Origin of the sequence: Campylobacter aviculae, from assembly GCF_005406215.1 — a bacterium.
Taxonomy (GTDB): Bacteria; Campylobacterota; Campylobacteria; order Campylobacterales; family Campylobacteraceae; genus Campylobacter_D; species Campylobacter_D aviculae.
This window is the reverse complement of the sequence record NZ_NXMA01000004.1, coordinates 1-115343: the sequence shown is the minus strand read 5'-3', so window position 1 is coordinate 115343 and position 115343 is coordinate 1. Positions and strand designations below refer to the sequence as shown.

120 protein-coding genes and 5 pseudogenes (1 of these 125 running past the window's edge) are annotated in these 115343 nt (G+C 29.3%); 65 read left to right on the top strand and 60 right to left on the bottom strand.

From position 1 onward, the window contains the following. Together CQA76_RS03145 and der are read right to left on the bottom strand one after the other, a co-directional pair. Positions 1-222, bottom strand: the start of a protein-coding gene (locus tag CQA76_RS03145) for a shikimate kinase (protein WP_232364887.1). It extends 273 nt beyond the left edge of the window; 222 of the gene's 495 nt are visible here — the first part of the coding sequence; the start codon lies at positions 220-222; its stop codon lies off the left edge, out of view. Beyond that, the gene (gene der, locus CQA76_RS03140; RefSeq protein WP_137621998.1) at positions 209-1594 is read right to left on the bottom strand and encodes a ribosome biogenesis GTPase Der; all 1386 of its coding nucleotides are present in this window, start codon (positions 1592-1594) and stop codon (positions 209-211) included. The genes CQA76_RS03145 and der overlap by 14 nt, the downstream gene beginning before the upstream one ends. Positions 1595-1702: 108 nt before the next feature. Between der and CQA76_RS03135 the strand changes: the two genes are divergently transcribed. From CQA76_RS03135 to CQA76_RS09170, 8 genes and pseudogenes are all read left to right on the top strand, one after another. Next, positions 1703-2632: a DMT family transporter gene (locus tag CQA76_RS03135; RefSeq protein ID WP_137621997.1), complete on the top strand. Its 930-nt coding sequence runs from the start codon at positions 1703-1705 to the stop codon at positions 2630-2632. After that, complete coding sequence (kdsA, locus tag CQA76_RS03130; protein ID WP_137621996.1) at positions 2629-3444, top strand: 3-deoxy-8-phosphooctulonate synthase; 816 nt, start codon at positions 2629-2631, stop codon at positions 3442-3444. The genes CQA76_RS03135 and kdsA overlap by 4 nt, the downstream gene beginning before the upstream one ends. Then, positions 3441-3905, top strand: a complete 465-nt coding sequence (ribH, locus tag CQA76_RS03125) for a 6,7-dimethyl-8-ribityllumazine synthase (protein WP_137621995.1) — start codon at positions 3441-3443, stop codon at positions 3903-3905. The genes kdsA and ribH overlap by 4 nt, the downstream gene beginning before the upstream one ends. Continuing rightward, positions 3905-4303: a transcription antitermination factor NusB gene (gene nusB, locus CQA76_RS03120; RefSeq protein ID WP_137621994.1), complete on the top strand. Its 399-nt coding sequence runs from the start codon at positions 3905-3907 to the stop codon at positions 4301-4303. Before ribH ends, nusB begins: the two co-directional genes overlap by 1 nt. After that, a pseudogene (gene pyrF, locus CQA76_RS03115) lies at positions 4300-5149 on the top strand (orotidine-5'-phosphate decarboxylase). Before nusB ends, pyrF begins: the two are co-directional and overlap by 4 nt. Then, positions 5146-5928 (top strand): hypothetical protein, encoded by a 783-nt coding sequence (locus CQA76_RS03110; protein ID WP_137621992.1) that lies wholly within the window; start codon positions 5146-5148, stop codon positions 5926-5928. Before pyrF ends, CQA76_RS03110 begins: the two are co-directional and overlap by 4 nt. A gap of 55 nt (positions 5929-5983) precedes the next feature. Then, the gene (gene msrP / locus CQA76_RS03105) at positions 5984-6877 is read left to right on the top strand and encodes a protein-methionine-sulfoxide reductase catalytic subunit MsrP (protein WP_137621991.1); all 894 of its coding nucleotides are present in this window, start codon (positions 5984-5986) and stop codon (positions 6875-6877) included. Beyond that, on the top strand, positions 6877-7428 hold the full coding sequence (locus CQA76_RS09170) for a sulfite oxidase heme-binding subunit YedZ (protein ID WP_137621990.1): 552 nt from the start codon (positions 6877-6879) through the stop codon (positions 7426-7428). Before msrP ends, CQA76_RS09170 begins: the two co-directional genes overlap by 1 nt. Here CQA76_RS09170 and CQA76_RS03095 read toward each other — a convergent pair. The 8 genes from CQA76_RS03095 to rpsU form a co-directional block, all read right to left on the bottom strand. Further along, positions 7394-9106, bottom strand: coding sequence for an ATP-binding protein (locus tag CQA76_RS03095; RefSeq protein ID WP_137621989.1), 1713 nt, complete (start codon positions 9104-9106; stop codon positions 7394-7396). The two genes, CQA76_RS09170 and CQA76_RS03095, sit on opposite strands and share 35 nt — an antisense overlap. Beyond that, positions 9106-9927, bottom strand: coding sequence for a hypothetical protein (locus CQA76_RS03090; protein WP_137621988.1), 822 nt, complete (start codon positions 9925-9927; stop codon positions 9106-9108). Before CQA76_RS03090 ends, CQA76_RS03095 begins: the two co-directional genes overlap by 1 nt. 10 nt (positions 9928-9937) lie before the next feature. Continuing rightward, on the bottom strand, positions 9938-10411 hold the full coding sequence (locus CQA76_RS03085; protein WP_137621987.1) for a hypothetical protein: 474 nt from the start codon (positions 10409-10411) through the stop codon (positions 9938-9940). Positions 10412-10422: 11 nt separating this feature from the next. Beyond that, complete coding sequence (locus CQA76_RS03080; RefSeq protein WP_137621986.1) at positions 10423-10914, bottom strand: YajQ family cyclic di-GMP-binding protein; 492 nt, start codon at positions 10912-10914, stop codon at positions 10423-10425. Continuing rightward, entirely contained in the window at positions 10904-11842 is a 939-nt protein-coding gene (locus CQA76_RS03075; RefSeq protein ID WP_137621985.1) for a D-2-hydroxyacid dehydrogenase, read from the bottom strand. The genes CQA76_RS03080 and CQA76_RS03075 overlap by 11 nt, the downstream gene beginning before the upstream one ends. 3 nt (positions 11843-11845) lie before the next feature. After that, positions 11846-13015, bottom strand: a complete 1170-nt coding sequence (locus tag CQA76_RS03070) for a glutathionylspermidine synthase family protein (protein ID WP_137621984.1) — start codon at positions 13013-13015, stop codon at positions 11846-11848. A 9-nt stretch (positions 13016-13024) separates the two neighbouring features. Next, positions 13025-13618 carry a UPF0323 family lipoprotein gene (locus CQA76_RS03065; protein WP_137621983.1) on the bottom strand — a complete coding sequence of 198 codons (594 nt, stop codon included), beginning with the start codon at positions 13616-13618 and terminating at the stop codon, positions 13025-13027. Positions 13619-13783: 165 nt separating this feature from the next. Continuing rightward, a complete protein-coding gene (gene rpsU, locus CQA76_RS03060; RefSeq protein ID WP_002780697.1) occupies positions 13784-13996 on the bottom strand; it encodes a 30S ribosomal protein S21 in 213 nt (70 codons plus the stop codon). A 154-nt stretch (positions 13997-14150) separates the two neighbouring features. On the opposite strand from rpsU, the gene ccoG reads away from it, so the two are divergent. The 5 genes from ccoG to CQA76_RS03035 all read left to right on the top strand — a co-directional run bounded on the left by ccoG (position 14151) and on the right by CQA76_RS03035 (position 21988). Beyond that, on the top strand, positions 14151-15527 hold the full coding sequence (gene ccoG / locus CQA76_RS03055) for a cytochrome c oxidase accessory protein CcoG (protein ID WP_137621982.1): 1377 nt from the start codon (positions 14151-14153) through the stop codon (positions 15525-15527). Then, entirely contained in the window at positions 15524-16162 is a 639-nt protein-coding gene (locus CQA76_RS03050) for a TetR/AcrR family transcriptional regulator (RefSeq protein WP_137621981.1), read from the top strand. The genes ccoG and CQA76_RS03050 overlap by 4 nt, the downstream gene beginning before the upstream one ends. A gap of 135 nt (positions 16163-16297) precedes the next feature. Beyond that, positions 16298-17401, top strand: coding sequence for an efflux RND transporter periplasmic adaptor subunit (locus tag CQA76_RS03045; RefSeq protein WP_137621980.1), 1104 nt, complete (start codon positions 16298-16300; stop codon positions 17399-17401). After that, positions 17401-20520: an efflux RND transporter permease subunit gene (locus CQA76_RS03040; RefSeq protein WP_137621979.1), complete on the top strand. Its 3120-nt coding sequence runs from the start codon at positions 17401-17403 to the stop codon at positions 20518-20520. Before CQA76_RS03045 ends, CQA76_RS03040 begins: the two co-directional genes overlap by 1 nt. Next, positions 20513-21988 carry an efflux transporter outer membrane subunit gene (locus CQA76_RS03035; protein WP_137621978.1) on the top strand — a complete coding sequence of 492 codons (1476 nt, stop codon included), beginning with the start codon at positions 20513-20515 and terminating at the stop codon, positions 21986-21988. Before CQA76_RS03040 ends, CQA76_RS03035 begins: the two co-directional genes overlap by 8 nt. A gap of 27 nt (positions 21989-22015) precedes the next feature. Here CQA76_RS03035 and cmeU read toward each other — a convergent pair whose 3' ends face one another. Next, complete coding sequence (gene cmeU / locus CQA76_RS03030) at positions 22016-22267, bottom strand: CmeU family protein (protein WP_137621977.1); 252 nt, start codon at positions 22265-22267, stop codon at positions 22016-22018. 110 nt (positions 22268-22377) lie between these two features. On the opposite strand from cmeU, the gene CQA76_RS03025 reads away from it, so the two are divergent. Further along, positions 22378-23718, top strand: a complete 1341-nt coding sequence (locus tag CQA76_RS03025) for a coproporphyrinogen III oxidase family protein (RefSeq protein WP_137621976.1) — start codon at positions 22378-22380, stop codon at positions 23716-23718. 5 nt (positions 23719-23723) lie between these two features. Here CQA76_RS03025 and hemJ read toward each other — a convergent pair whose 3' ends face one another. Genes hemJ through glmM form a run of 3 tightly spaced genes read right to left on the bottom strand, consistent with a single transcriptional unit; the run spans position 23724 to position 25963 of the window. Continuing rightward, on the bottom strand, positions 23724-24176 hold the full coding sequence (gene hemJ / locus CQA76_RS03020; RefSeq protein ID WP_137621975.1) for a protoporphyrinogen oxidase HemJ: 453 nt from the start codon (positions 24174-24176) through the stop codon (positions 23724-23726). Beyond that, positions 24169-24633, bottom strand: a complete 465-nt coding sequence (gene lspA / locus CQA76_RS03015) for a signal peptidase II (RefSeq protein WP_137621974.1) — start codon at positions 24631-24633, stop codon at positions 24169-24171. Before lspA ends, hemJ begins: the two co-directional genes overlap by 8 nt. Continuing rightward, entirely contained in the window at positions 24626-25963 is a 1338-nt protein-coding gene (glmM, locus tag CQA76_RS03010) for a phosphoglucosamine mutase (protein ID WP_137621973.1), read from the bottom strand. The genes lspA and glmM overlap by 8 nt, the downstream gene beginning before the upstream one ends. A gap of 200 nt (positions 25964-26163) precedes the next feature. On the opposite strand from glmM, the gene plsY reads away from it, so the two are divergent. From plsY to CQA76_RS02985, 5 genes are all read left to right on the top strand, one after another. Beyond that, a complete protein-coding gene (gene plsY / locus CQA76_RS03005; RefSeq protein WP_137622049.1) occupies positions 26164-26775 on the top strand; it encodes a glycerol-3-phosphate 1-O-acyltransferase PlsY in 612 nt (203 codons plus the stop codon). Beyond that, positions 26760-27077 carry a dihydroneopterin aldolase gene (locus tag CQA76_RS03000; protein ID WP_137621972.1) on the top strand — a complete coding sequence of 106 codons (318 nt, stop codon included), beginning with the start codon at positions 26760-26762 and terminating at the stop codon, positions 27075-27077. The genes plsY and CQA76_RS03000 overlap by 16 nt, the downstream gene beginning before the upstream one ends. 80 nt (positions 27078-27157) lie before the next feature. Continuing rightward, positions 27158-27829, top strand: a complete 672-nt coding sequence (hsrA, locus tag CQA76_RS02995; protein ID WP_137621971.1) for a homeostatic response regulator transcription factor HsrA — start codon at positions 27158-27160, stop codon at positions 27827-27829. Positions 27830-27952: 123 nt separating this feature from the next. Continuing rightward, positions 27953-28201, top strand: a complete 249-nt coding sequence (locus CQA76_RS02990; protein WP_137621970.1) for a YfhL family 4Fe-4S dicluster ferredoxin — start codon at positions 27953-27955, stop codon at positions 28199-28201. Beyond that, entirely contained in the window at positions 28201-29664 is a 1464-nt protein-coding gene (locus tag CQA76_RS02985) for a Ppx/GppA phosphatase family protein (RefSeq protein WP_137621969.1), read from the top strand. The genes CQA76_RS02990 and CQA76_RS02985 overlap by 1 nt, the downstream gene beginning before the upstream one ends. On the opposite strand, the pseudogene CQA76_RS09395 reads toward CQA76_RS02985, so the two are convergent. The 4 genes and pseudogenes from CQA76_RS09395 to CQA76_RS02970 all read right to left on the bottom strand — a co-directional run. Beyond that, positions 29661-30044: pseudogene (locus CQA76_RS09395) on the bottom strand (hypothetical protein); the annotation flags it as partial. The gene CQA76_RS02985 and the pseudogene CQA76_RS09395 sit on opposite strands and share 4 nt — an antisense overlap. Positions 30045-30118: 74 nt before the next feature. After that, a pseudogene (locus tag CQA76_RS09390) lies at positions 30119-30470 on the bottom strand (hypothetical protein); the annotation flags it as partial. Continuing rightward, positions 30470-30781 carry a flagellar motor switch protein FliN gene (gene fliN, locus CQA76_RS02975; protein WP_137621967.1) on the bottom strand — a complete coding sequence of 104 codons (312 nt, stop codon included), beginning with the start codon at positions 30779-30781 and terminating at the stop codon, positions 30470-30472. The gene fliN and the pseudogene CQA76_RS09390, both read right to left, overlap by 1 nt. Further along, entirely contained in the window at positions 30781-31206 is a 426-nt protein-coding gene (locus CQA76_RS02970; RefSeq protein ID WP_137621966.1) for a chemotaxis protein CheX, read from the bottom strand. Before CQA76_RS02970 ends, fliN begins: the two co-directional genes overlap by 1 nt. A 403-nt stretch (positions 31207-31609) precedes the next feature. On the opposite strand from CQA76_RS02970, the gene CQA76_RS02965 reads away from it, so the two are divergent. The 3 genes from CQA76_RS02965 to CQA76_RS02955 are packed head-to-tail and all read left to right on the top strand — an operon-like array spanning position 31610 to position 35814. After that, a complete protein-coding gene (locus CQA76_RS02965; protein WP_137621965.1) occupies positions 31610-32395 on the top strand; it encodes a sulfite exporter TauE/SafE family protein in 786 nt (261 codons plus the stop codon). Between the two features lie 54 nt (positions 32396-32449). Further along, complete coding sequence (gene uvrA, locus CQA76_RS02960) at positions 32450-35278, top strand: excinuclease ABC subunit UvrA (protein WP_137621964.1); 2829 nt, start codon at positions 32450-32452, stop codon at positions 35276-35278. Further along, entirely contained in the window at positions 35275-35814 is a 540-nt protein-coding gene (locus CQA76_RS02955) for an oligosaccharide repeat unit polymerase (RefSeq protein ID WP_137621963.1), read from the top strand. Before uvrA ends, CQA76_RS02955 begins: the two co-directional genes overlap by 4 nt. 150 nt (positions 35815-35964) lie before the next feature. Here the strand turns inward: CQA76_RS02955 and CQA76_RS02950 are convergent, their stop codons facing one another. Beyond that, positions 35965-37560: a disulfide bond formation protein B gene (locus CQA76_RS02950; RefSeq protein WP_137621962.1), complete on the bottom strand. Its 1596-nt coding sequence runs from the start codon at positions 37558-37560 to the stop codon at positions 35965-35967. A gap of 11 nt (positions 37561-37571) precedes the next feature. Continuing rightward, complete coding sequence (locus tag CQA76_RS08980; RefSeq protein WP_170999702.1) at positions 37572-37739, bottom strand: hypothetical protein; 168 nt, start codon at positions 37737-37739, stop codon at positions 37572-37574. 161 nt (positions 37740-37900) lie between these two features. Between CQA76_RS08980 and CQA76_RS02945 the strand changes: the two genes are divergently transcribed. The 4 genes from CQA76_RS02945 to motB all read left to right on the top strand — a co-directional run bounded on the left by CQA76_RS02945 (position 37901) and on the right by motB (position 42581). Further along, the gene (locus CQA76_RS02945; RefSeq protein WP_137621961.1) at positions 37901-38344 is read left to right on the top strand and encodes a YqaA family protein; all 444 of its coding nucleotides are present in this window, start codon (positions 37901-37903) and stop codon (positions 38342-38344) included. A gap of 71 nt (positions 38345-38415) precedes the next feature. Continuing rightward, positions 38416-41055, top strand: a complete 2640-nt coding sequence (gene polA, locus CQA76_RS02940; RefSeq protein ID WP_137621960.1) for a DNA polymerase I — start codon at positions 38416-38418, stop codon at positions 41053-41055. Positions 41056-41070: 15 nt separating this feature from the next. Further along, on the top strand, positions 41071-41847 hold the full coding sequence (gene motA / locus CQA76_RS02935; RefSeq protein WP_137621959.1) for a flagellar motor stator protein MotA: 777 nt from the start codon (positions 41071-41073) through the stop codon (positions 41845-41847). A gap of 2 nt (positions 41848-41849) precedes the next feature. Beyond that, on the top strand, positions 41850-42581 hold the full coding sequence (gene motB, locus CQA76_RS02930) for a flagellar motor protein MotB (RefSeq protein ID WP_137621958.1): 732 nt from the start codon (positions 41850-41852) through the stop codon (positions 42579-42581). 12 nt (positions 42582-42593) lie between these two features. Here motB and flhB read toward each other — a convergent pair whose 3' ends face one another. Both flhB and CQA76_RS02920 read right to left on the bottom strand, forming a co-directional pair. Beyond that, positions 42594-43682 (bottom strand): flagellar biosynthesis protein FlhB, encoded by a 1089-nt coding sequence (flhB, locus tag CQA76_RS02925; protein WP_137621957.1) that lies wholly within the window; start codon positions 43680-43682, stop codon positions 42594-42596. 119 nt (positions 43683-43801) lie between these two features. Continuing rightward, complete coding sequence (locus tag CQA76_RS02920) at positions 43802-44398, bottom strand: peroxiredoxin (protein ID WP_137621956.1); 597 nt, start codon at positions 44396-44398, stop codon at positions 43802-43804. Positions 44399-44625: 227 nt separating this feature from the next. Here CQA76_RS02920 and CQA76_RS02915 point away from each other — a divergent pair, with 227 nt between their 5' ends. The 6 genes from CQA76_RS02915 (at position 44626) to CQA76_RS02890 (ending at position 47948) form a co-directional block, all read left to right on the top strand. Continuing rightward, the gene (locus CQA76_RS02915; RefSeq protein WP_137621955.1) at positions 44626-44910 is read left to right on the top strand and encodes a DUF362 domain-containing protein; all 285 of its coding nucleotides are present in this window, start codon (positions 44626-44628) and stop codon (positions 44908-44910) included. A 131-nt stretch (positions 44911-45041) separates the two neighbouring features. Further along, on the top strand, positions 45042-45455 hold the full coding sequence (gene ndk / locus CQA76_RS02910) for a nucleoside-diphosphate kinase (RefSeq protein WP_137621954.1): 414 nt from the start codon (positions 45042-45044) through the stop codon (positions 45453-45455). Beyond that, positions 45456-45815, top strand: a complete 360-nt coding sequence (locus CQA76_RS02905; RefSeq protein WP_137621953.1) for a hypothetical protein — start codon at positions 45456-45458, stop codon at positions 45813-45815. A 21-nt stretch (positions 45816-45836) separates the two neighbouring features. Continuing rightward, positions 45837-45983, top strand: coding sequence for a 50S ribosomal protein L32 (rpmF, locus tag CQA76_RS02900; RefSeq protein WP_137621952.1), 147 nt, complete (start codon positions 45837-45839; stop codon positions 45981-45983). A 5-nt stretch (positions 45984-45988) separates the two neighbouring features. After that, positions 45989-46975, top strand: coding sequence for a phosphate acyltransferase PlsX (gene plsX, locus CQA76_RS02895; RefSeq protein ID WP_137621951.1), 987 nt, complete (start codon positions 45989-45991; stop codon positions 46973-46975). Beyond that, positions 46968-47948: a beta-ketoacyl-ACP synthase III gene (locus tag CQA76_RS02890; RefSeq protein ID WP_137621950.1), complete on the top strand. Its 981-nt coding sequence runs from the start codon at positions 46968-46970 to the stop codon at positions 47946-47948. Before plsX ends, CQA76_RS02890 begins: the two co-directional genes overlap by 8 nt. A gap of 31 nt (positions 47949-47979) precedes the next feature. Here CQA76_RS02890 and CQA76_RS02885 read toward each other — a convergent pair whose 3' ends face one another. The 10 genes from CQA76_RS02885 to fliF all read right to left on the bottom strand — a co-directional run bounded on the left by CQA76_RS02885 (position 47980) and on the right by fliF (position 58340). Further along, entirely contained in the window at positions 47980-48174 is a 195-nt protein-coding gene (locus CQA76_RS02885) for a hypothetical protein (RefSeq protein WP_137621949.1), read from the bottom strand. A 63-nt stretch (positions 48175-48237) separates the two neighbouring features. After that, positions 48238-49308, bottom strand: a complete 1071-nt coding sequence (gene serC / locus CQA76_RS02880; protein ID WP_137621948.1) for a phosphoserine transaminase — start codon at positions 49306-49308, stop codon at positions 48238-48240. A 3-nt stretch (positions 49309-49311) separates the two neighbouring features. Continuing rightward, entirely contained in the window at positions 49312-50481 is a 1170-nt protein-coding gene (xseA, locus tag CQA76_RS02875) for an exodeoxyribonuclease VII large subunit (protein ID WP_137621947.1), read from the bottom strand. Further along, entirely contained in the window at positions 50478-51185 is a 708-nt protein-coding gene (gene ubiE, locus CQA76_RS02870; protein WP_137621946.1) for a bifunctional demethylmenaquinone methyltransferase/2-methoxy-6-polyprenyl-1,4-benzoquinol methylase UbiE, read from the bottom strand. The genes xseA and ubiE overlap by 4 nt, the downstream gene beginning before the upstream one ends. Next, positions 51185-52366 carry a CYTH domain-containing protein gene (locus tag CQA76_RS02865; protein WP_137621945.1) on the bottom strand — a complete coding sequence of 394 codons (1182 nt, stop codon included), beginning with the start codon at positions 52364-52366 and terminating at the stop codon, positions 51185-51187. The genes ubiE and CQA76_RS02865 overlap by 1 nt, the downstream gene beginning before the upstream one ends. Positions 52367-52411: 45 nt before the next feature. Then, a complete protein-coding gene (perR, locus tag CQA76_RS02860; RefSeq protein WP_137621944.1) occupies positions 52412-52822 on the bottom strand; it encodes a peroxide-responsive transcriptional repressor PerR in 411 nt (136 codons plus the stop codon). 128 nt (positions 52823-52950) lie between these two features. Beyond that, positions 52951-54795, bottom strand: a complete 1845-nt coding sequence (gene dxs / locus CQA76_RS02855) for a 1-deoxy-D-xylulose-5-phosphate synthase (protein WP_137621943.1) — start codon at positions 54793-54795, stop codon at positions 52951-52953. Then, positions 54788-55618 (bottom strand): flagellar assembly protein FliH, encoded by an 831-nt coding sequence (gene fliH / locus CQA76_RS02850; RefSeq protein WP_137621942.1) that lies wholly within the window; start codon positions 55616-55618, stop codon positions 54788-54790. The genes dxs and fliH overlap by 8 nt, the downstream gene beginning before the upstream one ends. A gap of 7 nt (positions 55619-55625) precedes the next feature. Further along, the gene (gene fliG / locus CQA76_RS02845; RefSeq protein WP_137621941.1) at positions 55626-56654 is read right to left on the bottom strand and encodes a flagellar motor switch protein FliG; all 1029 of its coding nucleotides are present in this window, start codon (positions 56652-56654) and stop codon (positions 55626-55628) included. Further along, on the bottom strand, positions 56655-58340 hold the full coding sequence (fliF, locus tag CQA76_RS02840; RefSeq protein ID WP_137621940.1) for a flagellar basal-body MS-ring/collar protein FliF: 1686 nt from the start codon (positions 58338-58340) through the stop codon (positions 56655-56657). It abuts the gene before it with no gap. Positions 58341-58687: 347 nt separating this feature from the next. Between fliF and CQA76_RS02835 the strand changes: the two genes are divergently transcribed. Both CQA76_RS02835 and CQA76_RS02830 read left to right on the top strand, forming a co-directional pair. Continuing rightward, positions 58688-58939 carry a hypothetical protein gene (locus CQA76_RS02835; protein WP_137621939.1) on the top strand — a complete coding sequence of 84 codons (252 nt, stop codon included), beginning with the start codon at positions 58688-58690 and terminating at the stop codon, positions 58937-58939. A gap of 2 nt (positions 58940-58941) precedes the next feature. Beyond that, positions 58942-59082: a type II toxin-antitoxin system YafQ family toxin gene (locus tag CQA76_RS02830; protein ID WP_137621938.1), complete on the top strand. Its 141-nt coding sequence runs from the start codon at positions 58942-58944 to the stop codon at positions 59080-59082. A gap of 315 nt (positions 59083-59397) precedes the next feature. On the opposite strand, the gene CQA76_RS02825 is transcribed toward CQA76_RS02830, so the two are convergent. The 7 genes and pseudogenes from CQA76_RS02825 to CQA76_RS02795 form a co-directional block, all read right to left on the bottom strand. Continuing rightward, positions 59398-59613 (bottom strand): 2-hydroxymuconate tautomerase family protein, encoded by a 216-nt coding sequence (locus CQA76_RS02825; protein ID WP_137621937.1) that lies wholly within the window; start codon positions 59611-59613, stop codon positions 59398-59400. 239 nt (positions 59614-59852) lie between these two features. After that, positions 59853-60104: pseudogene (gene pheA / locus CQA76_RS02820) on the bottom strand (chorismate mutase); the annotation flags it as partial. Further along, on the bottom strand, positions 60092-60859 hold the full coding sequence (locus CQA76_RS02815) for an HAD-IIA family hydrolase (RefSeq protein ID WP_137621935.1): 768 nt from the start codon (positions 60857-60859) through the stop codon (positions 60092-60094). The pseudogene pheA and the gene CQA76_RS02815, both read right to left, overlap by 13 nt. A gap of 1 nt (position 60860) precedes the next feature. Then, positions 60861-62069: a diaminopimelate decarboxylase gene (gene lysA / locus CQA76_RS02810; protein WP_137621934.1), complete on the bottom strand. Its 1209-nt coding sequence runs from the start codon at positions 62067-62069 to the stop codon at positions 60861-60863. A gap of 30 nt (positions 62070-62099) precedes the next feature. Then, positions 62100-63158 carry an LptF/LptG family permease gene (locus tag CQA76_RS02805; RefSeq protein WP_137621933.1) on the bottom strand — a complete coding sequence of 353 codons (1059 nt, stop codon included), beginning with the start codon at positions 63156-63158 and terminating at the stop codon, positions 62100-62102. A 1-nt stretch (position 63159) separates the two neighbouring features. Beyond that, positions 63160-63702: an aminoacyl-tRNA hydrolase gene (pth, locus tag CQA76_RS02800; RefSeq protein ID WP_137621932.1), complete on the bottom strand. Its 543-nt coding sequence runs from the start codon at positions 63700-63702 to the stop codon at positions 63160-63162. Further along, the gene (locus tag CQA76_RS02795) at positions 63699-64235 is read right to left on the bottom strand and encodes a 50S ribosomal protein L25/general stress protein Ctc (protein WP_137621931.1); all 537 of its coding nucleotides are present in this window, start codon (positions 64233-64235) and stop codon (positions 63699-63701) included. Before CQA76_RS02795 ends, pth begins: the two co-directional genes overlap by 4 nt. A 105-nt stretch (positions 64236-64340) precedes the next feature. On the opposite strand from CQA76_RS02795, the gene CQA76_RS02790 reads away from it, so the two are divergent. The 4 genes from CQA76_RS02790 to CQA76_RS02775 are packed head-to-tail and all read left to right on the top strand — an operon-like array spanning position 64341 to position 66187. Next, complete coding sequence (locus tag CQA76_RS02790; protein WP_137621930.1) at positions 64341-64673, top strand: DMT family transporter; 333 nt, start codon at positions 64341-64343, stop codon at positions 64671-64673. Then, positions 64673-64987, top strand: coding sequence for a DMT family transporter (locus CQA76_RS02785; protein ID WP_137621929.1), 315 nt, complete (start codon positions 64673-64675; stop codon positions 64985-64987). Before CQA76_RS02790 ends, CQA76_RS02785 begins: the two co-directional genes overlap by 1 nt. 9 nt (positions 64988-64996) lie before the next feature. After that, on the top strand, positions 64997-65566 hold the full coding sequence (gene bioD / locus CQA76_RS02780; RefSeq protein WP_137621928.1) for a dethiobiotin synthase: 570 nt from the start codon (positions 64997-64999) through the stop codon (positions 65564-65566). Positions 65567-65599: 33 nt separating this feature from the next. Then, the gene (locus CQA76_RS02775) at positions 65600-66187 is read left to right on the top strand and encodes a tetratricopeptide repeat protein (protein WP_137621927.1); all 588 of its coding nucleotides are present in this window, start codon (positions 65600-65602) and stop codon (positions 66185-66187) included. 143 nt (positions 66188-66330) lie between these two features. Here CQA76_RS02775 and CQA76_RS09385 read toward each other — a convergent pair. From CQA76_RS09385 to CQA76_RS02760, 4 genes and pseudogenes are all read right to left on the bottom strand, one after another. After that, positions 66331-66450 (bottom strand): annotated as a pseudogene (locus CQA76_RS09385) (hypothetical protein); the annotation flags it as partial. Then, a complete protein-coding gene (locus CQA76_RS02770) occupies positions 66450-67652 on the bottom strand; it encodes a restriction endonuclease (protein WP_137621926.1) in 1203 nt (400 codons plus the stop codon). The pseudogene CQA76_RS09385 and the gene CQA76_RS02770, both read right to left, overlap by 1 nt. Further along, positions 67642-70089 carry a DNA cytosine methyltransferase gene (locus CQA76_RS02765; protein WP_137621925.1) on the bottom strand — a complete coding sequence of 816 codons (2448 nt, stop codon included), beginning with the start codon at positions 70087-70089 and terminating at the stop codon, positions 67642-67644. The genes CQA76_RS02770 and CQA76_RS02765 overlap by 11 nt, the downstream gene beginning before the upstream one ends. A 71-nt stretch (positions 70090-70160) precedes the next feature. Continuing rightward, positions 70161-71444, bottom strand: a complete 1284-nt coding sequence (locus CQA76_RS02760) for an adenosylmethionine--8-amino-7-oxononanoate transaminase (protein ID WP_137622048.1) — start codon at positions 71442-71444, stop codon at positions 70161-70163. A 69-nt stretch (positions 71445-71513) separates the two neighbouring features. Between CQA76_RS02760 and CQA76_RS02755 the strand changes: the two genes are divergently transcribed. The 7 genes from CQA76_RS02755 to CQA76_RS02725 are packed head-to-tail and all read left to right on the top strand — an operon-like array spanning position 71514 to position 76657. Further along, positions 71514-72656 carry an aminotransferase class I/II-fold pyridoxal phosphate-dependent enzyme gene (locus CQA76_RS02755; protein ID WP_137621924.1) on the top strand — a complete coding sequence of 381 codons (1143 nt, stop codon included), beginning with the start codon at positions 71514-71516 and terminating at the stop codon, positions 72654-72656. Beyond that, positions 72653-73264 (top strand): pimeloyl-ACP methyl esterase BioG family protein, encoded by a 612-nt coding sequence (locus tag CQA76_RS02750; protein WP_137621923.1) that lies wholly within the window; start codon positions 72653-72655, stop codon positions 73262-73264. The genes CQA76_RS02755 and CQA76_RS02750 overlap by 4 nt, the downstream gene beginning before the upstream one ends. Beyond that, the gene (locus CQA76_RS02745) at positions 73261-73938 is read left to right on the top strand and encodes a methyltransferase domain-containing protein (RefSeq protein ID WP_137621922.1); all 678 of its coding nucleotides are present in this window, start codon (positions 73261-73263) and stop codon (positions 73936-73938) included. Before CQA76_RS02750 ends, CQA76_RS02745 begins: the two co-directional genes overlap by 4 nt. 47 nt (positions 73939-73985) lie before the next feature. Next, positions 73986-74723 carry a molybdate ABC transporter substrate-binding protein gene (modA, locus tag CQA76_RS02740; protein WP_137621921.1) on the top strand — a complete coding sequence of 246 codons (738 nt, stop codon included), beginning with the start codon at positions 73986-73988 and terminating at the stop codon, positions 74721-74723. Further along, complete coding sequence (locus CQA76_RS02735; RefSeq protein ID WP_137621920.1) at positions 74720-75115, top strand: TOBE domain-containing protein; 396 nt, start codon at positions 74720-74722, stop codon at positions 75113-75115. The genes modA and CQA76_RS02735 overlap by 4 nt, the downstream gene beginning before the upstream one ends. After that, a complete protein-coding gene (gene modB, locus CQA76_RS02730; protein WP_137621919.1) occupies positions 75108-75779 on the top strand; it encodes a molybdate ABC transporter permease subunit in 672 nt (223 codons plus the stop codon). Before CQA76_RS02735 ends, modB begins: the two co-directional genes overlap by 8 nt. Before the next feature lie 8 nt (positions 75780-75787). Continuing rightward, the gene (locus CQA76_RS02725) at positions 75788-76657 is read left to right on the top strand and encodes a sulfate/molybdate ABC transporter ATP-binding protein (RefSeq protein WP_137621918.1); all 870 of its coding nucleotides are present in this window, start codon (positions 75788-75790) and stop codon (positions 76655-76657) included. Between the two features lie 57 nt (positions 76658-76714). Here the strand turns inward: CQA76_RS02725 and CQA76_RS02720 are convergent, their stop codons facing one another. From CQA76_RS02720 to surE, 4 genes are read right to left on the bottom strand one after another with little or no spacing between them, the layout of a single operon-like run. After that, positions 76715-77038, bottom strand: a complete 324-nt coding sequence (locus tag CQA76_RS02720) for a type II toxin-antitoxin system RelE/ParE family toxin (RefSeq protein WP_137621917.1) — start codon at positions 77036-77038, stop codon at positions 76715-76717. Between the two features lie 34 nt (positions 77039-77072). Further along, positions 77073-77831: a class D beta-lactamase gene (gene blaOXA, locus CQA76_RS02715; protein WP_232364884.1), complete on the bottom strand. Its 759-nt coding sequence runs from the start codon at positions 77829-77831 to the stop codon at positions 77073-77075. Further along, positions 77828-78487 carry a ThiF family adenylyltransferase gene (locus CQA76_RS02710; RefSeq protein ID WP_137621916.1) on the bottom strand — a complete coding sequence of 220 codons (660 nt, stop codon included), beginning with the start codon at positions 78485-78487 and terminating at the stop codon, positions 77828-77830. The genes blaOXA and CQA76_RS02710 overlap by 4 nt, the downstream gene beginning before the upstream one ends. Continuing rightward, entirely contained in the window at positions 78484-79254 is a 771-nt protein-coding gene (gene surE / locus CQA76_RS02705) for a 5'/3'-nucleotidase SurE (RefSeq protein ID WP_137621915.1), read from the bottom strand. Before surE ends, CQA76_RS02710 begins: the two co-directional genes overlap by 4 nt. Positions 79255-79451: 197 nt before the next feature. Between surE and CQA76_RS02700 the strand changes: the two genes are divergently transcribed. The 5 genes from CQA76_RS02700 to dcuC all read left to right on the top strand — a co-directional run bounded on the left by CQA76_RS02700 (position 79452) and on the right by dcuC (position 83785). After that, positions 79452-80240, top strand: a complete 789-nt coding sequence (locus CQA76_RS02700) for an RICIN domain-containing protein (RefSeq protein ID WP_137621914.1) — start codon at positions 79452-79454, stop codon at positions 80238-80240. Between the two features lie 10 nt (positions 80241-80250). Further along, a complete protein-coding gene (locus CQA76_RS02695) occupies positions 80251-81057 on the top strand; it encodes a cytolethal distending toxin subunit B family protein (RefSeq protein ID WP_137621913.1) in 807 nt (268 codons plus the stop codon). Next, positions 81058-81633, top strand: a complete 576-nt coding sequence (locus CQA76_RS02690; RefSeq protein WP_137621912.1) for an RICIN domain-containing protein — start codon at positions 81058-81060, stop codon at positions 81631-81633. It abuts the gene before it with no gap. Positions 81634-81770: 137 nt separating this feature from the next. Next, positions 81771-82475 (top strand): dipeptidase PepE, encoded by a 705-nt coding sequence (gene pepE / locus CQA76_RS02685; RefSeq protein WP_137621911.1) that lies wholly within the window; start codon positions 81771-81773, stop codon positions 82473-82475. Positions 82476-82486: 11 nt separating this feature from the next. Continuing rightward, positions 82487-83785, top strand: coding sequence for a C4-dicarboxylate transporter DcuC (dcuC, locus tag CQA76_RS02680; RefSeq protein ID WP_137621910.1), 1299 nt, complete (start codon positions 82487-82489; stop codon positions 83783-83785). Here dcuC and pepT read toward each other — a convergent pair. Beyond that, complete coding sequence (gene pepT, locus CQA76_RS02675) at positions 83775-85010, bottom strand: peptidase T (RefSeq protein WP_137621909.1); 1236 nt, start codon at positions 85008-85010, stop codon at positions 83775-83777. The genes dcuC and pepT overlap by 11 nt on opposite strands. A 252-nt stretch (positions 85011-85262) precedes the next feature. On the opposite strand from pepT, the gene CQA76_RS02670 reads away from it, so the two are divergent. The 10 genes from CQA76_RS02670 to CQA76_RS02625 all read left to right on the top strand — a co-directional run bounded on the left by CQA76_RS02670 (position 85263) and on the right by CQA76_RS02625 (position 97886). Further along, complete coding sequence (locus CQA76_RS02670) at positions 85263-88106, top strand: restriction endonuclease (RefSeq protein WP_137621908.1); 2844 nt, start codon at positions 85263-85265, stop codon at positions 88104-88106. Then, the gene (locus CQA76_RS02665; RefSeq protein ID WP_137621907.1) at positions 88103-90022 is read left to right on the top strand and encodes a site-specific DNA-methyltransferase; all 1920 of its coding nucleotides are present in this window, start codon (positions 88103-88105) and stop codon (positions 90020-90022) included. The genes CQA76_RS02670 and CQA76_RS02665 overlap by 4 nt, the downstream gene beginning before the upstream one ends. A gap of 150 nt (positions 90023-90172) precedes the next feature. After that, the gene (lpxB, locus tag CQA76_RS02660) at positions 90173-91267 is read left to right on the top strand and encodes a lipid-A-disaccharide synthase (protein ID WP_137621906.1); all 1095 of its coding nucleotides are present in this window, start codon (positions 90173-90175) and stop codon (positions 91265-91267) included. An 11-nt stretch (positions 91268-91278) separates the two neighbouring features. Then, entirely contained in the window at positions 91279-91764 is a 486-nt protein-coding gene (greA, locus tag CQA76_RS02655) for a transcription elongation factor GreA (RefSeq protein ID WP_137621905.1), read from the top strand. Between the two features lie 2 nt (positions 91765-91766). Next, on the top strand, positions 91767-92525 hold the full coding sequence (locus tag CQA76_RS02650; RefSeq protein WP_332307576.1) for a UDP-2,3-diacylglucosamine diphosphatase: 759 nt from the start codon (positions 91767-91769) through the stop codon (positions 92523-92525). Then, a complete protein-coding gene (locus CQA76_RS02645; protein WP_137621904.1) occupies positions 92518-93471 on the top strand; it encodes a chemotaxis protein in 954 nt (317 codons plus the stop codon). The genes CQA76_RS02650 and CQA76_RS02645 overlap by 8 nt, the downstream gene beginning before the upstream one ends. 3 nt (positions 93472-93474) lie before the next feature. Beyond that, the gene (locus CQA76_RS02640; protein ID WP_137621903.1) at positions 93475-95757 is read left to right on the top strand and encodes a hybrid sensor histidine kinase/response regulator; all 2283 of its coding nucleotides are present in this window, start codon (positions 93475-93477) and stop codon (positions 95755-95757) included. 4 nt (positions 95758-95761) lie between these two features. Further along, positions 95762-96286: a chemotaxis protein CheW gene (locus CQA76_RS02635; RefSeq protein ID WP_137621902.1), complete on the top strand. Its 525-nt coding sequence runs from the start codon at positions 95762-95764 to the stop codon at positions 96284-96286. Beyond that, a complete protein-coding gene (gene serB / locus CQA76_RS02630) occupies positions 96286-96903 on the top strand; it encodes a phosphoserine phosphatase SerB (RefSeq protein WP_137621901.1) in 618 nt (205 codons plus the stop codon). The genes CQA76_RS02635 and serB overlap by 1 nt, the downstream gene beginning before the upstream one ends. Beyond that, complete coding sequence (locus tag CQA76_RS02625; protein ID WP_137621900.1) at positions 96903-97886, top strand: transaldolase; 984 nt, start codon at positions 96903-96905, stop codon at positions 97884-97886. The genes serB and CQA76_RS02625 overlap by 1 nt, the downstream gene beginning before the upstream one ends. Here CQA76_RS02625 and CQA76_RS02620 read toward each other — a convergent pair. The 11 genes from CQA76_RS02620 to CQA76_RS02570 form a co-directional block, all read right to left on the bottom strand. Continuing rightward, positions 97872-98294 (bottom strand): Sua5 YciO YrdC YwlC family protein, encoded by a 423-nt coding sequence (locus tag CQA76_RS02620; protein WP_137621899.1) that lies wholly within the window; start codon positions 98292-98294, stop codon positions 97872-97874. The two genes, CQA76_RS02625 and CQA76_RS02620, sit on opposite strands and share 15 nt — an antisense overlap. Before the next feature lie 8 nt (positions 98295-98302). Further along, complete coding sequence (gene carB / locus CQA76_RS02615; RefSeq protein ID WP_137621898.1) at positions 98303-101572, bottom strand: carbamoyl-phosphate synthase large subunit; 3270 nt, start codon at positions 101570-101572, stop codon at positions 98303-98305. A gap of 96 nt (positions 101573-101668) precedes the next feature. Then, a complete protein-coding gene (gene mreC, locus CQA76_RS02610; protein WP_137621897.1) occupies positions 101669-102418 on the bottom strand; it encodes a rod shape-determining protein MreC in 750 nt (249 codons plus the stop codon). Then, entirely contained in the window at positions 102408-103448 is a 1041-nt protein-coding gene (locus tag CQA76_RS02605; protein WP_137621896.1) for a rod shape-determining protein, read from the bottom strand. Before CQA76_RS02605 ends, mreC begins: the two co-directional genes overlap by 11 nt. Before the next feature lie 14 nt (positions 103449-103462). Further along, positions 103463-104686: an ATP-dependent Clp protease ATP-binding subunit ClpX gene (gene clpX, locus CQA76_RS02600; RefSeq protein ID WP_137621895.1), complete on the bottom strand. Its 1224-nt coding sequence runs from the start codon at positions 104684-104686 to the stop codon at positions 103463-103465. Further along, on the bottom strand, positions 104679-105470 hold the full coding sequence (gene lpxA / locus CQA76_RS02595) for an acyl-ACP--UDP-N-acetylglucosamine O-acyltransferase (protein ID WP_137621894.1): 792 nt from the start codon (positions 105468-105470) through the stop codon (positions 104679-104681). Before lpxA ends, clpX begins: the two co-directional genes overlap by 8 nt. Then, positions 105470-105910, bottom strand: coding sequence for a 3-hydroxyacyl-ACP dehydratase FabZ (fabZ, locus tag CQA76_RS02590; RefSeq protein ID WP_137622045.1), 441 nt, complete (start codon positions 105908-105910; stop codon positions 105470-105472). The genes lpxA and fabZ overlap by 1 nt, the downstream gene beginning before the upstream one ends. Before the next feature lie 92 nt (positions 105911-106002). Beyond that, positions 106003-106836: a hypothetical protein gene (locus CQA76_RS02585; RefSeq protein ID WP_137621893.1), complete on the bottom strand. Its 834-nt coding sequence runs from the start codon at positions 106834-106836 to the stop codon at positions 106003-106005. A gap of 1 nt (position 106837) precedes the next feature. After that, positions 106838-107935 (bottom strand): epoxyqueuosine reductase QueH, encoded by a 1098-nt coding sequence (locus tag CQA76_RS02580; RefSeq protein WP_137621892.1) that lies wholly within the window; start codon positions 107933-107935, stop codon positions 106838-106840. Then, positions 107935-108393 carry a thioredoxin-dependent thiol peroxidase gene (bcp, locus tag CQA76_RS02575; RefSeq protein WP_137621891.1) on the bottom strand — a complete coding sequence of 153 codons (459 nt, stop codon included), beginning with the start codon at positions 108391-108393 and terminating at the stop codon, positions 107935-107937. Before bcp ends, CQA76_RS02580 begins: the two co-directional genes overlap by 1 nt. Continuing rightward, positions 108390-108596: a tautomerase family protein gene (locus CQA76_RS02570; protein ID WP_137621890.1), complete on the bottom strand. Its 207-nt coding sequence runs from the start codon at positions 108594-108596 to the stop codon at positions 108390-108392. The genes bcp and CQA76_RS02570 overlap by 4 nt, the downstream gene beginning before the upstream one ends. 228 nt (positions 108597-108824) lie before the next feature. Here CQA76_RS02570 and ilvE point away from each other — a divergent pair, with 228 nt between their 5' ends. The 5 genes from ilvE to CQA76_RS02545 all read left to right on the top strand — a co-directional run bounded on the left by ilvE (position 108825) and on the right by CQA76_RS02545 (position 114214). After that, positions 108825-109739: a branched-chain-amino-acid transaminase gene (ilvE, locus tag CQA76_RS02565; protein WP_137621889.1), complete on the top strand. Its 915-nt coding sequence runs from the start codon at positions 108825-108827 to the stop codon at positions 109737-109739. 11 nt (positions 109740-109750) lie between these two features. After that, complete coding sequence (locus CQA76_RS02560; protein ID WP_137621888.1) at positions 109751-110833, top strand: prohibitin family protein; 1083 nt, start codon at positions 109751-109753, stop codon at positions 110831-110833. A gap of 18 nt (positions 110834-110851) precedes the next feature. Beyond that, on the top strand, positions 110852-111382 hold the full coding sequence (locus CQA76_RS02555) for a DUF2393 family protein (RefSeq protein ID WP_137621887.1): 531 nt from the start codon (positions 110852-110854) through the stop codon (positions 111380-111382). Then, positions 111382-111891, top strand: coding sequence for a DUF2393 family protein (locus tag CQA76_RS02550; RefSeq protein WP_137621886.1), 510 nt, complete (start codon positions 111382-111384; stop codon positions 111889-111891). The genes CQA76_RS02555 and CQA76_RS02550 overlap by 1 nt, the downstream gene beginning before the upstream one ends. 217 nt (positions 111892-112108) lie before the next feature. Then, positions 112109-114214 carry a methyl-accepting chemotaxis protein gene (locus CQA76_RS02545; RefSeq protein ID WP_137621885.1) on the top strand — a complete coding sequence of 702 codons (2106 nt, stop codon included), beginning with the start codon at positions 112109-112111 and terminating at the stop codon, positions 114212-114214. Between the two features lie 601 nt (positions 114215-114815). Here the strand turns inward: CQA76_RS02545 and CQA76_RS02540 are convergent. Continuing rightward, on the bottom strand, positions 114816-115343 hold a 528-nt coding region (locus CQA76_RS02540), incomplete at its 5' end, for a methyl-accepting chemotaxis protein (protein ID WP_232364883.1).

Sequence of the window (115343 nt, the reverse complement as noted above, 5' to 3'; positions counted from 1 at the left end):
ATTATTGCAACTGCTAAAAAAATCAGCTAATTTTTGTTCTTGCTCTCTAAAAAACTCCTCGCCCTTATTTTTAAAAATCTCAGTAATATTTTGATTAAATTTTGCTTCGATTAACAAATCACTATCTAAAAAAATTCGATCCGATCTTATAGCCAAATTTCTAGCTATAGTGCTTTTTCCAGACCCCATAAAGCCGATAAAAATAATATTATCCATTCTCATCATTTTCCTTACTTCCTTTTTTACGCGAAGCAATGATTAAAGGCACTCCTTCAAAATCAAATTCTTTTCTTATCTTATTTTGCAAATAACGCTTATAGCTAAAATGCAAGGCTTTTGGACGATTCATGATTAAAGCAATCTTTGGAGGTGCGATATCATATTGTACAGCATAATAAATTTTAACCAATTTTCCATAATCATGTGGCAAAGGATGTGCTTTAGTTGCATTTTCTATTAAAATATTAAGTTTTGAAGTTGGAATTTTTTGTATGAAATTTTCAAAAACTTGTAAAATTTTATCAAGAATCACATGCACCCTTTTGCCGCTTAAAGCTGAAACACTCACAATAGGTGCATGAGCTAAAAATTTAAAACGATCAAGTTTTAGCTCCTTAACTGTTTTATCAAAATCAAGATCACTCTTATCCCATTTATTTAAAACTATGATAACACCTAAATAATACTTTGCAATAAGCCCTGCTATTCTTTCATCAAGTTCGTTAAAACCTTCATCCGCATCTAAAACCAAAAGTGCGATTTGAGAATTTTGCAAAATTTTTTCTGTACGATTTAAAGCAAATCTTTCTAATCCTTGAATTTTTCCACGTTTTCTAATACCGGCAGTATCAACAAATTCTATCGTTTTATTCTGATGGATTATTGTTTCATTCACAGGGTCAATCGTGGTGCCAGCTATACTACTAACAACACTACGTTCTTGCTTGACTAAGGCATTTAAAAGACTTGATTTTCCAACATTAACACGACCTACTATCCCTACTCTAATATGATTTTGATCTACCTCTTTAAATTGTACTTCTTGCTTAGCTTCATAATGCTCTAAAAAATCCTCTAAATCTTGCTCTTCATCAGGAATTAAACTAGCTTCATTCAAAAATTGCTCTAGCCAATTATAAAGCTCATCGAGTCCCACATTGTGAGTTACAGAAATATTAAAAATTTCTTTTACACCAAAATTTGCAAATTCCCACGCTCTTTCTTCATCTTTTTTATTATCCACCTTATTGATAACCAAGGCCAGTGGTTTATTTAATTTTTTCAAAGAGTAAAAAAAACGTCTATCTTCTTCATCTGGGGCTAATTTTCCATCAACCAAATAAAGAATAATATCACTTTCTTTAGCAACCTTTAAAGTATTTTTTTTAACATTTTTAAAAAGCTCATCACTCTCATCAAGCCCACCACTATCGATAATAAAAGCACTTTTAGATCCTATATGAATTTCTGTTTTATTTGTATCTCTAGTCGTACCCGAAATCTCACTTGTAATGGCTATCCTTCTTTTTGCCATCCTATTAAAAAGACTTGATTTTCCAACATTAGGTTTACCTATAAGTATAATGCTTTGCATTTCTTTGCCTAAATGATAAATTTTTATTTTTAAGAAAGATTATATAAAATTTGCCTTAATATTAAGCAAAAAAGAATAGAATGAATTAATTTTAATTAAGGAATAAAAATGCTAAGAGTTATTAAGCATAATTTAGGGGTTTATTTTATGCTTTTAGCCTGTTTGGATTTCACACTTATGGGTGCTTGTGCTAAAATTTTAAGCCAAGAAATGAGTTCGATTGAAATTATGTTCTTTAGGAATATTATAGGAATTATCTTTATAGTTTGGTTATTAAAACGTTCAAAAGTTCATAAAGATGGTGGGCATTTTTGGCTCTTAGTATTTCGCGGAATTGTTGGAACTCTATCGCTTTATATGTTTTTCTATAATGTCTCAAATATCACATTAGGAGGTGCTTTTGCTTTCCAAAAAACCGCTCCAATTTTCATCACGTTAATTGCTTTTTTTGTTTTTAAAGAAAACATAGATAAAAAAGCCTGGATAGGTATTTTCATTGCTTTTTTAGGTATGCTTTTAATCACTCAACCTTGGGCCGATAAAGCTTACCATTCAGGATTTGATTTAAAAAATTCTATCATCGGAATTACAAGTGGATTTTTAGCAGCTTTAGCGCTTACAAGCGTTAGAAAATTAAGACAATTTTATACCACAGAACAAATTGCACTTTCTTTTATTTTTCTTGGAACTCTTATGCCTTTGCTTTCAATGATAGGAGCTGAATTTTTAGAACCTGAAAAATTACATTTTCTGCATTTAGATTTTATTTTAGCTCCTTTTGTCATGCCTAGTTTAAAAGCTTGGTTTATAATTTTAATTATGGGAATTTTTGGCACCATTTATCAAATTCATATTACTAAAGCTTATGGGATAGCTAAGCAAGCTGGTATTGTTGCAGGTGTAAGCTATTTTGATGTTATTTTTAGTTTAATTGTTGGATTAATTTTGGGCGATAATTTACCAAGTGCTATGGTTTTTTTAGGTATAATAGGCATTATTTTTGGAGGATTGATTTTAGTCGTAAAAGGAAAAAAATGAAAAAGATAATATTAATTGCTGGTCCTTGCGTTATAGAAAGCAAAGATTTAGTATTTAAAGTTGCTGAACAACTTAAAATTTTTAATGAAAATGAAAATATAGAATTTTATTTTAAATCAAGTTTTGATAAGGCTAATCGAACAAGCATTGATTCTTTTCGTGGTCCTGGAATCGAAGAAGGGCTTAAAATTTTACAAAGTGTAAAAAATGAATTTAATATGAAAATTTTAACCGATATTCACGAAAGTTATCAAGCACCCATTGCAGGTGAAGTAGTCGATGTACTCCAAATTCCAGCTTTTTTATGTCGTCAAACCGATTTACTTGTTGCAGCCGCTAAAACTAAAGCAAAAGTTAATATCAAAAAAGGACAATTTTTAAATCCAAACGATATGAAATATAGCGTGAAAAAAATTCTTCAAACTAGAGGTATAAATGAGGAAGGCTATGAAGTGGCTAAACAAAATGGTGTATTTGTTGCCGAAAGGGGTTCTAGTTTTGGCTATGGAAATTTAGTTGTAGATATGAGATCTTTAATAATTATGCGTGAATTCGCTCCAGTGGTATTTGATGCAACTCATAGTGTCCAAATGCCAGGAGCTGCAAGTGGAAAAAGTGGTGGAAAAAGTGAATTTGTCGAACCTTTAGCAAGAGCGGCCGCAGCGGTTGGTGTGGATGGATTTTTCTTTGAAACCCATCTTAATCCTTGCGAGGCTTTATGTGATGGACCTAATATGCTTGATATTTTGCGTCTTAAAAATTGTGTTGAAACACTCTTACAAATACAAAATACCATAAAGGATATAAAATGAAAATTATCGAAGGAAAACTTAACCTAAATTCTGATGAAAAAATTGCAATCATTAATGCAAGATTTAATCATATCATCACCGATCGTCTTGTAGAAGGAGCAAAAGATGCTTTTTTAAGACATGGCGGAAAAGAAGAAAATTTAAGTCTTATTCTTGTTCCTGGTGCTTTTGAACTTCCTTTTATTCTAAAAAAAGCTATAGAAAGTAAAAAATTTGATGCTATTTGTTGCATAGGTGCTGTTATCAGAGGATCTACCCCGCATTTTGATTATGTTGCAGCAGAAACTACAAAAGGCATAGCTAATGTAAGTTTAAATCATGGTATTCCTGTAAGCTTTGGCGTTCTTACCACCGATACCATAGAACAAGCTATAGAAAGAGCGGGTAGTAAAGCTGGAAACAAAGGTTTTGAAGCCATGACAACTGTCATTGAAATGCTTAATTTAAGTAAGGCGATTTAATGGCAACGCGTCATCAAGTCAGACAAAGCGTTATTTCTTTACTTTATGCTTTAGAAATGAATGAAAAAAATGAAAATTTTATTGATGATTATTTAAATGAAAAAAAAATTCGTAACGAACAAAAAAATTTTACTTTAAATTTATATAAAGGAGTTTTTCAAAATATCTCAAATATAGATGAAATTTTAAATTCTTGTTTAAAAGAAAATGAAATTATGAAATTAGGCTGTATAGAAAGAGCTATATTAAGACTTGGAGCATATGAACTACTTTACACCGATACAGCTAGTGCTATAGTGATTAATGAAGCCATAGAATTAGCAAAAGAATTAGCAAATGATAATTCTCCTAAATTTATCAATGGGGTTTTAGACGCTCTTATTAAGGCTAAAAAATGAAATTATGTGTCGCATTAGATCTTGCTACAAAAGAAGAATGTCTTAATATAGCTAAAGATTTAAAAGGTTTGGATCTTTGGCTAAAAGTAGGTTTAAGGGCATACTTAAGAGATGGTTTTAAATTTATAGAAGATCTCAAAAAAATTAGTGATTTTAAGATCTTTTTGGATTTAAAAATTCATGATATTCCTAACACAATGGCAGATGCCTGCGAAGAAATCGCTAAACTTGGCGTTGATATGATAAATATTCACGCAAGTGCTGGAAATATCGCTATGCAAGAAGTTATGAATAGGCTTGATAAAAAATTTTCTAAACGCCCTTTAGTTTTAGCAGTTTCAGCACTTACTAGCTTTGATGAAGAAAATTTTTTCAATATTTATAAACAAACAATCAATGAAGCTGTGATTAATTTCGCAAAAATGTCTTATGAAAATGGTCTTGATGGAATGGTTTGCTCTGTTTTTGAAAGCAAAAATATCAAAGAAAACACTCATCAAAATTTCTTAACTTTAACACCAGGAATTCGTCCTTTTGGAGAAGGTAAAGACGATCAAAAACGTGTCGCTGATCTAATAATAGCTCAGGAAAATAAAAGCGATTTCATAGTTATAGGACGTCCTATTTATAAAAATCAAAATCCTAGGCTGATTTGTGAAAAAATTTTGGAGAATATCAATGGATAATAAAAAAAAGATCGATGAAAAAGATTTAGAGCAAATTTACGAAGACAATCAAAAAGAAGAATGGGATATTTGCGAAAATTTTGAAGAATGGATTAAAACTCAACCTGATAAAGAAAAAGCTTTAAAAGAATTTTATGCAAAGTGTGGGATCAAATATTGAGTTATCAACAATTAGAATGCGATTATTTTAATCTTTATAATCAATTCATAAGTGTAGATTTTACAATTTCACTTGAAAAGAATAATCAAATTCTTGTAAAAGACTTTGTATTTTTTTATCATCAAATTTTAAAACAAAGAGATTTGAATTATCTATTTGGAGTAAGAAATAAAATTGCTTTAAAAGTCCAAAATTATATGCAAAAATATTCCATAACTCCTAAAAATTTAAATCTTTCTTGCCTAAGAGAAAATAAGCATGTTGAATTTTTTGAAATGTTTTATAAGGCTTTGGGTTATTTTGTTGCCTTTAGACAAAAACTTAATGGGGAACAAAAAATTCAAATTCTTATTTCAAATATTGATGAAAGTTTTGGATATCACTTTTCGCTTGAAAATTTTCAAAATTTAAAACATTTCCAAGAAAGTGATATTTTAACCCTTCCTGAAAGATGTCTTAATTATTTTCATTTAGCTATGATTCATTTGTGTATTATGATACTTAATCCTCTTAATTTAAAAGATTATAATCAGCATCTTAATAAAGCTATTAATTATTTAATTGATGGAACCTTTAACATATACGAAATCATCTTAAAAGAATATTCTTTGTTATACCCAAAAGATAAAAATTTAAAAAATGAGCTTTTAAAACTTAAAGAATTAGAATTTAAAACTTTGATGCAAGAAATTTCTAAAATAAAATTACTCAATAATTATAAAGAGCTTTGTAGAGAAATACTTTATAATTTAGAACTTGAAAAAATAACTCAAAAATAATCCAATATTAGCCTTATTATGCTTTAATAATAAAAATTTTTAATAAGGAAAAATTATGAATATAACTCCTGAATACTTATATCAAAAAAGAAGAAAATTTTTAAAATTAGGCATTGGAGCACTCGTAAGTTCCACTTTAATCAGTTCTAAGCTTTCTGCTTTTGATTTTATCAAAGATAAAAATCTTGACAATTTAAAAATAAGCGATGAAGAATTAGCAACAAATTATGTTAATTTTTATGAATTTTCCACAGATAAGCGAAGGGCTGTGTCTTTAGCTCAAAATTTTAATACTCAAAATTGGAAAATTGAAATAAGTGGAGAAATAGAAAAACCTACAACTCTTAGTATGGAAGATATATTAAAATTCCCTTTAGAAGAAAGAATTTATCGATTTCGTTGTGTTGAAACTTGGTCTATGGTAGTTCCTTGGATAGGATTTGAATTACGTCACTTGATAGAGATGGTAAAACCTACTAAAAAGGCAAAATTTATTAAATTTACAACACTTTTAGATAAAAATCAATTTCCCGATCAAAATGCATTATTTCCAACTATAGACTATCCTTATGTTGAGGGGCTTAGATTAGATGAGGCTATGCATCCACTTACTCTACTTGCAGTAGGCATGTATAAAAAACCTTTAAAACCACAAAATGGTGCTCCAATACGCCTTGTTGTTCCTTGGAAATATGGTTTTAAAAATATCAAATCTATCGTGAAAATTGAATTTGTAGAAGAACAACCCCATACAACTTGGCAAAATTATGCTCCAAACGAGTATGGTTTTTATGCTAATGTCAATCCAAATGTGTCTCATCCAAGATGGTCTCAAGCCAATGAAAGAGCTTTGGGGGATTTTTTCACAAAACCTACCTTGATGTTTAATGGTTATGAAAAAGAAGTTGCAAAATTGTATCAAGGTATGGATTTAAGGGTTAATTTCTAGTGTATAAATATTTTAATTTTTTTGCTTTTATATTTTTCTTAGCAAGTTTAATTTATTCTTTTTATAACATTGTAAGATCTTTTGATTTTGTCAAAGAAATTTATTTTTATACGGGAATTTTTGCCTTAATATTTCTCAATTTAAGCCTATTTTTTTCCTTAATTAAATTCAAATCAACAAGAAATTATCCCAAATTTTTTGGGTTTTTTGCAACTTTTTGGAGTATGAGTCATTTTTTAAATTATTTTATTTTTGATAGAAACGCACAATTTTCAAGACTTTTTAACGATATTTTATATCATTTTTTAGAAACAACTGGATTTATAGCTTTAATTATTATATTCTTAATGTTTTTAAGCTCTTTCAATTGCTTTAAAAAAATACGCAAAATAAGAAAATTAGGATATTTATGCTTAGTTATTTCAAGCTATCATTATTTTTTAAGTCCTAAAATTCCTATGTTTTGGGAGTGGAGTGCTTTAATTATAGCGATCATTTATTTTATTTTACGCTATATTAAAAACCTACGATTTTGCTTTTATCAAAACTAGAATTAAGTTCTTTTTGTATGCTTTCTAAGAAATCTTGCATGTGAAAAATTCCTTCTTTGGAAATTGCAACTTTTAAGGCTGTATTTTTTATGATCATTAAAATTTGTGCCCCGCTTAATTCATAATTAGCTAAGATATTAATATCAAATTTTTTATCAAATTCGGCTTTTTTGGGTAAAAATTTTTCCCACATTTTTAGCCTATCTTTAAAATCAGGCTTTTTGAATTCTATTTTATAATCAAATCTTCTAGAAAATGCCGTATCTAAACTTTCTAAAAAATTAGTAGTTGCAATCATCACTCCACTAAAACGCTCGATCTGTTCTAAAAAGATATTTTGCATTTGATTATGCATCTTATCACTTCCTGCACTACTTTCCACTCTCGTGCTTAAAAATTGATCCGCTTCATTTAACAATAAAATAGGACTTTGCTTACAAGTTTGCACTATATTTTTATAGGTATCAAAAATTTTCCTAACATTTTGCTCACTCTCTCCGACCCATTTGCTAAGAATTTTAGAGCAATCAAAGCTAAGAACTGATTTTTTCATTGACTTTGCCATAGCTAAGGCTGACATAGTTTTTCCTGTTCCAGCAGGTCCATAAAAAATAATTTTAGCTTCTATATTTTTATTGTTTTTTATACCCCATAAATTTAATCTTTCAAGCACTTTTTTATCTTGTTGCTTAAGAATGCTTTCTAAAAGCTCTTTGGTATTTTCAGGCATAATAATATCATTAATATTAACCCTTGGCTCTATAAGTTCAAAAATATCTTGATCCTTTAAGACATTCTCAATTTTAACTTTTTTACTTTGTTTTGGCTCAAAATTAATCACTCTTTGTAAAATTTCATCTGCGATAAAAAAACTCTTTGAAATATCTCCAAAAGAATTTAAATACTCTTCATACTCTATTAGATTTAAAAGCGAAGAATTTTCTTGTAGCAATCTTTTATTTTTGTGTTTATCAAGCTCATTTTCACTAATAAGAGACAATAAAAAATTCATTTCTCTAGAAGTCGAATTTTCATTACTTAGCAAATACTCTTCTCTTAAAAGCGTCAAAAAAATAATTTGCTCTTTTTGATTGAGATTAAATTCCTTAAAAATATCAGCCAAAACATTATAAAATTTACTTTTTTTCAAACGCTCTTTAATATAATCTTCGCAAAGTTTAATCTGCTCTTTTAATTCACTATTATAAGCACTTTTTCTAATGAAACTCAATCTTTCATAAAGTTCAATCCGCATAAACTCATCTTTAAGATATTCTAAATAATCAGCGTAAGCCTCTTTTTTGCTAAAATCTAAGTTAGGCTTAGATTCCAAAAATTCTAAAAAATATTCACTCAAACTCAAATCACATTGCAATAAATTTAGCATTAAACCTTGATTTTTATTACTTTCTATATTCTTAAAAAAACTAGAATTTTGATTGACAAAACCTCTCTCTATAAGTTTTTTTAAATCTTCTAAAACATCCAAATATGCATATTTTTTAACACCAAAAATATTAGAAAGTAAAGTAAAGGCATTGACCGAAGAAATAGAAATAACATAATTTTTACAAAGTTCTCTTAAAATTAAAGCTTCATTTTTAGAACACTTAAGTTCTTTATAAATTTTAGTTTTTTCTATAGCTTCCAAATTTAAAAATTCTTTTAATTTGAACATTATTTTTTAAATTCCTCTATTTCATTATTTAAAAAATCAATACAAATATTTTCATCTAAAAAATGATTTTCAAAAGGCAAATAACAAATTCTAAAACCATAAGCGGTGAGTAAAAAATTATTATTAAAATCAATTTTTTCTACGTCTTCAAAGCATTCACTACAAAAGTTTTTAAGTTTTTGGTGTAAAAGACTCAAAAATTTTCTATTTTTTGTATCAAATAAATCATCTAAATTTAAAAAAACACCCTTTTTTGTATCATAAACAAAATTATTAAGTTCTAAAATTGGACGATCCATTTCATCTTCATAAAAATAATATTGCTCTTGAATACTTAACTTTCCATCTTTGTAAAATATAGGTTTTTGAAAAATTTGTTCAAAATCAAAATAATTTTGATTAGAATTATGGAAATTTTTAAATTGATTATTATTTAAAAAATCTAAGCTACTTTTAATTTTAATATTATTTTGATTTTCATAAAGATGTAAAGTTGCAGAGCCTAAAATTTGACCTTGCAATCTCTTTTTATCTGATACCAATTCTTTTGAATTATTTATTACATAGATACCATCTTGATCTTTCCAAGCCTTTGAAGTTTTAAAAATAGGAATTTCTTTGCTTTTATTAAGATCACTTAAAACCATAAAACTAGGACTTGTTTGATTAATATCTTTATCAAATACAGGTATAAAAGGAGCATCTTTATAAACTACAGCAAAAATTTGCCTGTCTTGTAAATCATAAAAATAAACCTCCCCCTTATAGCTTTTGGAAAAAAGTAAGCTAGTTATACAAAATAAAAATATTAAAATTTTCAATTTTCATTCCTTAGGATTTTGTTAAAACAATTTTTATACGCGAAACCTTATCTAAAAAACTTACCTTATTATGACAAACTTCATAAAAAATTTCATAATTTTTTGTTTTTAAATTCTGCTTAAATCCGCAAGCTATTTGTTTCAAATTTCTTCCTTGCCATAATGGCTTAGAATTTAAAATATCGCTTAAAATATCATCATAATATTCGTTTTTAAAAAATTTTTTATTGAAAACTTGTTTATTATAACATATGGCATTTAAGCAAATTTTATCTTTGATTTTTAAATTAAGAAAAGCTTGACCCATTTTATAAACTTCTAAAATTAAAGTTTGATTTTCTTTTTTTAAAAACCCAAAATCACTCATTCTAATCAAAGGAGAATTGATAGTTATTGCTATACTTTGATTAAAATTATTTTGGTTTTTCAAAGAGCATGCACTGATAAAAAACAATACAAAAAATAAAATAAGTATTTTTTTCAAAAGTTTTAGCCTTATTTTAAATTTTTAAAACTAATATTTAATTCCAAATCAAGCTCGCGAACAATTTTCATCACAGCTTGCAAATCATCAATTTGCTTTGCCACAACACGAATTTCATCTCCTCTGATTGAAGAATTTACTTTTAACTTGCTCTCTTTTATAGCCTTATTAATTTTCTTGGCATTTTCATTATCTATGCTATCATTTGCTTTTAAATTTAAATGAAACATAGCTCCATTTTCACGAGAAAGCTCTTTAATAGCATTAGAATTAATACCCCTTTTAATAAGTTTAGAAATAACAATATCTTTTAAAACATCAAGTTTTGATTCGCTAGAAGAGCTGAGTTTAAAAATGCTATCTTTTTCATTAAATTGAATTTCAGTTTTAATGCCTTTTAAATCATATCTAGAATCCAATTCTTTTTTTGCCTGCTCAAAAGCATTTTTCAATTCTTGCTTGTCAATTGCTGCTGAAATATCAAAACTATGTTCACTTGCCATTTTTTATCCATTCTTCAAGATTTTCATATACTCTACTCATCAAAGTATCAACAGCATCCTTGGAAGCCCAAGCAACATGAGGAGTAATGATAAGATTTTCTTTATTTTTAATCTTTAAAAGAGGGTGATTTTCAACCATAGGTTCTCTTTCTAATACATCAAGTCCAACCCGAATATCTTTTTCATCTATAATTTTAGCTAAATCTAACTCATTAATAATACCGCCTCTACCCACATTAATCAAAACTGCATTATCTTTTAGCAATTTCAATTTTTCTAAGTGTAACAAATTTATAGTCTTATTATTTAAAGGAGCGTGGATACTTACAATATCGCAAATTTTCAAAAGTTCATCCAATTCTAAGCAATCAAATTCAGAATTTTTATTTGCCCCACTAGTGGAATAATAATAAATTTTAGCCCCAAAAGCCTTTGAAATTTTAGCCACTTCTTTACCTATAGAACCAAGTCCTATGATACCATGTTTTTTACCTTCCATGCTCGTTAAGATTCTACTAAAATCTGTAAAAATAGGACTTTTACACCATTTTCCATCTTTAACCCATTGATCATAATAAGGGATATAGTTTAAAAAAGCAAAAATTAAAGCAAAAGTGTGTTGTACAACACTCATTGTAGAATAACCTGCAACATTCTTTACAATGATATCTTTTTCTTTAGCATAATCAACATCAATGTTGTTTAATCCTGTAGCAGTTTCTAATATAAGTTTTAACTTAGGGCAAGAATTCATCACTTCTTTATCAATCACTACCTTATTAGTCATCGCCACATCTGCATCTTTTAAACGATCAATAACTTGCTCTTTATTCTCTGTAACATCATAAAGCTTTACTTCTCCGAATTTTTCAAAAACACTAAAATTGTAATTTCCTAAAGTTGCCACATCTAAACATACTATTTTCATCTTTTACTCCTTGATAATATGTCCAACAAATTTTGAAGAATTATCGAGTATCATTCCACCTTTTCTAAATCCCAAACCACATCCTTCATAAGCAAAAAATACTCCGGCTTGATAATATTCATTTTCGTGCGAATTAAGTTCTATGTATTCTTGATAAATAAATTGATTATTCTCGTAAGGTCCTTTGTTTTCTTTTACAATCTCTTCATCTTTAACAATACTTATATTCGCACCTTCTCTACCAAAAACTGGTTTTTTAACATAAGCTTTCCCAGTCAAAGGCTTATCTTGCGTTTCTAAAAGCAAAGGGTGATTTGGATAAAGCTCCCATAAAATTTTCATAATGCCTTTTGATTGAAATAACAAAGTATAAGCAGGATTTAAAATGATGGCCTTTTGATTACGCATGATCTGCGTTAAAAGCATAGCAAGATCCCCTTCTTCTATCGCTATATCTTCCCAAGGAATCAATTTAAACCAATATTCATAATTGATTCCATCTTTGAAAATACCTTCTTCGCTAAATTCTACCTCATCCACATAAGAAAAATTAGTTTGAAAGCCTGTTTCTTTGGCAATATGTTCAAGTAATTTTGTTGTAATTTCTTCTTCTTGACTGCCTGCTATATTTGAAAAAAGAATTTTCCAGCCTTCATAACGCGACTCAAAATCAAACACATTTTCTTCAAGAGTAATTAACCTTTTAAAATTGTCCATCAGGCTTTCATAAATACTATTAAATTGAGCACTTTCGTCCATATCGTTTTGTTTTAAGATTGCCCATTGTAAAATTGCACTTTCAAAAAGTGCGGTTGGAGTATCTGCATTAAATTCTAAAAGTTTTATAGGCTTACCATCTAAACCTCCTGCAAGATCAAAACGCCCATATAAATGCCAATGCACTTCATTTTCCCAACTCATTTTAATAGCGTCTATAAGATTGAAAGGAATACCCAATTCATCAAAACGATTATTATCGATCACATTTTGTGCTGCAGCTATAAACATATCATAAAGTTCATTTACTGCTTCATAATAAGCATTTGCTTCATTTTCTTTCACACATACTAATTTATCACTGATATAATCACTTCCATCTTCATCGGTATGCCAAGAAAAACCTATTTTTTCTAGATAATCTTTTTGAAGTTTATTTACTTGTAAAAATTTCATACAGCACCTTTAAGAACCAAAACCGATTCCAGAATTCGTTTTAGAGCTACTCTTAAAAAATCCGGATCGAGCAGAGCTTGAAGATTTACTTGTGCTTGCTTTATTAAAACTATTAACACTTCTTTGGTAAGCACTTTGATTTGAAAAAGCACCGCGTTGTTGATTCATAAAATTTTGATTTCCAAAAAGCTTAGAACCTATCCAACTTCCTAAAATAGCACCTGCAGCACTTGCAAGTAAAGTTTCACCCAAACCTAAACCACCGCTACTGATTTGCCCATTGCTTTGAGTTAAATTGGAAGTCCCATTATCAATTTTAGCCGCTTCTTCCTTTATAAGTGCATCCATTTCTTCTTTAGACAAAATTCTCTCAGTTCCATTAAGATCTTTCAAGACTACTCTAGTTTCATCACTTGGATATTGATCTTTTATTTTGTATTGTCCTGGAGCAATTTCTTCTATAATAACAAAAGCACCTTGAGTGTTTGCTGCTTGATTTAAAGTATCTGAATTATTATCACTACAAGCTACTAAACTACCTCCAGCTACAGCTGCTAAGCCACCAATCATGCCAATTTGAATGATTTTCTTAACTTTTTTCATAATAATATTTCCTAAAAATTAAAAATTAATAATCAATTCTAACAAAAAATAATAAATTCATTCTTTATAATCAATTGAAATTTTATATTTTTAAAGAATATGAAAAACGATAATTTTCTCGTAAGTTAATGAAGTATTTTCCCAAAAGCCTTAAAGGCTTTTGAGTTAAAGTCTTGACTCATATCGTCTAAGCATATAAAGTCTTTTAAGCATTTTCTTGCGTGCTGAAATCTTTTGTTTTTTACGAATTTCAGTCATAGGCTCAAAAAACCTTCTTGCTCTAACCTCAGTAACAACAAGGTTTCTATCTACTTGTTTTTTGAATTTACGATATGCCTCGTCAAAAGACTCATTAGGATGCACCTTAATTCCTGGCACTATCCTCACCACCTTTCCATAGATAAATTTAATATTTCATTAAGAAAGGCTTATTATAAAATATTTCGTATTAAGAATAACTTAAAAAATATTTAAAAAAAATTTTAGTTTTTTCAACTATAATAAAATAAAAAAATAAACAGAGGTTTTGACTATGCAAGGGCATATTACTAACTACACAAAAAAACGCTACTTGATGTATCTTATTATCACTATTTTTATATTTATTTTGCCATTTATAAAAATTAATGGGAATCATTTTTTTCTTTTGAGTTTCGATCATTCTAAATTGAATTTATTTTTTGTTTCCTTTTCAACTCAAGAATTCTATCTTATGCCTTTTGTATTGATACTTCTTTTTCTATCTATATTTTTTATAACCACTTTAGGTGGTAGAGTATGGTGTGCTTGGAGTTGCCCTCAAACAATTTTTAGAGTTATTTATAGAGATTTAATCCAAACCAAACTTTTAAAAATACGTAAAAATATTAATAATAAACAAAAAGAATATTCCGGAGAATATTTAAAAAAAAGCATAGCAATCATTTTATTTTATTTTATTTCTTTAATAGCTGTAAGTAATTTGCTTTGGTATTTTGTTCCACCTGAGGATTATTTTTCCTATCTACAAAACCCCAACGAACATTTTCTTTTGGTTGGAATTTTATTTTTTGCAAGTTTGCTTTTTACTTTAGATGTAACTTATTTAGCAGAAAAATTCTGTGTTTATGTATGTCCCTATGCTAGAATACAATCAGTAATGTTTGATCGCGACACTATGCAAGTGATTTACGATGAAAAACGTGGCGGAGTTATATTTGATGGTAAATTTAAACTTCATAAAAAACCACCTCAAGGCGAATGTATTGGTTGCGAAGCGTGTGTAAGCGTGTGTCCAACACACATTGATATTAGAGCAGGAATGCAACTTGAATGTATCAACTGCTTAGAGTGTGCCGATGCTTGTTCTAAAGTCCAAAATAAATTTAATCGCCCAAGTTTAATTAATTGGACAAGTGTTAAAGCCGTAGAGACACATAGTAAAATTAAATACTTTCGTTTTAGAACTATTGCCTATCTTGTAGTACTTTTAATCGTATTTACAGTTTTGATTTTTATGAGTGGCAAAAAAGAATACATGCTTTTAAATATCAATCGTAGTAGTGAACTTTATCAAATTTCACATATAGCTGACAAAGTAGAAATTTCAAATGCCTATACTTTTTTATTTCAAAATACAGATTCTAAAACACATGAATATTATTTTGAAGCAAAAATAGAGGGTATGGACAATAGCATAGAAATTGTCCGTCCTAGCAAGCCCTTTATTTTAAAAGCTGGAGAACAAGTTAAAAAAATTGTTGTAATTAAAGCAACTAAAAAACTTGCAGATGATGATCAAAAAGATATTATTTTTCCACTTCATATTAAAGCTTATGCTAAAGATGACAAAAAAATTACAATTTCTAGAAAAACCATTTTTGTCTATCCAAAAAGCACGGTTTTAGAAAAAGTGGGACAAGGAATATGAAATCAAATAAAACGGTTTCAAAAAAATCCTTAACTAGAAAAAGTAAAATTAAAAAAATTGCTAGCGAACTTTTTTTAAGTAATGGATTTCAAGAAACTAGTTTAAAGGATATTGTAAAAATTTCTGGCGGATCTTATTCTAATATTTACGAAAGTTTCCGTGGTAAGGAAGGTTTGTTTTTTGAAATTCTAGACGATATTTGTCAAGAACATTTTAAATTAATTGCATCTCAAACTAAAATATTAGAAAATCAAAGCTTGAAAGAAAATCTAATCTCTTTTGGAATCACCTTTACAAATATTTACAATAATAATCGAATAGTCGCTTTAGGCAAAATGATATTTTCATTAGTTTATGATAAAAAAAATATTTTACAAAACTGGATATCAAACAATCAGCAATATTTCGCTTATAATATCTTAATAGATCTTTTCAAAAAAGAAAAAAATGAATTCTTGCAACAAAATTCTTTAAAACTTGCAATTACTTTTTGCGCCATGCTTAAAGAACCTTATTACACTTTAAATGTTTTAGCTAATTCTTCTTTAATGAATAAAAAAGAACAACAAGAGCATGTAGAATTTATTGTAGATCTTTTCTTAAATGGACTTGTAAACAAAACTTCAATCAGCTAATTTCAAAAAAAAAAAAAAAGATTTATTAACAAAAATTATAATATAATACTTCATAGATTTTTAATTCTTGTAATCCAAATTACAAAGAATTTCCGAATTTTTATGGATTTATAAAATAATTTTTAAGGTTAAAAAATGATTTTATTTAGAAAAAATATTCTTTTAATTGTAAGTATTATGTTTTTATTTTCTGCTTGTGATAAAAAAGAAACCCCTAAAATGCAAATGCCGCCACAGCCTGTCAGTGTTATGTATGCTAAGGCTGAAAATTTACCACTTGCTTTTACTTATCCGGCAAAACTTGTTAGTGATTATGATGTTATTATTAAACCACAAGTTAGCGGGGTTATCAAAGATAAACTTTTTCGGGCTGGAGACTTAGTTAAAGAAGGACAAACTCTTTTTATAATAGAACAAGACAAATTTAAAGCAAATGTAGATTCAGCTTATGGAAAAGCCTTAATGGCTAGAGCAAATTTTGAAAATGCTAGCAAAGACTATAACCGATCGAAAATTCTTTTCAGTAAAGGCGCTGTTTCAAAAAAAGAATATGACAATACTTTAGCTACTTTTAACAATGCAAAGGCAAATCTTGCTAGTGCTAGGGCTGATTTGCAAAATATGAAAATCGATCTAGAACATACAGAAATTAAGGCTCCCTTTGATGGAGTTGTAGGTGATGCTTTAATTAATATAGGCGATTATGTCAATGCTTCTTCAACAGATCTTGTAAGGGTTACAAATTTAAATCAAATTTATGCAGAATTTTATATTTCAGATACTGATAAACTTGATATAATCCGTAATACTCAAGATGGTAGATGGAATTTGGACAATATCCACGCGACTTTAAATCTTAATGGTCAAAAATTTCAAGGAAAACTCTATTTTATTGATTCAGTTATTGATTCAGATAGTGGAACAGTTAAAGCTAAAGCTGTTTTTGATAATAATAGCTCTATGCTTCTACCAGGATCTTTTGCTACAATCACTTCTGAAGGTTTTGTTCAAAAAAATGGTTTTAAAATTCCACAAAGTGCTATAAAACAAGACCAAAATGAAGTTTATGTTTATACAATAGCTAATGGCAAGGTCGCAAAAACTCCAATACACATTAATTATCAGACCAATGAATATGCCATAATTGATTCTGGGCTTAAAGAAAATGATAAAATCATTTTAGATAATTTCAAAAAAATTCATATTGGCTCTAGCGTTCAGGAAATTGGGAGTAAATAATGTTTTCTAAATTCTTTATAGAAAGACCGATATTCGCCTCTGTTGTTGCCATTATTATTTCAATTTCTGGAGCTATTGGTTTATTAAATTTACCTATAGAACAATATCCTTCTTTAACCCCTCCTACCGTGCAAGTAAGTGCTACCTATACAGGAGCAGATGCACAAACTATTGCATCAACCGTTGCTACACCTATTGAAGATGCGATCAATGGTGTAGATGATATGATTTATATGGACTCTACTAGTTCCTCAGGACAAATGAAACTGACAGTTTATTTTGATATAGGAACTGATCCTGATCAAGCAACAGTAAATGTAAATAATAGAATTTCAGCCGCTACTGCAAAACTTCCAGAAGCGGTAAAAAAACTCGGAGTTACTGTCAGAAAATCCTCCTCTTCAATACTTGAAGTAGTTTCAATCTATTCTGAAGACAATTCAATGAGTGATATAGATATCTTTAATTATACTACTTTAAATATTTTAGATGAATTAAAAAGAATTCCAGGTGTTGGAGATGCTTCTGCAATAGGTGGAAAAAATTATTCAATGAGAATTTGGCTTAAGCCCGATTTACTTAATAAATTTGGTGTTACAGCAAGTGATGTTATCAATGCTGTAAATGAGCAAAATGCTCAATACGCAACAGGAAAAATTGGGGAAGAGCCTGTAACTCAAAAATCTCCACAAGTGCTTTCTATTACTATGGAAGGAAGGTTAAAAAGCCCTCAAGAATTTGAAAATATTATTCTAAGAGTTAATAAAGACGGATCTTTTTTAAGAATTAAAGACATAGCTAATGTAGAAATAGGTTCTCAAGAATACCGATCAACAGGACGTTTAGGGACAAAAACAGCTGTTCCGATCATCATTAATTTACAATCTGGTGCCAATGCAGTCAATACAGCAAGGTTGGTTAGTGAAAAACTAGAAGAACTTTCTAAAAATTTTCCTCAAGGTTTAAAATATGATGTTCCTTTTGATACAACAATCTTTGTCAAAGCTTCCATTAAAGAAGTTATTAAAACTTTCGTTGAAGCATTAATTTTAGTCCTTATTGTTATGTATCTTTTCTTGAAAAATTTCAAATCAACCATTATACCAATGATCGCAGTTCCTGTTTCTTTATTAGGAACTTTCGCAATACTTTATTTGTTTGGTTTTAGCATTAACCTTTTGACACTTTTTGCACTTGTGTTGGCTATTGGTATAGTTGTTGATGATGCAATTATAGTTGTTGAAAATATTGATAGGATTATGCACACAAATCCTGATATTTCAGTTAAAAATGCTGCAATTCAAGCAATGGAAGAGGTAAGCTCTCCAGTTATTTCTATTGTTCTTGTTCTTTGTGCTGTATTCATACCTGTTTCTTTTATTTCCGGATTTGTGGGAGAAATTCAAAGGCAATTTGCTTTGACCTTAGCAATTTCTGTAGCTATTTCAGGATTTGTCGCACTTACCTTAACTCCTTCTTTGTCCGCGCTTTTTTTAACGAGAAACGAGTCCAAACCTTTTTATTTTGTCCAAAAATTCAATGACTTTTTTGACTGGAGCACTTCGGTGTTTAGTGCGGGTGTAGCTTATATGCTAAAAAGAGCTGTACGTTTTGTACTAATTTTTTGTATTTTACTTGGTGCGATTTTTTATCTTTACAAAATAGTCCCAAGTTCTCTTGTTCCTTCTGAAGATCAGGGTGTTATTATGAGTGTTATCAATCTACCTTCTGGAGATTCTATACACAAAACCATTGAAGAAATTGACAATATGAATAAAAACATAGCACGAATCAAAGAAATCGAATCAGGTGTTTCGCTTATAGGATATGATCTTTTTACAGGTTCTTTAAAAGAAAATGCAGCAGCAATGTTTTTAAAACTTAAAGATTGGCACGAAAGAGATTTAAGTTCTAATCAAATCATCGGAAGTTTATTTGGGCAATATGCTATGGATAGAAATGCACAAAGTTATTTTCTAAATCCTCCTCCAATTCCTGGACTTAGCTTAACAGGTGGTTTTGAAATGTACGCTCAAAATAAGAGTGGTAAAAGTTATGATGAAATCCAACAAGATGTTAACAAATTATTAGAAGTAGCAAGAACTAGAAAAGAACTCTCTAATGTAAGAACTACTCTTGATACGAGTTTTCCACAATATAAGCTTATTATCGATCGAGATAAAATGAAATATTTCAATCTTAATATGCAAGATGTATTTAATACTATCAGTGCCACAATAGGAACTTATTATGTTAATGATTTCCCTATGTTGGGAAAAAATTTCCAAGTTAATATTCGTGCTTTAGGAGATTTTAGAAATACTCAAGATGCATTAAGAAATATCTTTGTAAAATCAAATGACGGAAAAATGATACCTCTTAATTCTTTTTTAACTTTAATTAGAAGTGCTGGGCCTGATGATGTTAAAAGATTTAATCTCTTTCCAGCTGCTCTTATACAAGGAGATCCTGCGTCAGGTTATACTTCAGGACAAGCCATTGATGCAATTTCTGAAGTAGCCAAAGAAACTTTAGGAGATGAATATTCTATTGCTTGGTCAGGTTCAGCCTATCAAGAAGTTAGCTCTAAAGGAACTGCAGGATATGCCTTTGCTTTAGGAATGGTTTTTGTGTTTTTAATTCTAGCAGCGCAATATGAAAGATGGCTCATTCCGTTTGCTGTTGTTACCGCTGTTCCTTTTGCAGTATTTGGATCTTTTCTTTTAGTTGCTATTAGAGGATTTGACAATGATATATATTTTCAAACGGGACTCTTGTTACTCGTTGGTCTATCGGCAAAAAACGCTATTTTGATTGTGGAATTTGCCATGGAAGAGCATCTTAAAAAAGGAAAAAATGTTTTTGATGCAGCCATAAGTGCAGCAAAATTAAGATTTAGACCTATTGTTATGACTTCATTAGCATTTACTTTTGGTGTATTACCGATGATATTTGCTGGTGGAGCTGGAAGTGCTTCGCGTCATGCTTTGGGAACAGGTCTTATAGGAGGGATGATTGCTGCTTCTACCTTAGCTATATTTTTTGTTCCATTATTTTTCTATCTTTTAGAAAATTTAAGCATTTGGATTGATAAAAAAAGAGGTAAAATACATGAATAAAATAACTTTAGCAAATACAGTTAGCCTGACTTTTTTAATTTCAGCCTGCTCTTTAAGTCCAAATTTAAATATTCCAGAAGCAAATTATACTTTAAACAATCAGTTTGGCACTCTATCTTGGGAAAAAGAAAACAATTCTTCTATTTCTAAAGAATGGTGGAAAAATTTTGATGATCAAAATTTAAATAAAATTGTTCATCTTGCTTTAAAAAATAATAGTGATTTAAAGATCGCTTATATACACATGGAACAAGCTGCAGCTCAACTTGGAATTGACTTTAGCGATCTACTTCCAAAGCTAGATGGCAGTGCAAGTGCTTTAAGAACTAAAACTTCAGTTAATGCACCAACAAATAAAAGTGGTCAATTTAGCTATGGTAATGATTTTAAAGCAGGTTTAAATTTAAGTTACGAAATTGACCTTTGGGGAAAATATCGCGATGCTTATTTTGCTTCAGATTCAGGATTTAAAGCAAGCCAATATGATTATGAAACGGCAAGACTTTCTGTGATATCCAATACAATCCAAACTTATTTTAATCTCGCTAATGCTTATGAAAACGAAAATTCATTCAAGCAGGCCTATGAGGCAGCAAAAGAAATCTACAATATTAATAATGAAAAATTTCAAGTAGGTGCGGTAGGCGAATATGAATTAGCTCAAGCTAAAGCAAATTTAGAAAGTATTGCTTTACAATATAATGAATCGAAACTGAATAAAGAAAATTACCTAAAGGCTTTAAAAATTTTAACCTCAAATGATTTAAACGATATACTTTATAAAGAACAAGAATATCAAGCTTTTAAGATCAAAGAATTTGAAATCCCAACTGGAATCTCAAGTGCAATTTTATTACAACGTCCAGATATCAGTTCGTCTTTAGAAAAACTAACTCAACAAAACTATCTTATAGGTGTTGCACGTTCAGCTTTCTTGCCTAGTCTTTCTTTAACTGGACTTTTAGGTTTTGAAAGTGCTGATTTAGATACTTTAGTTAAAAATGGTTCTAAGACTTGGAATATAGGTGGTAATTTTTTAATGCCGATTTTTCATTGGGGAGAAATAAATGAAAATGTCAATTTAGCTAAATTAAATAAAGATGAAGCCTTTGTTAACTATGAAAATACTCTAAAAACAGCCTTTGGAGAAATTCGTTATGCTTTAATTGCTAGGAAAAATACACGCCTGCAATACGATAACGCGCAAGCAAGCGAACAATCCTATCGAAAAATTTATGAAATTGCGCAAGAACGATATAATATAGGTGAAATGTCCTTGCAAGATTATCTAGAAGCACGTAAAAACTGGCTCAATGCTAAAATCAGCTTTAATAATACAAAATACGCTTATGCTAATTCTATTGTAGATGTTATAAAAGCTTTTGGCGGAGGTTTTGAACAAAATATGATTTCAGATCAACAAATAGAAGAAGATTCCAAACTTTTAGATAAGTCTTTTAAGGAATAATTTTTAGTTTAATTTAAAAATTTTAAACTAAAAATCTTTTTCTAAATCTGAATTTGTGATCTCGTAAGCTTTATAAATCGCCGGCAATATTTTCCTTATAGCATAATCATAATGATAAAATTGTTTATAAATTTCTTCAGCATTTAAATCTTTTGAATTTTTAAAATCAAATACTTCAGTATTATTAATTTTTTCAATATTTTTGTCAAAAAAAGAATAAAATTCCGATCTTTTTTTAAATAAAATATTTAAATTTTTAACCACCTCTGATTTTTCCATAACAAGCATCCTTAAAAATATTTTTAATCAAAAAATTAAAAAATTTACCATTAATTTAGTAAAAATTTGATAAATTATGAGTTTTATATTTTACTATGTTAGGTTATTGAATGAATTTGTTTCAAAATTTGGCTTTAAAATATTCTCATATAATGATGGAAAAATCTTTAAAAAAAGGTTTTAATGTCGAGCTTTTACAGATACCAAAAGACAAAATTCCAAAGAATGATAAAACCTATATGCTTTATGCTCATATACCTTTTTGTCATACCTTTTGTCCTTATTGCAGTTTTCATAAATATTACTACGATGAAAATTTAGCAAAAACTTATTTTGAAAACCTAAGAAAAGAAATTCTTTTAATCAAAGAAAAAGGCTTTAATTTTACTTCTATGTATGTAGGTGGCGGAACAACCCTCATTCACGAAGAAGAACTTCTAAAAACTTTGGAACTTTGCAAAAAACTTTTTGATATAAAAGAAATTTCTTGTGAAACAGATCCAAATCACATTGAACCTGAAAAACTTTCTATGTTTAAAGGCATTATAGATCGTTTAAGTTGTGGAATACAAAGTTTTAATGATGATATTTTAAAAAAAGTAGCAAGATATAATAAATTTGGTTCTTCTGAAATGCTTCAAGAAAAAATTTCTAAAGCTCTAAATATTTTACCTATTTTCAGTATCGATTTAATATTTAACCTCCCAAGTCAAACTACAGAGCAACTTTTAAATGATTTAAAAATAGCAAAAAACTTAAGCCCTCAACAAATCACAACTTATCCTTTAATGAAATCAGGATTAACTAAAGATAATATAGCTAAAAGTTTAGGAGTAAGCAATAAAGATAATGAATTTGAATTCTACAAAATTATACGAGAATTTTTCAAAGATTATCAACAAAATAATGGTTGGAGTTTTTCTTTAGAAAAAAATACATTTAATGACGAATACGTCAGTTCTCATCATGAATATTTAGGCGTTGGAAGTGGAGCATTTAGTTTTTTAGATGGAGAACTTCTAATCAATGCTTTTGATTTAAATGATTATGCAAGACTTATAAAAGAAAAACAAAATGCCAATATTGCTAAAGCAAGTTTTGATAAAAAAGAAATTATAAAGTACGTCTTTTTGACTGAAATTTTTGCAGGTAAAATCGATATTGATCGCTTCAATAAAACAATTAATTGCGATCTTGAAAAAGATCTTTTTACTGAACTTTTAGGTCTTAAAATGAGCGGAGCTATCAAAAAAGAAGGTAATTTTTTAACCACAAGTGAATTTGGGCAATATCTTTTTGTTGTTTTAATGAAAGATTTCTACACAGGAATGGATCTTGTTCGCGCAGTCTTTAGGGATAGTAAGCGTATTAAAAATAAAAACTTTATTGATATTATGAAAGAAGATGTTAATCCGCTTGATCCAAGTAGTATGGAAATCAAAGCGAATTAAAAAAATTAAAATGGACGAACAACTATCATTAAAGCAATGATAATAAACATAATTGTCGGAAATTCATTATAAATTCTAAAATATCTTCCACTTTTTGTACAGATATCTTTAGATAAAGCCCTTAGACAAAAATAATTATGTATGTGAAAAAGAATCAAAAGTGTTACACAAGTAAGCTTTACATGCATATAAGCTGATCCCACCATTAAAATCTCTTTATGGGCATGCAACATTAAACTCCCTGTGATTAGAGTGACTATCATTGCAGGATTTTGTATGGCAAAATAAAGCTTTCTTTCTTGAATTTTTACCACTTCTACAAAACCTTTATTTTCTTTATGTTCTGCGTGATAAACAAAAAGTCTTGGCAAATAAAAAAGCCCTGCCATCCAAGAAACAAATGCTAAGTAATGCACCCATTTGATCCAAAAATAATACTCATTGATCCATTCAGTCATTTTTTCTCCTTTTTTTTATCAAAATTTCTTGTATTAAAATTAATGCGACACTAATATTTATCATAACATCGGCTACGTTAAAAATAGCAAAATTAAACCATTTGTGCCAAAAAAACATATCCACAACCCCTCCATGTATGAAGCGATCAAATAGGTTAGAACATCCAGCTCCTAACATCATACCAAAAGCTATAAGATGATCTTTTAAAAAATTTCTTTGCCATAAAAGATAGACAGAAAGTATTAATATAAACGCTAAATGAAAATATTTTAAATAATGTTCTAAAAAACTAAACATTGAAAAAGCAATACCTGTATTTAAAGCAAAAGTAAAATCAATATATTCACTTTGCCATCTAAAACCTTGCAAGGTTAAAATTTTAACCCATTGATCAAAAGCAAATACAAAAATAAAACAAACAATAAAAATCGATATAGCTTTTAAATTTTTAACCATTTAAGGCTTTCTTAAAAAAACTTGTAACATTTTTCATTTCTTTTTCTAAAAGTTTGCGATCTTTGGCTTCTAATAAAAGTCTGATTAAATTTTCAGTTCCAGAATAACGAAACAAATAATTAACATTTTTATTTTCCAGATCTTTTTTTAATTCTTTAAGTCCTTTTATTTTCTCTAAATCCTTTTTTTCTGAAATCTTTAAATTGGTTAAAAGCTGTGGATAGGGTTTGATTTGATTTAAAATCATACTTGCGTTTTTCTTCTTTGAAAGCATTAAAGCACTAAATTGAAGTGCGGCTATAAGCCCATCTCCTGTTTTAGCATAATCATTAAAAATAATATGTCCACTTTGCTCTCCTCCAAAATTACCACCGATTGTTTTTAGTTTTTCAAGAACGTATTTATCTCCAACATTACAAGTTTCAAGTGAAATTTTATGTTTATGTAAAAATTCTTTTAAAGCTCCATTACTCATAATAGTCGCCACAACACTTGATTGTAATTTACCCTGTTCTTTAAGATAAAGTGCTAAAACACCCAATAAACTATCACCGTTAGCTACCTCACCTTTTTCATCAACAACGACTAAACGATCAGCATCTCCATCAAAAGCAAAACCGACATCTGCGCGAAATTTCACTACTTCAGCTGCCAAATTTGAAGGATGTAAGGCTCCGCAATTTTCATTGATATTGAGTCCATTTGGTTTATCGTTGATAACGATAACTTCCGCCCCTAGTTCTTTAAATACAGTCGGAGCTACCTTATAAGAAGCCCCATGTGCCACATCCAAAACAACACGTAATGATTTTAAAGTCAGATCTTTTGGAAAAGAATTTTTGATCGAAACAATGTAACGACCTATAACATCATCTATTCTTTTAGCTTGCCCGATTTTATCCATACTGACTTTAGAATCTTGTATAAGCTTGTCATCAAAATAAATTTCTTCAATTTTTTTTTCTATATCTTCGTTAAGTTTGTTCCCGTGCGCATCAAAAAATTTAATACCGTTATCATAATAAGGATTATGAGAAGCTGAGATCATTATACCAGCATCACAACGCATATCCTCTGTTAAAAAAGCAATAGCAGGTGTTGGCATAGGTCCTATTTGAATTACATTATAGCCTATAGATGTTAAACCCGAAACAATAGCATTTTCTATCATATAGCCACTTCTTCTAGTATCTTTACCTACTAAAATATTATTTGTAACACTTTTATCTTTAAAATAAATTCCAGCAGCCATGGCCAAACGCATTGCTAAAAAGCTATCTAAAAATTCTCCAGCTCTTGCTCTTACACCATCAGTCCCAAAAAGTTTCATTTAAACCTTTCTTAATAAAATTTAGCATCACAGTAGAAATTATAACAAAGCTAAGATAAAAAAATTTAAACAAAAATTGAATCCTTTTTATTTTTATTTGGCATTAAAAAATAAATCGTATTTTTAATCTATATATTTGTATTTTTTTTCTATAATATTTCAAGTCAAATAATATTAACATTACAAAAGGTTTAAAATTGATAGAAAATTTAATTATTTATGCTACAGCCTATCTTTTAGGTTCTATTCCCTTTGGCTTAATCCTAGCAAAAACATTTGCAAAAGTGAATATTCAAAATCAAGGATCAAAAAGCATAGGTGCAACCAACGTCTTAAGGGTGGTAAAACAAAGTAATCCTGTATTAGCAAAAAAACTTGCTATTATAACTATAGTTTTAGATTTTATGAAAGCCGCACTGCCTCTACTAATATTAAAATTTTTAAATTATGATTTAAATTTACTTTGGAGTGTTGCTGTTTTGGCTGTATTTGGACATTGCTACTCAATTTATTTATTTTTTGAAGGTGGAAAAGGTGTGGCTACTGGTGCTGGTGCTATGATGGTTCTTTTACCCTTGGAAGTAATGACAGCTTTTATTATTTGGATTATTGTAGGAAAAATTTTTAAAATTTCCTCTTTAGCATCATTATTGGCTTTATTGACTTTTATTATTAGTTCTTTCATTTTTAATTACAATATGGAAGTAATAAATACTCATGCTCCTATATTTATCATAGCTTTCATTATATTATATAAACATATTCCAAATATCAAACGACTAATCTTTAAAGAAGAATGCAAAGTTATATAAATATAAAAATACATTTTAAATGTATTATTGGGGTTTTAAATTTCGAACGTAAAAAAAAGCAAAAGGTTTGCGTTAAATTTAAAGCAAAGGCTGATGATTTTTTAGATTATGCTAAAGTTTCTAAAAAAATAAAAAAATATTACAAGAAAAAAAAATTCTTTACTATAGAAGAATCTTTAGACTTTATCTGTGCTAAATTGCATACTAAATTTCCACAAATTTACTATATAAAAATTGCAACTTTTAAACCCAAAATAATAAAAAATGCTAAAGTTGGAGTAAAATTAAAAAAAAGATATTAATTTTTTTTTAAAGATATCTAAACATTTACTTAAACTATGCTATAATTCTTTAAAATTTTCTTACTAAGAAGGATAAAACAATGAGAATTTTAGTTATAGAGGATGAGATTAGTCTTAATAAATCTATTATTGATAATCTTAACGAATTTGGTTATCAAACAGATTCATCAGAAAATTTTAAAGATGGTGAGTATTTTATTGGTATTAGACACTATGATTTAGTATTAGCAAGCTGGAATTTATCGGATGGCGATGGTGTAGAACTTATTAATATTGTAAAACAGAAATCTCCTAGAACTTCAATAGTTATCATGTCTTCAAAAACGGATAAAGATACAGAAATCAAAGCTCTTAAAGCAGGCGCAGATGATTTTATCAAAAAACCTTTAGATTTTGATATCTTATTAGCAAGGATTGAAACAAGGTTGAGACTTGGTGGAACAAATGTTATCAAAATTGAAGATTTGGTTATTGATCCTGATGAAGAAAAAATTACTTATAAAGATCAAGATATAGAACTAAAAGGAAAACCTTTTGAAGTTTTAACGCATTTAGCTAGACACTCGGATCAAATAGTTTCTAAAGAACAACTTTTAGACGCCATTTGGGAAGAACCTGAACTTGTAACTCCAAATGTTATTGAAGTAGCCATCAATCAAATTCGTCAAAAAATGGATAAACCTTTAAATATTTCTACAATAGAAACAGTTCGTCGCAGAGGATATCGCTTTTGCTTTCCTAAAAAATCTTAACTAATTTTGCACCAAAAGTGCAAAATTTGTCTTTTATTTCATTATATTTAATTTTTTATATTGTATTTAAGTTTGATTATTGTATAAACTAAAAAAATATTTTATAGTTTATGAAAGGTTATAATGGCTCTTTTAATTACAAAAGATTGTGTATGTTGTGATGCCTGCAGAGAAGAGTGCCCAGATGAAGCTATTTACGAATATAATCCTATTTATGTTATTGATGCGGATCTTTGTTCTGAGTGTGTAAATGACTTTTCAGAACCCGCTTGTATAGTAGCCTGTCCCTATGAATGTATTATTCCAGATCCTGATAATATCGAGAGTATAGAAGAACTAAAATTAAAAAACCGTCGCAATAAAGATTTATAATGGCTAAGAAAACTGCTGTTGTTGATTTAGGCTCAAATTCTATTAGAATGGTAATTTTCGAAAAAACTTCCAGATATGGTTTTTACACAACCTGTGAATACAAACGTAAAGTAAGATTGGGCGAAAATTCCTACAATAATGGTAAGATTCTCCAAGAAGAAGCTATGCAAAAAGCAGAGGATGCTTTAAAATTTTTTAAAGAATGCTCATTAAAACATAAATGTAAAAAAATGTTTATTATAGGAACTTCAGCTTTAAGAGATGCTCCAAATTCGAAAGAATTTATAAAAAGAATTAAAAAAAAATTAAACTTAAATATTCGTTGTATTGATGGAAAAGAAGAAAGTTATTTAGGCGGTTTGGCTGCTTTAAATCTTTTAAGCCCATTTAAGAATGCTACTACTCTTGATATAGGAGGGGGATCAAGTGAGCTTTGCTTAATTAAAAACAATAAAATCGTTTCTTGTATTTCCTTGGATATAGGAACAGTCAGATTAAAAGAATTATTTTATGATAAAGGAAAAACAGACTCTTTGGATGAATTTATTGATCCAATTTTAAATCAAATCCCAAATGAATTTTGCAACCATAATCTTATTGCAATAGGTGGAAGTCTCAGAGCTATTTCAAATTCTATCATGCAAAAAAATTCTTATCCTTTAAGAAATTTACATGATTTTCATTATGATCTAGATGAAGAAAAAGAACATATTGAAAAAATTCTTAAAGCAAAAGCAGACTCTTTAGCGAATTTTGGCATCAAAAAAGATCGTTTCGATACCATAAAAAAAGGAATTTTTATATTTTTAAAAATCGCCCAAAAATTAAAAACCAAACACATTATCACAAGTGGAGTAGGCATTAGAGAAGGGGTATATTTAAAAGATTTATTACGTCCAAATAGTAAATTTCCCATTAATTTCAATCCTAGTTTAAAATCGCTACAAGATAGATTTTTAAAAAAAGACAGAAATAATTACACTACAAAATTTGCAATACAAATATTTAATTCTTTGAAAGATATTCATAAAATTCACGAAAATTATAAACAAAACTTATTAGTTGCAGCAAAACTATGTCATATAGGAGAATATTTAAATTTCTATTTTTCTAACGAACATTCCGCACATTTTGTTTTAGAGGGATTGAACTACGGATTTTCACACAAAGAGAAAGTCTTAATCGCAAATATTATCAAACTCAATGGAAAAAAAGTCAATCCTTATAATTTAGAGCCTTATAAACAACTTTTGCCGAATACTCATATTATTTCTTGGTTAAATTTTATATTAAATTTGGCTAAAATCTTAAATAGTATAAACGAAAATAATATTAATTTTATATTTTCTGATAATACTCTTTATATCTTTAATGATAGCAAAATACTAAATTTACCTAAGGAAGAAATTAAAAAAATCACTAAACCAACATCATTGAGTTTGGTGATAAATCAAAAACCTTAAGAATTTTTATTTTTCTGACGTTGTTCTATAATATTTTGAATACGCTTTTTATTTTCCTCAAAAAAAGAATCAAAATTTTTCTCTTTTTTATCATCTGTAACACTGATTTTATAATCTCGATCTGTTAATTCTGTAGTTTCTAAAATAATATTAGAATTACCTACTATCACAATATATCGTTTATTTGCATACTCAAAAACCATAAATTGATTGTTTTTATCCAAAAATCTCTGAAATACCATGTGAAAATCTCTGGACATTCCATTTTTTTGAAAAAATATAGTTCGCTTTAACCACCAAAGTACTATAAGTAAAATAATTAAAACAAGCATCACTAAAATATAATTTGTATAATCGTATTTAGATGAGCTTGTATTTTTTAATAAAAAATCAGAATCTTCCTTTTCTTTTGTTAAAGTAGAAACATTTAAATTTAGAGTATTTTCTTGATTGTACTCCAAAACTCTAATTCTAACTCCAAAATTATCATTAATGGAACTTACATTAACACTTACATCTTGTTTATTTTTTAGCATAACATAGGTATTACTATTTTTAGAGCTAATACTAATCTTATCAACAAGTCGAGAATTTAATTTTTTTAATTCGTCTTTATTGAATACTAGATCGTTGAAAGTTAAAAGTATAAGATTTTTATTCTTTGTTTGAGAAACTTTTCCATTATAAGCATTGTCAAAAGAAAACATAACATCTACTCTATCATTTCTATCGTAAATATTATAATCAATCAGTTTAACCGCAAATAATGGTAAAACTGCAATCATAGACAATAAAAAAAATTTCATTAAATTTCTTTTTTAAAATATTGAAGCACAGTTTTAGAATCTAAAATTTCATTGATTCTTATTGCTAAATTTTTTTCATAAACCATAACTTCACCTTTGCCAAATATGCGTTTATTAATGTAAAGTTCCACACTTTCTCCAGCAGGCTTTTCAAGATCAATCACAGAACCCACTTCTAATCTTAAAAGATCAGAAACACTCATATTTGTAGTTCCAAGCTCACTTACAAAATCTACACTAATATCTAAGATATCTTCATAAGACTGCAAAAGTCCATGATATTCTCCGAGTCCTATATCGTTATTGCTCATTATTTACAATATCCTATTCTAAAATAATTTTTTTCAAAACAATAAGTTAGAGATTCATCTAACACTATAGTTGAAAAATCCGCCTTACCTAAGTATTCTGGAATACTAAGTTTATATTCGTCATCACCACCTTTGGTATCATTAAGTAGTTTTTTTGCATATCCTATAATTTGATTAGCACACTCTTTAGTAAGATCACAACAATCATCCTCTTGAAAATTTTCATCACCGATGAAAATTTTAGAAATTAATTTTAAAAATTCTTCTGAAAAAAATAAGTAAAAATTATACTCTAGACCACTTTTTTCTACCACAGAAATACTTGAACCATAAAATTCACCTTCTATATCCTGAGCCGCGTTTATATGAATTTGTAAAATATGTTCACAAAAATGGATAACGGAATATTCGAGAGTTTTTAACATACCCCCCCCTATAAAACAAAAATTATAAAATATATTTTAAATCACAGAAACTCAATTATCAAAAAATAAAAACTTAATTCTTTTCAATATAATAGTTCAAAACTAATATATCTAAATTCTTCTTATGGAGTACTTAATTTATATAATCAAAAATAACCTAAATTTTCTCCGATGCAATACAAATAGTTTATAAAATGTATTATTGATAAGAACAAATTCTAAAAAATTTTATTAAAATCAATAACTAATATTTTCCAATACCTTTATTTTTATAATTTCTAATCTTAAATAATTTTATAAATTTTTTAAGAGTATTAAAAAATTATTCAAAATCTAAGATAATGCTTAGCTTAATAAGATAAAATTGTTTTGACTTAAAATTAATAACCATATAGGAAAAAATATGAATTTTTCAGATCTGCCTTATTTATTAATAGGCATATTCTCAGGCATCACTTCAGGACTTTTTGGCATAGGTGGAGGTATGGTTATAGTTCCTTCAATGCTTGTTTTAAATGAAAGCTCTCATCACGCAATTGGAATTTCAATCTTGCAAATGGTTTTTGCTGCAGTTTTTGGATCTTATATCAATTATCGGAAAAAAAATTTAAATATTAAAGATGGTATATTCATAGGACTTGGTGGACTTTTAGGGGCGAGTTTTAGTGGGATATTTTTAAAATTTCTAAGCGATATTAGTCTTACGGCAATATTCTTATGTGTTAGTTGCATTTTTTTTATCAAATATGCCTTTGGTATTAAAGAAAACGCTGTTAAAAGTCAAAGAAGTGCTTTACAAAAAAATATCATTTTATTTATAGCTGGAGCCTTTACTGGAATTTTCGCAATCTCTTTAGGTATAGGTGGAGGACTTTTAATTGCTCCAATTTTAGCGTATTTTTTAGGATATGATAGCAAGAAAGTAGTTTCTTTGTCTTTATTTTTTGTCATTTTTGCTTCTATTTCTGGAGTTTTGTCTCTATCTACTTCAGGAATTATTGATCATGTGGTGATTCATAAAGGTATTATTGTTGGTATTGCCTCTATGATTGGAGTATTTATTGGTATAAAAATCATTGAAAAAATGCAAATTTCTTCTCATAGAAAAATTTTGCTTTGCATTTATGTTTTATCCATACTTGGAACAACGCACTCCTTGCTTAAAAAACTTGCAATTATAAGCTTTTAGTCAAAATTATGTTAAAATTTTAATTTATTTAAGTATAAATTTTAGGAAAAGTATATGAATGATAAAATTAAAATTATAGGTGCTAAAGAAAATAATCTAAAAAATATTAATCTTGAAATTCCAAAAAACAAACTTATAGTTTTTACAGGACTTAGCGGTAGTGGAAAATCAACCCTCGCTTTTGGAACACTTTACGCCGAAGGACAACGCCGCTACATAGAAAGTTTAAGTGCTTATGCAAGACAATTTTTAGATAAGGTAGGCAAACCCGATGTAGATAAAATAGAAGGCTTAACTCCAGCCATTGCCATCGATCAAAAAACCACTTCCAAAAATCCTCGCTCTACTGTCGGAACTATTACTGAAATTTATGATTATTTAAGACTTTTATACGCAAGAATAGGAATTCAGCATTGTCATCAATGCGGTCAAGAAATTTCATCTATGAGTGCTAATGATATAGTCAATGAAATTTTAAAATTTCCAAAAGGAGCAAAGATTATTATTTATGCACCTTTGGTAAGGGAAAAAAAGGGAACTTATGCTGATTTATTTGAAAATCTACGCAATAAAGGTTATGTTAGAGCACAAATTGATGGAGTTTTAGTTAGACTTGATGAAGAAATAGAACTCGCAAAAACAAAAAAACATACAATAAAATTAGTCATTGATCGCCTTGAAATTAGCGAAGATTTACTCTCGCGACTTGCAAGTGATATAGAAAAAGGTTTAGAAGAAAGCTTTGGGGAGATTGAAATTGAAGTTTTAAATCACGAGGAAGTAGGCATCAATAAACACTATCACTATAGTGAGCATTCAGCTTGTTTTAATTGTAAAATTTCTTTTGTTCCTCTAGAACCCTTAAGCTTTTCATTTAATTCTCCAAAAGGCGCTTGTCAATCTTGCGATGGATTAGGAATTCGCTACACCCTAGATATGAAAAAAATTATTGATGAAAATTTAAACATAGAAAATGGTGCTATAAAAATCATGTATGGCTTTAACAAAAGTTATTATTATAAATTTTTAATCGCTTTTTGCGAACAAAATGAAATTTCTATCAAAAAACCTTTTTTAGAACTTAGTGAAGAAGAAAAACGTCTTGTATTGTATGGCAATGCAAAAACTATAGAGTTTTTTTGGAAAAGAAATCGCTTAAAAAGAACTTTTGAAGGCGTTGTTAAAATGGCTTATGAGATGCTAAAAGATGAAAAAGATTTGGGTGAATATATGAGTGAAAAAATCTGTAAAGATTGTCAAGGACATCGCTTAAATCCTGAAAGTTTAGCTGTGCGTGTTGCAAAAAAAGATTTGGGTGAAATTTTAGATATGAGCATAGAAGATAGCACAGCTTTTTTTTCCAATGAAAAAAATTTCTCCTATTTAAGCAAACAACAAAAACTTATTGCTAAACCTATTTTAAAAGAAATCAATGAAAGACTTTTCTTTTTATATGATGTAGGACTTGGCTATCTCTCTTTAGGACGCGATGCAAGAACTATTAGCGGAGGAGAGGCACAAAGAATTCGCATTGCTTCTCAAATTGGAAGTGGATTAAGTGGGGTTATGTATGTCTTAGATGAGCCAAGTATCGGGCTTCACGAAAGAGATACAGCAAAACTCATTAAAACTTTAAGAAATTTGCAACAAAAAGGCAATACCTTAATCATAGTAGAACATGATAAAATGACTATAGAGGAAGCAGATTTTATAGTGGATATTGGCCCAAAGGCAGGAAAATTTGGAGGAGAAGTCGTATTTTGTGGAACTTATAAAGAGCTTTTAAAAAGCAAAAGTGAAACCGCACTTTACATGAATGGCAAAAAACAAATTTTACAACTTCAAAACCGAAAACAAAAAGAATGGCTAGATCTTAAAAATGTTAATATCAACAATATCAAAAATCTAAGCGTTAAATTTCCTTTACAAAATTTAGTTGCCATTACCGGCGTTTCAGGATCAGGAAAAAGTTCTCTTATACTTCAAACCCTTTTACCTTTTGCTCAAGAAGAATTAAACCGTGCCAAAAAAGTTAAAAAACTTGGTGGTGTAGAAATCGAAGGACTTGATAAATTAGACAAGGTTATTTATCTTGATCAAAGTCCTATAGGAAGAACTCCGCGTTCTAATCCTGCTACCTATACTGGTGCTATGGATGAAATAAGAAATCTTTTTGCGGCTACCAAAGAAGCAAAAATGCGAGGCTATAAAGCGGGGCGTTTCTCTTTTAATGTTAAAGGGGGGCGTTGTGAAAAATGTAGCGGCGATGGAGAAATTAAAATAGAAATGCATTTTTTACCTGATGTTATGGTGGTTTGCGATACTTGCCATGGAAAACGTTACAGTGACGCTACTTTAGAAATCAAATATAAAGGCAAAAATATAAGCGAAGTATTAAATATGAGTGTTTTAGAGGCAAATGAATTTTTTACTTCAGTGCCAAAAATTCGCCAAAAATTAGAAACTTTAGTTAAAGTGGGACTTGATTATCTTACTTTAGGACAAAATGCTACAACTTTAAGTGGTGGAGAAGCTCAAAGAATTAAACTAGCTAAAGAATTAAGTAGAAGTGATACTGGAAAAACACTTTATATCCTTGATGAACCTACTACTGGACTTCATTTTGAGGATGTTAATAAACTTATTTCTGTATTACAGCATTTAGTTGATCTTAAAAATTCTGTTTTTGTTATAGAACATAATTTAGATGTCATTAAAAATGCTGATTATATTATCGATATGGGCCCAGAAGGCGGGATAAAAGGCGGAAAAATAATCAGCACAGGAAGTGTAGAAAAAGTAGCTAAAGATCATAAAAAAACAGGATCTTATACTGGATATTATCTAGATTTAGAACTTAAAAATACTAAAAAATTAAAATGACACAAGCACAAAAAATAGTATTTTTTAAGATTAAAAAACTAAGTTGTTATATATTTTTTTGCGCTTTATTTAATTTTATTTATGTGTTTTCTTATGAAGGAGTGCAAAGTTTAACTGAAGTTTCTAGCGAATTTCTTTATATCAGTGGTATGTTTATATGGCTTTTTTCTTGTCTTTATATAACTTTTGCTTTTATTTTTATGGTAATAAAAATACATTTTTTATTTTCTTCTAATAAAATTTTAATTTATTTTTTATTCGCTATTATAAGCTTGATCGCATCTTTTTTTCTTCTAGAAAATAAATTTTTATTTTTGACAATTTTGACTTTATTTTTTATTTTTTACTTTTTATTTTCACTCTCTCTTGCTTTGCTTTTTAAAGAAGTAAAAATGTCCTTTTTCTTTGCGTTTTTGTGTATGGTTTTATCATTTCTATTTTTTTATCAACAAAGTTTTTTATTTCTTTTTCTTGCTTTGCATTTTCTTAGTTTTGCTTATGCCTTTGAAAGGTATAAAATTTTAAAAAAACTATAAATCAAAATTTATTTTTACAAGGAAAGAAGTATCAAATTTATAAGGTTTGAAATTCAAAAAAATGATTTCAAAAGTGCTAAAAATCTACTTTATTTTCTTTGTTTTTATTAAATTATCTTGCCATTAAAATTTAACGGCAAGATAAAAAACCTATAAAGGATTTTTATAGGTTTTAATAATATCTTTATGATCATTTGTACGATCTAAAATATAAATGATATCATTTTTTATAGCCATAGATTTAGGATTTTCAAGCCCATTTATTGTATATGCATCTATAATTTTAGCATTTTTATAATCAATCACAAGCATGGTACTATAACGCAAACTTAAAGCCAACATTTTATCTCCAACTATATCAGTTGCAACAATATAATAATCATTAATATTTCTATCTTTTTTAAGTTTTAAATTTTTATCCACACTTAAAACAGACTCTCCGCTTAAAAGATAATCTTTTGTACTTGCATAAGATAATATAAGTTTAGGACTAAATTGATTTGGAACCGTGATAAGATATAAAAAATCACCATCATTAGCATAGGAATGAATGTAATTTTGTTTAGCTCTTATGGTTAAAATATATTTTCTTGAAGGCTCATACCACCCTTCCTTGTGAGAAAAAAATGCTGGCATAATTGATCCACTAGTTTGTTTAAATGCTTGCCATTCAAGCATAGGATCAATTTTTATATCTTTAGAAACCTTTTGAGTTCCACTAAAAGTTTTATTAAAAGCTCCTATAATCAATTTATCGCCAACAAAAGTTGCATCAACTATATACTTCATATCATTACCATTGGTTTTATCAAATAAAACAAAACCGCTTGATTTATTAAAATCTTTAGTATAAGCTACAGCCATTTCATTGGTTATTAAAGCGAACTCATCACTATTTTTATTATAAGCTATAGCATTAATTGATTTAAATCGACTTAATTCTGGAATAGTAATTTCATAACCGCGATTAAGAGATACAATGCTCTTATTGATTTCAAAGGCACCTTTAGAACTATCTCTTTCAAAAATTAAATTTTTTGGTTCATTTAAATCTTTGATAAATACACTTTCTGGAACATTTTTACCTAAAAGATTAAATTTAGCCAATCTACTCCAAACTTCAGTTGTCCAAGTTTTTGTCATAATAGACATATCAAAAGTCAAACGATCAGGATTTGACTTTCCAGTAAATGGAGGAATTCCATTAACGATTAAAGCTTGAAAAGCATTTGAGCAAACCACTATAAAAGAAAGCGTAAATACAATTTTTGAATATAGACTTAAAGGTTTTGGTTCTATTTTTTCATTTGCCAAATCTTGCATCATAGAACTTTTTTTACGTATAAAAAGAAGAGCTAAACTCATTACTACTACAACGCACCAATAAACAACAACAGCCCAAGTATAAGTATGAGCCCCTACAAGTTTATCTCCAAGCCCTATGCCCACATCTCTTTGCCACCAGCTAGCAGTATGGCGAATTCCCATATAAATTCCATAAGATGCAAATAAAAAAACACAAACTATATATTTTACCTGTGGCCCATAGCGCAAAATAAGCATTCCTAAAACACCTATAATCACCATTCCTATACGCTCAAACCAGCAAAGAGTACATGGTGATTCATTGTGAAAATATCCCAAATATATATTAGCAAATCCAACCGGTACAGCAAGTATAAGCAATACTGCAGTTGTCATAAATAGATAAAAATATTGATCATTTTTATTTAAATAAGTATTCATTATAGCACTCCTTACCAATTACCGCTTGGGATAACAGAATCGAAACTAGCCACTAAATACATAAAATAATTTAAACATGCGCCCACAAGAAAAATACTAAAAATTAATTTTTCTTTTTCGGGTTTTATTAATATTAATAATATAGAAACTGCCAATAAAACAAGTATGGTAAATTCCATATTAGCTCCTTTTTTAAAATTATAAAAGCGAAATTATATAAAAACCAAAATTAAATAAAAATTATAAATTTATTAATATAAAAAATTTTAATTTTCATAAAAAATAAAAATTTAAATAATTTAAATTATAATACTCATTATATTTGAGTTAGGTTTAAAAAATGTTTGATTTTTTATACAGTGATATAAGCTATTTAGGGCTTTTTTTAGTATGCTTTCTCTCAAGCACTCTTTTGCCTTTAGCAAGCGAAGCTTTTGTCTTAGGTTTTATAAAACTCAATTTCAATCCAACACTTGTGCTGATAATAGCTACTATAGGCAATACTCTAGGAAGCTTAAGTACCTATGGTTTAGCTTTTTTGGGTAAAAAAAATATTTTGGAAAAATATTTTAAAAAATCTTTAAAAAAACTTGAAAAATGGGATACAAATTTTTTTAAATTTGGTGCCTTTTTTGCTTTTTTTACTTTTTTACCTTTGGTTGGTGATATTTTTGCACTTGGATTAGGTTTTGCCAAATATCCTTTCTTAAAAAGCGCCTTTTTTATTTTACTTGGAAAATTTAGCCGTTATTTTTTTATCATTTTTTTATCAAGTTATTTTTAAAATCATAAGTTTTTAATATAAAAATTGACATAATATAAAAAATTTTAATCCAAAAAATTAAGAGAAAGATTTTGAAAACTTTAACGATTATAGATACTTTTGGCTTTTTTTTCAGACTTTTTTATGCTTTAAAAGGTTTTAAAAATTCCCAAGGACAAGCTAGTGGAATGATTAGTGGCTTTGCTAATTTTATTTATAGTTTAAAAAATGAATATCAAAGTGATTATATTATCTTTGCGCTAGATTCTAAAGGGAAAACTTTTAGAAGCGATATTGATCCAAATTATAAACAAAATAGAACTCCTCCGCCTCCCGAATTATTAGAACAAATTCCAGTTTGCATAGAAATGATAGAAAAAATGGGGTTTATGAATATTTCTTGTGAAGGATATGAAGCTGATGATATCATCGCTTCTGTAGTGAAAACTTTTAAAAATGAAGATATTTTTATCCGTATTATCACTCAAGATAAGGATCTTTATCAACTTATAAAAAATGGAAAAACAAGCATTTATAGTCCTATTTCAAAAAATGAGTATAACGAAGAAGCTTGTTTGGAAAAATATGGTGTTAAGCCTTGTCAAATTAGAGATTTTTTAGCACTTTGTGGCGATACTTCAGATAATATTCCAGGAGTTAAGGGTATAGGAGCTAAAGGAGCTAAAAAACTACTTGATGAATTTGAAAATATTGAGAGTATATATGAAAATCTAACCTTGATCCGCAATGAAAGAACTCGTTCTTTGCTTTTAGAAGGAAAAGAGAATGCTTTTTTGAGTAAAAAACTCACTTCTTTATATGAAGATTTAAAATTTGAAAATTTACTTGAAAAAGCTGTATTTCCTGAAGGTGAACCTCTTTTGAATGTGCTTGAAATTCTAAAACATTATGAGCTTAATTCCTTGCTGAAAAAATTACATAACAATTCTGAAAGCTACGATAAAAAATTAGATTTTAAAGCCAATTTAATTTTAGATGAAAATAAACTTTTTGAAATTTTAAATTCACTTGATCAAGAAAGTATTATAGCGTTTGATACAGAAACCACGGGACTTGATACCAAAGAAGCTAAAATTGTGGGATTTAGCTTTTGTGTTAGCGAAAATGAAGCTTTTTATGTGCCTTTAACACATAGCTATTTAGGAGTAAAAGAGCAAATTTCATTTTCAAGTGCCAAAAAAGCAATAGAATTAATTTTTAGACATTTTGTGATAGGACACAATCTAAAATACGATTTTCAAATCATTCAAAATAATTTTACTTTAAATCCTCCAAAAAATTATGCAGATACTATGATTTTAGCTTGGCTCTTTAATCCCTCATTAAAAGTTAATATGGATGATTTAGCTTTGAGGCTTTTTAACTATGAGACTTTACATTTTGAAAATCTCGTAAAAAAAGGTGAAAATTTTGCAAATGTAGAACTTGAAAAAGCTTGTCAATACGCAGCTGAAGATGCTTACATTACCTTAAAATTTTATCTTTATTTTTTAAAAAATCTTGATCCTAATTTATTAGAAATTGCCAAAAATCATGAATTTAATTTCATAAAAATCATTATGATGATGGAAGAAAACGGAATTAAACTTGATACACAAGCACTTGAAAATTTAATGAAAAAATTTGAAAGCGAAATCAAAAACTTAAGTGAAGAAATTTACACACTATGCGAAGACAGATTCAATCTTAATTCACCAAAGCAAGTTGGCGATATACTATTTGAAAAATTAAAACTCCCTAGTGGCAAAAAAACTAAAACGGGTTATTCTACAGATGAAAAAGTTTTAAATGAAATCATTGATCAACATCCAGTTGTAGCTAAAATTCTAGATTATAGAGAGCTTGCAAAACTTTATTCTACCTATTGCGAACCTTTGATAAAACTAGCTTTAAAAGATAAAAATTCACGTATTTATTCAAATTTTTTACAAACTGGAACCGCCACAGGACGTCTTTCTTCAAAAGATCCAAATTTGCAAAATATCCCAGCTCATGGACAATATGCCAAAGATTATAAATCATGTTTTATCACTCAAGATGGTTTTAGTTTTATTAGCCTTGATTATTCTCAAATAGAGCTTAGAATGCTCGCGCATTTTAGCGAAGATGAAAAACTCTTAAATGCTTTTGAAAACAATGAAGACATTCATGCTAAAACAGCTTTAATGATTTTTGGTGAAAACAACTATCAAACAAGAAGTGTAGCAAAAAGCATTAATTTTGGCCTTATTTATGGAATGGGCTATAAAACTTTAAGCAAAAATTTAAAAATTGAAACCAATCTTGCAAAATCTTATATAGAAAAATATTTTGAAAATTTTACTAGTATTAAAAATTATTTTGAAAAAGTCAAAAAAGAGGCAAAACAAAATGGTTTTATCTCAACCCTAATAGGACGCAAACGTTATTTTGATTTTGAAAATGCAACACCTATGCAGCTAGCAATGTATGAGAGAGAAAGTATTAATTCCATCTTGCAAGGATCTGCTGCAGATGTTATAAAGCTTGCAATGATGGAAATCTCTAAGGATTTAAATGAGGATAAAAAACTCATTTTGCAAATTCATGATGAACTAATTTTTGAAGTTAAAGATAATTTATGTGAAAATTTTGTCAAAAAAACTAGTGATATTATGGAAAATATAGTAAAATTAAAGGTAAAATTACAAATAAATTCGAGTATCGCCAAAAAATGGGGTGATTTGAAATAAATAAAGGAGAATTAAATGGATCTTTCAACCATACTAGGGATGGTTCTTGCAATTACTAGTATTTCCGTTGGGGATATAATAGAAGGAGGAAATCCTCTGCACGTTATCCACCTTTCTTCATTTCTCATCGTTATGCCAACAGCGGCATGTTGCGCAATGACCGGAACGCATAAGAAGATTGTGAAAGCGGCTTACAAAGAATTAAAAGTTGTTTTTAAAGGCTCTGGTGTAAATTTGCCAGCAAGAATAGCTGAGCTTGTTGAATTTGCAATCATAGCTCGTAGAGATGGACTCTTGGCACTTGAATCAAAAACTAATGAAATAGAAAATGAATTCTTGAAAAATGCTATGATGATGCTAGTTGATGGAAAAAGTTTTGAAGAAATTCATGAAAGTATGGAGATTCAAACAGAGCAATTAGAAGAACATTATAAAGAATGTGCGGAATATTGGATAGTCTTTGGAGAAACTTGCCCTACTATGGGACTAGTTGGTGCGGTTTTTGGTCTTATTTTAGCTCTTAAGCTTTTGGATAATCCTCAAGCAATGGCAGCAGGTATTTCGGGTGCATTTACAGCTACAGTTACAGGAATCTTTGGAGCTTATGCTTTATATGCTCCTTGGGGTAGAAAAATGAAAGCTAATGGTATGGATTTAGTTAAGGAACAAATTGTCATTACAGAAGCCATTAAAGGGATAGCAGAAGGAGCTAATCCTAGAGATTTAGAAGCCAAACTCTTTAATTTCTTAAGTCATGATGATCCTAGAATTTCACAATTTGATAAAGGTTAAAAATGGCTAAAAAAGTAAAATGTCCAGAGTGCCCAGCTGGTGAGAAATGGGCTGTTCCTTATGCAGACTTTTTATCCTTGCTTTTGGCACTTTTTATTGCACTTTGGGCGATTTCAAAAACTAATCCTGCTAAAGTAGAAGCCTTAAAAACTGAATTTGTGAAAATTTTTGAATATACCGCAACTCAAACGGTACAGCAACAAACTCAAGATACTCATAAATTTAAAGGTTCACAAGAAGAAAAAGACGATGAATTAAATAAACTCAAACAAATGTCTATGAGCCAACAAGAAATTATCAAAAAACTTCAAGCTGCACTTGATCAATCTGAAAATCAAGAAATACTCAATTTGCCATCAAAAGTTGAATTTGAAAGAGGTAGCTCTGAAATAAAATCAGCTGACGTGCAGGATTATTTAAAACGTATTGCTCAACTCATTTCATACTTACCACCTCAAATAGAAATTGAAATCAGAGGCTATACCGATAATAGCGAATCTGCATTGGGAAGTTATAAACTAGGTTATACTAGAGCAGAAAGTGTCTTAAAATATCTCGTAGAAGGTGGAGTTAATACCAAAAATATTACCTTAAAAAGCTATGGGCTTAATAATCCTATTGATGGAAATCCACAAGCTTTAGAAAATAATCGAGCTCAAATTTATTTTAAAGTGGATATTAAAGATAGCAGTGCAAAACAATCCGTACTTAATCTTATTGAAAAAAGCAAATAATTTTTTGCTTTTTTAATGATTATTCTTTACTTGTCCAGCTAAACGCCCTTTATTGTTAGTGTTATAAACAAAGCCTAATACTTCAGCTACTGCTTTAAATAGTTCTCTAGGGATTAAATCATCGACATCACAAACTTTATAAAGCTCTCTTGCTAAAGGAGGGTTTTCATAAACCACTACATTATTATCATAAGCAACTTGCTTGATTCTTAAAGCAAGAAAATCAACTCCTTTAGCAACTACGCGAGGCGCTTGTTCTTTGGTGGTATCATAACGAATTGCAACTGCATAATGAGTAGGATTTGTAATAACCACATCAGCTCCAGCAACATCTTGAACCATACGACGACGTGCAGCTTCCATTTGTAAACGCCTAATTCTACCTTTAACTTGAGGATCTCCTTCCATTTGTTTATATTCATCCTTAATTTCTTGTTTACTCATACGCAAACCTTTAAAATACTGAAAACGCACTAAAAAAACATCTAAAACAGCAATAATCAAAAAAGCGATAATTACAATTGCAGCTAAAATAATAGCTTTATCTCGAAGCCAAGTGAGTTGCAATACAATATTGTAGCGCTCAACAAGTGGTAATTCTTTCATAAATTTTAAAAGAACAACAAAAGCTATACTAAAAACTATGCTTACTTTTAAAATGATTTTTATAGTATCAATGAGTTTTTTTAAAGAAATAAGATTTTTAAGACCTTTTAAAGGGTTAATTTTTCCTAAATTTGGCATAATAGGTTTTGTAGTAAAAATGAAGCCAAACTGCATAATATTACCTAAAACACCAGCTATCATAATACTTAAAACTATAGGCGCAAGCATAATCAAAACTTCAAAAATACTTTTAATCATAATAGCTTGAACTACACGCAAATCTAATTCCAAGCCAACGAAACTTTGATAATATCTATATAAATTTGTAATTCTCTCACCAATAAAACCCATCATAAATAATGTTATAGAAACACCAATTATTAAACTTATAATAGCTGCGGCATCTTGAGATTTTGGAACATTTCCTTCTTTTCTAGCATCTTCTATTTTTTTGGACGTAGGTTCTTCGGTTTTTTCTTGATCTTCGCCTGGCATTAATGATCCTGATTAAAAAATTATAAGAAAATTATATAATGAAAATTTATGAAATTCAAGTCAAAAGTTAGAGTGAAATTTTTAAAAGGGATATCTCTTTAAAAAGAGATATCTCAAAATTATAATTTGTTTTCGTTTTTATTAAGATATTCTGCAACACCTTTAGGATTAGCTTTCATACCTTCATCGCCCTTATTCCAACCCGCAGGACAAACTTCACCATGTTCATTTGTAAAAAGCATAGTATCTACCATTCTAATCATTTCATCAATATTTCTACCCAATGGTAAATCATTAATAACCGCATGGCGAACTGTTCCATCAGCATCTAATAAGAAAGAACCTCTAAGTGCTACCGCTTCAGCATAAAGAACATCAAAATTTCTAGCAATTTGTTTTGTTAAATCTGCTACAAGTGGAAATTTAACTTGACCTATGCCACCTTGATTGATTGGAGTATTTTTCCAAGCAAAATGCGAAAATTCATTATCTCCTGAAATTCCAATCACTTCAATACCACGATTTTTAAATTCCTGATATCTTTTATCAAAAGCGATAATTTCTGAAGGGCATACAAAAGTAAAATCTTTTGGATAAAAAAATACAACTGCCCCTTTTGGTCCTATATTTTTATAAAGATTAAAATCTTGAACTATTTCATTATTTCCTAGTACTGCAGGTGCAGTAAAATCTAAAGCTTTTTTTGTAACGATCATATTTTTCTCCTAAATAATAAATTTTATTGATAGCTAAATTATATCGTTTAAATCTTTAAAAGATTTTAAAAATACAATTAAACTTGATAGATTTGTTTTATAATATTTTTTAAAAATCATTTATCAAAATATATACTTTATTGATTATCAAAATTTTAGTTTTTTTAAGAATACTATGATAAAATTATCCAACCAAAAAGTTAAATTAATATTTTAAAGGAGAAAAAATGGCAGTAAAAATTACAGATATTTGTATTGCTTGCGGTTCTTGTATTGATGAATGTCCTGTTAGTGCTATTGTTGATGACGCTAACAATCCAGAGGGACAAGATAGTTATTATGTTTATGCAGACAAATGTGTCGAGTGTGTAGGACATAATGATCAACCAGCCTGTGCAAGCGCCTGTCCAACTGATGGATGTATAGTATGGAGTGGAATTGCTTCAGGACAACCAAGCCGTGATAATATCGGTGCAGATATGAGAAATGGTAATACTCCAGTTTTTGCTTAATTCTTGAAAAAGCTAGTTTTAACTAGCTTTTCTTTAATTTTTTTTAAAAAAATTTCAGTATAATTCTACACTTTAAATTACAAAATAAATCTTGGAATATTGTTTTAATATTTTATAGGAGCAATTCTATTATGGAAAGAACTTTATCAATCATTAAACCTGACGCTGTTAAGAAAAATTTTATAGGCAAAATTTTAGATCGCTTTGAAAGCAATGGACTTAAGATAATCGCATTAAAAAAACTTCAACTTACAAAAGAACAAGCGGAAAATTTTTATGCTATTCATAAAGAAAGACCTTTTTTTAAAGATTTGGTGAATTTTATGATCAGTGGTCCTGTTGTTATTTCTATATTAGAGGGCGAAAATGCTGTTTTAAAAAATAGAGAATTAATGGGAGCAACTAATCCAAAAGAGGCTCAACCTGGTACTATTAGGGCAGATTTTGCAGAAAGTATTGATGCAAACGCTGTTCATGGAAGTGATAGTTTAGAAAACGCAAAAAATGAAATCGAGTTTTTCTTTAAATCAAACGAAATTTGCTGAATGAAAATTAGTTTTTCAAAGATTAATAATACAAATTATCCTTTCAAACTTAATCTTGAAAATGTAATTTTTGAAGGAAATTTAGCAAAAATAAATACAAAACTTGTTAAAATAAATGCAATAATGCAAGGTTTTGTTTATAGACCTTGTGATAGCTGTGGTGAAGAGTTGGAACTTTCTATTGATGAAAATTTAGAACTTTTTGCGAGTGATGGTATTTTTAAAGATAAAATTAACGAATTAAGCAATACCATAGAATTTTTTGACGGACAAATAGATCTAATAGAAGTTGCAATTAGTGAACTTGAAGCTTATTTAAGTGATTATTTTTATTGTAATCACTGCAAAAATAAAAATTAATTATTTTATAAAGGAGATAAAATGGCAGTACCTAAAAGAAGAGTAAGTAAAACTCGTGCAGCAAAAAGAAGAACTCACTATAAAGTTAGTCTTCCTATGCCTGTAAAAGATAAAGATGGTAGCTATAAAATGCCTCATCGTGCAAACCCAAATACTAAGGAATATTAAAATCAATGATAAACATTGCTATTGATGCAATGGGTGGAGATTTTGGAGAAAAACCTATCATAGAAGGTGTTGTTGAAGCACTAAAAGAAAGGTCATTTAAAGCTATATTAGTAGGTGATCCCAAAATTTTAAAACCTTTGATTCCAAAAAATCTAGAACAATACATCCAATATGAAGAAGCTTATGAAGTTTTTTCTATGGATGAAAATGCTACCGATGCTTTAAAACGCAAAGATACTACAATTTACAAAGCTATAGAATTGGTAAAAAATGAAAAAGCTAAAGCAATTGTTTCTGCGGGTCATAGTGGAGCAAGTATGTCTTTGGCTACCTTAAGGCTTGGGAGATTGAAAGGTATTTTAAGACCGGCAATTGCAACTTTAATGCCAAATATAAAAAATAAAACATTATTTTTAGATGTAGGTGCAAATACAGATTGTAAAGCTGAACATTTATTCCAATTTGCCATCATGGGCGATATTTATGCTAAAGAATTGATGAATATTGCAAAACCTCGTTTAGCTTTATTATCCAATGGTGAAGAAGAATGCAAAGGAAATGAACTTACTAAAGAAACTCATCAAATGATGAAGCAAATTCCAAATTTTATCGGCAACGCTGAAGGTAGGGATATTTTCAATGGAGAAATTGATATTTTAATCTGTGATGGCTTTAATGGAAATGTGATCTTAAAGGCTTGTGAAGGCGTAGCAACGGCTATTTTTCAAATTTTAAAAAGAGAAGTAAAAGAATCTGTATTTGCTAAAATAGGTGCTTTAATGATGAAACCTGTATTTAAAAAACTTAAAAAGCATATTGACTGGCAAGAATACGGTGGAGCACCTTTGCTTGGAGTAAATGGTTGCGTTATCATAAGTCATGGAAAAAGTGATGCTAGAGCGATTAAAAATGCTATTTTTCAAGCCATTAATTTTAGTAAATCCAATATCAACACCTTGATAGAAAATGAATTAGAGAAGTATAATGCCTAAAGCAAGTTTAAAAAGTATAGCTTCTTATATACCTGATAAAATTTTAAGTAATTCTGATCTTGAAAAAATGGTAGATACTACAGATGAATGGATTACTAAGCGTACTGGAATTAAAGAACGCCGAATTGCAAGTGATGATGAAAAAACTAGTGATCTAGGAACAAAAGCTGCTATAAAAGCTATCGAAAGGGCAGATTTAAAAATTGATGATATTGATGCTTTACTCGTTGCAACTTTAAGCCCTGATTATTTTACTATGCCATCTACAGCCTGTAAAATTGCCGCAAATTTAGGACTTAAAGATATAACCGCCTTTGATGTTTCAGCAGCCTGCTCAGGATTTATTTATCTACTTGAACAAGCTAAAGCCTTCATTGAAAGTGGATTAAAAAAGAATGTGCTTATTATAGGAGTAGAAAAAACAAGCTCTATTATAGATTATAATGATAGAAGTGTCTGTATTCTTTTTGGTGATGGCGCAGGAGCTGGTATTGTAAGTCTTGATGATCAAAATCCTATTATTGATGTTCATACTGCAAGTAATGGTAATTTTGGAGATCTTTTAATGACGCAACGAGCTCAAAAATCTAATATCTGCCATCCCTTAACAATGCAAATGAGAGGCAATGAAGTCTTTAAAGTAGCGGTACAAACACTTAGTAATGACGTTGTTAATATTTTAGCAAAAAACAATATTGATTCTGAAGATATAGATCTTTTTATCCCTCATCAAGCCAATTTACGTATTATTAAAGCTGTTCAAGAAAGACTGAATTTAAGTGATGAAAAATGCGTCATAACTGTACACAAATATGGTAATACGTCAGCAGCTTCTATACCTATGGCAATGAATGATGCTTATGAAGAGGGACGTTTAAAAAAAGGGGATTTGATTTTACTTGATGCTTTTGGAGGTGGATTTACTTGGGGATCTGCTTTACTTCGTTTTGGTGGAAAGAACTATCAGAAATAAGATTTTAAATTTACCAATCAATGTCTAATTGTTAATCTATTAAAAGAGAAGATACTTCGTGACCTTTCTCATCGTAAGTATGAATAAATTTTCCTTTTTTGATTGAAACACTAAAGCCCGTAAATCCCATAATTTCATCATCTTTATCGCAATAAATTGAATACAACTGCTTCTCTCCACTATAAACATAAACCCATGTTCCTTTTTTTATAGCTAAAGTGATCATCATTTTATCCTTTAAAAGCAAAGCGCATTATACAAAAAAAAAAAAAAAACAATGTCAATAAATTTAAGCATATTTTCTTAAAAAATCTTTCATAAATTCACATAAAATTTGCACCTGTTCTAAAGTGATGGCATTATAAATACTTGCCCTAATTCCGCCTAAAATTCTATGACCCTTTAAACCTATTAATCCTTCTTTTTCGGCCTCTTGAACAAAAATAGGATCTAAGTCTTTATTGATTGAAAAACTAACATTCATTAAAGATCTATCTTTTTTATGGGCATGTCCTTGATAAAATCCTTCACTTGAGTCTATACAATCATAAAGCATCGTAGCCTTTTTTAAATTTCTATCATATATTTGATCAAGTCCACCTTGTTTTAAAATCCATTTTGTTTCTAAATCAAAAATATAAATAGCAAAAGTTGGAGGCGTATTATATAAAGATTGATTTTCAACATGAATAGCATATTTAAGCATACTAGTTAAATTTTTTTGACGTGATCTTTCGATCATATCTTTACGTATAAAAACACAACTCAAGCCAGAAATTCCAGCATTTTTTTGTATACCCCCATAAAAAAGAGCTATATTTGAAAAATCAACTTTTTTAGAAAAAAAATCACTTGATGCATCTACAATCAAAGGACTTTTTGTTTTAGGATAATCTTTAAACTGCGTTCCATAAATAGTATTATTAGAGCAAATATAAGCATAATCAGCATGATCACTAAAATCGATATTTGGAATATGATTGAATTTATCATCTTCGCTACTAGCAACCACTTTAACATCAACGCCTAAAATTTGAGCTTCTTTAATAGCCTTACTCGTCCAAACCCCTGTATTAGCATATTCACAAATTCCACCCAAAGATAAATTCATCGGTATCATTGCAAATTGCAAACTAGCGCCTCCGTGCAAAAAGAGAACTTCATAATCATCATTTAAACCATAAATTTCTTTTGCTCTTTTCATAGCTCCAAAATGTATTTCTTCGAAAACTTTAGAGCGATGTGAAATTTCCATAATAGAATATCCCTTGCCTTGATAATCACATAACTCATTTCTTGCATGCTCTAAAATTTCCAAAGGCAAGGTAGAAGGACCTGCGCTAAAATTAATCTTTCTCATCTTTCACTCCTCTAAAATTTTTGCTTGTTTTTGCACAGTTTGAGAGCTTAAAAGCACGGTATCACCATCTTTTAAATCTTGCAATTTTACTATTTTACCATTTTGACTTAATGAAATTAAATTTTCACTTTTTTTAAAAAAATTTTCATGTTGAAAAAAAGAATTTTCTATTTTTTCCAATTTTAAATTTGCTTTTTCTAATTTATTTTTAATTAAAAGCTTGATTTGTTTCATTAAAAGTGAAATTTGATCTTGTTTATCCCCTATAGTTTTTTTTAAAGATTTAGCTTTAAAAATTTGATATAGATTGAAAAGTAAATCTTGGTAATTTTGCATCTTTTGATTCATCGTTTTTATAAAATTTTCTTCCAAATTATCTAAATTTTGTTCCAAATCTAACTTAGAATAAAATAAAAAATCTATCGCCGCTGAAGGAGTTGGTGCTCTAAGATCAGCAACAAAATCACTAATAACATAATCAATCTCATGTCCAATAGCCGAAATAATAGGAGTTTTAGCTTTAAAAATTTCTCTTGCTAAATTTTCATCATTAAAGCAAAAAAGATCTTCTCGACTACCCCCTCCTCTAGCCATAATAAGAACATCAAGATTCATAATGTCAGCTTTTCTTAAAGCATCGATTAAAGAGTTTGGCGCTGTATTGCCTTGAGTTAAGGCGTTAAAAATATAAATTTTAGCTAAAAAATATTCTTTTTGATTAATAAGCTTTAACATATCTTGCAAAACAGCTGAAGTTTTTGAAGTGATAATTCCTACTTTTTTTGGAAATTTAGGCAAGACTTTTTTATGGATACTATCAAACATACCCTCTTTTTGTAATTTTTCTTTTAGGGCAATAAATTGACTTTCTAAATCACCAAATCCAGATTTTTTCATACTGTTAGCAACAAATTGGTATCTTCCATTTTCAGGATACAAACTAACACTACCAACTAGTTCTAGTAAATCCCCTACTTCAGGCTTAAAATGAACTTTTAAATTGTTATTTTTAAACATAACACAAGCTATGCTTGATTTTTCATCTTTTAAATCAAAATACCAATGTCCTGAGCCATGTATAGTGATTTTTGAAATTTCACCACTAAGCACAATATCAACAAAATGCGTTTCTAATAAAGCCTTAGCCTTTAAATTTAATTCACTTGGAGTCATAATTTTTTGGCTATAAACATTGAACTAACACCAAAGCTAAAGCTTTTAAAATCTATCATTTCAAAGCCAGAGTCACTCAATTCTTTTATAAATTCTTCCTTGCTTAAAAATTCATCAATAGAATTAGGCAAATACTCATAAGCATCTTTATTTTTACTGATAATTCCACCTAAAGTTGGTAAAATATTTTTCAAATAAAAATCTCTTAGAGTGGCTATCAATCCACCTTTTTCTCTTTTTGTAAATTCCAAAACAACAAAAATTCCTCCTTTTTTTAAAACTCTAAAAAATTCATTTAAAGCTTGTTTTCTTTCTACTACATTACGAATTCCATAACTTATACTTACAATATCAACGCTTTCATTCCCTAAAGGCAAATTTTGAGCCTTTGCCTGTATGAAATCAATATTTGGAAATTTTTGCTTAGCAATCTCTAGCATACCTTCACTTGGATCAATACCTTTAATACTTGTGATATTTTTAGAAAGCATCTTAGCCTTTTCTTGCCATATAGCAACCATATCACCCGTTCCACAAGCTACATCAATTATATCTAAATTATCTTTTTGATAAATTTTTAAAACTCTTTTGCAAGCAAATTTACGCCAATTTGTATCCACTCCAAAACTTAAAATCCTATTCGCTTTATCGTAAGTAGGAGCAATCTCATTAAACATTTCTATGATCTTATCTTGTTTTTGCATCAACACCCTTTATAAATTTTTAATTCTTTACTTGCTTGAGAAATCAATTTATCAAATTTCTCTCTTTTGCTTCCTATTTTAGAAAGAACTTCTTTTTTAGATTGTAAAATAAAATACTTTTTATATAGTTTATTTAAAGACTTTATATCAAAAAAATCACAAAAATATTCTAAAAAAATAGTTAGTTCTAAAAAACTTTTTTCAAAATCTTTCAGTAAATTCTTTTTAAAAAAAATTAATTTTTTTCTAAATTCTATCGCAATAATTTGCTTAAAGAGTTTATCTTTTTTTTTACCTTCATAAAATGAATTTTCTTTTACAAAAAAATCAAAATCACTAAATAAACTTTGCAAATTTTCACTACTTAAAAATAAAAGCAAACCTTCATTATCTTGTTTATAAAAGCGATTAAACTGCTTAATTAGATCTTTAAATCTAAAAATTAAATCTTTGCTCAAATTTTGATTAAAAACTCCATTTGCGGTAACTAGAATAACATAAATTTTATTGCTATAAGAAAGAAACTCATAAAAAGATTCTTCTTGTTTTTTATCCAAAGCTAAATTCCAATAAAATCTCAGCTTTTTAAACAAATAAAATAAAAAAATTCTATATCCTTCAAAAGCATTAATTAAATTTGGAAATTTTAAAATTATATCCGGATCTTTTTCAATCTTTTTAAAATATTTTTCAATATCAATCTTAAAAAAATCACATCCATAAAGCATCATAAACTTAGAATCTAAAGCATAGTCAAATTCTTTTTGAATTTTAAATTCATTTGGCAAGGTAAAATGGCAAGCTTCTTCTAGAGTAGGAAAAAAAATTTTAAAAATACAAATTTCTGGCTTACTATATACATCAATAAAACTTTTTAGCGAGCAAAACTTAAATTCATAACGTTTTTTTTTGATACTTTTTCCTATACGATTCTTACGAGCTTTTATAAATTCTTTTTTAGATATTTTTTCTTCTTGATTTTGTTCTAAAATTTCATCATTTATTTCAGTAATTTTATAATAATTACCATCAATATTTTTAAACTTTATGTTTTTGGAATAGGTTATTTTGGTATAAAAAATTTCAATTTCAGAAATTTTAAATAAAACCCCATCTTTTTGAAAATTTCTTAAAAGAGTTGTATCGGAAAGCAAAAAGTTTTTTTGAATTTCATGAACCATTAAAATAACCTTATAAATTTATAAGCTATTTTAACTTTATTTTCCTTAATGGCACTTTTTACAACCATCTACATAAGCACAAACGGCTAAATGATTGATTAAATTTCCTATCTTTTTTTCTAAAAATTCTTGATATTCATTAAGTTGAATATCTTTAAAACTTAAATCTTCTATATTTCCACATTTAAAACAAACAATATGAACATGTTCTTCTTCGTAAATATCATAACAAGTTTTTTGATTTAAAGCATTGATTTCAACAACTAAACCTTGTTCTTGCAAAGTATTTAAATTCTTATAAACTGTAGCAAGAGATATGGAAGGGTATTCTTTTTTAATTTCTGCATATAATTCTTCTATATTTGGATGTTCATGTCTTTTTAAAATTTTTAAAACACATAATCTTTGCGGAGTAGCTTTTAAATCATGTTTTTTAAGCATCTTTAATATTTCCATATCAATATCCTCAAATGTTCTAAATTAAGAAATAATAATAAAATTTTCATTAAAAGAAGTTTATATTATATAATATTTTTTATTAGATAATAAAATAATATTAATTTTTAACACCTTTTAAAAATCCGTTATGATAAATAAATTTGTATTTCTTGAACTATACTTTCTACATCAAGTTTTAAATTTTTTTCAACTTCATTCGTTTTTCCATGTTCTATAAATCTATCTTCATATTCAAAAGAGATAATTTTAACATTAAAATCATATTTTTGAATAAAAGTTTGTAATAAACTTGCTACTCCACCAATCTTAGCATTTTCGCTAAATACAAACCAAACCTTAGTCTTTTTAGCAAGTTCTTTTAAAAGCATTTCGTCTAGAGGTTTAGCAAAAATTAAATCGATCAAATTTACATCTTGTTCTAATTCTTGCATTTTTTTAAAAACTTGCCAAGCTTTTCCTACACCCTGACCATAACCTATAAAAGCGATATTACTCTCATTTTTTATTAGCCATTGAGCTTTAGCTAATTCTATCTTAGAAGGACTGAATTCTTGATCCAAAATAAAACTGCCTCTAGGATAACGAAAAGCTAAAGGACCTTGATGAAAATAAGCATACTCCATAATATTTTCCATCATTCGTTCATCTCTAGGGGCAACTAAACTTAAATTAGGTAAAGGAGCTAAAAAACTCACATCGAAAACACCTTGATGGGTTTCGCCATCTTCACCTACTATACCGGCTCTATCCATAGCAAAAACAACATTTAAATTCATAATAGCACAATCATGGATCACTTGATCATACGCACGTTGTAAAAAAGTACTATATATAGCTATAAAAGGCTTAAATCCTTCTCGTGCCATAGCAGCCATAGAAGTCACTGCGTGTTGTTCAGCAATAGCCACATCCCAAAAACGATCAGGATATCGCTCAATTAATTTATCAAGTCCAGTTCCACTAGGCATAGCAGCAGTTACACCTACAATATTTTTATATTTTTCAGCTAATTGTAATAATTTTTGAGAAAAAATTTCGGTAGCACTTTTTGCACCACCTTTCTTTAAAGCTTCTCCGCTATCAATATCAAAAGCCCCAACCCCATGCCATTTAGAATGCTGACCTTCTGCTAAAGCATAACCTTTGCCCTTTAGAGTTTGAGCATGAATTACGCAAGGTTTTTGCATTGCTTTTGCCTGTTTTAAAGCAGAAATGATTTCTGTTAAATTATGTCCATCAATAGGACCTATATATTCAAGCCCCAACTCTTCAAATAAAAGTCCAGGGGTAATAAGTTTGAAGCTTTCCTCAAAACGTTTAGCCATATAGGTTGCAGAATCAGGTAAAATATCCAACATTTTTGCAATTCGTTTTTTAAAATTTTGATAAAATTGCGTTGCCATTGCTTGTGAAAGATACTTTGAAATCGCACCTATTGGTTTTGAAATACTCATTTCATTGTCATTTAAAATCACTACACAAGGAAATTTAGAATCTCCTAATTCATTTAAAGCTTCATAAGCCATTCCTGCACTCAAAGCTCCATCACCAATTAATGCTACAGGAATACGTTTCTCACCCTTTAAAGCTATAGCCTTACAAGCTCCAACTGCTAAAGAAAGAGAAGTACTAGAATGTCCTGCTATAAAATAATCCCCTTCGCTAGGTTTTGTATAACCACTAAGCCCATTAAACTGTCTTAAAGTATGAAAAATATCTTCCTTTCCACTTAAAAGTTTATGAGTATAGGATTGATGAGAAACATCAAAAATAAAAGGAGTTGTTTTTGCGTCAAAAACCGTATGCATGCCTATTGTTAATTCTACTGCACCTAAATTAGAGCTTAAATGTCCACCATTTTTAGAAACGACTTTTATAATTTCTTGTCTGATTTTTTGAGCCAAACTCTCAAGTTCATTTATACTTAAAGATTCTAAATCTATTTGTGAATGAGTAAAAATTTTATTCATTATTAACCATTTTTTTAATTTTTACAAGACGGGAATTTAAATCAGATTCTATATTACCATTATCACTTAAAATAATCACACTTCCTTTGCTGATAGCATCATCAAGACTCACCTTTATATGAGAAAACTCACCAAAATGTTCTTTTAAATAATCATAATCATTAGAATTAACTTTAATCTCAATAGAACTTGCTCCTTTTAACTCGCTAACTAAATTTTTAGCTAAAGCATAAGCAATTTTACTTGAATTGCTTTCAAGCTCTTTACTCACAACTTCTTTAGCAATATCAATAGCGGTATCAGCAAGATCTTTTTCATTTTTTTCTATAAAAGAATCCAATTTTACACAAGCTTCATCAAGTTTAGCAATACTTTTTAAATATTTATCTTTTAACTCATCTAATTCTTTTTGAAATTCTAATTTAGCTTGCTCATATCCCTCTTTTGAAAATTTTTCTTTAGCATTTTCAAGTTCAGAATTCAAGCGGTTATTAAATTCATTTTCTTGACTTTCTATTTGCATTTGAAGTTTAATAATATTGCTTGACATTTCATCCGTTTTTTTAAGCAAATCTTCTACAAAGCTTGATTGAAAAGTTGGAGGTAAGCTAGATTCATTAGCTGCGGATTCTAAATCAGATATTTGTTCTTGATTTTGCTCTTGAACTTCATTTGTAGGGTTTGAAATTTTATCCTCATTTGGTGTTTGTATATTGGAATTTTTTTCAGGATTATCGAATTCAGAAATAACCTTAAAATGATAACCTTCAACTACATGTTGCTCGGAAGTTGCATTTGAAATTACATTACTACGATTAGTCATATTATACCTACTCTATCATCTCATCAGCATCGCCAGTTTGTACTAAACCTTGCTCTGCTAATTTTTGTACCACTTCAACCACCTTTCTTTGAGCATCTTCAACGTCTTTAACACGTACAGCTCCTAAAAATCCCATCTCTTCAAGGAAAGCTTCGCTTGCACGCGAAGACATGTTGGCTAAGAATTTTTGTTTCAATTCTTCACTGGCTCCTTTAAGTCCTATCATAAGATCTTTTTTATCGGCTACCTTTAAAATTTCTCTTATTGCTTGAGTGCTAAGTTTTTGTATGTCATCAAAAGTAAACATAAGCTCTTTAATCGTTTCAGCAAGGCGTTCATCACTTTGTTCAATATAAGTAATAGTAGATTTGCTTGCTTTTTGCCCTAAACGATTAAGCACTTCAGCCACGGCTCTTGGACCACCCACCTCAACTTTATAAGAAGTAAGACTTTCGAGTTTGCTTTCAAGAACAGCAGAAACTCTTTTGATGATACTTGGAGAAATATCTCCAAGGTTTGCCATTCTGATCACAACTTCAGCTCTTAATTCGTCACTAAAATATTCTAAAGTTTCAGCCGCATGGATTGAATCCATATGTGCTAAAATAAGAGCAATAGTTTGTGGGTGTTCTTTAGTGATAAAATCTGCCAATTGTTGCGGTTTAATTTGCGCCAAATAAGCAAAATTTTGATTGTTTTCCATACTTTTAGTAAGTTTTTCAAGAATCTTATTGGCAATTTCAGGACCAAAAGTACGGAATAAAATCTCTTTAGCGTATTCCAAACCACCACTTTTAATATATTGATTAGATTGAAGCAGGGTGTAAAATTCTTCTAAAACAGCTGTAGCTACTGATCTATCAACATTTTTTGCCATGGCAATATAACGGGAAATCTCGGTAATAACATCAATCTCCATGTGAGAAAACACAGAAGTCGTTGCATCTTCGCCAAGTTGTATCAGAAATATCGCTACCTTTTCAGGCATCGATAAATCGTCATAAACCATTTTTTGTTCTTCGCTAAGCTTTATCATCTATATATCCTTTTCACTAAATTCACTATCGTTTTGAATTAAATTTTGCAAAAGAATAGCAATTTCTTCACCCTTATCACTTACTAACCCTCGTAATTTTTCGAGTAAAACTTCATACTGAATAGAATCTTCATTGAAATTATCTCCAAAACCAAGTTGTTCTTCAACTTTCTTTCTAGCTGCATTAAATTTCTCTAATGCATCCTCAGCATCATCTATGATAGCATTAAGCCCTCCTTCTTGAGCCTCCTCTTGTGCAGCCACATCTTCGAGCATTTTCTGCGTAAAAGGTGTGATAACTTTTTTGTAAAAAATAAAAAGCAAGATTGCTGCAATAAAATATTTAACAGGAGGAATGAAAGGCTCAATAAAGCGGTTATAAAAGGTTTTAACCTTGCTTTCAACCCTGATAGTTTCACGATGAAATGGTAAATTTTGCACCACAACACTATCACCTCTTGTGGCATTAAAATTGATTGTATTTTTTACTATACTTTCAATACTTGCTAATTCTTGTTTGGTTAGTGGAACATATTCACTCTTAACATCTCCATTAGCATCAACAGTATCTTGATATCTTCCATCAATTGTTACAGCTGCTGATGTCCGAAGAATAGTTGCAAATTGTTTTTTTGTATTAGTAACTGTCTTTGAAAGCTCATTATTTGTAGTGACTTGATTTTTTTTATAAGTATCAATTTCTCCTTTATTATCAAGTCCTTCAACCGGACCTATATTTGAAACTGCACCTGGAACACCTTGAATTTCAGGATCTTTTCTTCCAGTTCTTTCCTCATTTAAAGTCTGCTCGCTTCTTACAATAGGATTTGGATCATAAATTTCACTTTGAGATTCTTGTTTAGAAAAATCAAAATCTATATTTACACTTACTTTTACCTTATCTGTTCCACCCGCAAAAGGAGCTAAATTTTCTATGATTTTATCTTCTAGTGCTTTTTCTTGATCGCTTTTAAATTTTATTTGAGCACGAACTAAATCATCTTCATATGCTTCTTGCTCATCTAGTGGAATACCTCGTTGATCACTGATTTTAACATTTTCTTTTGTAAGTTTAGGAATTGCTGCTGAAACTATATTTTTTATTCCATCAATTTGCTTTCGAGTAAGCTTTAATCCTTCTTTGACATTAACCACAACAGATGCGGTTGGTGGAATTTGTCTTTCGGTAAAAACCGTATCTTTTGGAAAAGCTATATGCACAACTGCACTACGGATTGGTTCAAGCGTTTCAATAGTTCTTGATAATTCACCTTCAATAGCTCTTTGATACCTAACTTTTTGCTCTTCGTTAGTCGCACCAAATTGCTGCTGATCAAAGGCTTCAAAACCTATACGACTATCTTTAATTAACCCTTCACTAGCAATAAACATTCTTTGACGATAAACCTGATCTTGAGGAACTAAAATTTTATTTTCACTAGCAAGCTTATAAGGAATATTATTCTGTTCTAACTTTGCTACAATTGCTGCAGAAGAACTAGGACTAACATTTTCAACTAAAACAGCATAGCCATCATGTGCACTATTTCCACTTCCACGAAATAATGTCAAAAACACTAAAAATCCAACTACAACAACTATAGAAGCAGCAATAACTATACGCTGTTTGCGAGTCAATTTCTGATAAAGTTGTCCGACTTGGTGCAGCATTTCTTTAAAATCCATTAATTCTCATCCCTTAATTTAATCAATTTTATCCTCAAAATAACTAATATCTATGTACATAGAATTGAAAAGTGCTTATTTGCTATTTTTTCAAAAGTACTTTACATTTTTCTTTTAGCAAATTTTAAGAAAATTTTACTTTAATTTTACCAAAAAATAAATAAAAATTATCACATTATTCAGTAATTTTATTTATTTTGGTTAAATAAATATTTATAGCTTATAAACACCAAAAGCACAATTTATTACAATATATTACTTATCATCTATGTTTAGAGCCTTAAATAAGTTTTTTAAAGCTAAATAAGCTATAATAAAAATGAAATTTAATTAAAAAGGGGATAAAAATGTTTGATTATGCCAAGTATGAAAATGCTAGTGAAAAACAACTCATACACGCCCTTACTTTAAAAGAAAAAAAAGCAGAAAAACTTGCTTTAGAGACTAAAGAAAATCAAGAAGCGTTAGAGTTTTTAAAAAAGAAATTAGAAAAGATTATGGACGAGCCAACGGAAGAAACTAGAAAGGCTTTGAAAGAAAGTAATTTAAAAGGACCATTTAAAGATTTTGCTAGTTTAAAACAATATCTTATGGATTAATTATGAGAGAAGTTTTTATTGAAAATATTTTTAAGAAAGACTATAAGCGTATTATAAAACAACAATGGAATATAACAAAAGTAGATAAAGTTATAGAAATATTAATAAATGATGATATTTTACCAGAAAGAATTAAAGATTAGACGGTAGAATTTATTTACACAATATCGACAAAAAGGTTAAATTTCAAATATCTTTTATATTTTATTCCAATCTTTTAAACCTATTGTGAAATAAAAGACTCGATTAAAAACTAATATTTTTTACAAAAAAACTAATTTATAGTTAAAAATTTTATTTCTTTGGAAAACCTTTAATCACGAAATTCACTTCCGGATTTTTTAAATCGCTTTTTCTTTTTACCTAATTTAAGTTTTTAGATATTTTTTTGGTATAGACCTTAGTTTTTGTGCTTTTTATCTACAAAAAGCTTATTATAGCAGTTTATTAAAGTAAATCTAACTTTTCTTTTGATTTTCTCTTACCTCAGTGATGGTTTTACCACCCAAACCATAATTATCCATTTCAATCTCATCAATAATTACAACAGTGGAAGTCTTATTTTTATTTAAAACTCTAGCAATTAAATCTGTAACGCCTTCGATTAACTCTTGTTTTTGTTTAAGCGTAGGCTCATCTTTTTCTCTTGTGATTTTAATATTAACAAAGGGCATAATATTCTCTTGATTCTAAATTTTTCATAATTCTAGCATAATTTTTAAGTTTTTATTGTATAGAAAAATATCACTTTAATCGTCTTGAGTTAAATAAGCCATATAAAAAACAAAATAATTACAAAAGTATTACTTCAAAATTTTACCACCAACTTCGTTAAATTTATATCCGATCTCAATGCCAATAAACTGAATTTTATTTTTCTTTGTGTAGTTAGCAATAGCTTCTTTTAGTTATTTTCTAAATCTCTTGAAACGGCAAAAATTTTGTTATAAATCAATTCTATGGCATCATGATCTAAATTTTTTAAATTTTTATTTTTTAAACGATCAAGAATCTCTTTTTCTCTTTTGGGATAATAAATTTCTTTATTATGGTTTTTTTTAATTTCTCCTATAATTTTAACATAAGCCATTCTTTCATTTAAAAGCTCTAAAATTTTATCATCCACTATATCAATTTTATCTCTTAGTTCTTTTAAATCAAGCATTGCTCTTCCTTTAAAATTTCAAAAACACTCGGATAAACTCCATCAAGAACGCTTGTATCAATGCCTTTAGTATTGTTTAGTTTTCCACTTAAAACTAAATAAGTTTTCATATTTAATTCTTTTGCTTTAAGCAAATCCCCTTTAAAATCGTCACTGATTATTTTTATATCTTCAAATCGAGCATTTTGATTTTGCATTTTTAACAATTTTAAAGCCTCGTTATAAAAAATCACACTTGGCTTACCCACAACATCATATTCAAAATGAATTGCGTTTTTAAGCATAGCCATTATACTTCCTACCCCTGGGTAAGATTTATTGTCTTTTTTATAAATGCTACTTTCATGCATAGCCACAACTTTAACTCCATTTTTAATCATTTCTATAATGCTAGCAAAATCATTAAATTTAAAATCATCAAAACTAGCAATAAGAACTAATTCTGGATTTTTAAAATCCAACTTAAAGCCAAGCATTTCAAGACTTTGCAAAAACTCATTAGCACCAAAAGCAGCCACTTTACAAGGCTTAAAAAGAGTTTTTAAAATACAAAAAGGATCCAAATAAGCATTATCTTTTATATTTAAGCCCTTTTGTCTTAAAATTTCTAAAAAATCAAGTTTTTTGGTATTGTTTGTGATAATCACATAAGCAAGATTATTTGTGTTTAAAAAATCGATTAATTCTTTGGCTCCGAAAATTAAAGATTTATCAGCATCTGAAATAAGCGTTCCTTGAACATCTAAAAAAAACATTTTAAACCTTTATAAACTTCTCCTCTAAAGCAATTTGATCTTCAAAGCTTTCTCTTTGGCGAATCAGTCTTATCGTCCCATTTTCTAAAGCTAATTCGCAAACTTTATTTCTAGTATTGTAATTACTACTCATACTAAAGCCGTATGCTCCAGCATTTTTAATCACCATTATATCACCATTTTGCGTATGAGGTAATAATCTTTCCCTAGCAAAAAAATCACCGCTTTCACAAACCCCGCCTACAACGTCACATGGGCTTTCTTCTCCTTGATTATAAGGCATATAAATTTCATGATAAGCTTCATATAAACTTGGGCGTATCAAATCATTCATAGCACCATCAACGATAACAAAACGTTTTGTTTTATTATGTTTTTCATAAAGAACTGAACAAACAAATTCTCCGTTTTGAGCCACTAAAAATCGCCCAGGTTCCATTCCTATGGTTATATCAAGCCCATTAAGACTAGCTAAAATTCCTTGTGCGTATTCGTAAAGATTAGGCTCTAAATCACCTTTTTCATAAGCTACGCCAAGCCCTCCACCAATATCAAAAAATTTAAGATCAATCTTTAAAGACTTTAATTCTTTAACGAGTTTTGCAACAATACTAGCTGCCTCATATATAGGACTTAAATCTAAAAGTTGTGATCCAATATGAAAATGTATCCCAATAGGCTCTAAAAAAGAAGAATTCTTTGCATAAATATACATTTTCTTAGCGCTCTCAATTTCAACCCCAAATTTATTTTCATTTAATCCTGTAGAAATATAAGGATGAGTTTTTGCATCTACATTAGGATTAACCCTTATGCTAATTCTTGCTTGAGTGTTTAATTCTTTAGCCACTTGCTCCAAAAGCATCATTTCAGCTTCACTTTCAAGATTGATATATAAAATATTATATTTTAAAGCAAGTTTGAGTTCTTCTTTAGTTTTGCCGACTCCACTAAAAATGATTTTATAAGACTTTGCACCCGCTTTTAAAGCACGTTTAACCTCACCTATACTCACACAATCAAATCCGCTATCTAATTTTGTAAACATTTGCAAAAGACTTAAATTTGAATTAGCTTTTACAGCATAAAAAATTTGTGATTTTCTGGCTTTAAAAGCATTTTTTAATTCTAAAAATTTTTCTTTGATCGCATCAAAATTATAGATATAAAAAGGGGTTTGAAATTCATTTTTAAGTTTTTTATAATCCATACTTTACCTTCTTTAAATTTCAATATCAAATCAACGATTTTTATAAAACTTCATTAAGCCAAAAAAGCCCAACAACACAATAGGCAAAACAATACCAATTTCACTGATTATAACGCCATTTTCACTCAACCTAGAAAATAAAAATAATAATCCCCAAGATAGCAATGTAGCGACAAAAGCGACAAAAGCGACAAAGGCAAGGTTAAAAAATCTAGCAATGACTGGAAAATAATAATACATAATAAGCATTAAAAAAGGGGCGAAAAATGGCATAAATATAAGCTTATAGAGATTAATCTTTAGCGTTTCTATGCTAATATTTTGATCCTTAAAAAGTCTTAAACTCTCCCAGGCATCTAAAATAGAATAACTACTATTACTAGCCACACTTTCAATGATTTTTGGTTTAAAACCCTCTAAAGCACTTAATTCTTTAAAATCTTGCACATCAAGTCCTTTGGCTCCAAGTATATATTCTTTAGGAAGAGTGGTTAAATTTCCATCTTTTAAGATCCAATTTCCTTTTTTAAAAAACGCTTTTTTAGCTTCGATAAAAGAATTTAAAGTGGAGTTATTAAGATCAAAAATTTTGATATTTTGAATACTATCTTGTCCGTTATTAATTTTAGAAATATAGATAAAATCATTATTGAATTTTAAAAAAACCTCTCCACCTTGTTTATTTAAAACTCCATTTTTTAAAATATTTTTTTTATAATCATTCGCATAAGCAAAAGAAGTAAAATTTAAACCAATATAAACACAACAAAAAAACAAAGCCCACAAAAAAGGAAAAATAACAACTAAATTTTTACTGATACCCAAGGCATAAAAACTTACAAATTCATTGGTTCTAATCATTGAAATGAGTGATAATACAAATGCAAAAACTATAGAAAGTGGTAAGATATAAGGCACAGCAGAACAAGCTAAAAAGACCGCATAAAGCAATTCAAGGTTGACACTTTGTGGCAAATCTTTAAAATTTAAAAGCAAATCAATACCACAATAAAAACCAATTAAAGATAAAAATATTATAAAAAAATTCTTAAGATAAATTTCTGAAATGAAACGAAAAAAAATCCACATTTTAAGCTCTTAAACTATATAAAGATGAAACACTTGATAAATCTTTTTCAATCAATTCAAATAACGCTTTTTTAGAGTGTTCTAAGATTTTATCTAAAATTATTTTTTCCTCATCTTTAAATTGTCCTAAAACATGAGAGATGACATTTTCTCCCTTGCCTACACCTATACGCACTCTTTCATAATCATTTCCACATAAAGAATCGATACTTTTAAGCCCATTGTGTCCGCCGCTTGAACCGCCTTTTTTAAAACGCAAAGCTCCTAAATTTATATCGATATCATCATGTATAACTATAAGTCTTTCACATTTATAAAAATCCTTAACCGCTTTAACGCTAATGCCTGAATTATTCATATAAGTGCTAGGCTTAAGAAGAAGTAAGGAAGAGTCTATCTTAAATAGCTCTCCTTTAAATTTTGAATTGCTAAGATTTGTAAAATTTTGATCTTTTAAAATCAAATCAATGAGCATAAAGCCTACATTATGGCGAGTATTTTTGTATTCCTCGCCTATATTGCCAAGCCCTACGACTAAGATCATCTAGCTTTTTCTACGCCAACAACCGCTATCCTATCAGCGTCTAAAATAGTAACACCTTCAGGAACTACTACATCGCGAACAAGTAAAGCATCACCTACATCAAGTTTGCTAACATCAAGTTCAAAGAAATTTGGTAAATTTTCAGCTTTACATTTAACTTTTAATCTTCTCTTAGATTGGATTAAAACACCTTTATTTTTAAGACCGATAGCTGTTCCTGTGATTTTAACTGGAATCATATACTTAGAAAGCACACCTTTTTGTGCCACCTTTAAATCCACGTGTTTTAAATCACTTGTAACTGGATCTTTTTGATAATCCACAACCACAACATTTAAAGTTTGAGAACCTACTTTAACATCAAAAGCTAAAGTTGTTTTTTTACGAACTTCTTTAATGAATTCATTGACCTTAAAAGCAGCGTGGATATTTTCCAATCCTTTACCATAGATGTTTGCTATTAGATAACCATCTCTTTTTAAAGCTTTAGCTGCTTTTCTACCGATACTCTCTCTAACGATACCTTCTAACATCTTTTTATCCTTTCAAAAAAATAAGCTTTAATTCTAGCAAATATTGGCTTAGTTAAAAGTAAAAAAGTATATAATTATAATTTAAAACTGTATTTGGGATATTTTTTGAAAAAAGAATTAAATACTGCTTGGCTATGGGTTATTTTTGGAGCCTTGATAGAGTGTTTTTGGGTGAGTGGTTTAAAATACTCCTATGAAATTTGGCATTATTGCTTAACCGCTATAGGTATTTTTATCTCTTTTAATTGTTTTTTAAAAGCATGTAAAAAAATAGAAATCAGTGTAGCTTATAGTGTTTTTGTAGGTATTGGAACCGCTGGCATTGTGATAGCCGAAATTGCCATTTTTCATGAAAAATTTTCTATTTTAAAAATCTTTTTCATACTGCTTTTATTGCTCGGTGTAATAGGTTTAAAATTTAGTTCTAAAGAGAATTAATGGCTTGGATATTTTTAATCATTGCTGGAATTTGTGAAATTATAGGCGTTATCATCATGAAAAAATACGTCGATACACACGCAAAAAAATATCTTTTATCTCTCATATTATGCTTTATGTGTTCTTTTATGAGTTTGAGTTTAAGCATGCAAAGCATTGCTATGAGTATTGCTTATGCTATTTGGACAGGCATTGGTGCTGTAGGCAGCGTTGTAGTGGGTGTGGTTTTATTTAAAGAGAGTAAAAATTTCTTAAAACTCTTTTTTATTTTAGTGATTTTAGTTTCTACTATAGCTTTAAAATTACTTTCTTGAAAGGATTAAATGCAAATTTATATTAGTGGAATTCATACCGATGTTGGAAAAACGTATTTAAGTGCTAGAATTTGCAAAGAGTTGGGTTTTGATTATTTTAAACTCATTCAAGCAGGCACTCCAAAAGATAGTGATACCATAGCTCAATTTAGCCCAAAAACCAAAATTTTTAAAGAGGGTATATTTTTACAAACTCCTATATCGCCTCACAAGGCAAGAACTTTAGAAGGATTAAATTATAAAGCTTTTGATATTGCTTTGCCTCAAAGTGATAAACTCATTATAGAGCTTGCAGGCGGCCTTTTTTCACCTATTGATGATGAAAAAACAATGATTGATTTTATGCAAAAATTTAAACGCCCTACTATCTTAGTCGCAAAAGATTATCTAGGAAGTATCAATCATACGCTTTTAAGCATAGAAGCTTTAAAGCAAAAAGATATACCCGTCCTTGCCTTAGTTTTAAAAAGTGAAGATCCTTTTAGTAAAGATTTTATACAAAAATATACACAAATTCCTATTATAGAATTTGATGATAAAGTTTGCGAAAAACTTTTAAAAATCATTAATAAATTTTAATGCATCATTTGTTTGACAATAAAGGATCGAAAAATGAAACAAATATTATTTAAATTTTTAATTTTGAATTTTTTATTTGTAGTTTGTGCATGTTCACAGGATGGTTCATCTGTAAACGACTTGTTTAAAAAAGGTCAGGAGGCGTTAAAAAGTGGTGATCGAGATAAGGCTATAGAGTATTTAAAACAAGCCTGTAATTTAAATTCGGGATTAAGATCAGGATTTTCTTGTTTTCAAGTTGGAAATATTTATCGTAATATTATGGGTGATACACGCAAATCTTCGGAATATTATGAAAAAGCTTGTGATTTAGAAGTATCACAAAGCTGCGTTGAACTTGCAAATTTATACATAGAAGAACATAATGCTCCTAAATTTTTAGAATATCTTAACAAAGCTTGTGATTCAAAAGACACAAAAACTTGCAATGATCTTGCAAAAATATATGAACAAGGGGTAATAAAATATAAACTAGGAATAGAAGATAAAGAAATATCGATCAAAAAAGATAGCTCTAAGGCCTTACAATACTATAAAAAAGCTTGTGATAAAGCTAAAAGTAATGATAGCGCTAAACAAGATTATTGCGAAAAATATCATCAATTAAAAAGCAATTCTTAAAAATTATTTTAATCCTAACTTTTGCATTACAAAGTTAGGATTTTGCATTTTAACTTCACGTAAAATCTAATTTTAAAAAATCTTTAAAATTTTCATCAAGTAAGCAATTTTCTAAACTTCTTTTATTGCATATCGCTAATATTTCAAAAATCATTGAAAATTTGCTCTAAACTATCCACTACATAAGAAATTTGCTCTTTTGTAATCACATAAGGAGGTATAAAATAAATTGTATTTGCAAGCGGCCTTAAAAGCAAAGATTTTATTCGATAGAATAAATCTGATCTAATTTTTCTATCAAATCATAATAATCAAAAATACCATCAAAATTATACGGATAAAGCCCTATATTTAAAACTATTTGATAGTTTTCAAAACTATAAGTCTGAGTTTCATCTTTTATTATTGTATCCAATTTGGCTATTAAGCAAATATATTGGAAGTCCTTGTTTATATAATTTGTTTGATTATTGGGATGTGCTTGTATAAAATGTTGATTAGGTGTCAGAGCTATTAGATTTTCTATAAAATCACTGATACTTGGGAATTCTGAAGTTGGAAATATATGGTGTATTTGAGTTGCAGGTACCTTTTCGTTAATTGATTTTACTTCTGATAATCCACCATTATATTTATCGTTGTATCTTCGGACTATTTTTTTAGCCTTTTGAATATTATAAAACACTTTCGCTTTTTCTCGAATTTCTTGAAATTCTGGAATTTCATATTCATATCTTGTTATTAGCTTGTCTTTACCGCTTAATTCATCTCGCCAATTTATTCTGTTATACTTCAATTCATCAAAAGTGATTATTGTATCTGATAAACGTCCCTTTCTTGAGCCATATTTTTTAAGTTCAAAAGCAAGTGGGTTTAAAATTTTAGTAAAAATCCTGCCACACTCTATGCTTTGATTTATTGGGGTATATCTTATAGTAAAGTCTATAAATATATCTTTTAGTTTTTTAAAACTGTTTTTATTCTGATTTTGAAAAAAATTTAAAAAACAACCATATAATCCGCTATCCGTTAATACTTTTTTAATATATAAAGTTAAAAACATCAAAGCATTGAAATCTCTTAGTGATATAAACTCTAAAAGCTCCAAGTTGCTAATTGCATAAATATTTGAATTGCCATCCTTGCGCAAAAATTTTAAAATACGACTATATTCAAAAAGTTTTATTGGTTGCGAAAAAAACTTATCGTATTCATTTTTTGCAAATTGAGAATTTACGTCTGGTTTAGAAAAAATATTGACAACGTTTTCTTGTGTATATTTACTTTGCCAAATATCATTAATAGAAAATGCTTTATTTGTTTGATATTGTGTATATTCTAAAATACAATCAGCTATTATAGACAGTACATCACAAGTGCATTTTTGGTCGATCCATCTAGCGTTCCTAGTTATTTTTATATCATAATTGTAATCATTTAAAAAGCAAGTTATTTTACTTAACATCTTTTATTCCAAACCAAAAACAACTTACATCATCTATATTTAACGTTCTTGTTTGATAATTTCTGGCAATTTTATAGAATGTCCTAAATTCATTACTTGATATGTATTTTTGTTGCTCTTTTGTAAGCGTAATATTCTGCTTCGGGACTAAAATAGCAACAGAACCATTAACTACATATCCTTTTTTCTTTTTAGTTAGGCGTGGATTATAAGTCATATTTGGTGTTAAATATACATCATCCCTATCTAAAAATTCGGATATTTTAAATTTATACAAAATATCTTTAGATATATAACTATCATAACCATTTATTTCTATAATATCCCCATTATCATCTATATTGCGAGATTTTATAACCTTTACATCATTTTTTGCTGTGCTTGTATTAGCATTTGTTAGTTGTCTATCTCTAAAGGGTTTAAATATGTTACATTTCAATGTACTAAAGACATTATCAAAAAAACTATCCCTAAAAATAACCCAGTATGGCAATTTTTTATCAAATATATAAGAGCTTTTTTGCTCAAGATTTAAATTTAAAGGTATCGACTTTATGGAAATATTTTTTGTTTTACCTGTGATTATGTTAATTGTTTCGATTAATACTCCACTAAAACCCTTTTCTCCAAAATCTAAAATATGGCTCACACCTTTTTTTTGTAAATTATTTCTTGTATTTTCATATTCTCTTGTACTTAGTAAACTTTTTGGCATTATCATTGATACACAATTCGCCATTCGCAACGACTTTTCTAAAAATAAATTGGCTAAATTTCTAGTTTTAGTTTTTGTAAACGGTGGATTGCCAACTATCAAATCTACCTTTTCTTCTTCAAGATTTAAAAAATCATCACATATAAATTCTAATTTAAAATTTGCTGGTATATCATTTTTTGTATAAATTAATTTTAATATTTCCAAAATTTGTAAATTTACATCTATTAGTTTTAATTTTACTTGCTTGACGTGTGCATATTTTTTAAATATGATTGGTAAAAAATTACCACATCCAACACTCGGTTCCACTATAGTTATACAATTTTTATTGATGTTAGGTAAAGCTTTAGCTATTTCATTTATTATAAATTTATTCGTAAAATAAGCAGAATCTTGTATTCTTGTAGAATTTGCCATTTCGGTTATATTTGATAAAGTAGCTTTCGATAATACATTTTTATTAGTCTTTATAAAATTTTTTAAATTTGTAAAATTCCTTAAATCATTTTTTTTAACTATTTCTAAAATTTCCTGATTATTTAAATTTTTAAGACTCATAAATCTTTTTATATTATTTGCAATTTGCTCAAAAATAATAGTCGGAACAGCTTCGCCTATACTCTGTCTTATATTTATCTCATTTTTTTTTGATAATTTACACTTATCATCAATACTTAACTCGTTTAAATGTTGTAGCTCAAAGGGTAACCATTTGAAATTATCCGGTATATTCATAAGTCTCATAAGCTCCCTTATTGAAAACACTCTATCATCCTTTGGGTGAAGCGTATTTTGTGAAGCCATTTGATCATTTCGCGTATGTATACAAGGTGCTACAGAATTCCATTTTTGTCTTTTATATTTATCACCATTTTTTGAGGCATTTATAATAATTTTTCCATCTATAATTCTATGCGGTTTTTTATAATCTTCTACATTATCAAATGCACTTTGCCCCTCTTTTATATCTTTTATCCATTGACGCATATTGCAAGGATACGTTCTAAAACTGTGATAAAAATCATTTTTGTCATACTCTCCCCATTCTAAAGACTTTAAATCACCTATAATATCTTTTAATTTTTTTTCATTTGAAAATTTTGGAAAAAGTTCAAGCGGTGCAATAAAATTTTTAAATTCTTTGCATACTCCTATTACTAGTGTTCTTGTTCTACTCGAGTTTGCACCATAATTCTTAAAATTTAATACCTCATTGTATATAGAATAGCTATCATTCAAATTACTTTCCACCATATTACCTATACTAACGATGTTATTATTTTTATCTACACAACCTGTTTTATAAAAACTTGACACATTTTCTAATATAAAAAATCTAGGATTAATTGTTTTTATCAATTCAACACTTTCAACAACTAAAGAATTTCTTTCTATTTCATTATTTGTTTTTTTATGATTTGCTACACTCATACCTTGACAAGGTGGCGTAGCCACTAAAACGTCAACTCTATCGTTACCAAGTTTTTTATATAGTTCAATTTGTTTAAAAATCTTATCCTTGGTTATTTGATTCCTAATGTCCCCTAATATATACGATTCATCGTATATACATTTAGCATTGTATTGTTGTATCTTTAATCTACGCTCTATAATCTCATTTGTTGCTATACATCTAAAACTCGCTTCTTTAAATCCATAGCAACCAACTCCAGCAGATGAAAATAAAGAAATATATGTTAAATCTTTATTTGGAAGCATAAAATAAGTCATTCCTTAATGGTTTAATAATGATAGAATGATACCATAATAAGTTTTTTGTTATCTTAAAATTAAAATTTCTTAAAAATTTGCTCTAAACTATCCACTACATAAGAAATTTGCTCTTTTGTAATCACATAAGGAGGCATAAAATAAATTGTATTTGCAAGCGGCCTTAAAAGCAAAGATTTTTTTAAAGCTCTTTTAAAAACCTCAAGCCCAGCTCTTTCGTATTTTGCATTTAAAATATCAAAAGCACTGATCATCCCGCAAGTTCTAAAATTACCAAGGAAATCAAATTTTTTAAGTCTTGAAAACTCTTGCTGTATAAAGGTGCTTAAAATTTTATTTTTTTCTAAAATATTTTCATTTTCAAATATATCTAAAACTGCATTTGCCGCAGCACACGCTAAAGTATTTCCTGTATAACTATGAGAATGCAAAAAAGCTTTATAGTCTTTGTAAGGTGCGTAAAAAGCTTGATAAATTTCATCCTTAGTAAGCACCACAGAAAGAGGCATAAACCCACCCGTAATCCCTTTTGAAAGACAGATAAAATCAGGGCTTTGTTTGCATTGATGTAAAGCAAAAAGTGTCCCCGTGCGTCCAAAACCTACAGCAATTTCATCAAAAATAACTTGCACATTAAACTCATGACAAAGCTTTATAGCTTCATCAATAAATCCTGACTCATACATATGCATATTTCCAGCACACTGCACTAAAGGTTCTAAGATAAAAGCACAAATTTCACTAGAATGCTTTTCTAAAATCCCTTTTAAAACAAAAAGTTCTTCTTGATAGTCTTTATTTTTTGGGACAGGGGTATTAAGACATTCTAAAAGCAAAGGATTGTAAGTATCTTTATAAAGTGCGACATCTCCCACGCTTAAAGCCCCTAAAGTTTCGCCATGATAAGAATTGCTTAGAGATAAAAATTTATTTTTTTTCAAACCCTGATTTAAATGATAATGAAAACTCATTTTAAGTGCTATTTCTACAGCACTTGATCCATTATCTGCGTAAAAACATTTATTAAAATCTCTCCCAACTTTTTCGCAAAGTCTAGCCGAAAGCTTGATAATAGGCTCATGCGTAAAACCAGCCAAAATCACATGTTCAAGCTCATCAACTTGCTTTTTAATGGCATTTGCGATTTTTTCATTACAATGCCCAAAAAGATTCACCCACCAAGAACTGATACAATCTAAATATCTTTTATCGTCAAAATCATAAAGCCAAACCCCCTTAGCTTTTTTTATAGGGATTAAAGGCACATTCTCATGATCTTTCATTTGAGTGCAAGGATGCCAAATGTGTTCTAAATCAAGCTGTTTTAAAAATTCATTATCCATCATCTAACTTCTTTTTTAAAAATAATGTGGCAAAATAATACTTTAAAATTCTAAATTTTTAGGAACAAAATGCCCGTTGAAAAAATCTTACAAGATTTAAAAAATGATCACAATCTTAGATCTCTACCTCATCTAAAACATGAAGGAAAATTTGTCTATAAAGAAGGCAAAAAGCTTTTAAATTTAGCCTCAAATGATTATCTAGCGCTCTCTTATGATAAAGAATTAAAGCAAGAATTTCTAAGCACTTTAAAAGATGAAAATCTATTTTTTTCAAGCTCAAGCTCAAGAAGTTTGAGTGGGAATTTTGAAATTTATGAAGAATTAGAAGATTATTTAAAAGCTGATTTTAAAAATAAAGAAATACTTCATTTTAACAGCGGATATCATTTGAATTTATCCTGTATAGCCGCACTTTCAAGCTTAAATAAAACTCTTTTTTTGGCTGATAAATTTATCCATGCGAGTATGATTGATGGATTAAGACTCAATGGAGCTAATTTTTTTCGCTATAAACACAATGATTTAGATCATTTAGTATCTTTGATCCAAAAACACTATGAAAAATATGAAAATATCATCATACTTAGCGAAGCCTTATTTAGCATGGATGGAGATTTTAGCGATCTAAAAGCCCTTGTTGAACTTAAAAAAACTTATCCAAAAATAAAACTCTATATTGATGAAGCCCATAGTGTTGGATGTTTTGATAAAAAGGGCTTAGGATTTGCAAAATCCCTTGGCTTAGAAAATGAAATTGATTTTTTGGTTTTTACCTTTGGAAAAGCTATTGCTTCAATGGGTGCTTGTATGATTTGTGCTAAAAAATATAAAGATTTTTTCATCAATAAAGCACGTGCTTTTATCTATTCTACGGCTTTACCTCCTATCAACGTTGCCTTCACGCTTTTTATTTTTAAAAATATGACAAAATTTCAAAATAAAAGAGAAAATTTATATCATCTAAGCCAAAATTTTAAAAACAAACTCAAAGAAAAAAAATATCAAATTTTAGGGGATTGTTATATCATTTCTTTGATCTTAGGGGATAATAAAAAAGCCTTAGAAATAGCCCAAATACTTGAAAAAGGTGGCTTATTTGCTCCGGCAATTAAAGAACCTACTGTGCCTAAAAATACAGCTAGAATTCGCTTTTCTTTGCACGCAGGACTTAATCAAAACGATCTTGATCCAATTTTGGAGTTATTATGAAAAATACTTTTTTATGCAAAAATCCCAATTGCGATGAATTAATTGTTGTTTTTGGAGGATTTGCAAGCCATCCAAGTCATTTTTTGCATTTAAAAAGTGAAAAAAATGTTGTATTATTTTATGATTTTGAAAATTTAGATTTTAAATTTGATTTTAAAGCTTTTTCAAAAATCAAATTAATAGCCTTTTCCATGGGAGTTTGCCTTGCTAATTATCTTTTAAAAGAATACAACTTTAATCAAAAAATTGCCCTCAATGGCACAAATTTAGGCATAGATAAAGAAAAAGGTATCCATCCTACACTTTTCAGTAAAACCATAAAAAAATTTAATTTAGAAAATTTTAAAAATTCTTTATTTAAAAATCATAAAGATAAAAGTAAAAATTTTATTTTCAAAGATGAAAATGCCTTAAAAAATGAACTTAATGTGCTTTTTGAATTTGCTTTAAAAGATCAAAAAGAAAATTTAATTTGGGATAAAATTTACTCAAGCAATCAAGATGAGATCTTTCCACAAAATGCTTTAAAAAAAAGCTTTGAAAATTTAATTTTTCTAAATGAGCCTCATTTTGCATTTTTTCATTTTCATTCTTGGGATGAACTTTGAATTTTTTAAAAGCCAAATCAAGCTATCAAAAAGCTGCAAAAGTGCAAGATTGGATGGGAGATAAGCTTTGTGAAAAAATCCCTACAAATGAATTTTTTGATCAAGTCTTTGAATTTGGTTGCGCACAAGGTGAATTCACACAAAAATTAAAAAAGAAAATCATCTTTGAAAAATACATTTTAAACGACATTTTAGATTACAAAATTCAAGATAAAGTTGAAATTTTTGATATGAATGATATTGCCCATCACCCTTTAAGCACTCAAAAATTTGATCTTATTGCTTCTAATGCAACCTTACAATGGCTTGATCTAAAAAAAATACTGCCAACCCTTAAAAACATGCTTAACAAAAAAAGTATTTTACTTTTATCTACTTTTGGTGAAAAAAATTTAGAACAAATCGCACAAAGTACAGGATTTTCTTTAAACTATCTTTCTCTTTTTGACATCAAAAAAATCCTACAAGAGTATTTTTTTGAAATTTTTATAGAAGAAGATTTTATCACTTTAGAATTTGAAAACCCTTTGGAGGTTTTTAGACACTTAAAATTAAGCGGGGTAAATTCTTTAGGTTATCACGCTTTATCAAAAACTTTTTTAAAAGACTATGAAAAAAGATTTCAAAACAAACTCACCTATCATCCTATTTTTATTTATGTAAAAAAAATATAAAATTATTTTGTTATAATCTGGGCAAATTTCCCTAGGAACTATCACAAATGAAAAAAATATTATTTTTTTGTATGTTTTTATTTTTATGTCTTAAAGCAGAAAATCTTAGTATTTTTGTCGCTTCTTCAGCTTCAAAAGCTATGAGTGCGATTAAAGATGAATTTTTAAAAACCCATCCAAATGATAATATAGAAATGATTTTTGGCGCCTCTGGAAAATATTACCAACTTTTAAAGCAAGGGCGAAAATTTGATTTATTTTTTTCAGCCGATGAAAAATACGCTGAGGCAATTTTTAAAGATCAAAACGCCTTAGAAAAACCAAAAATTTATGCTTTGGGTGTTTTAGCCTTATATAGCTTAGACCCAAATTTAATCCGTTTTGAAAATCTCAAAGAAAATTTAACAAAAATCAATCATCTAAGCATAGCAAATCCAAAAATAGCTCCCTATGGAGTTGCCGCTAAAGAAATTTTAGAAAAACTTGATCTAAACGAAAGTTTAAAAAATAAAATTATCCTAGGCGATAATATCGCACAACCGGTTTTATATGTTGATTCCAAAGCATCCAAACTTAGCATCGTGGCTTATTCTTTAGTTTCTCCTATTAACCACCCCAAAGGATACGCAAGTATTATCGATCCAAAATATTTTACCCCTTTAAAGCAAAGCTTTGTGATCACAAAATACGCCAAAAATAAAAAATTAGCCTTTGAATTTAGCGATTTTATAGGTTCAGCCAAAGCAAAAGAGATTTTTAAAAAATATGGATTTAATACCCCATGAATATTTTAAAAGGCAAGGTTTGCGAAGTTAATTATCAAGATGATTTGATACTCGTAAAAATAAATTGCGAAAATGAAATTTTTAAGGTTCTAATGCTTGCTCCATTTAAAGAACTCAAATTAGATCAAGAACTTCAAATGCTTTTTAAAGAACATGAACTTTGTTTTGCCTCGCTAAATTCTAATTTAAGCATAGAAAATTCCTTTAAAGCAAAAATTTCAAAAATCAAAGAAGGAAAACTCTTATATCATGTATTTTTCAAATTCCACGATCAAGAACTTTCTAGCTTGATCACCAAGGAAAAAGCTTTGGAACTAAAACTTTGTCAAAATCAAGAATGGCTTTGCTTTATCAAAGCAAATGATATTATTTTAAGGACAAACAATGCTTGATCCTGTCTTTTTACAAACTCTCTTTCTAACCCTTAAACTAGCTTTTATCACCACTTTTATACTTTTTTTTATAGGTGTTTTTTTAGCCTATATTTTAAGTTTTACTCATTTTCCTTTTAAAGCTTTATTACAAACTTGTATTAATTTACCTTTAGTTTTGCCTCCTAGTGTTTTAGGTTTTTATATTTTGATCAGTTTTTCAGCCAATACTTTTTTAGGGAATTTTTTGCAAAAATATTTTCACCTTTCTTTAGTTTTTACCTTTGAAGGACTTGTCTTTGCTTCTATCATTTTTTCTCTACCCTTTATGATCAATCCTTTGCAAAGCGCTTTTTCATCGATCAATCAAAATCTCTTAGATGCTTCTTATACTTTAGGCAAAAGCAAAATAACCACCCTTTTTAAAGTCATCTTGCCTAATTGCAAAGCGGGTATTTTTTCAGCCTGTGCGATGAGTTTTGCCCATACTATGGGCGAATTTGGAGTTGTTATGATGATAGGCGGACACAAACAAGGCGAAACTTTAGTCGCTAGTATCGCCATTTATGATGAACTTGAAGGCTTAAATTACACCCTAGCACACCAATACGCCTTTACGCTTTTCATCCTTTCTTTTGCCATACTTTTAAGCCTATATTTTGTCAATAAAAAGTTAAATTTTTAGGAAATTAAATGCTAAAACTAGATCTAAAATATCAAGTCAATGCTAAAAATTTTGAATTTAAAACTCAAATCGATCAAGGAGAAATCACAGCTATTTTTGGAGAAAGCGGAGCTGGAAAGACAACCTTGCTTAAAATCATAGCAGGGTTAATCAAACCAAATTGCGGGTACTTAGAAGTAGATAATGAAATTTGGTTTGATCATAAAAAAAATATCAATCTAAACATACAAAAAAGAAAAATAGGTTTTATGTTTCAAGATTATGCTTTATTTCCTAATATGAATGTCAAAGAAAATTTAAGCTACGCAAATAAAAATGAAACAAAAATCAATGAATTTTTAGAGCTTATGAATTTAAAAGAATTAGCCAAAGCATATCCTAAAGAACTTTCAGGCGGACAAGCCCAAAGAGTCGCCCTAGCAAGATCCTTAATAAGAGAGCCTAAAATTTTGCTTTTAGATGAACCTTTAAGCGCTTTAGATTTTAAAATGCGTATGAATTTACAAGATGAACTTACAAAAATTTTACATCATTTTAAAATCACAACCTTACTTGTAAGCCATGATATAGCTGAAATTTACAAACTAAGCCATAAAATCATAGAAATTCAAAATGGCAAGATCATTAAAAATTTACCCAAAAATGAATTTTTTACACAAGCAAATTTAAGTGCAAAATTACGTTTTAGTGCGACTTTGCTTGAGATTAAAAAAAGCGATATTTTGATCATTTTTACCCTACTTTTAAATCAAAATATTGTTAAAATCACACTCAGCGAGGAAGAATTTTTAAAGGATTATCAAGATGTAAAAATCGGCGATACACTTTTACTTTCCATAAAAGCTTTTAATCCTATCATTGTAGGGAAAATTAAATGATTTTTACATTAATGTATAGAGTTATTTGATCAATACTAATATTAAAAAGCGAATAAGCTAAGCAAGCATTCTTTTGATATCTTTTAATCTCTTAACGCAGATTTCAAGATCTTTATTTTTAGTCGCATTGTCTTTTTTAGCATAGGCGTGCAAAATAAATAATTTCGTTTCAAAAGCATAAAAAATTCTGATCGAATGTCTTGGAGTTTTCAATCTTATCTTAAAAATATCATCGCATCTTGTTTTACTGTGTTGTTCATCGAGTTTGTTGCCATTTATAGCTAATTCTTGTATCATTTTATAAGCTTTTTCTTTATAACTAGACTCAAGGTTATTTATAAATTTCGTGATTTTATTATTATAATAAACGATTTCATACATAAAAAACCTTTAATTTATCGATATTTACTTTATCTTATTTTTTCAAATCTTTAAGTAAATAATTTAAATATTGATTTAAAATTTCTTCTCTTTTATATAAATCTTTAAAATTTGAAATTTTAACATTGAGTGCAAAAGATTGATAAGAATGAAATTTTTTCAAATAAACAAATCCTACAATCCAAGCAATACTATCATTAAAGCCCGTTTTACCATAAAGGATAAAATCATCATTTTGTCTTAACTCGATCATTTTAATGACTTCTTCTTGAATTTTTTTAGAATAAGGAAGTTTTAAATTGGCAAGTTTAAAAAGTAAAGCGGCTTGTTCTTTGGCTGAAATTTGTAAAGTATTATCAAGCCAAAAAGCATCAATTTTAGAAATTTTTTTATTGCCATAATCAAGTTTATTTAAATTTTCTTGCATTCTTACTTTGCCTATTTTTCTTGCAAGTTCTTTAAAAGCAGGCACTTGAGATCTTTTTATGGCTGAAGTTAAATTCGCATCCTGTGCCCAAGAGGGTAAAAAAACTTTTTCACCTTTATAATGATAAAAAACTTCACTTGTATCTTTAATTACATGAGAATTTAAAGCGATTAAAGCATTGAAAATTTTAAAGGTAGAAGCTGGAGAAAAACGCTCTTTTGCTTTTAAAAAATCATTGCTTAAAAAATCTTTACCATCATAAACAATCATCACTCCGTTAAGATTTTGATCTTTAAAAAAATCCGGCAAATTCTTAGCAAAAATAAAATTTTGAAAAAGTAAAAATAAAACAAATATTCTTATCATATTTTTTTACCAAGAACTTTTTTTAAGGCCAAAGAAGCCAAAGCCAATCCAAAAGAAGCCGTAACCCCCATGAAAGATCCAAGATCCTTACAATGTGGCATTTCATCTGAAAAGACTACATCAAAATCTTTATTAAAACCTGATTTTCTAAGCTCATAACGAAATTTTTTTGCTAAAGCGTCACCATGAGTCTTAAAAATACTTGCAACCTTTATGCGTGTAGGATCGAGTTTTCTAGCACCTCCTGTAGAAGAAACAAAAATTTGTTCTTTAAAATCAATTCTATTGGCCAAAGCTACCTTAGCAGGAATATCATCGATCGCATCAATAATCAGATCAAAACAACCTAAATCAAATGAGTTGAGAAAATCATCATCAATCTTAGCCTGTATTCCCTTTGCTTTATAAATTTTTTCAAAAACCTTCACCTTTTCTTCACCTATATGTTCGCTATGAATTTGGCGATTTTGATTGGTGATTTCAAAACAATCTCCATCAATTAAAGTAAGATTTGTAAAACCGCTTCTAAAAAGTGCATCCACACAAATTCCTCCAACTCCCCCAAGCCCACAAACTAAGACTTTAGTTTGTGAAATTTTCTCTAAATTTTCCTCACCAACCAGCCATTTTACGCGTGTAAATCTATCATTCATTATTTTTCCTTAATCCATTTTTTTATTTGTTTTAATTTTTTATAAGCTGTTAAATCAAGCATTATAGGTGTAATAGTTGCATAGCCTTTTTCTAAAAGCGCAATATCGGATTTTTTTTCATCTTCAAATTCTAAACTAGAACTTGCAAGCCAAAAATATTTCTTCCCTCTTGGATTGACATTAGAATGGGCTTTATAATTGTAAATTCTTTTTCCAACTTTGGCGATTTTTATCCCTTTAAAATTCGTTTTTGAAGAGGGAAAATTTACATTTAAAAATTCTTTTTTATCTAAAGGAAATCCTTGATTCAAAATCTTTTTTACAAGCTTTTTGGTTATTTTTAATGCATTTTTGTAGTTTATCTTTTCATCCTTTTTATAAAACTGCGAAAGTGCAAGAGCTGGAACTCCTTGCAAAACAGCCTCCATAGCTCCTGCACAAGTTCCGGAATAAGTAATATCTTCTCCTACATTTGCCCCCTTATTGATCCCACTGATCACAAGATCGGGTAGTTTTTTCTTATAAAAAGCATGTAAAGCCAGATAAATACAATCTGCAGGAGTTCCATCATCTAGCTTATAAAATCTTTTTTTAACCTTAACAAACTGAAGAGGTCTTACCAAAGTAATAGAATGAGAACAAGCCGATTTTTCACTCGAAGGTGCGACTATGGTTATCTTTGCTTTAAATTCTTTTTGAAGCATTTTTATTAGTTTTCTTAATCCTTTACTTTCATAGCCATCATCATTGGTAATAAGAATTTCTTTCATTTCTTTCCTTAAGCATTTTTACAAATCTTTTTGCATATAATATTTATGCATTATTAGAAATTTTTATAAATGAGTCAAAATTATACAAATTTATTTTTAGATTTTTTTAAAGCTCAAAATTACTTTATGAAATAATAACATTGAAATAATCTTTATATTATGTTATGATATCAAAAAAACAGAGGACAATATTTACTATGAAAAATATGCGATTTTATTTATCTTTTTTAATATTTACTATTATATTTTCAGCTTGTTCAACCAAAGAACTCAACCCTTTAGGACGTTCCTATGGAGAAATGTATGATAGCGATCCTTTAAAAATAGGAACAGAACCTACAAAACCAAAAGATCAAACAGATCCTAGCTTGGCAAAAGGAGAAAAATTTCCGGCTATTCCTTTGGTACCACCAGTTATTCGTTTTGATTCTTTAGATGCTAATTCTACTAAAGCTCCAAGACCGAGACTAAAAGCAAACGGTGAATTTAACGACGTCTCTGCCGCTGGAAATACTGGCTACACAAGCGATTTTATAACCGTTATGAATCCAAATGGAGCAGCATTAACTATATGGGGATCTAATCCTGGAAATTGGATATGGGGATACAATTTAAATGCCAGTAAAGGTTTTCCAGATTATAGAGCTTGGCAATTGGTTGAATTTTCAAGCAATATTGTTATGTTTAGAAATGCAGCAACTGAAACTTGCTTAAATGCTTATGGTAACGGCATAGTACATTATCCTTGCGACCAAAGCAATCACGCACAACTTTGGAAACTCATCCCTATGAGTAATGGAGCGTATCAAATTAAAAATATTGCAACACAAAAATGCATACAAACTCCCGTAAGAGATGTAATGCATGAATTTAATTTTAGCTCTTATAAAATTTTTTTAACAGAGTGTGCTAAACCAGGTGAAAAAACTTTAGATAAACAATGGTATATAACAACACCTGGCTATGGGGCTAATTCACCTTATTAAGGAATAAATTATGAAAAAGATTATTTTATTTTTGGTATTTAATATTAGTTTAGTTTTTGCTGGTCTAGAGGATTATTCTACTGGAACTTGGAATATGCAAGGATCTTCGGCTTCAACTGAAAGCAAATGGAACATTAGTGTCAGACAACTTGTAACCGGAGAAAATCCTTTAAATATTGTAGCTATCCAAGAAGCAGGGGTCTTGCCCGCAACCGCAACAATGACCTCAAGACAAGTTCAGCCTGTTGGAGTTGGAATTCCTATACATGAATATGAATGGAATTTAGGATCTTTATCACGTCCGCATGTTGTTTATATTTACTATTCAAGAGTGGATGTTGGTGCAAATCGAGTCAATATGGCTATAGTGAGTAGAACAAGGGCTGATGAAGTTATAGTGCTACCACCTCCAACCGTGGCTTCAAGACCTATTATAGGAATTCGCATAGGCAATGATGCATTCTTTAGTATTCACGCTTTAGCTAGAGGTGGAAATGATGCGGGTGCTATAGTGACAGCTGTTGATATGCATTTTAGAAATTTACCTAATATCAACTGGATGATTATGGGGGATTTCAATCGTAATCCTAACCAACTCATTCCTTTATTAGATCCTGATTTAAGAAGACGTATTAATATTGTTTCTCCGCCTTCTTTTACACAAACTTCGGGCAATACAATCGACTATGCTATAACAGGAAATTCAAATCAAGCAGCAGCTTATACACCGCCTTTACTAAATGCTGTCTTGGCTTTAGCAGGTATTAGAAGTTTTTTAGCTTCTGATCATTTTCCAGTTAATTTTAGGAGGTTTTAAATGAAAAAAATTTTATTATTATGTGTGATTTTTTTAAACGCAGCCTTTAGCATAGAGCTTTCTAAGGGGGATTTACCTGATTATACTCCTATGTTTGCAATAAGATCTCTTCAAACAGGAATTTCAATCAGCGTTTTTAGAGAAACTTCCCAAGATCTAACCGATCAAAATTGGGTGTTAAGAGAAATTGTTTTAAGTGATAAATTAAAAGCAAAAGATACTCTAGCTGATAAATTTCCTTTTGGTTATGTACAATTTGTTAATCCACACGATGATGATATATGTTTAGCTATTTTAGAAAGTGGTTTTTTTGGCGCTAAGTCTTGTCAAGGAGATTTGCAAGATGAAAAACTAGAAACCGTTTTTTCCATCATGCCAACAACAAGCTCTGCTGTGCAAATTAGATCTTTGGTGCTTGGAGGAGTTGAATGCATATCAACTTTTCGCAATCCTCAAATTCCTTTAGAAAGCCGTATAGGCATACAAGAATGCTTCAGAGGAACTCGTGAATTTGTCGAACCTTTTCAGTTATTATTTTTTACCCCCGCTATAGTTGAAGCCACCCCGCTTAATTAATTTACCTTTTTGGGTAAATTAATTACTAATTTTTATTATAAATTATAAATAAAATAAAAATATTTAAAAAACATTTGTTTATAAATCAATCATTTTTGCTATAATTGCTAAAAATTTTAATTTTCAAAGGAAATTTTATGTTAAATCTTTTACTTTTAAGCAGTTCAAGTTATCAAGATACTGGTTATTTAACCCATGCTAAAACCTATATACAAGATTTTTTAAAAGAATGTGATTCTTTAAATGAAGAAATACTTTTTATCCCTTATGCAGGAGTAAGAAGAAATAATGATGAATATGAGAAAAAAGTAAAAGAAAGTTTAAATCAAGAAAATATCGTCTCTATACATCGTTATAATCACTCCAAAGAAGCCATTTTAAAAGCTAAAGTCATTTTAGTGGGTGGAGGCAATACTTTTATGCTTTTATCTAAACTTTACGAATACGATCTTTTAGATTGTCTAGCTCAACGCGTCAAAGAAGGGGCTTGTTATATCGGCTGGAGTGCTGGATCAAATATAGCAGGAAAAAGCATAAAAACAACCAACGATATGCCAATTATCATGCCTAAAAGTTTTAATGCGCTCAACCTTTTTCCTCATCAAATTAATCCTCATTTTATCAGCGGTAAAATTCAAGGACACAATGGAGAAAGTCGAGAAGAACGTTTGGAAGAATTTTTAATCGCTAATCCTCAAGAAAAAATTTACGCCATACCTGAAGGATCAGCTCTTAGAATAAAAGATAATAAAGTTAAAATTATAGGACATAATCCTGTGCTTAAATTTGAACACCCTATGAAAAGCACCACTTTAGAACTCAATCAAGAATACCCTTATTAAAAGGAATTAAAATGCATAATTTTTATTTGATATTAGCAACCCTAGGAACTTTAGCAACTGTTATTTTACTCATTAAAAAAGCAGAGACAAAAACAACTTTATTTGGTGTTGGTTTTATCCTTTGTTTGGTTTCTTTAAAACCAATTGATGCCTTAAATGCCTTTACTTCTTCAATGACTCAAGCCTCTTTGCTTAAAGCCATTTGTGCGAGTATGGGTTTTGCCTTTGTGATGAAATTCACTCGATGTGACGCTCATTTAGTTCGATTGCTCACCGCTCCTTTAAAAAATTTAGGCTTTTTCTTAATCCCTATTGCTTTTATCATAACTTTTTTTATTTCCATTGCTATACCTTCTGCGGCCGGTTGTTCTGCAGCGGTTGGAGCAACTTTAATCCCTTTATTAATGGCTTCTGGGATCAAACCTGCTATGGCAGCGACTGCGGTTGTAAGCGGAACTTTAGGAAGTGCTTTAAGCCCTGGCACTTCTCATAATGGCATCATCGCTGATATGAGTGGCTTAAGCATCCCTCAAGTTTTAAGTGTTCAATTTAATTTTACTTTTGTTTCTGGAATCATCACTTGTATTTGTTTAATCATTATGGCTCTTATTTTTAAAGATTATCAAAAAGGAGCAGTTTATGAAAGCAAAACACAAACCGAAGAAGGAATTAAAAAAGCAAATTTCTTATATGCTTTGATGCCTTTAGTTCCTATTGTTATTTTGATCGTCGGTGCGAGTAATTTACCAAAAATTGAAATTTTAAATCCTATTTTAAACTGGACAACTAAAATTCAAGTGGCAGAAGCTATGCTTTTAGGTGCCATTTTAGCTATGGTTGTAACTATGAGTAGTCCTACTAAAATTTGTCAAGAATTTTTCAATGGTATGGGAAGTTCTTATGCTAATGTTGTAGGTATTATCGTTGCTGCAAGTGTTTTTGCTGCAGGATTGGAAGCTTGTGGGGCTACTAAGGCTGTGATTGAATTTTTAAAAAATGAGCAGCATTATGTCCGATTTGGAGGAACCTTTATACCTTTTTTAATGGCTATGGTAACAGGATCGGGTGATGCCCCAACGATGGCTTTTAATCAGTCAATCACCATACACGCTAAAGATTTAGGCTTTGATCAAGTAGCATTAGGTATGGTGGCTACAGTCGCTGGAGTACTTGGAAGGGTTGTTTCACCTATCATGGCAGCAAGTATTATTGTAGCAGGTATCGCAGGAGTAAATACCATAGAAATTGTAAAAAGAACTGCCCTAGGATCAATCATTTCTCTTTTAGTGATCGCTTTTATTATGCTTTAATTTCACTAGCTAAAAGAATAATTTCTTGCAAAACTTTACTTGCTGCTTTTAAAGATTTAAGTGGCAAGTATTCATAAATAGAATGAAAATTATGTGCTCCAGTAAAGATATTTGGACACATAAGCCCTTTTTCAGATAGCACAGCCCCATCATAACCGCCACGCATAGGAATGATCTTTGCCTTTATATCTAAATTTTCATAAGCTTTTAAAGCCAGTTTTACAGGGAGACAATCCGTAGTTTTTAAGGCATTAAAAACATTTTCATAGCGATTTGATAAATGAATTTGTATCCTTTGTTCACCCCACATTTTTTTACAAGAATCGCATAAATCTTGCAAGAATTGCATTCTTTGCTTATATTTTTCCTCATCAAATTCTCTAATGTCTATTTTTAAAATCGTTTTTGCACTATTTCCATTTAATTCTTTCACCCAAAAATACCCTTCCTTGCCTTCTGTGTATTCAGGTGCCTCGCCCCTTGGCAGCATAGAGATAAATTGATGGGCTAAAATCAGCGAATTTACAAGTTTGCCTTTTGCACTCATAGGGTGTGCTGAAACTCCTTGAAAAGTTACTATAGCATCTCCAGCATTCCAATTTTCATAGATAAACTCACCTATACCGCAACAATCCAAACAATACCCAAAATCAGCGTTAATTTCTTTCACATCAAAAGCCTTAGCCCCTCTTAATCCCTGCTCTTCATCAGGCAAAAAGCCCGCAATGATATCCCCATGTTTTAAAGAAGGATTTTTAACAAAAAATTCAATCATATCCATAATCGCAGCGATGGCAGCTTTATCATCCGCACCTAGCAAACTCGTTCCATCAGTATGGATAATATCATCGCCTTTGTAATTTTTAAGCTCTTCAAATTCACTTTCTCTTAGATAAAGATCTAATTCTTTATTGAGACAAATATCCCCACCTTCATAATGCGTGATTTGTGCCTTAGTATCATTTTTTTGCTCACTGCTAGTATCTAAATGTGCAAAAAAAGCTATACGAGGTGCATTGGAAACATTTGCAGGTAAAAGCGCTGTTGTGATAGAATTGGATCTTTTAACAATCTGACTCAATCCAAGCTCTTGAAGTTCCTTTTCTAGCAAACTAGCTAGTTGCATTTCATTAGGATTTGAAGGCATGATACCTGCTAAACCATTTTCTTTATTGGTTGTAGTATTGATCTTAGTATAATTTATAAATCTTTGGGCGATATCCATAAAAATCCTTAAATAAGAAAAAATTAATCATCTTAATTATAATCACATTTTATTGCAATACTTCAAATCATCACGACAGATTTAGTAAAAAATTAATGTTAAAAATCAAGCCATTATTCAAAAAAAATGATAATGCTTTAAAAGATTAAAAATACGGATATAGAAAATAATTTACGCAGAGATTTTCTCTGCATTTTTTGATATTTTAAGTCAAATTTCGCTACTATAATTTTTTAATTTTTGGGGAATTAAATGATTTTTGAAAAGCAAGAATATCAAGAAAAATGCATCAATAACATAATAGAACTTTTAAAAGATTTTGACTTTAAAAAACAAGATAATTTAAAACAATGTTTGCAAAATTTTTACAAAACCACCCATTTACCAATACAAAATATAAAAGACAAATTAAATTTAGATATCTTAATGGAAACTGGTACTGGAAAAACCTTCACTTATATAAATTTAATTTTTGAACTTAATAAAGTCTATAAGCAAAATAAATTCATAATTTTTGTTCCAAGAAAAGCTATTTTAGAATCCGTTAAACAAAATTTGGAACTCACTAAAGAGTATTTTAAAACACAATATCAAAAATATATAAAAGCTTATTTTTATACAGATACAAAAAGTCAAAGTGCAATCATAAATAATTATATTAAAAATCAAGATGAACTTTCAGTTTTAGTTTTAACAAATAGTGCTATAGATAAAAAAGGGAATATTTTAAATAAAAATAATGAAAGTTTATTTAATTCAAAAAGTGTTTTTGAAAATATCATAGACTTAAAACCAATTAGCATTATAGATGAGCCACATTTACTTAAGGGTAAGGCTTTTAATGAGTATTTTTCTAGATTAAATTCTTTATACTTTCGTTTTGGTGCTACTTTTCCTCAAGAAAAAGAGTATGAACTTAGCAATATAATTTATTGTCTTGATTCTATATCTGCTTTTAAAGAATATCTTGTAAAACAAGTTAAAGTAAATACTTTAGGAACTCAAAATAAAAATATTTTTTTAAAAGAATACAAAAAAGACTTAGCCACCTTTACTTATTTTTCAAATGGCATGGAACAAGAGATAAAAATAAAAAAAGGCGATAGTTGTAAAATCTTAAATAATGCTATTTTAAAAAATATTAAAGATAATAAAGCATATTTTGATAATGAAACCATCATAGAAAAAAAAGAAAATTATGTTTTAAATGAAGATGAAATTACAGAACTTTTAGAACAAGCCATAGATTTGCATTTTAAAAAAGAAGAAAGATTATTTAAGCAAAACATTAAAGCATTAAGTTTATTTTTTATACCAAGTATTTTAGACTTTAGAGGCGACAATCCTTTTATAAAAAATAAATTTGAAGAGTTATATAAAACAAAGAGAAAACAAATACTTAAAACCGAACTAGACAAATCTTATAGACAATACTTAGAAAAAGACTTTGATGAAAATGGAAATTTAAAAGTCCATCAAGGCTATTTTAGCGGCGACAAAGGAAACGCGGATGAAAAAGAAGCTTATGGAGTAAAACTGATTTTAGAAGATAAAGAAAAGTTACTTTCTTTTGACACTTCTTTACGTTTTATTTTTAGCGTTTGGGCTCTACAAGAAGGCTGGGATAATCCAAATATTTTTACCCTTGCCAAACTTTCAAATTCTTCTTCGCAAATCAGCATACACCAACAAGTCGGACGTGGCCTAAGGCTTTGCGTCAATGATAAAGGCAAAAGAATTACCCATAGTTATTTAAATTTTGATGATGCCAAATTTTATGATATTAATTATCTTGATATTTTAGTGAGTGCAAGAGAATTTAATTATATAGAAAATTTACAAAAAGAAATTTCAAATTCTAGCTTTGCTTTCAACGAAAATAGTTTAAATTCTCTATCTTTCAAAAGTATAAATTTAAACGAACACCAAATTCATAGAATTTTAGTTCTTTTAGAAGACAAAAAAATAATACAATTTTCAGAAGAAGAAAATAATTATATTATATTAAAACCTTTATACGATAGCATAAAAGATGATGAAAAGGCTAAACAAATTTTGGGCGATAAATTTGAAACTTTATTAAAAGCTCTTAATGAAAATTCTCAAAACAAATACAAGCAAATTATCAATGCAAATAAAGAAAATAATAAAATAAAAATAAAACCCGATCTAGCCAAAGATTTTAAAGAACTTTGGGAAAACATAAATAAAAAAGCAAGCATAGTCTATAAAAATATAAAAGAAAAAGAACTTATAGAAAAAATAGCAAAAGAATTTAATGCTTTAAAAATAGAAAAAGAAGTTTTATATTTTGAAAAAAAAGTTTTTAATGCACAAGAAAATACTATAATCACAGAAGAATTCAATATCTTAAAAGAGATCGATTATAAGGCTAGTTTATATAAAGACATCTATAATTTATTTTTAAATTTTTGTAAAAATGAAAAATTTCCCTTACAATTTTTACTGAAAATTTATGAAAAATTAGACAAAACCAAATTTGAAAATTCCCCTAAAAAAGCTTTTGATAATTTAAAAAATATAATCAAAAACAAACTTCACCATAGCTTATTACAATGCTTAAGTTATGAATTTTCTTTAAATATTTTCTCAAGTTCTTATGAAAATTTAGTAGAAAATGGCAAATTCAGAGAAAGCATAGATATGCAAAAATTAGGACGCTATATAGATGATGAAAAACCGGCTAAAAATTATCTTTATGAAAGCGTAGTTTATGATTCTAATATAGAAAAAGAAATCATCAAAGAAAACAATGAAAATATAAACAAAAAAACCATAAAAGTCTTTGCAAAATTACCAAAATTAAGCATCCCTACTCCGTATAAAAATTATGAGCCTGATTTTGCTTATTTTTTAGAGGATAATAAAGGCAAAAAAATCTTCTTTATATGCGAAAGCAAAGGCTATAACAATGAGAATGAAATTCCACAAGATGAAAGAAAAAAGATAGATTATGCAAAAGTATTTTTTAAAAATTTAAATGATACTTTAAAAAATGAAAACATAGATATTATTTTCAACACAAGGATAAACAAACAAAAACTCATAGAGTGCATAAAGGAAATTTTACAATGATAGATATTAACGATATAAAAAAAGAGAATTTAATCAACACAGAAGAAAGCAAAAATGAATTCTTAGAGTATCTAAAGCATAACCATCCACAAACCATAAGCGATAATGTGCCAAATTTAAATGCCATCATGCAACTTCTAGGCTTAAACACTAAAGCCCAAGGTTATGAGCTAACTTTTACCGGAAAAGCCTTAGCAAATGCACTTTATAACACTCCAAACACTAAAGAATTAAAATTTGAAAAAAATCAAAGCTTAAATTACGAAAATACTAAAAATATCATCATAAAAGGGGACAATCTTGACGCTTTAAAACTTCTAAAGCAAAGTTATTATGAAAAAATAAAAATGATTTATATCGATCCGCCTTACAATACTAAAAATGATGATTTTATTTACAAAGATGATTTTAGGCAAGATTATAAAAAACTTTTGTTAGAAACTGGACTTTTAGAAATAGATGAAGATGGACAAGAGATAGAAAGCGAAACTTTAAGATTTTTCAACAGTATAAAATCAAGCAAAACCCATAGTGGATGGCTTTCTTTTATGCTACCACGTCTTAAACTTGCTAGGGATTTACTTCGTGAGGATGGAGTGATATTTATAAGCATAGACGATAATGAACAAGCGAATTTAAAAATACTTTGCGATGAAATTTTCGGGGAAGAGAATTTTGTAGCATGTATGCCTAGGATAACAAAAAAAGCTGGGAAATCTACAAATCAAATAGCCAATAATCATGATTATATTTTGTGTTATTCTAAAAATGAAATATTTTTTAAACAAATTGAAGTTAATGAGCAAGATTATAAAATGCGAGATGAATACTATGCTGATAGAGGTGGTTATAAACTTAACCAAACGCTTGATTATGACTCGCTGCAATATAATAAAAAAATGGATTTTGAGATTGTTATAGATGATAAGAAATATTATCCAGGTGGATATAATAAATTTTTAGAAAGGCAAAGTGGTAAATATAGTAGTATTGATTGGGTTTGGAGATGGAGTAAAGAAAAGTTTGATTATGGCTTGAAGATGAATTTTATAGAAGTAAAAAATGACAGAATTTATACAAAAACATATTTTAAGGCAAAAATATCTGATAAGAGACCTTATTATATAGAAACCATTGATAGAACAAGGAACATATCTAGTATTGAGCTTATAAATAATCAATATTCTAATGATTGTGCAAATAAGGGGTTGCAAAAAATTTTTAATCAAAAAAATATTTTTGATTATTCCAAAAGTATTGAATTGATAAAATTTTTAGTTTCACAAGTTTCTATAAAAAATAAAACAGATTCTGATATTATCCTAGATTTTTTTGCGGGAAGTGGCACAACAGCACAAGCGGTTATGGAGCTAAATGCAGAAGATGGAGGAAATCGTAAATTTATCCTAGTCCAACTTGATGAAGAGATAGATGAGAAAAAAAATAAAGTAGCTTATGATTTTTGCAAAAATGAGTTAAAAAGTAAAAATCCAGTCATCAGTGATATAACCATAGAAAGAGTTAAAAGAGCCAGTGAAAAAATCATGAGTGAAAATAAAAATTTGGATTTAGGTTTTAAAGTATTTTCTCTTGTGGAAAAACCCGAACTCATAAGCAATGATGCAAACGCTTTAGCTTTAAAAAATCATGCAAATCTAAGTCCTTATGAAAAAGCGTTAAATTTGGCTTTGCAAGATTGCAAAACCTTAGATAGCAATCTAAAAGAAATTTTAAAAAATAAAATTTACCAATGCGAACAAAGCTTTTATGTGATAGAATTTGATGATGAGGTTTTCAATTTCTTAAAAAATACTCAAAATGAAAATGTATATATTAACGGTTTTGATGATATAAATTTAGAAATTTATTTAAACCTAGAAAGCTTTTTAAAAGAACGCTTAAAAGTGGTGTATTAAGGATAAATTAGAATGTTTTCAAAATTATAAAAAATTTTTAAAAATAAAACCAATATTATCAATAACACTTGATTTTAATTTTTAAAACTAGCAAAATATTAAGTGAAAATTGGTTATGATTTTTTCCTAAAAATTTTAAAAAGAGTAAAAATGAAAACCTTTCTCGTTTGTGCCTTAGAACCTTCAGCAAATTTGCACCTAAAAGAAGTTTTAAAAGCCTATAAAGATGAGTATAAAGAATTTGATTTAGTGGGAATTTATGATGAAAGCTTATGTGATGAGTTTAATCTAAGCTCAAAGCCCCTCTATAGCTCACACGAATTTAGTGCTATGGGTTTTGTAGAGATCTTACCTCTTATCTTTAAAGCAAAACGTGCGATAAAAGAATTAGTCCATTTAAGCTTTACGCAAAAAATAAATGCGATTTTATGTATAGATTCTCCCGCTTTTAACATCCCTTTTGCGAAAGCTTTAAAAAAAGCCGATTCTAAGATAAAAAGAATTTATTATATCTTACCTCAAGTTTGGGCATGGAAAAAAGGAAGAATTCCCATCATAGAAAGTCATTTTGATGTTTTAGCCTCTATTTTGCCTTTTGATAATCAGTTTTTTAGCAAAAGTATTTACGTTGGACACCCACTTTTGGACGAAATCAAAGAATTTAAAGATGAAAAAGATACACAAGTTCTACTTTCAAAAAAAGAACATGAAAAAATCGTTGCTTTTTTACCTGGATCAAGAAGAAGTGAAATCAAACGCTTAATGCCTATTTTTAAAGAGCTTTCTAAAAATTTTCAAGGCGAAAAGATCCTTTGTATCCCTCCTTTTAATCTTAACAAACTCGATCTTTATGGCGATATTAGCGAATTTAAAATAGAGAGTAATACGCCTAAAGTTTTAAAAAAATCAGATTTTGCCTTTATTTGCAGTGGCACAGCAACTTTGGAGGCAGCTTTAGTTGGAACTCCTTTTGTTCTTGCTTACAAGGCAAAGGCTATTGATATTTTTATAGCAAGGCTTTTTGTGAAGTTAAAACACATCGGCCTTGCAAATATTTTTTGCGATTTTGCAGGAAAAGAAGAGCTAAACCCTGAATTCTTACAAAATGAAGTCAATGTAGAAAATTTATATCAAGCTTATCTTAAATACGATTATAAGAATTTTTTTGCTAAAGTTGATTTTTTAAAACAATATTTAAAATTTGGAAGTGCAAAGAATTTAGCTAAAATACTTGATGAAGATTAAAAGGATAGATTATGCAAAAAGAACCAATGAGTCAATTTGGATATGATAAATTAGTTGCTGAATTAAAAGACTTAAAAGACAATCAACGCCCAGCAGTTGTTATAGAAATCGATACTGCAAGAAGTCATGGAGATTTAAAAGAAAATGCAGAATACCACGCAGCAAGAGAAAAACAAGCCCTAATCGAAAGTCGCATAGCAGAACTTAGCGATTTACTAGCTCGTGCGCAAGTTATAGATCCTGCAAGTTATGAACACGATAGCGTAAAATTTGGATCTAGTGTTGTGATTATGGATTTAGACACTGAAAAAGAAAGCAAATACACTCTTGTTGGAATTTGTGAAGGAAATTTGGATAAAGGTTATATTTCCATTGCCTCACCTATAGCAAAGGCTATGCTTGGAAAAAAAGAAGGCGATGAATTTAAAGTTCGTTTGCCTAAAGGTGAAAGCGAATTTGAGATCGTTTCTATTAGTTATGAACCTTTGAAATTCTAAGGATGCAAGAATTAATCCTACAAGATAAGGCAATTTTAATTGCCGATGCCCATGAAAACAATCAACGAAGAGGTTTTTGGAAATTTTTACAAGCTTTGAAAAATAATGAAATTTCCACACCTCAACTCATCTTAATGGGCGATATTTTTGATCTGCTCATCGGAGAAATTTCTGCCACTCATGAATTTGCAAAACCTTATATTTATTTACTTGAAGAATTAGCACAAAAAATAGAAATAATCTACCTTGAAGGAAATCATGATTTTAATCTTTCTTGCTTTTTTGAAAAGGTAAAAATTTTTCCCATAAAAAAACAACCTTTAAAACTTAAATTGCATACAAGTGAAGTTAAAAATGAAAATTCCTATATTTTTTTAGCACATGGCGATATTTTTTTATCTCCTTGCCTACAATTTGCACTCAAAAGCCTTAGAAATCATTATTTACTTGTATTTTTAAACTGGATAAATCAAATCAGTTTTCACTCTATATCAAATAAAATTTTAAAAAATCAAAATCAAAAAAATCTATTTTATAAGATAAAAAATTTTGAAATTTTAGCTAATAAAAGATATCTAAAATATAATAATTTAGGTTCTTGGGTATGCGAAGGACATTATCATCAGAATTTTATTTTAAATGAAAAAAACATCAAATATTTCAACTTATCCAGTTTTGCACATAAGGAAAGTTTTTTTTTAGTAGAATACAAACAAGAAATTGAATTTCGAGAACAGAAATTGAGGGGTCAAAATGTTTGATGAAAATATCGTGAAAACGGGTTCAAATGAAATGGAGCTTGTCGATTTCCGTATCTTTAAGCAAGGACAAGATAAGATTTATGAAGGAATTTATGGGGTAAATGTCTCTAAAGTTAGAGAAATTATCAAAATTCCAACTCTTACAGAACTTCCTGGGGTACCTGATTATATCGAAGGGATCTTTGATCTTCGTGGTATAGTTATTCCAGTAGTTAATCTTGCTAAATGGATGCAAATCACCGAGCCAGAAAGTGCCATGTTAAAGCCTAGAGTTATTATTACCGAATTTAGTAATATTCTTATAGGTTTCATCGTTCATGAAGCAAAAAGAATTCGTCGTATCAACTGGAGAGATATAGAGCCAGCGACTTTTTCAGCAGGTTCTGGTGCTTTAGATAGAGGTAAAATTACTGGAGTTACACGTATAGAAAATGACGAAGTATTATTGATACTCGATCTAGAAAGCGTTATAGAAGAACTAGGAATTTATTCACCTAAAACTGAAGTAGACTATAAGTTAGAACAATTTAATGGAACTGCACTCATTTTAGATGATAGTTTAACAGCTAGAAAACGCGTAAAAGATATGATGCAACAATTGGGTCTACAAGTTATCGAAGCTAAAGATGGTATTGAAGGTTTAAATAAACTTGAAGAACTTAGCCAAATTTATGGTGAAAATTTATGTAGTGTTTTAAAAATTATAATTAGCGACGTTGAAATGCCGCAAATGGATGGTTTCCATTTTGCAGCACGTCTTAAAGAAGATATAAGATTTAAAGATATTCCTATTGTCTTTAACTCATCATTATCTAATGAATTTATGAATGAAAAAGGTGTTAAAGAAGCTGGCGGAGAAGGTTATTTGGTTAAATTTAACGCTAGTGATTTCTTTAGTGAAGTAACTAAAGTCTTAAAAAGACACCAATCACAAGAACAGGGGTAAAATATGGAAGATATGCAAGAAATACTTGAAGACTTTTTAGTTGAGGCTTTTGAGCTAGTTGAGCAAATCGACCATGATTTGGTAGAACTTGAATCGAATCCAGAAGATTTAGAATTACTCAATAGAATTTTCCGTGTTGCACACACCGTAAAAGGTTCATCAAGCTTCTTAAATTTTGATGTTTTGACAAAATTAACTCATCACATGGAAGATGTTTTAAATAAAGCAAGACACGGAGAATTAAAAATCACTCCAGATATTATGGATGTTGTTTTAGAATCAATTGACAGAATGAAAACATTGCTTAATTCTATCCGAGACAATGGTAATGATACTGCCATAGGTATGGATATAGAGCCAATTTGTACAAGATTAACCGCTATTTCTGAAGGAGAATCTCCAAGTGGCGGTGAAACAAAACCAGAGCAACAAGCACCAGCTGAAGCTCCTAAAGAAGTAGAAGCTCCTGCACCAGAACCAGAAGTAGATGTAAATCAATTAAGTGATTCTGAAGTAGAAGCTGAAATTGAAAGATTGCTAAAAGTAAGAAAAGCGGAAGATCAAGCACGTCGTGCTCAGAAAAAGCAAAATCCTACTCCATCTAAACAGCCAACAAAAACTGAAGGTGGTGAAAAAAAGGTTCCAGCATCAAGTAGTGGTGGTGGTATGGATCAAACCATTCGTGTTGAAGTTAAAAGATTAGATCACTTGATGAACTTAATCGGGGAGCTAGTTCTTGGTAAAAACCGCTTACTTAAAATTTATGATGATGTTGAAGAGCGTTATGAAGGTGAAAAATTCCTTGAAGAGCTCAATCAAGTTGTAAGCCAACTTAGTATTATCACAACTGATGTTCAATTGGCGGTTATGAAAACTAGGATGCAACCTATTGCGAAAGTTTTCAATAAATTCCCAAGAGTTGTTCGTGACTTAAGTCGTGAGCTTGGCAAACAAATAGAGCTAGAAATTTCTGGTGAAGAAACAGAACTTGATAAATCTATCGTTGAAGAAATTGGCGATCCTATCATGCACATGATTAGAAATTCTTGCGATCATGGAGTAGAAGATCCGGCAACTCGTGTAGCTAATGGTAAGCCTGAAAAAGGTATCGTTCAGCTTAAAGCCTATAATGAAGGAAATCATATAGTTGTTGAAATTACCGATGATGGTAAAGGACTTGATCCAAATGGCTTAAAAGCAAAAGCTATAGAGAAAAATTTGATCACAGAAAGAGAAGCGGATCAAATGACAGACAAAGAAGCTTTTGCACTTATTTTCAAACCAGGTTTTTCAACTGCAGCTAAGGTTACCAATGTTTCTGGACGTGGCGTTGGAATGGACGTTGTTAAAACCAATATTGAAAAACTCAATGGTGTGATTGAAATTGATAGCGAATTAGGTAAAGGAAGTACCTTTAAACTTAAAATTCCTCTTACTTTGGCTATTATCCAATCCTTGCTTGTTGGAACTCAAGAAGAATTTTATGCTATTCCATTGGCAAGCGTTCTTGAAACCGTTAGAGTGCCAGTTGATGATATTTATACCATTGAAGGTAAAAATGTATTACGCTTAAGAGATGAAGTTTTATCTCTTGTGAGACTTTCTGATGTATTTGGTGTTAAACAAGTACTTGAAAGTGGCGATCAAACCTATGTTGTAGTTATCGGTGTGGCTGAAAGTAAGCTTGGTATTATAGTAGATACACTCGTAGGACAAGAAGAAATTGTTATCAAGTCTATGGGAGAATACTTACAAAATATCCAAGGTATAGCCGGAGCTACAATACGTGGTGATGGTAGAGTAACACTGATCATCGATGTGGGTGCTATGATGGATATGGCTAAAGAAATCAAAGTTGATATTAAAGCCCAACTTGAAGCTAGTTCCAAAAAAGTGAAAGAACAACCGAGTGATTATAAAGTTTTAATCGTAGATGATTCTAAAATGGATAGAACTTTAATGCAAAAAGCATTAGAACCACTTGGAGTAAGCTTGATCGAAGCAACCAATGGAGCCGAAGCGCTTAATATTGTAAAATCTGGCGAGCATGATATTGATGCTATGCTTATAGATATTGAAATGCCAAGAATGGATGGTTATACCTTAGCGGCTGAAATTAGAAAATATTCTAAATATCGCAATTTACCACTTATAGCTGTAACCTCTAGAACAAGCAAAACAGATCGCTTAAGAGGGGTGGAAGTAGGTATGACTGAATATATTACAAAACCTTATTCTCCAGAATATTTGGAAAATGTGGTGAGAAAAAATTTAAAACTAGGATAAGAATATGAGTAATGAAAAATTAGAGCAAATATTGCAAAAACAGCAAACTCAGATAGCTGGTCCTGATATCGATCAAAAAGAAGATGATATTATTCAACTTGTTGGATTTGTGGTTGGAGATGAAGAATATGCTATTCCAATCCTCAATATTCAAGAAATCATTAAGCCTATAGAATATACAAGGGTTCCAAGTGTGCCTGATTATGTTCTAGGCGTGTTTAATATGCGTGGTAATGTTATGCCGCTTATTGACTTAGCACAGCGTTTTCATTTGGGTAGTTCAAAAATGACTCCTCAAACTCGTTATATTGTTTTAAGAGGCTCAACTGATGCGGGTAGCAATGCTTCTGGAAATGCAGGCTTTGTTATAGATAGATTAACTGAAGCTATTAAAATTCACAGAAACCGTATTGATCCACCGCCTGAAACTTTACTTAAAGAAAAAGGTATGATTTACGGTATAGGAAAAAGGGATGAAAATATCTTGACTATCTTAAAGGTTGAAGCCTTACTTAAACGTGAATTTTAATGATTAAGCTTTGTGTTTTTGACTTTGATTCTACCTTAATGGATGGTGAAACCATAGATATTTTGGCTGATTCTTATGGAGTGGGTGATAAAGTGAGAAATATCACTCACAATTCCACCGATCTTGATTTCTTTGAAGCATCACTTCAAAAAGTATCTTATCTAAAAGGTATGTCTTATACAAAAGTTTTAGAAATCGGAAAAAAACTTCCTTTAATGAATGGGGCTTACGAGCTTTGTGAATTTTTAAAATCTAAAAATATACTTTTGATTATTTGTAGTGGTGGCTTTTATGAGGGCATTAATCCGGCAATGGAAAAACTTGGCTTTAATATAGCTTTTGCAAATCATTTACATCAAAAAAACGGCTTACTTACAGGACTTGTAAGTGGAGAAATAATGTTTTTAAATTCCAAAGGACTCATGCTTCAAAAACTCAAAAAAATACTTCATTTAAAAAGTGAAGAAATTATGTGTGTTGGGGATGGTTTTAATGATATCGCTATGTTTGAAGAAAGTGGCTTAAAAATTGCATTCTGTGCCAATGAGCTTTTGCAATCTAAAGCTGATATTTGCATAAATAAAAAAGATTTAAAAGAAATAATAAAGGCAATATAATGAAAAAATTTTCTTTATGGTGTGATTTTATTGAAAACACTTTCTTAGATCATGATTTTCTAAATTTATTATCCCTTGGGGTTAATGGTGCAACTTCTAATCCGGCGATTTTTAAAAATGCTATTTTAACTTCTCCTATTTACAAAAATAAAATTGCTGCTTTAAAAGACAGCAAAGCAAAAGAAATTTACGAAGAACTTGCTATTTATGATATCAAAAAGGCTGCTGATAAACTTGCTCCTTTATTTTATCAAAAAAATGATGGTTTTATCAGTATAGAAATAGATCCAAGACTTTATGATAATACTGCTTTAAGTTTAGGGGAAGCAAAAAGACTTTATACAGCCATTGCTAAAGAAAATGTTATGATTAAAATCCCAGCAACCAAAGCTTCTTATGAAGTCATGTATGAACTTATGAAAAATGGTATCAATGTAAATGCGACACTGATTTTTTCACAAGAACAAAATAAACAATGCTTTGAAGCTCTCAATCAAGGTTTAATAGAATTTAGAAAATCTCAAGCCCATTTAAAAGGAAATCTAAACACTCCAAAAGCTGTGATCAGCATCTTTGTGAGTCGTTTTGATAGACTCTTAAACCCAAAAACAAAAAAACAAAATCGTATAGGTATCTTAAATGCGAATTTAGCTTATAATTACATTGTAAGTCAAAATGAACCTAACATCCGTGCACTTTTTGCTAGCACTGGAGTAAAGGGTGATGATCTGCCAAAAGATTATTATATCAAAGAACTTCTTTTTGAAAATAGCGTAAATACCGCTCCACTTGATGCTATCAAGGCATTTGATTGGAAATATGATTTTAAAAAGCCACTAAATGACGCAGAAATTAAAACACAACTTGATCAAATAATCGCAGAAGATGAATTGAAACAATCTTATGATATTTTATTACAAGAAGGTTTAGAGCAATTTTGCATAGCTTTTGAAGAAATTTTAAAAACTTTATCGGATTTTTAACTTTTTGCTCCCTCTGATTTTTAATATTTTAGAGGGAGTGCTTTCAAAAAAAACTTTATCTAAAATCACATCAGCTACACTTTTAGCCCAAATTTCATCAAATTTCTTTCCATGTTTATTTGCAGAACTCGAGTAAAAAAAACCATTTTGAGATAAAAATTCAGCATGCTTACAATCTTTAACAATACGGATGGCTTGATTATTAGGATAAATAAAAGTAGTTTTCTTAGCACGACGCACCAAATTTTTAAAACCTTTTGGCACCCTTGTAAGATTTTGTAACTCGCTAAATTTTGCTGAAGTAATAAGACAAGGCTTATTCTTAACTCTGCCTTTTAAGGTATTAATTTCTTCTAAATTTTTACTTAAAAAACCAGCCGTTGTATCTGTTTGCGCTAAATAGATCATAAAATATTTTAAATTTTTAAATGCTCTTGCAAGCTTTTTATTTCCAAATAAGTTTTTCCTTGTATAGCTTTGATCGATTTAGCACCCGCTAAAGCGGAACGCAAATTTGTGAAATACGGGATTTTAAAGCGTATGATATTTTCACGGATTTTTTTAGTATCTCCTTGAAAACTATGACTATCACTTGTATTAATCACTAGATTAATTTCGCCATTTTTTAATTTATCCTCAACATTTGGACGACCTTCGGAAATTTTATACACAAGCTCACAATCAAAGCCATTCGCTTGTATTTCTTTACAAGTTCCACTCGTTGCCATTAATTTAAAGCCTAATTTAGTATATTCTGCAGCCATTTTTTTAGCATACTTTTTATCTTTTTCTTTTAAAGAAATAAACACAACTCCGCTTTCTGGCAAAGGATTAAAAGATGCGATTTGACTTTTTGCAAAAGAATTAGCAAAATCTTTACTAATTCCCATTACTTCACCCGTAGAACGCATTTCAGGCCCAAGTTCTAAATCACTACCGCTTAGTTTTGCAAACGGAAAAACCGCTTCTTTTACGCTAACATATTTTAAAGCTTTAGGTTGTAAAATTTTGCGTTTAAAATCAACAATCTTAAAACGATCATAAAATTTTAAAGCTTCTTTTAGATCGCCTTGCCACATAACACGTGTTGCAACTTTAGCTAAAGGAAGGCCTGTGGCTTTACTGACAAAAGGCACAGTTCGACTCGCTCTAGGATTAACTTCTATGATATAAAGTTCATTATTGTAAATAGCAAATTGGATATTTAAAAGTCCAACAACACCCAAATTTAAAGCTATATCTGCTGTTTTTTCTGCAATTAAATTTTGCATTTTTTCATCTATATTGCAAGGCGGCAAAGAACAAGCACTATCACCAGAATGAACTCCTGCTTCTTGGATATGCTCCATAATTCCAGCAATATAGACATCTTTTCCATCGCAAATTGCATCCACATCAATTTCTGTAGCATTGTCTAAATACTGATCAATTAAAACCGGGCTTTTATCACTTACGCTTACTGCTTCTTGCATATAAATTCGAAGTTCGGATTCATTGCTCACTACACGCATGGCTCTACCACCCAAAACATAACTTGGACGAACTAAAACCGGATAACCAATTTCACTCGCTTTTAGCACTGCTTCTTCTACGGTAATTGCTGTCGAATTTTTAGGCTGATTAATGCCTATTTTTTCAATAAATTGGGCAAATTTTTTCCTATCTTCAGCCATATCAATCACTCTTGCATTTGTGCCTATAATTTTTGCACCAAAAGCACTGAGACGCTTAGCGAATTTTAATGGGGTTTGACCGCCAAAATGCACAATAATTCCATCAGGTTTTTCTCGCTCAATCACAGCTCTTAAATGTTCAAAATCAATAGGTTCAAAATATAAAATATCACTCGTATCATAATCAGTTGAAACAGTTTCTGGATTACAATTATACATAATGGTTTTTATGCCCATATCTTTTAAGGCAAAAGAAGCATGCACGCAAGCATAATCAAATTCTATCCCTTGCCCTATACGATTTGGCCCACCTCCTATAATCATAACTTTTTTTTCTTTTTTGTCTCTTGATTCTTGCTTACTTTGAGTTAATTCACTCACATTGATGCTAGAATAAAAATAAGGAGTTAAGGCTTTAAATTCACCTGCACAAGTATCTACTTCACTAAATTCTGCTATGATTTTATGTTTCATTCTTGCATAATAAATATCATTTTGACTGAGTTCTAAATTATCTTTTAAATTAACTTGCAAGGCGATCATCTTATCAGAAAAGCCCATAGTTTTTGCTTTTCTTAAAAGGGATTTATCATTTAAAATATCCATATCGATTTGTTTTTCAAAATCTACAATTTCTTTAATTTGAGCTAAAAACCAAGGATCTATACTGCTTAACTCATAAAGCTCTTCTATATCAAATCCTTCTCTAAAAGCTTGTGCAACATAAAGCAATCTTTTTTCATTAGGGTTGCGAATTTTAAATATAAGATCGTTTTTATCTTCAAATTTAACCTCATCAAATCCACTTAAAGATCGCTCTAAAGAACAAAGTGCTTTTTGAATACTCTCTTTAAAAGTGCGGCCTATAGCCATCACTTCACCCACGCTTTTCATTGCTGTGCCTAGGGTTGTGTTTGCATTTGGAAATTTTTCAAAAGTAAAACGAGGAATTTTTGTAACAATATAATCAAGCACAGGCTCAAAACTAGCCGGAGTTCCTGTAATATCATTTTTTATCTCATCTAAAGTAAAACCAACTGCTAAAAGAGTGGCTACTTTTGCTATAGGATATCCCGTTGCCTTGCTTGCTAAAGCACTCGATCTTGAAACCCTTGGATTCATTTCTATCACTATCATTCTACCATTTTTTGGATTGACGGCAAATTGCACATTTGAACCGCCAGTATCCACTCCAATTTCGCGCAAAATAGCAAAAGAGGCATTTCGCATAACTTGATATTCTTTATCAGTTAAAGTAAGGGCAGGTGCCACGGTAATACTATCGCCCGTATGCACCCCCATAGGATCAAGATTTTCTATACTGCAAACAATAATACAATTATCATTTTTATCGCGTATAACCTCCATCTCATATTCTTTCCATCCAAGCAAACTTTCTTCTATAAGAATTTCATGTATAGGAGATAAAGCTAAGGCCATATTAGCAAGTTCTTTAAATTCATCCATATTATAAACAACGCCACTTCCAGCTCCACCTAAAGTATAAGAAGCACGGATCATTAAAGGAAAACCAATTTCATCAACAGCTTTTAAGGCCTCATCATAATTATACGCATACATCGATTTTGGTAAATCCATACCAATTTTTTTCATACACTCTTTAAAAACTTGACGATCTTCACCCTTTTTAATTGCTTCAGGATTAGCCCCTAAAAATTTCACATCCCCTAAAAGTCCACTTTCATAAACTTCCATTGCAACATTAAGCGCTACTTGCCCACCCATGGTAGGTAAAATGGCATCGACTTTTTCTTTTCTAATAATATTTAAAATATTTTCTTTTGTAATAGGTTCTATATAAGTTGCATCTGCAAATTCTGGATCTGTCATAATAGTTGCAGGATTGGAGTTGATGAGTATAATACGATAACCTAGTTCTTTTAAAGTTTTAGCCGCTTGAGTACCAGAATAATCAAACTCGCAAGCTTGACCTATCACAATAGGTCCACTTCCTATAAGTAAAATATTTTTTATATCAGTTCGTTTTGGCATAAATTCTTCCTAGATATCGTAATTTAGCCTTATTATAACAAATTTTACTTTGAGTTTTAATTTAATTTTTTAAATTTCTCAAAGAAAAAACTTTAATTATATACTATCTACCATATAAAGATAAGCTGAGATATTGATTTGGGCATAAGGTTTTACTTCGACACTTTGATAAATATCTCCGTCGCTAATTTTACTCACTACGCCAACAGGAACATCAGAAAAAAAGATATTGTCAAGACCACTAGTTAAAATTTCATCACCAATATTGATTTTTGCCCATTTTGGAATAAATTTAACCATAACTTTTCCATTTTCCCCTTGTACGAGTCCAGGAGCCTTAATTTTTCCTATATATACAGCAAAAACACATTGCTCATCTCCTTGTAAGATTGCCATAGCTCTAGAATCTTTATTGATAGCAATACCAGCGGTATATCCTTGATAAATTAAACCTCTATTTTTATTAGGAGGAACTTTAACAAAATCAAGCCATAATTTTTTATAATCATTTAATTGCACGTAAGAAATAGCTCTAGTTAAAGAAACTTGAGGTAAATATTTGGTTGAATTTTTATCTTCTAAAATTCGGTTGAGTTGATTGGCAAAAGTTGTAGTTAAGGCTGCCATATATTCTAATTCTTGATTCCTGGCTTTTAATTTCTCGATTTGTTCTACCTGATTAAAGTGCTTAGAAACTGTTTGAACAATGAAATCTTTAGCTCCATAAAATTCTTCTATAACCACATCATTAACTAAAAGAACGTTTTTTTTAATCAATCCTCCATAATAAAAAGATAAAAATATTAAAAAAAATAAAATGAGAACAAAAATAAGCTTATTCTTCATTCGTTAATTGTTGCAATAATGAAATTTCTTCCAATGCTTTACCCGTTCCTTTAGCTACAGCCAAAAGCGGTTCATCAGCAATATATATTGGCAAACGTACTATTTCAGATAAATATTTATCAAGCCCACGGATTAAAGCTCCGCCTCCTGTTAAAACAACACCATTTTCTACAATATCACTTGCTAAATCAGGCGGCATCATTTCAAGAACCATTTTTAAGGCATCCGCTATTTCTTTAAGTTGTTCTTTCATTGCTTCTCTTACATCTTCGCTTGTAAGCTCCACACGGCTCAAAAGTCCAGTTACTTGATCACGGCCTTTTACTACCATAGAAAGTTCTTTTGGAAGCTGAATAGCTGATCCTATTGTAATCTTTATCTCCTCTCCCGTTCTTTCCCCGATAATTAAATTGTATTTTTCTTTAACATAATTTACAATACTCATATCCAATTTATCACCGGCTGTTCTGATTGACTTTGAAATTACAAGTCCGCCTAAAGAAATTACCCCTATTTCTGTCGTTCCACCACCAATATCTACAACCAAATTGCCCTTAGGTTCTTGTATAGGTAAATTTGCTCCTATAGCTGCTGCCATAGGCTCTTCTATCAAAAATACCTCTCTAGCTCCAGCACTTAAAGCACTTTCTCTAACCGCTTTTCTTTCTACTTGAGTTAAGCCATAGGGAACTGAAATGATAATTCTAGGACGCAAAAAAGATTTTCTTCTATGCGTTTTTTCTATAAAATATCGAATCATTTTTTCAGTGATATCAAAATCCGCTATAACTCCATCTTTCATTGGACGAATTGCTTCTATATTTCCTGGAGTTTTTCCTACCATGTCTTTAGCTTCTTTTCCTACGGCTAAAATTTTAGCTTTAGCTCCATATTTTTCACGTTCAACCGCAACAACAGAAGGTTCATTAATCACAATACCTTTATCTTTTACTAAAATAAGAGTATTTGCTGTTCCAAGATCTATACCCATATCACTTGAAAAAAATCCTATAAGTTGGTCTAAAATCATTTTCTCCCTTTATATTAACTTATTTTCTTTTTAATCAATAACGCCCTTGCATTATCTCGCACCACTTCTTTGGTGATAATAATATCATAATTTTTATATTCTGGTAATTCAAACATTAAATCCACCATCATTTCTTCTATGATACTCCTAAGTCCTCTCGCACCCGTCTTTCTTTCCAAAGCTAATTTAGCAATTTCTCTTAAAGCTTCATCTTCAAATTTTAAATTCACGCTATCTATAGCAAAAAGCTTTTGATATTGTTTAACAATAGCATTTTTCGGCTCGGTTAAAATCCTTACCATATCATCTTCGTTTAACTCATTTAAAGATGCTATAATATGCAAACGCCCAATTAACTCGGGTATAAGTCCAAAATGCACTAAATCATCTGGTTCTATTTTTTCAAGTAAAGCCTTTTTTTCTTCTTGTGTGTTATCAAAAAATCCCACAACCTTATCACCTAATTTACGTTTTAGTATAACTTCAAGTCCATCAAAAGCTCCACCGCATACAAATAAAATATTTGAAGTATCTATTTGAATAAAATCTTGATTTGGATGTTTTCTTCCGCCTTTTGGAGGAATATTTACAAGACTTCCTTCTATGATTTTAAGTAAGGCTTGCTGTACACCCTCTCCGCTTACATCCCTAGTTATAGATCGATTTTCGCTCATTCTAGCAATTTTATCAATTTCATCTATAAAGACTATACCTTTTTGAGCACGTTCAACATCTCCATCAGCAGCTTGTAAAAGACGTGTAAGTATATTTTCAACATCTTCACCAACATAACCTGCTTCAGTTAAAGAAGTTGCATCACAAATTGCTATAGGTACATCTAAAAACTTTGCTAAAGTCTGTGCAAGCAAGGTTTTACCACTTCCAGTTGGACCCACGAGTAAAATATTGGATTTAAAAAGTTCCGTATCATCAGAAGCTAATTCTGATCTAAATAATCTTTTGTAATGATTATACACTCCTACACTGAAAACTTTTTTAGCTCTTTCTTGTCCAATCACATAACGATCAAGATATTCTTTTAAAATTTTTGGCGTAATATTCTTAAAGTCTATATTGTAATCTTTTTGAGGTTCTTGATAATCCTTTTCTTCACCAAAAATAATACTATAGGCCCCCTCAACACAACATTCACAAATAAAAGAATCGTCGCTCTCATTAGCCAAAATTCTTCTTTGTGGATTTTCAAATTCATTACAAAAACTACATTTTCTAGGCATTATTTTTACCCCTATATACCGGAATACCCCGTTTTGTAGTTAAAATAAAATCACACATTTTTTTAACATTTTCACTTTGACAATTATCTAGCAATTGTTTAGCATTTTCTTTTAAATCCCCTTGTCTGAATAAAAATTTAAAAGCCTTATTAAGATTATCCACTTCCTCTTTTTCGAATCGACGACGAATTCCTACCAAATTTAAACTTCTGATACTTGCACGATTTCCTTCAGCCAAACAAAAAGGAACAATGTCTTGAGATAACGCACTAGCACCCGCAATCATGCAACTTTCTCCTACTTTTACAAATTGGTGAATAGGAGTTAATCCCCCAACAACAGCAAAGTCTCCAAGTTCCACATGACCTGCTAAGGTTGCGTTATTGGCTAAAATTATATTATGACCTAAAATGCAATCATGTGCAATATGACAATAAGCCATAATAAAAGCATTATCTCCTATACGTGTAAAACCATCTCCTTTTATTGTACCTGAATTAATAGTTACAAATTCTCTTATGGTTGCATTTTTACCTATAATAACGCCACTTTTTTGCTCATCTTTATAAGAAATATCTTGGGGAATATCACCCACAATGGCATAAGAAAAAATTCTAGAATGATCCCCTATAGTAGTGTCTGAAAGAATTCTAGCTCCCTGTTTTATGGTAACATTATTTCCTATTTTTGCTTCTTTGCTTACGTAAGCATAGGCTTCAATGGTAACATCTTCACCAAGAATTGCACCTTCTTCTACCACTGCACTAGGATGAATTTTTGCCATTACTTATCCACGATCATAGCTTTAAGTTCGGCCTCTGCGACTAAATTTCCATCCACAAAAGCTTGACCTTTAAAAACCCACATATTGCCACGATTTTTAACAACACTCATTTCATAATCAAGTCGATCTCCGGGCCTTACTGGATTTCTAAACTTAGCTCCATCAATTCCTGTAAAATAAACAACTTTGCTTTTAGGATCTACTTTATCATCCATACTCTCAAAAGCTAAAACTCCACCCGTTTGTGCCATACCTTCTAAAATTAAAACACCTGGATAAATAGGATGACCCGGAAAATGTCCTACAAAAACAGGATCGCTTATGCTAATATTCTTATAACCTCGAACAATCTCTTTATTTTTCAATTCTGTGATTCTATCAACTAACAAAAAAGGATAACGATGGGGTAAAATTTCTTGAATTTGCATTACGTCTATCATAATCATTTATAACCTTGAAAAACAATTAAAAACTAAATTATATAAAAAAATCATTAAAAATTACATTAATTATTATACAATAAATTTCAGTTTCAATTTAAAATCTTTTTTAAATCCGCTTTTGCAAAGGATTTTAAATCTCTATAAGGGATTTCAAAAAAATCCAAACTTCTATCCGCTTCGCTTAATAAATCTCTTAAATCAATATAAAGCCTGTCTTTTTTAAAAACAACTGCTTGCTCTAAAAGATTGAAAGAGTGTTCATCTTTTTGAAAATAATCTACATGGATAAAATCATCTCTATTGGCTTTCTTAAAATAGACTTGAAGTTTTTTTCGCATAAAGGTTCTAAATTTTTCACCATCCTTAACAACGTCTTTTAAAAAATAAGTTTTAATTTTTTTATTTTTTAAATCAAAAGCAAAACCTTTTTGATAAAAGCTAGGATGTGCTGCAGAGCTATAGCTAAAATCAACAAAATACTCAAAAAATATCAAATCCTTATCGATATAAGAAACTTTTAAATTGGAGTTAAAATATTTACCATAATAATTGTTTTTATCTTGCTTTAAAAACATTTTTTTATCTTGCAAAAGTAATTGAATTGATTTTTCCATAGAAATATCATTTAGCTTATCATTTAACCTATCATTTTCAAAATTTCCTAAAGACAGATTTAAATCTGGAAAAAATATAAGATTATTTTTATAAGATTGTATCGCTTTTTCTTTTTGTAAATTTGTAAAAGTTTTTTCACCCTTGGTTAAAATAATTTGCAAAGAACAAATGTTCCATAAGCATTGATTTTTTTGATTTTCTATTAAATCATACCCTTTATCGTTTAATTTAAAACCATAAGTTTTAATTTCATAATTTTTTGCATAAAGACCACAAATTAAAGATATTAATAAAAACCATTTTTTCATTTTATATATCTCCTTTAACCAGTTTTTCTTTTATATCAAAATAAATTTCACTTTTTGCTATAATTTCATACCTTGCAGGCAAAATTTTTTCAAGCACAATAATAGGTGAAAGATCATAAGCTCCAAAAAGTTTATTTCTCCACTTGATTTCCTCTTCTACCTTCAAAGGATACTTTAAAAAATCTTCGAAATCTTTCCATTTATTTTTAAAATAAGAATTAAAATTTTGAAATTCTATAAAAAGTATTTCATCTTTTGTGCTTTTATAAAAACCTTTTTTTAAATTTTTATTTAAAGAATTTTCATCTAAGGAAAAACGCGTATAAGAATTTTTAAAATGAGAATAAAATAAAATATGGCATTTAGTTGGCTTTTTGTTAAGCTTTATTAGAGCGCTTAAAAGACGATAATTTAAAAATTTTTGTCTCACAATATCAAATTTTTTTCCTTTTCTTTCAAGCATTGTAATTTTTTTATAAAGAGCAATTCTAGCTTCTATACTTCCAGGTAAAATTTGTCTATTTATCGGAGACATCAGTTCATCAATAAAATTTTTATCTTGCTTTTGTTTTTTCAGTCCATAAATACACCCACAATAATTTTGATGATAAAGTTTTTGCTCCTTAGCCAAAGCAAATTGTCTTTGCGTTCCTCCATTTTTACGAAAATCTGGAGCTAAAAATTCTATTCCGTAAGGCTCGCATTCTTTTTGTAAAGCATTTTTTAATTGTTCTAAATCTTTTTTTGGACTTGTCAAAAGTGTAGTTGTGAGTTTTTTTTGTCCTAACTTTGCAGCAAATTCAACGCTAGATCCCATTCTTAGATCAAAACAAATTTCACACCTTGCACCCTTTTCTGGCTCATCTTCAAATCCACGCACAGCATTAAGCCATTTTTCATATTCATACTCGCCCTTATAAAGTTTAATTTTAAGCTTCTCACAACTTCTTTTAACATCTAAAAATCGCAATTCATATTCACTTAAAGGATGGATATTAGGATCATAAAAATAAGCTATAATTTCTTCTTTAGGATAAGCTTTTCTTAATTCTTCTATAAAATAATGGCTATCCACACTACAACAAATATGCACTAACATTAAAGGCTTTCAAGCACTTTTAAAGCATGATCCTTTACACGAACATTGCTATAAATTTGTGCGATTTTTCCATTTTCATCGATCACAAAAGTTGAACGAATAATGCCTTCATATTCTTTGCCATAATTTTTTTTAAGTCCCCAAGCCCCATAAAGTTTTGCCACCTCCTTTTCATTATCGCTTAATAAAATATGTTTTAAACCAAATTTAGAGATAAATTTTTCATGACTTGAGGTGCTATCCGGACTTACTCCTAAAATCACAGCATTTTTGTCACTAAAACGATCATAATTTTCACTAAAATCACAAGCTTCTGTTGTACAACCTGGAGTATTATCTTTTGGATAAAAATACAAAATCACTTTTTTTCCGATAAAATCTTTGAGTGCTATTTTAATCCCATCTTGATTTAAAAGCTCAAATTCGGGAGCTTTGTCTCCTATTTTTAAATCACTCATTTTGCAGCCTTTGCTTTAATTTGCTCTACACTCTCTCCGCCAAATCCTATATCATAATTTTCCACATCTTCTATTACTACAACCACTCTTTCTTTATTTTTATTATACTTTGTGCTTAAAAGATGAGTTACATCGGCTATAAGTTCAGCTTTTTTCTCCTTACTTAATGCAGGTTTAGCTAATTTTATATTTACAATTGGCATTTTTTCTCCTTGATTTTAGTTTTTTGTAATTATTTCAAAAATTTAACAAAGATGGTATTAATTTTTGAAAATTTTTTAGTTACTTTTTTCAAACAAAATTGTTATAAAAAAATCAATTCCTTAAAAATTTATAAATTTCGTTATAGTTAAAAGTCTATCATTAATTTACTTTTGATACAATTAAGAGTTTTATTAAAACAAAAAATTAATTTAAACACAAGGTCAAAAATGATCTCAGCAGATAAAATTTGGATGGATGGAAAATTAGTTGATTTTAAAGACGCGACTTTACATTTTTTAACTCACTCCTTGCATTATGGTAATGCTGTTTTTGAAGGAACTAGAGCTTATAAAACTGATAAGGGCTTAGCAATTTTTAGACTTGAAGATCACACTAGAAGACTTTTAGAGTCTGCAAAAATCACTCTTTTAGACTGTCCTTTTTCTCAAAAAGAGCTTGAGAAAGCACAAATTGATCTTTTAAAAGCAAATGGATTTAAAAACAATGTTTATATTCGTCCTTTAATTTTCTTAGGAGATGGAGTTATGGGCTTATATCATGCTAAAGCTCCTGTTAGGGTTGGTATAGCTGCTTGGGAATGGGGTGCTTATCTTGGTGAAGAAAGTTTGGAAAAAGGTATAAAAGTAAAAATTTCATCCTTTATGAGAAATAGTGTGAAATCTTGCATGGGTAAAGCTAAGGCAAGTGCAAATTATCTTAATTCGCAAATTGCAAAATTTGAAGCTATTGAAGCAGGATATGAAGAAGCTTTAATGCTTGATGAGGAAGGTTTTATCGCGGAAGGAACGGGTGAATGCTTTTTTATGATAAAAGATGGGATTTTAATCACACCTCCAAATGATTTTTCTCTAAAAAGCATCACACAAGATACGGTACTTAAAATTTCTCAAGATTTAGGTATCACCACTCTTCGTCAAAGAATTTCAAGAGATGAAGCTTACACTGCTGATGAAGCATTTTTTACTGGAACAGCCGCTGAAATCACTCCAATTAATAATATTGATGCAAGAATAATAGGCAGTGGTTTAAGAGGTTCTATAACCAAAAAAATTCAAGACGCTTATTTTGATATAGTTTATGGGCGTAATCAAAAATACACATCTATGCTAACTTATATTTAGAAAGGAAAAAAATGCCAGCTGATTTAAATGATTATTTTAACAAAAAAAATGGAAATTCCAATGAAAATAATAATCACAAAAATTTCAATTTCAAATCACCTGAATTCAATTTTAAGGGGTTTGGTAAATTTTCTCCACTGATTTATACTATTTTAGTACTTATATTATTTATTACTATTGCTAAACCTTTTGCAATAGTTAATTCTGGGGAAATGGGTATCAAATCAACTACTGGTAAATACAACCCTACTCCTTTAAGTCCAGGTCTTCATTTTTTCTTACCTTTTGTACAAAAAATTACTATCATTGACACAAGAATAAGACAAATCAATTACGCATCTTTTGAAGGAGCCAATGAAAATCTAACTTCAGGATCAGGAGTTATTAATAAAAATAGTATTTCTGTTTTAGACTCAAGAGGACTTCCTGTTTCTATAGATGTAACCGTTCAATATCGCTTAAATCCTTCTCAAGTACCACAAACTATAGCAACTTGGAGTTTAAACTGGGAAAATAAAATTATTGATCCAGTTGTAAGAGATATTGTGAGAAGTGTTGTAGGAAAATATACAGCTGAAGAATTGCCGACTAATCGTAATACCATAGCAGCTCAAATCGAAGAAGGTATAAGAAGAACTATAGCCACTCAACCTAATGAACCTGTAGAACTTCGTGCTGTTCAATTAAGAGAAATCATTCTACCTTCAAAAGTCAAAGAACAAATTGAACGTGTCCAAATCGCTAAACAAGAGGCTGAAAGAACAAAATATGAAGTTGAAAGGGCTAATCAAGAGGCATTGAAAAAAGCAGCTTTAGCTGAAGGTGAAGCGAATGCAACAATCATAAGTGCTAAAGGTAAAGCTATGGCTGTTAAGATTGAGGCCGATGCTCAAGCTTATTCTAATAAAGAAATTGCCAATAGTCTAAATAACTCTTTGCTAAATTTAAAACAAATAGAGACGCAAAAAGAATTCAATGAAGCTTTAAAAATTAATAAGGATGCTAAAATTTTTCTAACTCCAGGCGGTGCAGTTCCAAATATCTGGGTAGATACAAAGGATGCTAAAAAACAAAGTGCAGCAAATTTTAATTAAAAATTAAGGAAAAATAATTTGGAAAAAATAAAAGAAATTGTGCTTTTCTACGCTACACACCTTTACTTAGTAGATTATATGCTCATTTTGCTTGTTTTTTTCCTTTTTGTTTGTGTTACTCTTCTGTGTGTTTTTTTGCGTCATAGACCTGTTATAGCGCTTTTTATTATTGCCATCAATTTAATCTTATGTTTTGTAATTTATATTTTTGGATATAAGCTTATAGATTATGAGGTAAGAAATAGAAAAATAGCTATCATAGAACAGAGAATAATAAAAACCTCCGGAGATTTAATAGTCGATTTTAACATAACTAATACCTCAAAAAATAATTTTAAAGAATGCAAAATCACTGCTAAAGTTTTTAAAAGCATACTGCCGCAAGACAATATCATCAATAAATATAAAAACCAATTGATACCTTTTAGAATAAAAAGTCAAAAACTTAAAGATTTGAAAAAAAATACAACACAATTTCAAAGAATTGCTTTCGAGAATTTTGATTATGACAATAACTATACTATAGGTTTATCTTCGGAGTGCTTTTAATGCAACTTACTATTTATCATTTTTTGGCTTTTATTATTTTAATCGTTTGTTTTGTTTTGATTTGTATTTTAATTTTTTTAAAAATCAAACAAAGAGAAATAGCCTTAACAGCTTATACCATAACAACTGTTTTTACAGCACTTTTAATTTATTCTATTTTTTTAACCATCAATCAATTTACTACTCAAGCTAAAATTAGCAATCTAGTCTACACAAGAGATTTAAGAAATGAAAGTGTTATAGTTACAGGAAAAGTTCAAAATTTAACCAAATTCGATATTCGAAAATGCTATTTGATGCTAAATATATTTAACAAACAACACGTAAGTGGTGAGATTTTTAGCGATAAAAATATACGTAATGCTAAAATGAAAAACATAAGCGTTTCTTATACTATAGAAATTATAGACAAACTTCCTGGGAGCACCTATAAAGAATTTTCAGCAAAAGTTCCCTTTCCTCCAAGTTTTAATAATGCTGAATTTTATCATACCTTAAAATGTATTTAACTTCTTTAATAATCATTAATTTAAATAAAAATTTATAACCAAAAATTTAATCAATTGATTTTTTATTTAAAAATTATAAACCTCGATTTTATCATACTTAAAAAAGCTTGAATTTTAATGTAATAATAAATACTTTTTAATTATTTTATTTTAAAAATTTTTTAATTATAATAATTTACTCGAAAAAATTCACTACATTTTAAGAAAGGATTTTATTATGTTTAAATCTCTAAGCATTGGTACGAAACTGATCTTATTTACAGCAATAAGTATTGTTTTAGGATTAGCTATTATGATTGCTTTTATATCTTTTCAAGTTTCTTCAAATATGGGATATCAAGCTGAAGAATCTGTTAAGTTAGCTTCAAAAAGATACGTAAATTATATGGAAGGTTCATTAAATGAGCCTATAATGCTATCTAGAGCGGTTGGTATGTCTATAACAGATTCCATAAAAGATGATGGTTTTATTGACATGAATATTCTAACAAATCTTGTTAAGGATACTTTAGATGGTAGTATGCATACTACATACGCCTTCTTATATTTAAATGATCCTTCTGTGATATCAGGTGGCGATAAAGAAAAATTTATGTGCAAAGATGGTGTTTTTTCAATGGTATTAAACGATACAACTCCAGGAGTTACTGGTGGTATTAAAATTATACGCCTTGACAATGCTTATCAAGAAATTCCCGTTTTGGAAACAATTCAACAGCAAGCTAATGCAAATAATCCTAAAGTTGCATTTGGCAAAGCTACTAAATTAAATTTTGGAAACGGAGAATTTATAGGTATAAATTTTGCTATGCCGCTTTTTAATAAAACTGGAAAATACATTGGAGCAATAGGATTTTCTTTAGAATTTTCAGAAATGGCAAAAGTTTTACTCGATCCATCTTTGGATTTTCATAAAGGAGATCAAAGAATACTATTATCAAATGATGCTGAATTTGTAATACATGAAAATCCTAAAGCACTTTTGCAAAAATTAGATGAATATAATCATGCTCCTACTGCAAAAACTATTGCAGAAGCTGTAAGATCAAATAAAGATTTATTATTAGATAATTTTCTAACTTCAACAGGATTTGAAAGCTATGCTTCTGTAGTATCTTTTAGTACGATAAATAATTCAAGTCACTGGAGCATACTAGTAACAACTCCTAAAGCATCTGTTTTGGCCCCTTTATATAAACTTCAATTTGCAATAATAATAGTAGCAATTGTATTTTTATTTATTATCTTAGCAATTATTTACATCTGTGTTAGGAAATTAGTAACTGTAAGAATTGGAACTACACTTCATTCTTTGGAAAATTTCTTCCTTTTCTTAAATCATAAAAGAAATGATGTCAAAACTATAGAAGTTCATAATAATGATGAATTGGGACAAATGGGAAAAATCATCAATGAAAACATCCTTGCAACCAAACAAGGTTTAGAACAAGATAACCAAGCTGTAAAAGAATCAGTCTCTACGGTTCAAGTTGTAGAAAGAGGAGATTTAACTGCAAGAATTACTGCAAATCCAAGAAATCCTCAACTTGTAGAACTTAAAAACGTTTTAAATAAACTCTTAGATGTTTTACAAACTAAAGTAGGTTCTGATATGAATGCTATTCATAAAATCTTTGAAGAATATAAGAGCTTAGACTTTAGAAATAAATTAGAAAATGCTAGTGGTAGTGTTGAAGTAACTACTAATGCTTTAGGTGAAGAAATCATTAAAATGTTAAAACAAAGTTCTGAATTTGCTAATCACTTAGCAAGTGAAAGTTCTAAATTACAAAATGCTGTTCAAAACCTAACTAGTTCTTCTAATTCTCAAGCAGCTTCTTTAGAAGAAACAGCTGCTGCTTTAGAAGAAATCACTTCTTCTATGCAAAATGTTTCAGTTAAAACTAGTGATGTTATCACTCAATCTGAAGAAATTAAAAACGTTACAAGTATTATTGGAGATATTGCAGATCAAATCAATCTCTTAGCCTTAAATGCTGCTATAGAAGCGGCACGTGCAGGAGAACACGGAAGAGGATTTGCGGTTGTGGCTGATGAAGTTAGAAAACTAGCAGAAAGAACTCAAAAATCATTATCTGAAATAGAAGCTAATACAAATTTATTAGTTCAATCTATCAATGATATGGCAGAATCTATTAAAGAACAAACTGCAGGTATTACTCAAATCAATGAGAGTGTAGCTCAAATTGATCAAACTACTAAAGACAATGTAGAAATTGCTAATGAATCAGCTATCATTTCTAATACAGTTAGTGATATAGCTAATAATATATTAGAAGATGTGAAGAAGAAAAAGTTTTAAAGAACTTTTAATCACTCAATAACTAGCTTAAGAAAGCTAGTTATTTGATCTTATGTTATCATTTTATATATTTTTATTAAGGAAAATATATGAATTTGTGGTAACATTATTTTTTAATTGATTAATAAAATTTAATTTAGTTAAATACCAAAATCATCAAAACTCAATTTTATACCTCACCCTTACTTCAATAAATATGCTAATTTAATTATCAATACTATAAAACTTTTAAAGTGATAAATTATATAAAATCGCTTTTCAAATCAAAGTATTAATCAATTAAAATCAGTTTAATCAATTAATAACAATCAATCCTTTTATTATTTAATTACTAGGATAATTAGGATAATTATATAAAAAAATAATCTTATTAAGAAAGATAAATTGTATTAAAAAGATAATCTTATAAATAAATAATCTATAACAAAAAACAATCATAAATAAAAACAATCTAATCATACAAGTAAAGATAATAATCAAGTAATAATATAAAAAAGTAAAGATAATTATCAAAGATTTATTCAATGATAATTATCCAATAAAGTTATTAAAGAAGAATAATCATTAATGATTTAAAGATAATGATTAAAGAAAAAGTTCTTTAAAACTTTTTCTTCTTAACATCTTCTAAGATATTATTAGCTATATCACTAACTGTATTAGAAATGATAGCTGATTCATTAGCAATTTCTACATTGTCTTTAGTGGTTTGATCAATAGTAGCTACACTCTCATTGATTTGAGTAATACCTGCAGTTTGTTCTTTAATAGATTCTGCCATATCATTGATAGATTGAACTAATAAATTTGTATTAGCTTCTATTTCACTCAATGATTTTTGAGTTCTTTCTGCTAGTTTTCTAACTTCATCAGCCACAACAGCAAATCCTCGTCCGTGTTCTCCTGCACGTGCAGCTTCTATAGCAGCATTTAATGCTAAAAGATTGATTTGATCTGCAATATCTCCAATAATACCTGTAACGTTTTTAATCTCTTCTGATTGAGTGATAACATCACTAGTCTTTACAGAAACATTTTGCATAGAAGAAGTAATCTCTTCTAAAGCAGCAGCAGTTTCTTCTAAAGAAGCTGCTTGAGAATTAGAAGAGCTAGTTAGGTTTTGAACAGC

Bases quoted from the DNA above. Each gene is read 5' to 3' on its own strand.
- der (WP_137621998.1), bottom strand. From the start codon at position 1,594: ATGCAAAGCATTATACTTATAGGTAAACCTAATGTTGGAAAATCAAGT.
- CQA76_RS03135 (WP_137621997.1), top strand. From the start codon at position 1,703: ATGCTAAGAGTTATTAAGCATAATTTAGGGGTTTATTTTATGCTTTTA.
- kdsA (WP_137621996.1), top strand. From the start codon at position 2,629: ATGAAAAAGATAATATTAATTGCTGGTCCTTGCGTTATAGAAAGCAAA.
- ribH (WP_137621995.1), top strand. From the start codon at position 3,441: ATGAAAATTATCGAAGGAAAACTTAACCTAAATTCTGATGAAAAAATT.
- nusB (WP_137621994.1), top strand. From the start codon at position 3,905: ATGGCAACGCGTCATCAAGTCAGACAAAGCGTTATTTCTTTACTTTAT.
- msrP (WP_137621991.1), top strand. From the start codon at position 5,984: ATGAATATAACTCCTGAATACTTATATCAAAAAAGAAGAAAATTTTTA.
- CQA76_RS03095 (WP_137621989.1), bottom strand. From the start codon at position 9,106: ATGTTCAAATTAAAAGAATTTTTAAATTTGGAAGCTATAGAAAAAACT.
- CQA76_RS03080 (WP_137621986.1), bottom strand. From the start codon at position 10,914: ATGGCAAGTGAACATAGTTTTGATATTTCAGCAGCAATTGACAAGCAA.
- CQA76_RS03075 (WP_137621985.1), bottom strand. From the start codon at position 11,842: ATGAAAATAGTATGTTTAGATGTGGCAACTTTAGGAAATTACAATTTT.
- CQA76_RS03070 (WP_137621984.1), bottom strand. From the start codon at position 13,015: ATGAAATTTTTACAAGTAAATAAACTTCAAAAAGATTATCTAGAAAAA.
- CQA76_RS03065 (WP_137621983.1), bottom strand. From the start codon at position 13,618: ATGAAAAAAGTTAAGAAAATCATTCAAATTGGCATGATTGGTGGCTTA.
- ccoG (WP_137621982.1), top strand. From the start codon at position 14,151: ATGCAAGGGCATATTACTAACTACACAAAAAAACGCTACTTGATGTAT.
- CQA76_RS03050 (WP_137621981.1), top strand. From the start codon at position 15,524: ATGAAATCAAATAAAACGGTTTCAAAAAAATCCTTAACTAGAAAAAGT.
- CQA76_RS03045 (WP_137621980.1), top strand. From the start codon at position 16,298: ATGATTTTATTTAGAAAAAATATTCTTTTAATTGTAAGTATTATGTTT.
- CQA76_RS03040 (WP_137621979.1), top strand. From the start codon at position 17,401: ATGTTTTCTAAATTCTTTATAGAAAGACCGATATTCGCCTCTGTTGTT.
- CQA76_RS03035 (WP_137621978.1), top strand. From the start codon at position 20,513: ATGAATAAAATAACTTTAGCAAATACAGTTAGCCTGACTTTTTTAATT.
- cmeU (WP_137621977.1), bottom strand. From the start codon at position 22,267: ATGGAAAAATCAGAGGTGGTTAAAAATTTAAATATTTTATTTAAAAAA.
- CQA76_RS03025 (WP_137621976.1), top strand. From the start codon at position 22,378: ATGAATTTGTTTCAAAATTTGGCTTTAAAATATTCTCATATAATGATG.
- hemJ (WP_137621975.1), bottom strand. From the start codon at position 24,176: ATGACTGAATGGATCAATGAGTATTATTTTTGGATCAAATGGGTGCAT.
- lspA (WP_137621974.1), bottom strand. From the start codon at position 24,633: ATGGTTAAAAATTTAAAAGCTATATCGATTTTTATTGTTTGTTTTATT.
- glmM (WP_137621973.1), bottom strand. From the start codon at position 25,963: ATGAAACTTTTTGGGACTGATGGTGTAAGAGCAAGAGCTGGAGAATTT.
- CQA76_RS03000 (WP_137621972.1), top strand. From the start codon at position 26,760: ATGCAAAGTTATATAAATATAAAAATACATTTTAAATGTATTATTGGG.
- hsrA (WP_137621971.1), top strand. From the start codon at position 27,158: ATGAGAATTTTAGTTATAGAGGATGAGATTAGTCTTAATAAATCTATT.
- CQA76_RS02990 (WP_137621970.1), top strand. From the start codon at position 27,953: ATGGCTCTTTTAATTACAAAAGATTGTGTATGTTGTGATGCCTGCAGA.
- CQA76_RS02985 (WP_137621969.1), top strand. From the start codon at position 28,201: ATGGCTAAGAAAACTGCTGTTGTTGATTTAGGCTCAAATTCTATTAGA.
- fliN (WP_137621967.1), bottom strand. From the start codon at position 30,781: ATGAGCAATAACGATATAGGACTCGGAGAATATCATGGACTTTTGCAG.
- CQA76_RS02970 (WP_137621966.1), bottom strand. From the start codon at position 31,206: ATGTTAAAAACTCTCGAATATTCCGTTATCCATTTTTGTGAACATATT.
- CQA76_RS02965 (WP_137621965.1), top strand. From the start codon at position 31,610: ATGAATTTTTCAGATCTGCCTTATTTATTAATAGGCATATTCTCAGGC.
- uvrA (WP_137621964.1), top strand. From the start codon at position 32,450: ATGAATGATAAAATTAAAATTATAGGTGCTAAAGAAAATAATCTAAAA.
- CQA76_RS02955 (WP_137621963.1), top strand. From the start codon at position 35,275: ATGACACAAGCACAAAAAATAGTATTTTTTAAGATTAAAAAACTAAGT.
- CQA76_RS02950 (WP_137621962.1), bottom strand. From the start codon at position 37,560: ATGAATACTTATTTAAATAAAAATGATCAATATTTTTATCTATTTATG.
- CQA76_RS08980 (WP_170999702.1), bottom strand. From the start codon at position 37,739: ATGGAATTTACCATACTTGTTTTATTGGCAGTTTCTATATTATTAATA.
- CQA76_RS02945 (WP_137621961.1), top strand. From the start codon at position 37,901: ATGTTTGATTTTTTATACAGTGATATAAGCTATTTAGGGCTTTTTTTA.
- motA (WP_137621959.1), top strand. From the start codon at position 41,071: ATGGATCTTTCAACCATACTAGGGATGGTTCTTGCAATTACTAGTATT.
- motB (WP_137621958.1), top strand. From the start codon at position 41,850: ATGGCTAAAAAAGTAAAATGTCCAGAGTGCCCAGCTGGTGAGAAATGG.
- flhB (WP_137621957.1), bottom strand. From the start codon at position 43,682: ATGCCAGGCGAAGATCAAGAAAAAACCGAAGAACCTACGTCCAAAAAA.
- CQA76_RS02920 (WP_137621956.1), bottom strand. From the start codon at position 44,398: ATGATCGTTACAAAAAAAGCTTTAGATTTTACTGCACCTGCAGTACTA.
- CQA76_RS02915 (WP_137621955.1), top strand. From the start codon at position 44,626: ATGGCAGTAAAAATTACAGATATTTGTATTGCTTGCGGTTCTTGTATT.
- ndk (WP_137621954.1), top strand. From the start codon at position 45,042: ATGGAAAGAACTTTATCAATCATTAAACCTGACGCTGTTAAGAAAAAT.
- CQA76_RS02905 (WP_137621953.1), top strand. From the start codon at position 45,456: ATGAAAATTAGTTTTTCAAAGATTAATAATACAAATTATCCTTTCAAA.
- rpmF (WP_137621952.1), top strand. From the start codon at position 45,837: ATGGCAGTACCTAAAAGAAGAGTAAGTAAAACTCGTGCAGCAAAAAGA.
- plsX (WP_137621951.1), top strand. From the start codon at position 45,989: ATGATAAACATTGCTATTGATGCAATGGGTGGAGATTTTGGAGAAAAA.
- CQA76_RS02890 (WP_137621950.1), top strand. From the start codon at position 46,968: ATGCCTAAAGCAAGTTTAAAAAGTATAGCTTCTTATATACCTGATAAA.
- CQA76_RS02885 (WP_137621949.1), bottom strand. From the start codon at position 48,174: ATGATCACTTTAGCTATAAAAAAAGGAACATGGGTTTATGTTTATAGT.
- serC (WP_137621948.1), bottom strand. From the start codon at position 49,308: ATGAGAAAGATTAATTTTAGCGCAGGTCCTTCTACCTTGCCTTTGGAA.
- xseA (WP_137621947.1), bottom strand. From the start codon at position 50,481: ATGACTCCAAGTGAATTAAATTTAAAGGCTAAGGCTTTATTAGAAACG.
- ubiE (WP_137621946.1), bottom strand. From the start codon at position 51,185: ATGCAAAAACAAGATAAGATCATAGAAATGTTTAATGAGATTGCTCCT.
- CQA76_RS02865 (WP_137621945.1), bottom strand. From the start codon at position 52,366: ATGGTTCATGAAATTCAAAAAAACTTTTTGCTTTCCGATACAACTCTT.
- perR (WP_137621944.1), bottom strand. From the start codon at position 52,822: ATGGAAATATTAAAGATGCTTAAAAAACATGATTTAAAAGCTACTCCG.
- dxs (WP_137621943.1), bottom strand. From the start codon at position 54,795: ATGAATAAAATTTTTACTCATTCACAAATAGATTTAGAATCTTTAAGT.
- fliH (WP_137621942.1), bottom strand. From the start codon at position 55,618: ATGACTAATCGTAGTAATGTAATTTCAAATGCAACTTCCGAGCAACAT.
- fliG (WP_137621941.1), bottom strand. From the start codon at position 56,654: ATGATAAAGCTTAGCGAAGAACAAAAAATGGTTTATGACGATTTATCG.
- fliF (WP_137621940.1), bottom strand. From the start codon at position 58,340: ATGGATTTTAAAGAAATGCTGCACCAAGTCGGACAACTTTATCAGAAA.
- CQA76_RS02835 (WP_137621939.1), top strand. From the start codon at position 58,688: ATGTTTGATTATGCCAAGTATGAAAATGCTAGTGAAAAACAACTCATA.
- CQA76_RS02830 (WP_137621938.1), top strand. From the start codon at position 58,942: ATGAGAGAAGTTTTTATTGAAAATATTTTTAAGAAAGACTATAAGCGT.
- CQA76_RS02825 (WP_137621937.1), bottom strand. From the start codon at position 59,613: ATGCCCTTTGTTAATATTAAAATCACAAGAGAAAAAGATGAGCCTACG.
- CQA76_RS02815 (WP_137621935.1), bottom strand. From the start codon at position 60,859: ATGTTTTTTTTAGATGTTCAAGGAACGCTTATTTCAGATGCTGATAAA.
- lysA (WP_137621934.1), bottom strand. From the start codon at position 62,069: ATGGATTATAAAAAACTTAAAAATGAATTTCAAACCCCTTTTTATATC.
- CQA76_RS02805 (WP_137621933.1), bottom strand. From the start codon at position 63,158: ATGTGGATTTTTTTTCGTTTCATTTCAGAAATTTATCTTAAGAATTTT.
- pth (WP_137621932.1), bottom strand. From the start codon at position 63,702: ATGATCTTAGTCGTAGGGCTTGGCAATATAGGCGAGGAATACAAAAAT.
- CQA76_RS02795 (WP_137621931.1), bottom strand. From the start codon at position 64,235: ATGTTAGAAGGTATCGTTAGAGAGAGTATCGGTAGAAAAGCAGCTAAA.
- CQA76_RS02785 (WP_137621929.1), top strand. From the start codon at position 64,673: ATGGCTTGGATATTTTTAATCATTGCTGGAATTTGTGAAATTATAGGC.
- bioD (WP_137621928.1), top strand. From the start codon at position 64,997: ATGCAAATTTATATTAGTGGAATTCATACCGATGTTGGAAAAACGTAT.
- CQA76_RS02775 (WP_137621927.1), top strand. From the start codon at position 65,600: ATGAAACAAATATTATTTAAATTTTTAATTTTGAATTTTTTATTTGTA.
- CQA76_RS02770 (WP_137621926.1), bottom strand. From the start codon at position 67,652: ATGTTAAGTAAAATAACTTGCTTTTTAAATGATTACAATTATGATATA.
- CQA76_RS02765 (WP_137621925.1), bottom strand. From the start codon at position 70,089: ATGCTTCCAAATAAAGATTTAACATATATTTCTTTATTTTCATCTGCT.
- CQA76_RS02760 (WP_137622048.1), bottom strand. From the start codon at position 71,444: ATGGATAATGAATTTTTAAAACAGCTTGATTTAGAACACATTTGGCAT.
- CQA76_RS02755 (WP_137621924.1), top strand. From the start codon at position 71,514: ATGCCCGTTGAAAAAATCTTACAAGATTTAAAAAATGATCACAATCTT.
- CQA76_RS02750 (WP_137621923.1), top strand. From the start codon at position 72,653: ATGAAAAATACTTTTTTATGCAAAAATCCCAATTGCGATGAATTAATT.
- modA (WP_137621921.1), top strand. From the start codon at position 73,986: ATGAAAAAAATATTATTTTTTTGTATGTTTTTATTTTTATGTCTTAAA.
- CQA76_RS02735 (WP_137621920.1), top strand. From the start codon at position 74,720: ATGAATATTTTAAAAGGCAAGGTTTGCGAAGTTAATTATCAAGATGAT.
- modB (WP_137621919.1), top strand. From the start codon at position 75,108: ATGCTTGATCCTGTCTTTTTACAAACTCTCTTTCTAACCCTTAAACTA.
- CQA76_RS02725 (WP_137621918.1), top strand. From the start codon at position 75,788: ATGCTAAAACTAGATCTAAAATATCAAGTCAATGCTAAAAATTTTGAA.
- CQA76_RS02720 (WP_137621917.1), bottom strand. From the start codon at position 77,038: ATGTATGAAATCGTTTATTATAATAATAAAATCACGAAATTTATAAAT.
- blaOXA (WP_232364884.1), bottom strand. From the start codon at position 77,831: ATGATAAGAATATTTGTTTTATTTTTACTTTTTCAAAATTTTATTTTT.
- surE (WP_137621915.1), bottom strand. From the start codon at position 79,254: ATGAAAGAAATTCTTATTACCAATGATGATGGCTATGAAAGTAAAGGA.
- CQA76_RS02700 (WP_137621914.1), top strand. From the start codon at position 79,452: ATGAAAAATATGCGATTTTATTTATCTTTTTTAATATTTACTATTATA.
- CQA76_RS02695 (WP_137621913.1), top strand. From the start codon at position 80,251: ATGAAAAAGATTATTTTATTTTTGGTATTTAATATTAGTTTAGTTTTT.
- CQA76_RS02690 (WP_137621912.1), top strand. From the start codon at position 81,058: ATGAAAAAAATTTTATTATTATGTGTGATTTTTTTAAACGCAGCCTTT.
- pepE (WP_137621911.1), top strand. From the start codon at position 81,771: ATGTTAAATCTTTTACTTTTAAGCAGTTCAAGTTATCAAGATACTGGT.
- dcuC (WP_137621910.1), top strand. From the start codon at position 82,487: ATGCATAATTTTTATTTGATATTAGCAACCCTAGGAACTTTAGCAACT.
- pepT (WP_137621909.1), bottom strand. From the start codon at position 85,010: ATGGATATCGCCCAAAGATTTATAAATTATACTAAGATCAATACTACA.
- CQA76_RS02670 (WP_137621908.1), top strand. From the start codon at position 85,263: ATGATTTTTGAAAAGCAAGAATATCAAGAAAAATGCATCAATAACATA.
- CQA76_RS02665 (WP_137621907.1), top strand. From the start codon at position 88,103: ATGATAGATATTAACGATATAAAAAAAGAGAATTTAATCAACACAGAA.
- lpxB (WP_137621906.1), top strand. From the start codon at position 90,173: ATGAAAACCTTTCTCGTTTGTGCCTTAGAACCTTCAGCAAATTTGCAC.
- greA (WP_137621905.1), top strand. From the start codon at position 91,279: ATGCAAAAAGAACCAATGAGTCAATTTGGATATGATAAATTAGTTGCT.
- CQA76_RS02650 (WP_332307576.1), top strand. From the start codon at position 91,767: ATGCAAGAATTAATCCTACAAGATAAGGCAATTTTAATTGCCGATGCC.
- CQA76_RS02645 (WP_137621904.1), top strand. From the start codon at position 92,518: ATGTTTGATGAAAATATCGTGAAAACGGGTTCAAATGAAATGGAGCTT.
- CQA76_RS02640 (WP_137621903.1), top strand. From the start codon at position 93,475: ATGGAAGATATGCAAGAAATACTTGAAGACTTTTTAGTTGAGGCTTTT.
- CQA76_RS02635 (WP_137621902.1), top strand. From the start codon at position 95,762: ATGAGTAATGAAAAATTAGAGCAAATATTGCAAAAACAGCAAACTCAG.
- serB (WP_137621901.1), top strand. From the start codon at position 96,286: ATGATTAAGCTTTGTGTTTTTGACTTTGATTCTACCTTAATGGATGGT.
- CQA76_RS02625 (WP_137621900.1), top strand. From the start codon at position 96,903: ATGAAAAAATTTTCTTTATGGTGTGATTTTATTGAAAACACTTTCTTA.
- CQA76_RS02620 (WP_137621899.1), bottom strand. From the start codon at position 98,294: ATGATCTATTTAGCGCAAACAGATACAACGGCTGGTTTTTTAAGTAAA.
- carB (WP_137621898.1), bottom strand. From the start codon at position 101,572: ATGCCAAAACGAACTGATATAAAAAATATTTTACTTATAGGAAGTGGA.
- mreC (WP_137621897.1), bottom strand. From the start codon at position 102,418: ATGAAGAATAAGCTTATTTTTGTTCTCATTTTATTTTTTTTAATATTT.
- CQA76_RS02605 (WP_137621896.1), bottom strand. From the start codon at position 103,448: ATGATTTTAGACCAACTTATAGGATTTTTTTCAAGTGATATGGGTATA.
- clpX (WP_137621895.1), bottom strand. From the start codon at position 104,686: ATGCCTAGAAAATGTAGTTTTTGTAATGAATTTGAAAATCCACAAAGA.
- lpxA (WP_137621894.1), bottom strand. From the start codon at position 105,470: ATGGCAAAAATTCATCCTAGTGCAGTGGTAGAAGAAGGTGCAATTCTT.
- fabZ (WP_137622045.1), bottom strand. From the start codon at position 105,910: ATGATAGACGTAATGCAAATTCAAGAAATTTTACCCCATCGTTATCCT.
- CQA76_RS02585 (WP_137621893.1), bottom strand. From the start codon at position 106,836: ATGAAAAAATGGTTTTTATTAATATCTTTAATTTGTGGTCTTTATGCA.
- CQA76_RS02580 (WP_137621892.1), bottom strand. From the start codon at position 107,935: ATGTTAGTGCATATTTGTTGTAGTGTGGATAGCCATTATTTTATAGAA.
- bcp (WP_137621891.1), bottom strand. From the start codon at position 108,393: ATGAGTGATTTAAAAATAGGAGACAAAGCTCCCGAATTTGAGCTTTTA.
- CQA76_RS02570 (WP_137621890.1), bottom strand. From the start codon at position 108,596: ATGCCAATTGTAAATATAAAATTAGCTAAACCTGCATTAAGTAAGGAG.
- ilvE (WP_137621889.1), top strand. From the start codon at position 108,825: ATGATCTCAGCAGATAAAATTTGGATGGATGGAAAATTAGTTGATTTT.
- CQA76_RS02560 (WP_137621888.1), top strand. From the start codon at position 109,751: ATGCCAGCTGATTTAAATGATTATTTTAACAAAAAAAATGGAAATTCC.
- CQA76_RS02550 (WP_137621886.1), top strand. From the start codon at position 111,382: ATGCAACTTACTATTTATCATTTTTTGGCTTTTATTATTTTAATCGTT.
- CQA76_RS02545 (WP_137621885.1), top strand. From the start codon at position 112,109: ATGTTTAAATCTCTAAGCATTGGTACGAAACTGATCTTATTTACAGCA.